The organism is Bifidobacterium tissieri (assembly GCF_002259645.1).
GTDB classification, from domain to species: Bacteria; Actinomycetota; Actinomycetes; order Actinomycetales; family Bifidobacteriaceae; genus Galliscardovia; species Galliscardovia tissieri.
On the sequence record NZ_MWWV01000009.1, the window covers coordinates 57672 to 173014 of the forward strand.

Genomic DNA, 115343 nt, shown 5'->3' on the forward strand with positions numbered 1-115343 from the left:
TGTTAACAATTCGCTTCAGGAGAGGAAGATAACGTGAGATAATGTGCTTTGCAGGTGACACATCATCTTTAGTCATCTTCCAGCGCGACGGATTATTGGCGTAATTCGTCGCGCTTTCCTTTAGCGTACAGAAATGCAGTGGACTAATCCGCTGCCGTACTTCTCCTTTCTATCGGGGTCCAAGTAGTGAGGTCAAAGATCAGCGCATTGTCTTCCGGGTAATATCTACCACCGACTTTTCTCCCTTTGTCCTCCAAGTCCCATCCAGTTATCGTCTGGATGGAGTCCTTAAGGTCAGTATTGTTCCAACGAACTCCCGCTCGAGCCGATCGTCCATCTCGCAAGAACGGACGCGCCCCTTGCGCCTTTTCATCACAGGGCGTCAAAGCCAGCTTGAGGTTTGTTTTGTCAACAAGGACTACAACGAATGCAGGGGAACACAGCTTCTCAACAACCGTCTTATTGAAGTTGATCCCGTCCTTCGTGACCGACATGGTCGGCACACCTGTCACATAAGGCAACACTTCAAATGAATCCAGCAACCCCATTTTCAACTCCCTTGACTGCGTACCCCCTACCTCTGATGATTGTACACCACTTTCACCTAATTGCCATCCAGATATGTGGATGGTTCGCGTTTTCTGCTTCTTCTCAATCGTTTTTTCTCCATAAGGCAATGAAGGATGGCGCAGATTGGGCGAATACAGCTCTAGTGACATTTGGTCAAAACAAGCATTGGTTAGCGGCAGCTGAATAGACTTTGCCAAGTAGAGCCAAACGACAATCCAACACGAAGACCTTATGCGGGCATTTAACTCTGAATGGAATCAGGTCACTAGGGGGGGGGATGATACTTCGATTGCCAATCGCCATGTAGAAGCAAGAGAAATGGCAAATACGGACCAAATGACGTCTACTACATACGCATTCATATATCTTATCGGCATTCAGCCATTTGGCAGACAACAGAATAACCAAAGAGCTCCTTTGAGCTCACAGACTCAACTACTCGTCAGTGAACCACCTACCAAGAAAAGATAAAGATATAGCCCCCTTATGGACGCTTCTAAGCCTCACAACGTCCGTGACCCACTACGAATCGCCGGAACCGTCTTGTTCAGCCCGTATTTTCGTATACGCCTATGCCGCAGCCCAGAAACGGACAAGCGCGCGGGCGACAAGTTCAACGCTTCGCCGTTCGGACGCGGCACATTCAAACATCTTGGCCGGCAGACTTACGCCCGCCCTAATTCTCGGCATCGCCCTTGTCCTCAAACGTAGACGAGCCTTTTGCCATTGCGGCTAATGCAAAGTTACCGTGGAATCAAGCAACATACGTTGCCCAATTCCACAATCCACAATCCACAACGAGGTGAATAATGGACACAACCCGTTCTCGAGCGTTCACAACAGCAATAGCCGTACTGCAGGCGATTTTGGCGAGGCATTCCCCTCGATGATAACGCACAGCATCAAGGAGGATCCATGCAGCTCCGACTGTCGTCCGTAGCCAAAGCGATCGGCTTTGTCTTCATAATCTGCGGGATGATGAGCCAACGTTCATCCGCACGTCTTTCAACGCCACTCCTGTGCATGGGAGCCGTAACAATGCTATTCGGATTCCTTTGGGAGAATCTCCACGACCAGCAGCGCTCGGTTCCCGCACGCTGGGCGGATGGCATACTTGCATTGGCGTGGATCTCGGCGCTGCTAATCCACACGATATTCGGGTTCCCGTTCTGCTGGATCATTGCAGCATGCGCAATCCTCCTTCAGATCACGCTACGGCACATTTTGCAGACGAAACAAGACGGCAAATAGCCTCTACCTGCCGCACTACACACCGTACGCCGCGCCACACCGTCGACGGCAGTCAGGCAAATACGGGCCGAACAAGACGAAATCCCGAATTCGTAGTGGGTTACGGACGCTATACGACTCCAAAACGTCCGTAACCCACTACGAATCGCCGGAACCGTCATGTTCAGCCCGTATTTTCGTATACGCCTACGCCGCAGCCCAGAAACGGACGAGCGCGCGGGCGAAGTCCTCGGGCTGATCGTCCTGGGCAAGGTGGGCGGCATCCTCGAACACCACCGGCGTGATACCAAGCGCGGCCGCCTCGGCATCGTAGACCTCGTTCGGCCAGACGTCATCGTTTCTGCCATACATGATGTTGATCGGCACACCGTGTTTCACGTGAAACATATTGAGTTCCTCGGTCACGTCATCGAACTTCGTCATGAAATCGGCGACCGACGCCAGATGGTACTTTGATGACGCATGCATGCACTGACGGAACAATTCCGCCAGACGATCGGCCTGCGGCTCATCGCGGAGCTTGGGACGGTACGCCCAGTACATCGACATCGAGCCAAGAAGACGGATCAGAAACGGCCCCGCCTTGATCACCGGCGACAGCTTCACCGGAACCGCGCCCGAATCAAACATCGTCAGCGAGCGCAGCAACTCCGGCCGCCGCAACGCCACACGCCGAGCCACCACTCCCCCGAAACTGTGCCCCACCAGATCGATCGGGCGATCCGCTGCACCCAGACGCTCCAGAACCTCGCATCCGTCGGCCACGAAATCGTTCAGCTCATAGGCGTGGCGGTCGTTCGGCGCCGCGGAATCGGCCTGACCGCGTTGGGAATATGCGACGATGGCGACGTCGTGGGGATCGAAGTCGGGACGGGCGGCAGGCGGTGCCGGGAATGGAGACGGTGACGATGACGCATCACCCAGCGACGCCTCATAACCGCTACGCAGCTCCCGCCACAGATACGGGAAGAACGGGATGAAATCCTCCTTGGAACCGGTATATCCCGGAATGAACACGGCCACGCGCTTCGCCGTATCGAGATTGCGCGACGCCATCGCCGTGAGCCGTCCCACCGAGCAGTCGATGCCGAACGTACGCATGAATCCGGGCGTATCGAACGGACCGAACTGCGGCACCCGCGGAAACCGGAATCCATCGACCATGACGCACCTCCTGATGCTTTCCACCATACGGTGTATCACATCGAGGACACCACCACGCCCCGCGCCAACCACTTCAACCGCACCAGTTCAGCCGCACCGCCTCCGCGACGTTTCGCCAAAGCACCGCCAGCGACTCCGCCCTAACCACAACTTCACCGAGAACCATCCGCCGACAGACGGTAACAGGTACGCAATGGTGTACATTCGTGTAATTTGGTACGCATTCGTGCATTATCGCAGATTGCCGAGAGGGTCGCGACCGCACGTGTAGACCTGATCGTTCACGCCGCCGGTTTCCGGGTCCGGCGTATACGGACCGGTGCGATTCTCGGAATCCCGTTCGTACTCATCCTTCGTATACGTCTTGTCGACCAGGCCGTTATCGATCAGACATTGGATCGTCGCCGACGTCAGATCGCGCGCATCCGGATTACGTAGCGCTTCGAAATAGACGTTATAGACGTCGGCGAATCCTTGATTCGTATCGCATTTTCTCGCCACGTCTTCGGTCTCGCCATCGACGTTTGCATTACGGGGGATCACGGTCGCCGTCAGATCGTCGTCGTAGAGAATGTCGTATCCCGCGGCCGCATAGCAGTCCATCTGCTGACGTTGCAGATCGTTCATCTCCTGCGCCGTGATGACACCGTCCTTCATGATGTCGGCGATCATGGCGGAATGCGTGCGCTGCTGGATGTCCGTCAACGCTCTCATTTGCGATGACGCCAGCCGAACCGTATCCCGCGTGAATGCCTCACTTCCACGCGACGACACACCCTTCGCCGACGACGTGCCGCCGCACCCGGCAAGCGATACGCACAGCAGTAGCGCGAGGATCGCAAATACACGTCCACGAAGGCACTGTTCACGCACAATAATCATTAGGAATTTTCCGACCTATCCAACACCTGAGTCCAATATGCCTTGATTCGCTTGGTATCAGAAGAAGTAAGCACAACCTTGCTCACTCCTGGCCCATACCCAATATTCTGAAATGGCTTCACCGTCCCACCGTGGAAGCTCTTCTTGGTCCATCCGTAGCTGATGGTCACCCAGTGTCGGATACCGCCATCGCAATCGATATTGCGGCTCATAACCGTATCCGTGTGATACGTGCAGAACCGCATCAGCTGCGCGGTATCTGCCCGAGCGGTCGGTACCACTCCAAATGACCCCAGCGCGAAAAGCAAGGCAATACCAGCGGCCATGCGAGATCTCATGGCACGTCGTCGGACCGGAAAGGCACTTCGCTGCGTCTTCATCATTGCCACTCCTCTCTGGAGACTTCGTCGTAATCCCGACCGTAAAGGTGCGTGGCGGATACGGCAAGGAGGTTGTCCTCAAACGTGGACACGGGCACGATTCGGCAGGACGGCCTGCAACATCCAACCGTCGTCGACAATGGCATAGGACAGTGAACCGCCGCATGCGTCGAATTGCTGACGATAATAGACAAGCCCGGCTTGCGCCCCAGTCTCGGCGGCGTTAGCGTCGGCCTCAATGCTGACAGACTGCGAGTGGGGACGAACAACGGTGTTCGTTTCGGAGATAATGCCGTTGGTTTGCATAATACGGACATCGTTCCCGGAGAACGTGATCATGATCAGATAGTCGAGATGCTCGAGATCGTCGGGATCGTCGTTCGACAGTCCATGTCCGCGCGCGACGGAATCGGATCGACGGGCGTATTTGAGGATGTTGACGAACAACTCGCCAAGAAATTGTTCGACCAATTCACAAACTCGATCGTTGCATTCCGTGGCGTCACCGGAGATCTGTACACTGCCATGTACATTCAGCAGTTCAAGCCGATGCTGCCAATCTTCGGCAGTCTGCGTTATACGTTGGATAGCGCCATCGGAAGTACATTCGGATACATGCGACGCCCACGACAAGGCACCCGTAGGGCCTTCCGCACGATCATCCATGCGGTCATGCAGGCGAGCGGCCACGCAGCTTTCCACGGCCGATGACAATGCAGACGCATTGTCGGACAATATCCGTACGGCCCGCCAGACGCTGTGGAGGGACTGAACCGTTTCCTGATTAACGAATTGCCATGCCGCAGTCTCGGTGCACTCACCACCACTGGCACTGCCTTCATTGGTTCCGTTCTCCACGTCAGCGGCACACCGTTGCTCGCTGAATGCGGCGACACACGATAGCCGCCCCGCCACCGAATCATGCAGCATGTGGACCAGCTGCATATCCCGGTGCAATTGGGCCAACTCCCGTTGCCGAGTCAGCAGACGCGCCTCCGAACGCTGGGCGTCGGCGCGCCAACGAAAAGCCAGACCGATGAACAATGGCATGGCAAGCATCATGGCGTTCCCCAGCCATCCGACCAACGGCATATCCACCATCCACGAGTGTCGACTGACGAAGCCCACAGCCGAAGCAACGGATAACGCGCCCAGTGCCGCAGCCGAAGCGGCGTTGATCTCAAATGCCAGCAAACCGATCAGCACGTATTGCGCCCAATTCGCCCACGACGAGCCCAATACGCCGCCCGTCAGCACGGACGACATCACCACAAGCGCGGTCAGTGCAGCACCACAACGCAGGTCGATCATGGCGATCAACAACGAGATGATCAGCGCCGCCATCACCACGAGTTCGGCTTTCGGAAGGCCGGTACCGGAGGACCATAACGGATACCAATCCAGCAGGGAAAACACAATGGCGAGCGCAAGCGCACCGATCCGTAATCGGTGAGTCCAAGCAAAGCGGACAGCTCTATCCACACGCTCGGTGCCGTTCTCACTGGCTTGACCATGGTGACTCCCGTGCGGGGTCTCATTCGCATCCGCGACGTTCTGGGATATCATGCGGCACACCTGCCCCACTCTATTCGTCCCTCATAGTGAGCCAGAGCATGACCGCATGGCTCAGAGTGGCAGCATGCAACTTGGCCTTGATGCGCTTCACATGCGTGCGGACAGTGCCAGATACGATGCCGAATTCGGCGGCGATGCGCTCTTGACTCTTCCCCTCGGTGCAGGCTTGCAGTACGCGCAATTCCATGGGGGACAATGCGTCCACGCCGTGCGGAGGCTCTTCGCGTAATCGGCGATGGGCCTGTGCGGCCGGTTCAAACTCAACACCGCACTGCGGTGGGCCCACACCGGTAGCGAGCACGCGGCCAAGAGTGTCAAAGAGCGTGCGCATCGATTCCTTGCCGACCAGACCCTGGGCTCCAGCTGCGCTCGCCTTGCGTGCGTAACTGTCCAGCGGAAATGAGGTGATGCCCAGTAAACGGATGCGGTCATTGCGGCGACGGATTTCGCGGCACACGCGGATTCCGGACATGCCGGACAGCGACATATCGACGAGCAACACGTCGGGAGACGTGGCGGTGGCCAGGGCGTGGGCGATGGCCTCGCGCCCGTCTGACGCGCTCCAGATCACCGTCACGCCGCGAAAACGTTGGGACAGCAGTTCGGACAACGCATGAAGCGTGATGGCGTCATTGTCGACGATGGCCATGCGAATGGTGGGGGCGGGTGCGGGTTCAGGGAATCTGCCGCCGCGAGGATTGGCGTCGGCGGCCGCGACACTGGCATCGGGAATGGTCATGGTCACAATCCGGCCTCCTCTCATCCGCTCGTCTGATGTTCATATCTTACGTATGCGCGTATCTCCCGCTCAGTAGGTTGATTGGAGGGGATGCAAACATCTAACCACGTTTCGCTAGGCAGTCGTTTGCGAGCATATGAGCAAAAACAGCCCGCAAACATGAGTTTCGGGCGATGGCTCTTTTCCAGCCTGCCTAGTGAAGGGCGGTTAGACCTCTGCAGGAGGCGAATACAACCTAGCGAACGACAGATAGCCCTGGATCGGCACCGATGCCGTGCCCGAACGTCACACCGCGACAACTCGAATACCAGCCCCCACCTCGGAAGAGCGGCAAAAGGAAGTCGACTGCCAGAGACTCGGCACAAGCCGGCAAGGTTGGCTCGCCGCTCACGGCCGGATGCAACCCCATCTCCCACTCGGGAGGTTCCATATGCGGTGACGGATTGTGCTAGACCTGAAAGGGACAGTGTGCCGTCCTCTGTCGAAGTCTGATGGGGGACTGGCAGCGACAAACACAGGGCAGAGAAGCAGACGAGGAAGACACACGCACCAGCAAGTTTGGGAAAGGCGAACCAGCATGACGAACGGCGAGGAAGCAATCATCAGTCCAGTGACGGACGGAGGTATGGAGAGCACCGTCAATCCCACAACTCAGGCCGGACCGACTGACCCGGCTCAACCAGCGGCCCCGGCCACCCCAGCAGCCGACCAAACCGACACAACCGCCATCACACCCGGGGTCACCACCATGCACGCATGGCAAATGAGGGAGAAGCCCAGGCCGATCGAGAACGATCCGCTGGAATGGATCGAGAAGCCCATCCCCTCGCCCGGCCCCGGTCAGGCGCTGATCCGCGTGCTCGCCTGCGGCGTGTGCCGTACCGACCTGCATGTGTCCGAAGGTGATCTACCGGCGCATCTGCCGCATGTGACGCCCGGACATGAGGTGGTGGGCGAGGTCGTGGCATTGGGTGCTGATCAAGGCATCGACATTAACGGCCGGCATACGCAGCTTCACGTAGGCGAGCACGTGGGCGTGGCGTGGCTGCGTCACACGTGCGGCGAATGCGAGTTCTGCGTGGCCGGCAAGGAGAACCTGTGCCGGCATTCGCTGTACAACGGATGGGATGCACACGGCGGATACGCGGAGTACATGGTGGCTCCGGACGACTACGTATATTCGCTGGAGGGGCTGTTGGGCGGCGAATCCGCGGATGGCGGGACGTCTGCCGGCGGGACCGCATACGACAAACCGTCCTACACGCTGGAGACCGTGGCTCCATTGATGTGCGCGGGCATCATCGGCTACCGCGCATTGAAGCGCACCGGGCTGCTCGACGGCGTTTCATTCGCCGACATCGAATCCGGGCAGGCGCGTGAGCGCATCGCCGAGATCGTGGGGCATCGTCCGGCACTGGGGCTCTACGGCTTCGGCGGTTCGGCGCATATCACCGCGCAGGTGGCGCTTGCGCTTGGCATGCGCGTGCATGTGCTGACGCGCGGGCGTGATGCGCAGCGTCTGGCATTGAACCTTGGCTGCGCATCGGCGAACGATGCGTATGACCAGCCGGATGAGCCGCTGGACGCGGCGATCATCTTCGCGCCCGTCGGCGCGATCGTCCCCCCGGCGTTGGAGGCGCTTCGTCCCGGCGGCGTGCTCAGTCTGGCCGGCATCCATATGAGTGATGTGCCGCCGCTCAACTACGAGCAGCATCTGTTCCACGAGAAGGAGATCCGCTCGGTGGAGTCGAACACGCGGCAGGATGGGCGTGAGTTCCTCGCGTTCGCCGCCACGCATCAGATCAAGATCGATGCACACCCGTACCCGCTGGATCAGGCGCAGCAGGCGCTCAAGGATCTCAAGGCGGGCGCATTCACCGGCGCAGCGGTGCTGATGCCCATGTGATAACCAAGAAAAAATCACACAACTGCAATGTAGCGATTTTGGACCCTTGCAATTCCAAGGGTCGCAACTCCGTACATTGCAGTTGTGTGATTTTTCTGGACGGCAATCACCTACCGAAGATCACAAACAGATACCCTAAGACCATAAACAATCAAAAAATGACCGTGGAGATGGCGGTGAGAGACGCCAGAGAGAACAATGTGCTGACCAGCACGAGTCCCACCGCGTATTCCGGCATGTTTTTGGAACGTCCGGCGAACATGGCGACGGTGGTCATGGTGGGCAGGCCGGAAATAAGCGACATCATCTGGATCATTTCGTGCGTGATCGGCAACGGCGTCATGGCGGCAAGCGCGGTCATGGCGAAGTAGAAGCCGACAGGGAACGCCAGCATCTTGGCAACGAGTCCCACATAGAGTTCATAGCGTTTGAACACACCCCACCATTTGGTAAGCACGAACAGACCGCCGAGATAGAACAGCGACAGCGGTGTAGCCATCTGGCCGATGGTGTGCAACGGGGTGAGCACCATGGGCGGCACCTGCCAGCCGGCGATGATGATCACCAGCGCGATAAGGATGCCTGCAATGGCCGGGTTGGCGAATCGGCGGAGCAGCGCGAGGACCGGCGACACGTGCGCAGCGGAACCAGTTGCGGCCACGGGGTTTGCTGAGCCGGAGACTCCCGCGGCTCCCGTACCTGCAGTAGCGGCCGCCGCAGATGCTGCAGCCGCAGACTCCGCAGCCGCCCCAGCGCCCGCTCCCCCGCGCCCACGCTCCTTCACCGGCTCGCACAGCCACACACCGTACGTCCACAGCAACGCCTGATCAACGATCGACATGAGCACGATGAACAGCGCGCCGTGCTTGGGAAACAGTGCCAGCACTAGCGGAATGCCGATGAATCCGGCGTTGCCGAAGATGAATCCCGCCTGAAACAGGCGGCTGCGACTGCCACGCAGGCGAATCGCCCATGCCACCACGGCGAACACGGCCATCAGCGACGCATACATGATCGCTGTGAGGAGCATGATCCCCCAATTGCCGACCAGCTCGGCGCGCGTGGTGCCGTCCACCGCGTTGCTGAACACCAGCAATGGGATGAGCACGCGCGTGAGCAGCATGCACATGCCGTCGAGCGTCTTCATGCCGTAGAACCTCAGTCGCACGCAGCCGTAGCCGATCATCATCATGATGAAGAAGCCGACGATCTGGCCAACCACGATCTCGAATTGCGACATGCTCCCCTCCTATTCCGCGTATTCCCGCGCTTTCCCGTGCATTCACGCGCTTTCCTGCGTATTCCTTTGGCACACCCCGAGTACCGGATGCCTACACGCCGACGGGCTCCCCTTGCGAGGGAGCCCGTGTCGATTCCGCGGTGATTCCGCGGTCAAATCCCGAGTCTGTTCTACTTGCGGGAGGAGACCTCCTCAGCCGCCCGGCGAGACCGATCCACCTTATTCATTGCGGTCTTGAGGTCCCGGTCCTCCAGATGCTGACGCCACTGGCAGAATCCGCCGAACACGATCAGCCACACAAGCGCGGCGATGGCCGAACCTCGCGTGTCCCCGGAGATGAACAGCGTGCCGAACACGAACACGAAGAACGCGATCGCAAGCGTATTGGTGAACTTGTAGGCGGGCATCACATAGCCGTCGGCCATGAAATCACCGCTCACACGGTATCGGCGATGGGCCACCATCGTGAGCACGTAGATGAAGATGATCACGGCCGACGACGCGGACGAGAACAGCACGAACGCGCTCGACATCGACGGGATCGCGTTGATGATCGGCGATAGCAGAATCATCGCACCGGACACGAGGATCGCACGCGCCGGCACGTGGCGCTTGGACACCACGCCGAGTCGCTGCATGGCGGGCGACGGCGAATCCTGCGCCAGCTGGTAGAGGTGGCGTCCGGCCGAGTAGAGCAGCGAGTTGAGTGCCGACGACGCGGCCGTGATCACCACGAAGAACACGAGCGCGGCGGCCCAGTCAAGACCGGCGTATTTGAACACCATGATGAACGGGGATGCGAACGAACCGTCCGAATTCGGCTGGAAGTTGCGCCACGGCACGATCACCATGATCGCCACGAGCGCGCCCACGTAGAAGATCAGCACGCGCAGGATGATCTCGTTGATCGCCTTGGGCAGCACCTTGCGCGGATTCTCGGTCTCGGACACGGTCACGCCGATGAACTCGATCATCTGGTAGGCGAAGAACACCATCTGGAAGCTCATGAGCAGGGCGAGCCATCCGTTGGGCGCGAGCGAAAATCCGTCGGTGATATTGGACAGGCTCACCTGCCCGGCGGGACTGATGTGGTCGGAACCGGTGATCTGTACGGCCGGGTAATGGTAGCCGATCACCAGCATGACCACGGCGGTGGCGATCATGCCGCAGATCAGCGTGATCTTGATCATGGAGAACCAGAACTCGGCTTCGCCGAACACGTTCACCGCGATCAGGTTGATGCCCGACAGCGCCACGAGGAAGCACAGCTCGATCAGCCATTTCCATCCGGACAGGTCGATGCCGAACGTGTCGAAGAACGTGACGAAGTATGTGGACACGGCCGTGATCTCACTCATGCCGATCAGCACGAGCACGATCCAGTACGTCCAGCCGGCGAAGTGCCCCCAGCCACGGCCCAGATAACGGGTGATGAAGTTGATGAACGTGTGCTGGCTCGGATCGCGGTACATCATTTCGCCGATGGCGCGCATGAGCAGGAACATGATGATGCCCACGGCGATGTAGACGAATATGATGCTCGGACCGGTAAGCGAGATCGATTTTCCCGAACCGAGGAACAGGCCGGTTCCGATGGTTCCTCCGATGGCGATGAACTGTACATGGCGGTTTTTCAAACCGCGATTCATCTGATTTTCCGCGTCAAGTTCCTCGACGTCCTGCATACAACTCCTCATTTCCCGCCATCTCTGCGGTATCCGCAGCACGCTCCCGGCGCGACGCGATGGCTCGCAATACGGCAATTGCTTTAGATTACAAAACCGACGGGAACTTTATGTAACGGAATCGATGAATGTGGACGCCGGGAACGGATGAGGACGAGGACGCCGATGATGCGCGAACGGCACAAGGACAAGGTCACGCGCCGGGGAGGATTGCGGAGTCCTCGGAACCGGCGGAGCCCACGGGTTCCGCGGAACCTGCAGGCCTTGCGGTGCTGCCGCGCACCTCGAGTGTGTACGGATCCTCAGGAACGGCACCGACCGTTTCGCCATCGATCATGGCGAGCAGCAGACGTCCGGCCTTCTTGCCGATGGAACGAACGTCACGGTGCAACGCGGTGAGTGGCGGAACGGAGGAGCGGCATGCGGCGGAGTCGTCCCAGGAAATGAGGGAGATGTCGTCCGGCACGGCAAGACCGCGGTTCTGCACCGCATCGAGTCCGCCCAGAGCTTGGGAATCGCCATCGTAGACGATGGCGGTGGGACGGTCGGCGAAGCCGAGGAACATGATGGTCAGGCGCGCGCCGTCCTCGCGGGAGTATTCGCCGTGCAGACAGTCGCAGCGCATGCCGAGTTTGGCACACTCGTCCATGGTGGCGCTGTCGCGGATGAGCGTATGCATGTATTGCTCGGGGCCGGCCACGCGAGCGATGTGCGTGTGGCCGAGTTCGTGCAGGTGACGAACCACGGTGCGGGCGCCGTCGGCATCGGTGCTATATAAGGTGGGCAGACCGCGCGTGGTCTGCTCCTGCGCAAGGAAGAGCACAGGAACGTTCGGATGGCTGCGGAACAGATCGAGTCGCGGATCGTCGAATTCCACGCCCAGAACCATGTGGGCGTCCACGCGGCCGGATTCGATCCAGTCGCGGTGGATGCGGCATGCGGCGGACGCTCCCCCGGTGGTCATACGCAACGTAATCGAATAGTCGACGGATTCGAGCACACTGCTCAGACCGGCCAGACATTCCATGTTGTAGTTGCCGGAAGCGAATTCGTCGGTGTCGTGCATGAGCAGAACCACGCCGATCGATCGCGTACGCGAATCGGACAGCGATTTCGCCGCACTGTTGGGACGCCATCCCATGCTTTCGGCAACACTGAGCACTTTGGCGCGGGTTTTCTCGGAGACGCCTTTCTTGCCGTTCAACGCGTACGACACCGCGCTCGTCGACACTCCTGCGGCCTTGGCCACATCGGCAATGGTGATCGTGGATTTTGACGCGCCCATCTCAGTCCCTGCCATTCAACTTAACCAGTACAGTCGTACGCAATACTAACATCGGCCGGGGTGAGACGGGCGCGCCATCGATTATGGTTACGTGTTGTCACACATAGTGACGGCAGTCAGTCAGTTACGGCGCCGCGCGTAACGCAGTCCGAAACCGATACCGGCGGCCGCGAGAGCGACGAGTACGAGTCCGACTACTGCGGAGCCTGTGCGCACCAGACCTGTGAAGGGACGTTTGGCGCTGTCCGCAACAGTAGCGGGGGCGGGCGTCGGCGTTCCGGAAGGATGCGGGTCGGCCGACGGCGACGACGTGGCGCCCGGTTCGGGCACGTTGCCGTTGCCGCCTTCACCGCCTTCACCGTCGTTGCCGTCGTTGCCGTCGTTGTCGCCGTTGTCGCCGTTGTCGCCGTTGTCGCCGTTGTCGCCGTTGCCATCGTCGTCACCGGAATCAGGCTCACCAGCGCTCCAGTGGATCGAATCGATCACAATCGTGCCGGTACGGTGACGGGTGGCACCGTTCGGCAACGGTTCGAGGTCCTGATCGCCGTCGTTGAGATACAGCGAAAACGCGCTCACCGATGCGAGCTTGGCGGAGTCGAGCACAGCACCCTTGTTTGCAGTGTCCCACGGTGCGGTGGTGAAGTCTGCCAGTGGGATGCTGACCATGCCGGAGCGCTGCTGCTCCAGCAACGGGTAGGCTTCGAACGTCACGCCGCCGGCCTGCAGCTGCACTACGAACTTGTGGGCGGAACCATCGGATTCGAGGTACAGATTGAGATGATCGTATGCCGACCAGTCACGGGTGGCTCCGAGCACGAGCGATGCGCCCATGTAGCCGGGGGCCTTGTCGAAGTCGTAGTCGATTTTCAGCGCGTTGGCACCGGTGGCTCCCGCCTTGATCGCGGCTTCGTCATTGGCACGCAGTGCGATGGCCGAGGAGCTCGCATTCGCCACGGAGTAGGAGGCACGCAGTTCGGCGTCATCCACGTAGGCGTCGTAGTTGTCGACCACGTCGGCGGCTTGTTCTGGTCGGGTGCCGAGCACCACTACGGTCTGATCAGTCAACGTACCGGCGGCGGTTTCTACGGTGAGATGCAACGTGGCCTTCTCGTTGGCGAGGAGTTCGGACGGCACCTGCCAGGTGCCAGTCATGTAGAGTCCTCCGTTCGCACCGTCGGCGGTGAGTTCATGCCGGTCGGCGTCATCGTTGACGGTGAACCACGCCTTACCGGCAGTGGTTCCCTCGACACGCGCATATACGGTCAGGGCACCGTCCTCTTCACGGGATCCTTCCGTGGGCGCGACAATACGGGCCGCTGCGACACGCGAGGCGGCCGTATAGGTGCCGGAATAGTCGGCGATGCGGCCGGATGCCAAAGCGATCGCCGGATCAGCGGCGTACTTCGTATAGTCGTCGCCGAGCGCGGTACCCTTGCGCGGGATGTAGGTGGCGTAGGACGAGCCGCTGCCGCCGAAATCGGCCCATGTCATCATGTAGGCGATGTGCCGCGCATTCTGGTCGGCGGTGATGCCGTTCAGCAGTCGGGTGAACCACTGCGTGTCGGTGTCGTTGCCGTCTTCGGCGATCATCTTGTTGGATCCCCGCCCGAATTCGGTCATGGCGACGGGCTTGCCCTTCTGTTCACCCAGCTTGGCGATGGCAGCGAGGTCTTTCACCACGTTGCCCACCCATTCGCTGGAATCGTTCACGTCGCCGCTGTCGTAGGCGTCGTAGCCGAGTACATCCACGTAGTCATCACCGGGGTATGTTTCCAGATAGGTGCCCAGATCGCCGCCGAACGTGCCGTTGGGCGAATAGGAGAACAGCAGGTTGTGCACACCCTTGACCTGGGTGAGGTAGTCGACGATGTACCGATACAGTTCCCTGTATTCGTCGCTGGTGGCGTGCGTGGCACCCCACCAGAACCATGCGCCGTTGTTCTCATGAAGCGGACGGTAGACGATTGGAATGAGTGTGCCGTCGTCGCGTTTCGCTCCGTTGGCGAGGTCGGCGATGCGATCGAGGTAGTCGTTGATGGCGGCTTGGCTGTCGCCGCCGGGCAGCAGCCGGTCCACGGCTTTGGTGGTGTCGTTGAATGAGCCGCCTGACACCGGGTTGTACCAGTGCGCGGAGAGTGTCGTCATCGCCCCGAGGCTGTCAGCTTGACGGATCTTGCCGTCAAGAATGGCGATGTTGTTGGTCTGGCAGGTGATGTCGCACGAATCATTCTCCCTGATGCCGGGTCCTTCGTAGCCGTAGATCGACAGGGTGTCCATTCCCCAAACAGATGGGTATTTTCCTGTGAGCGCGTAGATATCGGAGCCGGTGCCCTGATTTTCCTCGTCGGTGGATACCGCGTAATCATTGGCGTGCTGTTGACCAGTCATGATCGTGTCGGCGTCGCGCAGTTTGGCGAACAGTGTCTTGGTTTCCGCAGTGGCGTCACGGTCCACGATGGCCACCGTGCCAGCGTGATCCGCAGTTGCCGCGATTGCCGAGTCAGCCGTCGTCATGGCATATGCACCTCCAGTCATCACCATACCGAGACACGTGCACACTCCGGCAATACGCCGCCAGAGTCCGCGTCCTTCAACTCCCTTATGTATATGCATTTGATCCATTGTCATCAACGATGATTTTCCTTCCTAGCGGCTTGCTGCACTGCATTACTGAACCGCTTAATCATCATTGTATGCGCACCAAACATCCCCGTTTATGGACCTGATATGTTCAGCAAAATATCGATCGCTTTCTTCATAAAACTATGTATATTTGTCGTCAATTTATCATTTTCGCAAAGATTGCACTTAACCGCTTCACAAAATGAGGGTTTTCGAGTACAGTGCTGTATATCGATCATGGAGGTGCACGATGACGTCACGGACGACGATGCCGCGAATTCCGGCGTTACCAACGGTTCGCCGTCGCGACGACGAACGCATCGAAACACCGGGATCATCCGCGTCGCCGAAGACCGCCGCCGATCTGGCGGACGCTCGACGCTCCCGCATCGCCATACTGCGCGCACTGCCCGCCGGTCAACGCTGGAGGTACTTCCGCGACCAGCTGCTCGCACGCGCACTCGCCGGCATCGCGATCATCGCAACCGTCGTGTTCCTCACCGTGCACATGCTCACGCCCGCCCCCGCGCCCGCACTCTACGTGGCGGTCATCGACGGCGCAATCGACCCGACCAAGGCATCCAGCCTCCAATCCGAAGCCGCACAGGCGATGGGACTCCCCGAGGGCCGCGAATCCGGCATCGTCGTCGATGCCTACTTCGACCTGGGCAAGGACGGACTCAGCAAACTCCAGACCATGCTCGGCAACGGCGAAATCGACGTGATCATCGCCGACCATGACGACTTCGCCACGCTCGCCGGATACGGCTACATGACCGACCTCGACCACACACTCACCGGCGAGCAGCGCGCCGCACTCGCTGCGGACATCGTCACATTCCCCGGATTCGACGACCGCGACACCGACGACCCCGACTACAACGGGTCCGGCCGCGGCGCAAGCGAACCGTTCGGCGCAAAGATCGACGGACTCGCACAATGGGCCTCGATCACCGGACCCACCACGAATCCCAACACCGACACCTACGTTGGACTCGCCCAGGAATCCGGCAACCTCGCCACCGCGCAGCGATTCATCGACTACCTGCGAGGATGACGACCGGTACGGGTCGCACCCGTCAGACACCATCCACCCAATCCATCCGGCCGGCCCATCCACCCGATCCACCCGATTCGTCAAGGAGTAATCATGAAGGCATTCGCACAAGGCAGCGCATACAACGACGTCATGTCCACCATCGGCGACCTCGCCATGGTCAACGTGGCATGGGCGGTCTGCTGTCTGCCAGTGGTCACCGCCGGCGCCTCCACCGGCGCGCTATATGATGTGGCCCGTGCCATCCACGACGGCGACGACGCCCACGTATTGCGCCGGTTCGCCGCCGCATTCCGCCGACGCATCGGCACCTCGATCGGCATCACCGTCATCATCGGCGCCTTCTGGGCGCTGGCGCTGTTCGACCTGTGGTATCTCACCCACGGCCTGACGAACATCGACATCGCCTCCCTCGCCTACGGCATCTGCGCCACGGTGATCGCGTTGGTCGCCGCCGGACTCGGTTTCGTCTTCCCGCTCATGTCGCGCAGCGACCGCGGTGCAGGCGCGCAGATCCGCCGATCGTTCGCCGTGGCGATCGCCCATCCGCTCGTGGCGCTCGCCATACTCGCACTCAACGCGTTGCCGTTCATCGTGGCGATGATCGCGCCCGGTGGCCCGGTACTCGCCGGTACGCTGTGGGGCATCGTGCTCACCGGCTGCACGGCGTGGGTCGTAATCGCGCTGATGAAACGCTCCGATATCATCGACTGAACCATCAAAACGTCCTGCCGCTCACGCTAAGCCATCCCCACCATTGGGGATGGCTTTCGTCGAAACGCTGTCGGTTTTTGAAGACGGCGTGCTTGCCAGAACATGCGGAAGACACAGGCACCGTCCGAATATTCGATACGACAACCGCAAGTGCGCCCACCACGACTGCGGCTGAGAAACCGAATGCCCCCGCGTACGGTCAGACGGCGACTTCGACACCGACGCATTCATCGCCGACCGGCGCTGAGGAACCGCGCACAATCAAGTCGTCGGCGACCTCGGCATGCGGCTGCACCGTTCGTCCTTCGGCAAGGTCGATGAGCATACCAGCCGCCTTGCGTCCGCGTGCCACCACATCGCGATTCAACGCAGTGACACCTGGCGAGCTCATTCTGCACATGAACGAGTCATCCCATGAAATGATCGACAGGTCGTCGGGCACTCGCACCCCCATGGATGCGGCGGCCTTCAGCGCGGCCAGTGCCATCACATCACTGTCGTACACGATCGCGCTGGGTGGCTGCGGCAACGACAACAGCCGTCTGGTGCAACGGTCGCCCGATTCCGGCGAATAATCCGCATGCAGGCACAGGTAATCCATGCCGAACGCCGCGGACTCCTCACGGAAGGCGTTGTCGCGGATGAACGTATGCCCCATCTGTTCGGAGCCCGCCACACGGGCGATCCGCCGATGCCCGAGTCCATGGCAGTAGTCCACCACCAGGTGCGTGGCGGCACGACCGTTGTCGGACAACGCCGGCAGTCCGCCGGACAACGATTCGTCGCACAGCAACAGCACCGGCATGCGGGGATGCTCGCGGAACAGTTCGATGCGCGGATCCCCCAACTCCACGTTCATGAGTAGCACCGCGTCCACGGCACCGGCGGCAACCCACTCACGCAGCACCGCCAACTCGTGCCGGCGGCTCGACGACGAACGCACCAGCAATGAATATCCGGCCTTTTCGAATTCCGCGGTAAGACCGGCGATGAGTTCCATCGTGTACGACTCGATCGACAGCACGGCCGTATCGTAGGTGAGCACCAGGCCGACCGTACGCGTGCTGGCGTCGGACAGCGCCTTGGCCGCACGGTTCGGCCGCCACCCCATGCGCGACGCCACGGACAGCACCTTGTCGCGAGTCTGCTCGGAAACACCAGCCTTGCCGTTAAGCGCATACGACACGGCGCTGTTGGATACGCCGGCGGCCTTGGCCACGTCGGATATGGTCACCCTTGATTTCATGGGTTCTCCTCGTCGGATGGAAATCAGATGGAAAACGGAAGCCGGCGAATATTGCGAATACGCCGGATACGATGATGCCGCGGGACGCGTTTCCCGCGGCATCATTGACGGAGCCGTTCGGTTCGACCGATCTCACTCCTTGACGGCACCGGCGGCGATGCCGTTGTAGATCTGCTTCTGGAAGATCAGGAACAGGATGAGCATGGGCAGCAGCGTGATGATCACGCCGGCGCAGATCAGGTTGTACTTGCTGCCCTGCGGGCCGGTGAACGAGTACAGCGAGATGGCTACCGTACCCAATGTCGATTTATCTTGAAGGTACAGATTCGCGGCATAGTATTCGTTGTACACGCCCACGCCCTTGAGGATCAGGCAGGTGACGATGGCGGGCTTGAGCAGCGGCAGCAGGATCTTCGCATACACGGTGAAGTAGGAGCAGCCGTCCATGATCGCGGATTCGTCAAGCGAGACGGGGATGTTCTCGAAGTACTGGATGAACACGTAGATCGAGATCACGTCGGTGCCGCACATCATGATGATGTATCCCCACAGCGTGTTGACCATATGCAGGTTGGTCATGATCTTGTACATCGAGACTTGCATTGCGATGCCGGGCAGCAGTGCGGCCACGGTGAACAGGGCGCGGATCGCGGTGTTGCCGGGGAACTGGAAACGGCTGAGCACGTAGGCGAGCTGCGTGCCGATCAGCGTGGTGATGATGAGCACGAACACAAGCACGATCGCCGAGTTGCGGAACGCCACGGCCATGTTCGACAGCCGGAACGCGTCGAAGTAGTTCTGGAAGTTCAGCCAGTTTTCCGGCATCTGCATGACGGACGTGTTCTGGTATTCCTTCTCGGTCTTGGCGGCCGTCACGAAGCAGCTGACGACGGGCAGCAGGAACCAGAAGGCGCAGAACACCAGGCTGAAGTACTTGAGGAAGATGAAGAACCAGACCTTGGCGTTGTAGAAGAACGTCTTCCAATAATCGGCGTTGGAGACCTGACCACGTGCGGCGCGGCGTGCCTCGGACCGGGTTGCGGATTTCACGGCGTTCATCACGCCACCTCCTTGGCTGATGCCGCGTCGGACGCGGCCGGGGACGAATTACGGAACAGCGGGGCCTTGCCTGCGGCCACGCGCTGGCGACGGCGCTGCGCCTTCTTGGCCTTCTTGCGGGCCTTGGCCACGCCGTCGTCGGCGTCGCGGAACAGGTAGTTGAAGAACAGCTGCTGCAGCATGGCGCAGATCAGGATGATGACGAGCAGGACCACGGCCATGGCGGATGCGAGGCCCACCTTCTGGTTGACGTGGGCGAGGCGATCCATGAGCACGAAGTATGTGGCGGTGCCGTTGGCGCCGGAGGTGATCACGTACGGGCCTTCGAAGGCGGAGAGCGAACCGGTGATCGCGAGGATCACGTTGAGCACGAGGATCGTCTTGATGCTCGGCAGGATGATGTGGCGGAACTGCTGGAACTTGTTCGCGCCGTCAAGCTCGGCCGCCTCGTACAGCGATCCGTCGATCGACATCATCGCACCGATGAACAGGATCACCGTCTGGCCGAGGTAGCGCCAGATGGAGGCACCCACCAGCGACCAGTTGTTGATCGACTGGTCCATGAGCCAGTAGGGCAGGTGGTTGAGATCGAAGCCACACCATTGCAGTACGGTGTCGAACACGTAGCCGCGAGTGTAGAAGAACTTGAAGATGAAGCCGACCGCGATGCCGTTGATCAGGTAGGGGAAGAAGAACGCGCCCTTGAAGAAGTTGCCGGCCTTCACCTTGAAGCTCAGGATGGTGGCCAGATACAGGGCGAGCGCCACCTGAATGAGCGCGCCCACCGCGTAATAGAGGCTGAGCTTGAGCGAGGAGAGGGTGTCGGGGCGGGTGAACACCTGCACGTAGTTGTCGAGGCCCACCCAGCGGGGCGTGCCGATGTACTTCATCTTGTAGAAGCTGTAGCTCACCATGCTGCCGAAGGGCAGGTAGGTGAACACGATGAGGAGGGTGAGCGGAATCGCGCAGAAGGCCACGATGATCAGTGCCTTGCGCCAGTCCCTGGGCTTGTGGTTTTCGGGAACTGCGGCGTATGCCGTCGCATCCATTGTTGTCGTCGTCATGACGTGCTCCATGTTGCCGATGCGGCCGACTCAGCCGCCGTTTGTCGGATGTGTGTGGGGATGTGTGGGAAGGAAGGTGCGCGCCTGGTGTCCCTGGCGCGCACCTCGGCTGGTGTATGCGTGTGACTGGCGGGGCGGAGACCCCGTGTCGCCTTACTCAGCGGTGGTGTACTTCACGTCCACGCCTTCGGTGTCAAGAGCGGAGTTCCACTGCTGGTTCCATTCCTTGACGATGTCGTCGTAGGACTTGGTGCCGTTGGCAGCGGCCTCGATCACGGCCTGCAGGCGGGAGCTGCCGTCGGCGTTGATGGCCAACTCGGAGTCGGAGTTGAGGTCGTTGAACAGATCCTCTTCGCCGTCCACGGAGGGCTCGTCCTCAAGGAAGGTCACGTCGTTGAAGTGCTCGTACACGGACGGCAGTTCGTCGTCGCCCTGCTTGACGGGGATGCCGCCTTCGTTCATGGCGTAGCCGGACTTCTCGGTCATCCACTTGACGAAGATCATGGAGGCTTCCTGGTTCTCCTTGGAGGAGTCCTTGTTGATGCCGTAGGCGTAATCGGCGGAAGAGGAGCTGTACTGCTTGCCGTCCACGGTGATCGGGAACGGCATGTAGGCCACGTTATCGGGATTGTCGCCGGCGGACTTGATCTGCGCCACGGCCCAGGCGCCGAGCACCATGGCACCGTATTCACCGTTGTTGAGCTTGGCCTTGCTGGTCTCCCAGTCGGTGGTGGAGTAGTCTTCCTCGGTGAGATCGTTGGCCACGGCGTCGTACAGCACCTTGTACACGTTGTAGGGGTGGGTGCCGTCGCCGGGATCGGAGAACGGGTTCTTGGTGTGGAGCAGCTTCTGGTTCAGGTACTTGGCATCGCCGGTGGAGGTGGCGCCGATGTAGGCGTCCCACGCGGTCATGGTCCAGCCGGCCGCGTAGTTGGTGTACATCGGCGTGACGCCCGGCTCCTTGTCCTTGATGAGCTTCAGATCGTTGATGAACTCGTCCGGGGTCTTGGGCAGGTCAGTGATGCCGGCGTCGGAGAACACCTTGGTGTTGTAGACGACGCCCATGCCGTTGCCTGCGCTGGGCACGCCGTACGTCTTGCCGTCGTAACGCTGGTTGGTGGCGTACTTGATCTCCTTCTTCATGTCGTCGAGCGAACCGTAGGGCAGGAAGTAGGTGCCGAGTTCGGATGCGTCGACGGCGGGGATCATCATGATGTCGCCCCAGTCTCCGCCCTGCAGGCGGGTGAGCGCGTCACTGGCGTAGTTGGAGCTGGTCTGCACCTCCACCTTGATGTTCGGGTAGACCTTGTTGAACTCCTTGATGTAGGCGTCCCAGTTGGTGCCCGGGTAGGTGGCCTGCGCCATGTCGGTGCGGTGGTTGAACAGCTTGATGGTGGTGTTGAGATCCTTGCCGGTCTCACCCAGCTTGATCTCCGGGTAAGTGAGATCGGTGGCCTCGCCGCTGGCGCTGCCGCCGCAGGCCGCGAGGCTGATCAGACAGGCTCCGGCGACAACCGCCGCCGAGATCTTCTTCAGTACGTTCATGATTCCGTTCCTCTCAATCGCTGAGACGTGCCGGGGCCGTCACTGGCCTCGCCAATTCACGGGCGATATCGTCAATGAACCGCTTGCGTGAATAGTCAAACCCTGCGTTTTGTTCAGTGCTTGACTTGATTGCTCTTACTTTAAGTCATGTTTTTCAGTATGTCAACCGCTTAAGTAAAGTTGCGCTCACGCCACGTCGATAGCCTCACCCCAGCCCACAGCCCCACACACTACCCGGATCGCAACAGATCGTTGATTTTTCAATATTTTATGACCTCGGCACACAATCCGGCCCTTCAATAAAAACTCGACGACACGCCGAAATCGCATCACCGTAATGTATGATTTTCCTTAAACGGTTAATGCATTGATTTGACAAGCTCAGAGCCTTGAAAGGGGTTCGGCATCACTGGCGGACCAATGTCACCCCGGACCTGCGCATTCGGTTTCAAGGTTTTCGAAGGAGAACGAACATGACAGCGTCAATCATCACCGGTCCCGCGCCGGGCAGTTCACTCACGGACACGGACGACACGACCGCCGCACAGACCGAGGAGACGGACCGTAGCCCCCGCAATGCGCGTACGCATTTCACCGTGGCGGCGGTGTTCTCGGACCACATGGTGCTGCAACGACACCGTCCGATCGCCGTATTCGGCACCGCAACGCCGGGGACACCCATCACGGCGAGCATCCTTCCCTCCCCGCCGTCCGAGAGGAACGCAATATCCCACGCACCATGCTGCACGCCCCAAGAAACGGCCACGGTCAGGACCACGACGGAAGGACGCTGGCTGGTGGCGCTGCCCGCCATGGGAGCCTGCGCCGCACCGCACCGCCTCACCGTGACGGACGGCACGGAAACGGTTCAGTTCGACGACGTCCTCATCGGCGAGGTCTGGCTGGCCGGAGGACAAAGCAACATGGAACTCGAACTGCGCAACAGCCTGCACCCCGAGGCCGCAGTCGACAATGCGCACGACCCGCTGCTGCGCTTCTACAACACCCCCAAAACCGGCGCTGTCGACGAGCGTGCGGAACGCAAGTCCGGATGGTCCGTCTGCACGCCGCAGTCCGCAGGCGTCATGTCTGCCGTTGCCTATTATTTCGCCAACCGACTGCGCGCCGAACTCGCCGGAACGACCGAAGTCACCATACCCGTCGGCATCGTGGACTGCTATATCGGTGGCACATCGATCACCTGCTGGATGAGCCGCCAACGTCTGGAAACATCCGCGGCCGGACGCGAATATCTGAACCGGTACGACGATCAGGTGGCAGGCCGGGATCTCGACGCGATGCGCTACGACTGGACCACCTGGCAGACCAATTTCAACGCGTGGAACGCGAACATCGACGCCGCGCGAACCGCCGACCCCGATGTCACCTGGGAGACGCTGAACGCCCAGTACGGTGAATGCCCGTGGCCGCCGCCGATGACCCCGTTCAGCCAGTACCGCCCATGCGGGGCCTTCGAAGCAATGGTCTCGCGCGTGGCCCCCTACACCGTGCGCGGCGTGATGTGGTATCAAGGCGAAGAGGATGAAGCCTACTGCGAGCGCTATCGCACACTGCTCGGCGACATGATCGACGAATGGCGTGGCCTGTGGAATGACCGGCTGCCGTTCCTGATCGTGCAGCTGCCGCGCTGGATCGCCAAAAGCGAGGCCGACGCCGGACGGGACGTCATGCATTGGCCGGTCATCCGCGCGGCGCAGATGGACGCCGCCCGCACCATACCCGACGTGCATATCGTGGTCACCCTGGACTGTGGCGAATTCGACAACATCCATCCGCTTGACAAGAAGACGGTGGGCGATCGTCTGGCCGCCATGGCGTTGCGTCGCGTATACGGCAATGGCGACAATGGCGACGAGAGCGACAATGGCATGTTCACCGGCAACGGTCCGGTGGTCGACGGACCGGAATCCACCGCATGTGTCCGCGCTGACGGAAACGGCATTATCGTGATATTCCGTCATGCCGACGGACTGCATTTCGGCCATTACAACGGTGATGACCTCGGCATCAATCGCGATGACGTCGCACTGGGGTCGCCGATTGATACGGCCGAACTTCCTGCCGATGCTTCCGGTTTCGCATTGTCAGGCGGCGACGGCGTCTGGCATGCGGCATCGGCGCGTATTCTGGCCGACGATGAGCACGACAGTGGCAGCGGAAACGACGCCGGACGCAGACGCGTACAGGTCTGGTCGACGGCGGTGCCCGAGCCCTGCGCCGTACGCTACGGCTGGTTCAGCTGGGGCCCCGCGCCCTTGTTCAACGACGCCGGGCTCCCGGCCGAACCGTTCACACGCGAACGCTAAGACACGCTTCAGAAAGGAAACCCATGGTCAACGCAGAGTCCCAGCCCATCAGTATGAATCCTGCGCTTATGGACGCGACCCGTTCGACGCACGCCGATGATGCGCTCCCCCGCCGCGTTCATATCCTGCCGGACGATCCGGCATTGCGGTATACGGGTCGTGTGGATTTCGACGATCCGCAGCGTCCGGTACTCATCTACCCGTATACACTGATCGAATTCCGGTTCTTCGGCACGTCACTGCGCATGCAGCTCATCAATCGTCACAACTACTGGGAGAACGCGATCGGCGTGGTGATCGACGGCTGCCAGCGGAAGGTCGATATTCCATGCGACGACCGTGAAACGGAAATCGTGCTGGCCGACGGTCTGACGCCGGTGATGCATACCGTCACGGTGTTCAAACGTCAGGACGCCTGCCATCATGTGGAGCTGCTGGGATTCACCGTGGACGGCACGAATGTCGGGGTGCAGGTGCTGCCTCCGGCCGCCCCGCGACCACGGCTGCGCATGGAGGTGTATGGCGATTCGGTGTCGGCCGGCGAGGTGGCCGAGGCGGTGCATTGCTGTGGCCGGATCGACCCGGATGACAACAACGGGCAGTATACGAACGCCTGGTATTCGTATGCGGCGTTCGCGGCGCGCGAGCTCAATGCCGAACTGCATGACGTGGCACAGGGCGGCATCGCACTGCTGGACGGCACCGGCTGGTTCAACGGCCCCGACTATGTGGGGCTGGAGGATACGTACGACAAGCTGGAATACAACCCGACGCTCGGCGATTCCAAGCCGTGGGATTTCAACCGGTTCATCCCGCATGTGGTCGTGGTGGCCATCGGGCAGAACGACAGCAATCCGATCGACGTGATGGCCGACGACTACGATGGCGAGGCGGCCGTGACATGGCGTGATCATTATCGGATGTTCGTGGAACGGCTGCGCGAAATCTATCCGGATGCGCTGCTGGTGCTGTCCACCACCATCCTGTGTCATGACGCGGCGTGGGATCGGGCGATCGACGACGTATGCCGGGCCATCGACGATCCGAGGATCCTGCATTTCCTGTATGAGTCCAATGGCACGGGCACTCCCGGACACATTCGCATCCCCGAAGCCGAGCGCATGGGACACGAACTGGCCTCATTCATCGCCGATCATCTGCCGGCCGACATTCGGTAACGTCGTTTTCGCCACGCTGGCGTAGGCGGCGGTGTCGTTGCGTAGTTGGGCGATCTCGCGTTCCAACGCGTCGATGCGTTTGATCTGATACTCGATCAGACGTTCGCGGTAATCGGGTTCGCCCCAATCCCACATATGCGCGGTGGCCTCGCCACGAACCGCGCCCGCCACGGCGGTTCGGCGAATGCGTCGCACATCCTTGGCAGACAGCAGATTGCTCTCGCGAGAAGTCGCGTCGCAATCCGGGCCTTTGCAGTCTGCATCAGCACAGTTCGTGTCAGCGCGATCCATGCCAGCGTAATCCGTGCCGTCTCGATTGGGGCAGATGCCACGATGCGTTACGCCCTCCAACGATTCGGTATGGCTGGCGTATGCCATGACTCCGGCATCATCGTCACGATGATCGACGTTGACTTGCCCGACGATGCCATACGCGGGATGTCTAAACCCGGCAGCCTCGATCTCCGCGTTCCCGAACTCGGCATCCGCGTGCCCCGACTTCTCGATTCCGGCGCTCGTGGGCCCGACAATGGATGGCCGACCGACATCCGTCTGCATATTCCCGACGTGGGAATGGAATCCATAGGATTCCCCTATACCCCGCGGGGCGTCCACTCCGGCCGGCCCGGTCATCGGCGGCTCGTTCCCCGTCGGGCCGTGCATGATCTCGTCCATGCCGTCACCCGGCACAGCTTCGGCGTACGGCTGAGTACCATCACACGGATCAACACCACCATCCGGGCCGGCATGCCGCGCATGGACCTGCTTGGACAGTCGCCGACGGATCTCCTCCGATTCGCACCAGCGGGCGAAACACCGGTCGATGCGCTTGCGACCCACCAGTTCCGGATTGAGACCGGCCTCGCGAAAGATCGCGGTCGGGGATTCGCCGTTGAGATATCGGGTGATGCACGCATATTTGAATTCGTCGGTGTACAGAATGCGTTCGGCACCGACATGGTATACGGCCGGCAATGAATTGAGATATTGGCGTTCCTCAGTGGTGAACATGATGACCTCCTTTGGTCGGTGGCGCCCATCCCGATCATCGTTGACCGGGGCGAGCGCCCTCTGTTTTTCTACATATCGCTTCGCTGCAACGCCCGGATGCGAAGGCCCAGGACGACCGCACCGGCTACAAGCAGCGCCACGACAGGCGCGAGCATCACGACTCCGGCCGCACCGGTCTTCGGCAAGGCCGACACATTACGTACGTTGCCGACGATGTATTCGAAGGTGGGTGCCGAATCCGCGTCGACGACATCGCCAGTCGTATCGGTTCCTCCGGCCGCGTCACCGCCGGCGTCACCGGTTCCCTGCGTCACCAGCTTCCACGAATCCCCTTCGGGGGCGCTGAACGTCACGGTCGTCAGATGATGATCGCCCCACGCGGTCGTCCCGTCCGGCCGGGTACTGGAATCCTGCCGATAGTCGGCGGTGATGGCGAAGCCGAATTCGGGAAGCACGGCACTCTGATACCCGTCGGGGGCCTGCGTTTCCGTCACGGTATAGGACCCGGCGTCCAATCCGGTCAGTCCGTCGATCAGCCCGTCGTCGTCGGATACAAAAGTCTTGGCGTCAGCCGCATTCTGCGTGTACCGCCATCCGACGGATGACGATTCGCCCTCTTTGCCGTCCTGTTCGCCATTGCCGGCACCATCAGCCGCACCCGCCGGACCGTACTCCTTGAGATATCCCCGTTCGGCCGACTTTACGATGAACTTCGCCCCCGCCAGCGGCCGATGAGTGCCAAGATCAACCTTGCGCAGACGGAAACGAAACGTGTAGACGTTCACTTCGCCGCCGGGCACGGTAATTCGATCGGTCAGGTCTTCGGGATTATGCGAGTAGGTCAGATCCACTTTGTTCGGGTTGGCCTGCGGCCGGTTCGGCTCGGATACGACGGCGTTGTCGTTCAGCGTGGCGGTGATCGTCACGACCACGTTCGCGCCTTCCCGCAACGGTTGGGTTCCTTCGTTCTGATTCACGTAATTTCCCAGATCGATGGCGATCTCCGTGGCGGGTTTTCCGATCACGGCGTCGGGAACCTGACCTCCCGCGCCCTGTCGGGACTCGTACACGGTGTCACGCACACTGACCGTGTAGTCGCCCGCACCGCCGTTAGTTGATTCCGTCAGCGCCGTCTCTCCGACCTTCACCGCAACGACTTTTCCGTAGGTCAATCCGTGACTCATGGTGTCGATGATCTGATAGACGCGACCGGTGGACGCATACCCGGTGTAGATGGGTACGGTCGAGGTGATTTCGTAGTAGATGGTGTCGCCGACGCCATAGTCGGGTTCCGGTTGCGGACGACCGTCGGGGTCGACGATCTGCTTGTGGATGGGAACGGACTGGTTCTTGAGGTTGATCACGCCGTCGGCAAGTGTTGTGGATGCGTCGGCTTCGGCGTCCCACACTTCGAGTCTGGTGCCCACCACCATGCGGATGGAGTTGGTCCATGATTCGGAATCGCTCGCATTGTTCCGTTCCGCGTTGTGCTGGACTGTGGCATCGACGACCAGATACAGTCCGGGTTGCAGACCGTCGATGGTGACCGTGACCTTCTCCCCGGTGGCGACGATGGTGTCGTCATTCGCGGTGACGGATGCGGGAGTGCCGAGTTCGTTCGGATCGAGAGCGATGGCGAATGATCGGGTGAGCCCGGTCCAGGGTGAGGCCGTGACCTGATCGAGTCGCCCCTCGACCTGTACCGCCCAGGCGAGAGGATCCCCTCCGACGTCGGGGTTATATGCCGGATTGGCTTGTGCCATGGCGTTTTGGATATTTCGGTAGGCGGAGGCCGGTTCGGTGATGGTGTCCAACCCCGCCGAGCTGGAGTTCGCCAATGTGGTGTATGTTCCCAGCCGGTAGGCGGCGAACGTGCGCCCGCGAATCTGCGCGCTGGTGTCGGCGGTGATGGTGATGGACGTGCCCGTGACCGGATGATTCTCGGTCGCGTCCGGCACCGGAGCGGCGGCCGCAGACGGAATTCCCCAGCCGGGCATCGTCAAGCCTGTCATCACCATCGTTGCGGCGACAATGCCGACGATACGTGTGACGATCTTCGAGAGAGGCACACGCTTCGTTGCGTGTGCACGACCTGTTGCATTCATGACAGTCTTCATGAGTGTCTCCTTTCATTGCTGATCGCTGATTACGCACGGTATGGGCGTCTAAGCAACGCCGCGATGATGCGGGATTCGCCGGCCAGGATCAGCAGAATGATCCCGATCAGCGCGCATTGCACCAATGCACCGCTGCCACCGGTCAGCGGCAGTTCAACCACGGAAGGATGATTCGTCGCGGTGGCCACGCAGATTGGCAACGTCGACGCGGTATCAATGACGGCACGTGAATCCTTCGTGACGGTTGCGCATCCGGTCGCCACATCGGAGCCGATCGCACTATTGCCGTCAACCCCGGCGTTCCCGTTCCCGGCATCGGGTTCGGCATCGTCAGCGGATTGGTCGGCAAGACTGATCACGCCATTGTGAACGGTGACGAGCATCCATACGTTCTTCTTGTTGGCGTAGAGCTCTCTGCCGTCGCCATCGACCGGCGTACGAATCTCCCGAATCGTATAGGTGCCGTTCGGCAGATTATGCACACTGATCGTGCCACGCTCATCGGTGATGAGATCGACGGTCGTGCCGCCCGGATCAGTCGTGCCACCCGTACCGTCAGTGCCACCCGTACCGTCAGTGCCACCCGTGTCGTCTGCACCGCCCGTGTCGACAGGTGCGTAATTGTAGGATCCCGTGCCGGCGATCGGGACAAAGGCCAACGGTTGCGCGGGAATCGAACCGTCCTCGTTGTCAGCGTCCGGCAAGTGTCTGCCCTCGAAGATCTGGAAGACGGCGTCGCGAAGCGGACTGCCGCTGTCGTCGACCTTAAGCAAACGGAATCCGGAATTCACCACGGCGAGCTGGCAATCACTGCTGTTGTTCTTCCCGTCTTCACAGAGCGTGCCGATCAATCCCGAAATCGGACGATAGGTCAACGTGCCGTCAGCGTGCAGAATCACATGGAACTTCGGCGGCTCACCGACCGGCAGCAGGTACCCGGGAGGGGCCTTGGTCTCGGTGATCGTATAGCTCACGGATTCGCGCAACAGCTCCCCGTACTGCTCCGAATTCGGATCGTCATCGTATCCGAACACGTCGAGCAGATCGATGCCGAAAACCTGTACCTGACCATCAGACCCCGAAATCATGGTCTTCCCGGCACCTGGATATCCTTCCGGGACATGCATGTACGAACCGGACTGGCCGTTACTGCCGTCGCCATTACCGTTGCCGTTATTACTATCGCCATTGTCCATCGGAGCGATCAACAGATCGTCGGACGTGAACTCCGCGCCAGGCAGCGGAGTCCCCTGCTCGTTACGTTTGAGAAACGACAACCGTCCCCATATCGCATTGACGAACCGTGGTGCGAACGTGAGCGTTTCGGCGTCGAACCGCCCGCGCTCGCCTTCCGTTGCGCCGTTCTGCGTCAGATCGTTGCCGAACCGGTCATGCGTTCTGACGATGTAGCTGTCGGAGGACAGCGTCATGGCGTTGCGTTCGTCGATTTCGCCGCGTACCCAGATCACGAATCGGGACAGATCATAGGCGACCTTGCCGTCGCTGTTGTCCTGTTGCGTGACGCAGCCGCCGCCCGAACTCTGTTCGCAGAGCTGGTATGAGAACCATCGGGAGGACGACGAGCCGTATCCTGGGGATATGTCGTACGTGGTATACGCGATGGTGAGATGCGCGTTCAGACGACTGGCGGTGTGTGTCAAGGACGGGGAGCCTGTGGGGTCGGTTTTGACAGTGGGGTCAGGCTTCATGAAATCCGTGCCCATATCGCCCGGTTTGAGTTGAAAGGCGAATGATTGATCGTTCCCGCCGTACCAGTCCTCGCCCATGGTCATGCGATCATCGTTGATGCGGAAACCGCGGTTCGGCATGGGCGTCATCTCCGCCGTGGTGGATACGCCATCCCGATCGTTGGGCAATGCCGTCAGTAGGAGTTTGAACTCCCCCGGCTTCTGTGCCCGTCCGACCATCAGTTTGCTGGGATCAACGGTGATCGAATCGATGTTGGAAACCTGCGGGGATACGATGCCGCCGGCGGAGACCGCGCTTTGGCTGTTGTTGACATTCGTCTCGTCAGCAGTCAATCCATCTGCGTCTAGATCGCCCAACGACCGATCGGACTCCTCAGGATTTGAATCCGGCGGCATCGTAATCAGATCCTTACCCGTGATATCCGTTAACTGAGTAACAAATGCACTATTAACTCGCCAATAAGAATCGGCTTTATGACTCACCTCCGTGGTGATCTCCGCGATATCGCGGCCGAAGAACACGTTGCCCCTGGTTTCGTCGGCCGGTGAGGGACGGGACATCGTCACCCGATATTTGAACGGATGGGCGCCGTATGGCTGGGTGTAGTCGTCAACATCGACAGGGAAATACACTTTCGATGTAGCGCCATTGCTTCCCCAGTAGGCATATTCCATCTCTTCTGTCTGCGAGGCCACGCAATACCGGGCTCCGTTGCTCAGCTGTCCATCACATCCTTGTGGCATCGGCGACCAGGAACCGCCATCATTGAGATTCGGTGCCTCCGATTCGATCCACGCATCGCCTTCGATGCCATCAGCGTCTAGCGTGCTCTGATACCAACGCCCTTCGTCCTTCCACGTCCCATCATCATTGCGCTCAGTGAACCGCTGTTCGTAGACGTACCAGGCACCGTCGGCGGCATGATATTCCGGCCAGAGCACGAACTGCACACCGCCATCCCGAACGCCTACGCTGCCGTCGGGGTTGATCGCATCGGCCTGTGATGCGGCAGAGACCTCATTGAATTCCGCCGCATCCGGCTCGATCTTGGCAACGATGAACCGGCTGCTGGAAATATGCACGCGCTTCCCGCCGGAATCGGAAGCCTCGGCAACAACATCGATGCGCGCATCAGCGGTGTTGGTCAGCACATGGGTCACAGCCCTGCCCCAACCTCCGCCAGACGTATCCGCCGGCCGGGAATCGTCGTGGGCACCGGGCGGCGCTCCCAGCGACATCAGGAACGCGATTAGCCCGGCGATCAATCGACTGATGAACTCACCCAGCGATGCCTCGATAATCAACGACAATTGCACCAAAATAAGAAAACCCTTCATTCCCAGCCTCCATTGCTGTCTCTCGGTTGAGTACAGCCATCGTAGGGTCAGGAATTCGGGGTCAGTACCCCCTAAGCGCATCGCCGATGGCAGCGGGTCATACAGGTGATTATCAATCCCAGTAATTGCAATATATATCCGTGAGGGGGCCACATTCGACCACATTGCCGACCAACGCCAGAGCACGCTCTGAAGGGGGTACACGGGAACTCGCCACTGGGGATCCAACAATCCACACACCGCAGGCCCACACCCACAGGGACTATCGAAGCAGTTTGCCCCAGCCCAGAGGACTATCGCAACACTTTGATAGTGGACTATCGAAGCAGTTCGACCCCAGCCTAGGGGACTATCGCAACAGTTCGACCTTGTCAGGCCGGTTCCCCAGTGGACTATCGAAGCACTTTTCACGTCATTCCCTCTCCGATAATGGACTATCGAAGTAAAGCGGAAACCCAACACCACCGTCACAGCGCGTCATCGCAGCGATTCTTCCGGCTCAGGCGAGCGTAGCACATACCAAAACCAAGAAATCACACTGCTTCCCAATCACATGGACTATCGAAGCAGTTTGAGGCTCAGCCTAGTGGACTATCGCAGCAGTTTCGGGGACTATCGCAACACTTCGGCCTTGTCAGGCCGGTTCCCCAGTGGACTATCGAAGCACTTTTCACGTCGTTCCCTCTCCGATAATGGACTATCGAAGTAAAGCGGAAACCCAACGCCACCGTCACAGCGCGTCATCGCAGCGATTCTTCCGGCTCAGGCGGCCGTAGCACACACCAAAACCAAGAAATCACACCGCTTCCCAACCACATGGACTATCGAAGCAGTTCCGCAATCCTCCACCACCCGGTAGTGGACTATCGCAGCAGTTTCGGGGACTATCACAACACTTCGGTAGTGGACTATCGCAGCAGTTTCGGGGACTATCGCAACACTTTGGTAGTGGACTATCGAAGTAAAACGAAAACCCAACGCCATCCTCCGACAAGCCCCCAACGATTTTCCCCGGCCCGGGAGTGTCTCGGTAAGTGTGTAACTGGTCTTGGCCGCCGGTCCGTGGGCCAGCGGAAAAGGGCCTGTGATGAGCATGCCGACTGAGACAATGGAAACGACGAAGAAGCCCGCCGTCGGCAAGGATGACACAGAGCGGACAGCCACGGACAGCCGGATGATGCAGAACGAACAGCTAGGTGGCACAGCGGACAATCAAGTGGCAGACAACCAAATGGCACGGAACGGACGAATAGCGGATCGGCGTATTCCCTGCCGCAAGGCGTGGCACGGAACGACGAAACCAGCTCCAACACCATTCCCTGCCACGGGTCATGGCAGAGAATGACAGTATCGCCCGAATCGACGTTCTCTGCCACGATTTCCTGCCACACAATGATCAGCAGGGCGCTGTGCGCATTCTCTGCCACGATCGTCTGGCAGAGAACACGCGAAACCGGCTCCAACGACATTCTCTGCCACGGCCGTCACCCCGTTATCACGCCCAAGACCGAGAAAACCCCGGACCCCACATCATATCCGCCGGATTTACGTGCAAATATGACGGAATTTCGTGGCAGAGAATGACAGAAAATCTCGTATTGTCATTCCCTGCCACGCCCTTTGGCAGGGAATGACGGCAGGCGCCCATATCTCATTCCCTGCCACCATGATCATGATCACTCCTCCTAAGTCCGCTCCCGGAAGCAACACGGCCAGACACCTGTCACGGCCGATGGCAGCCAAGACCAGTTACACACCTAATGAGACACCCCCTAGGGGACTATCGCAACACTTCATAGTGGACTATCGCAGCAGTTCATAGTGGACTATCGAAGTAAAGCGGAAACCCAACGCCACCGTCACAGTGCGTCATCGCAGCGATTCTTCCGGCTCAGGCGGCCGTAGCACACACCAAAACCAAGAACACACCGCTTCCCAATCACATGGACTATCGAAGCAGTTTGAGGCTCAGCCTAGTGGACTATCGCAGCAGTTTCGGGGACTATCGCAACACTCTGGCCTTGTCAGGCCGGTTCCCTAGTGGACTATCGAAGCACTTTTCACGTCGTTCCCTCTCCGATAATGGACTATCGGAGTAAAGCGGAAACCCAACGCCACCGTCACAGCGCGTCATCGCAACGATTCTTCCGACTCAGGCGGCCGTAGCACACACCAAAACCAAGAAAACACGCCGCTTCCCAACCACATGGACTATCGAAGCAGTTTCGGGGACTATCGCAACAGTTCGGCCTTGTTAGGCCGGTTCCCTAGTGGACTATCGAAGCAGTTCCGCGATACTCCACCACCCGATAGTGGACTATCGCAACACTTTGGTAGTGGACTATCGAAGCAGTTTCGGGGACTATCGCAACAGTTCGTAGAGGACTATCGCAACACTTTCCCTGACCAGTCCGACGATCACATGGACTATCGAAGTAGTTTCACTCGGCGAGCGCCTTGCGGAGGAAGTCGCGCTGGAACAGCAGCAGGTTCTCGGCCACGGTCTCGTCGTTCGTCATATGCGTGATGCCGGTCAACGGCAGCATGGTATGTTCACGACCGGCGGCCAGTAGCGCGGAACTCAGCCTCAGCGAATTCGCCACGGTCACATTGTCGTCGGCGAAACCATGGATCAGCAGTAGCGGACGACGCAGATTCGGCGCGTCCTTGATCAGACTGTTGCGCTCATACACGGTCGGGTTCAGGCCGAGATACCGTTCGGTGTAATGCGTGTCGTACAGCGTCCAATCGGTGGGCGGGGCACCGGCGCAGGCGGCGTGGAACACGTCGGGCGCACGCAGCACGGCCAGTGCGGACAGATATCCGCCGTACGACCAGCCGATCATGGCCACATGATCGAGGTCAGGCTCGGGAACACCGCAATCGGCGCGGGACAACGGCAGTGACGACATTGCCTCGGGCAGTGCGTGAACGGCATCCATCTGATCATCCAACGCAAGATCGAATCGTTCGAACATGGCATGATCCCAGTGCAGACCGCGCGCGCCGGTGCCACGACCGTCGGCCGATACCACGATGAAGCCCTGATCGGCCCACCACTGCGAATCCCAGTAATACGAGCGGCTGAACATGACCTCGCGATGCATCGGACCGCCATACGGCTTCATCAGCACCGGCAGTTTCTCCGCATGCGCGTACGGGCTGGACTCGGACGGCAGCGTGATCGCCGCATACATGCCGCGCTCGCCCAGTCGTACGAATTCAGTACGTGGCGTGAATCCGGGGATGTCGGCATGATTGGCCACGATCGCAGAGTATCCGCTGTCCGCGTTCGCACCGAACATGTGCAGCATCACGCTGCGGTCGTCATGCATGGTCCGGCCGAGCAGAACCATGCCGTTGCCGGAGCGCGAAGCCGTCCACACGCCCGTTTCCGTATTCATCACAATCGGCTCAGGACATCCGTCGGACGCGGAATCGATGGCGAAACGGTTGCCGAAACCGCCGGCATCATCCGCGCCGTCACCTCCGTTCTGCGCGTCGATGCGATGATCATCCGTCAGTTCCTGCCAATACGAGCCGATGAACTCCTGCCCATCCTCCGGCAGCGGGAAGCTCACCACGTCCACAGCGCGCGCGTCACGGGTGGCGCGGGCAAGCACATCATGGTCGGTCACGTCGAGTACGTCGAGGATCTGCCAGCCGGCGGGGGTGAACGCGTGACCGTCCACCGCCAGACGCATGGTGTCGGTCTCCTCGTCGGGCATGGCGGTGATCAGTCGACCGCCCGGCGTCCACGTGGGACATCCGTGGATCAGGTCCAGCCAATACCGACTGCCACTTACCGTCAATGTGCTCGTCGGCAGCCAACGCTTCGCCGACTCCTCTCCGGTGAACGAGTCACCATCCGCGGCGAGGGAAAACCCGTCAAGAATGTTGTGCTGCGAGGCGAATCCCACATGCGGATCACTGCCTTCGGGCTTGATCGCCAGCACCTGATCGGCGGTCTGACGACGATTCTGCACGAGCAGCAGCGGGTCTCCGCCACGACTCCAATGCACGTCGGCCAGATATTCGTAGCCGCGACGGTCCCACCACACTTCGGGCAGGTCCTCTACGCTGGCGAACGCCATGTTGCCGGCGCGATGATCGGCGGAACCGATGTCGAAACGGAACAGACGCACGTCCGCGTTCCGGGTAAGCGCCTGCGGATAGTGTCGTGACTGCGCGGGCTTGGTGGGGTTGGCGGGATCGGAGATGTGCCACAACGGTTCGGGCGACTCGTCGGCACGTTCGATCAGCAGACTGCGTGAATCAGGCGACCACCAGAAGCCCTCGTAACGGTCCATCTCCTCGCCGGCGGCGAACTCCGCCAGACCGACCGTGACATTCGGATCGTCGGATACGCCACACACCGAACGTTCGTCGTCGGGCTGACCGTTTTCGCCGATCACCACGAGGTTGATCATGCGGCCGGTGGTGTAGGCGACCAGGCGGCCGTCCGGGGAGATGCGCGGATTGAGCACCGGACGGAACAGACGGCTGCGGTGGCCGCGGATGGCCATGGCGGACACGTACCAGGTATCGCCGAGTTCTCGCGTAACAGCGTGGAGCTCGCCATCCTCTACGGTCACACGAACCTGGGCGGGGCGGCCGGCGGCGGATGCGGCGGAGTTGTCGCGGGCGGAATCGTCACGCGTGGGATCATTACGGACGGGATCATCGGGATCGAATCCCGACTCGTCGAACCCGTTATCGCCAGCATTGTTATCGTTCGCAAAGTTTGAAAAATCAACGTTTTCCAGCATGATATCGGGGTCTTGGCGTTCAACGTCGTCAATGAATTCGATATCGCCATCGAAGACGAACGTGGTCAGCCACAGGCGGCCGCCGACCGTGAACACCACGCGATTGCCGGAATCGTTGACGCTGTATGACACGATGCCGTCGGCGGATTCGCGGGCGCGCTCGCGGCGGGCCTTCTCCTCGTCGGGGATGTCGTCGGAATCGGCATCGGCGATGTCGCGGCCGTTGCCGGAATTGCCGTTGCCGGACGACAACAGCGTCCGTGGATCGGCCAACAGCGTCTCATGATGATTGCCTGCGCTGTCGAACCAGCTCAGCCACAGGCAGGTGACATCGTCTTCAGGACCACGTGAGCGCAGGAACAGCGCGTGGGAACCGTCGTCAAGCACCGTCGCCGAGCGCGGGGCACCAAGCGAGAACCGCTGTGTACGTGCCTTGGCCCGCGGATACGCGGCGATTGCGGCACGAATCGTTTCGGACGTTGCCGTCGCCGGGCCCTCGCCGGGCACCGCGGTTACGTCGTCAGTCATCATGTCATCAGTCGTCTGCTGTTCGGTCATAGTCACACACCTCACCATAAATGAACCCCAAACCATTATGCCGATAAGCGGATGATTACGCACGTCTCGGCACGCAAAGCATGGACACGGTCAAGCGTGTTGACGAGTCAGCAGGTCGATGGGCGAATGTGATGACGGTTCATGACTGTCGGTTGGTTGACTGACTGATCGGGAGGGACTGACTGGGTTGGCTGGCGGATCAGGGTTGGTTGACGGCCGGCGAGACCGCAGACGGCGGGACATCGAACGAACACGAGTCGTCGGCAATGTCACTGTCGCCACAATGTCATCATCACCATGGTGTCACTGTCTCCGCAGGACCGCTAACGACTACGACTGAGCCGAATTAGACGGCCCACGTTTTCGGCGGTACGGGACAGATTCGCCGGACCGTCGGCAAGCGCCTGCGCCAGCGATTGTGCGCCGGGAACGATGCCGAACACCGCGTCGATGCCCAGATCATACAGCTGATCGATACCCTCTCCCACGTATCCGGCGAGCGCGATCACGCCGATCTGTGGATTGCCGCGACGCACGGCCCGCGCCACACCCATCGGCGTCTTGCCGTACTGCGTCTGGAAATCGATGCCGCCTTCGCCGGTGATGCAGTAGTCGGCGTCCGCCGCACGCTCGGTTAGTCGCACGGTTTGCGCAACGATCTCCACGCCGGACCGCATGGCGGCGTTGGTGAACGCGAGCAGTCCCGCGCCCAGGCCGCCGGCACCACCGGCACCGGGCACATGGGCGACATCGATGCCGAGATCACGTGCGATGACGGCGGCATAATTAGTCAGGTTCGCGTCGAGTCGTTCGACCATCTCTGGAGTGGCGCCCTTCTGCGGGCCGAACACTGCGGATGCGCCGTTGGGGCCGATCAACGGATTGGTCACGTCGCAGGCAATCAGCACGGTGGTGTCCGCGAGACGCGGGTCCATACCGGACACGTCGATGGACGCCAACCGGTCGAGGAATCCGCCGCCACGAGGAATCGGATTGCCCGTAGCGTCAAGGAAGCGTGCGCCCAACGCCTCGGCCATGCCGGCACCGCCGTCGTTGGTGGCGGAACCACCCACGCCAAGAATGATGGTGCGGGCACCGTCGTCGAGTGCGGCACGAATCAGCTGACCGGTGCCGTACGTTGTAGTGACCAACGGGTTTTTGGTGGTGTCGTCTACGAACTGGATGCCACTGGCGGCGGCCATTTCGATGACGGCGATAGGATGCCGCGCAGACGGGGATGCCTCGGATGCCATGGTCTCGGTCTCGGTCTCTGCGGTCGGGGCGATTGGGGTTACGGCAGCCGCCGAACTTGGGAATGGTACAGGAACCGAAGCTACTGCGGCAGCTGGGGTTGCAAGAACTGGAGACGAAGCGGCGGTTGGGAAAGCCGGGACAATTGGAGCGGTCGCGTAGACCTGGGATGCTGTGATCGCGGTAGATTCAGGTGCCAAGGAAACCGGGGATAGTACGGAAGTCGTCGAGCTTAGGGATGACACAGGAACCGAGGATACGGTCGGAGTCTCGGCATCGTCAGCACCGTCGGTATCGGCAATATTGGCAGCATCGGCAATATTGGCAACGTCATCAGCACCGTCGGTATCACCAACACCGTCAGTATTACCAACACCGTCGGCATTACCAACACCGTCGGCATTACCAACACCGTCAGTATTACCCAACAGCCCATATGCCGCAACGGTTTCGCGCTGCAATGGGTCAAGTACACGTGTCTGCCGCAGCACTCCCCCGGTGGCGTCGATCAGCGACTGCACCGTACCCTCGCCGCCGTCCGCCATCGGCACCATCACATATTCGGCGTCGGGAAACACTCGCGACAGCCCCTCACGTATGGCGTCGGCAGCGGTCTTGGCCGTCATGCAACCCTTGAACGAATCCGGCGCGATAACAAACTTCATTAGTGGCTCCTCCAATCGCTACCCAACTTACGAGTTCATCTAGGCAAGTTCGTTACGTGGGCCGTTAGCTGGGCCGCGCACGGCCCACGTAACGCCACATAAAAAACGTTGCAATTTCAACGATTTCGACGTTTTGTTAGCTGGGCCGTGCACGGCCCACGTCACGCATAACAATGGCGAGGATGAGCAGAGAAACGACGTAAGTAAGTGGAGCAGACAGAAGGAAGACAGAACTCGTGCGAATGTGGACAACTTTTCAGTTATTCCACTTATCCACATTCTCTGCAGACCATGTGGCACGATGATGCGAACCCGTTTACGCTCGCCGATATGAACCGATATCAGCGAACGAACACATCCGGAAACAGTAATCCAACGAGCAATCCAACGACACGCATAGCCGCGCCTGTCACTCACGGCATCGTCCGCAACTATCTTGCGCGATCACTGATTCAAGAACAGCAAACCATGCTGCAGCAGTGCTACGACCATCTCACTCGAAGAACACGTAATCATCAGCTCGTTTACACTGGTACGACAGCGCTTAAACTCTGTTATCTCGAAACCCCATGGTGCCCTCGACTGCGTGATTTCACATTTCAAGTGATGTATGACAACCGCAGACAACGACCGAGTCGCCATGACACCGGATACATCGTTTGGCATGACACCGCGATACGCCAAAAGGATTTCAGCGATATTCAATTCGTCGTCAACAACACACCGATCATCTGCACCCACCCGCTCGTTACGTGGGCCGCGTTGTCCAGACATCTCAGTCAGGTTGAAGTGATCGTTCAGGCCGATGCCATTGTACGCGCGACAGCTTGCCCCATACATATCACGACGAACGACATTACGACGTTTCTCAATCGGACCGGTGAATTTGTCGGGAAAAACAGGTGCCGCGCCGCCTTGCCATTCCTCTCCACGATCACAGATTCCCCGATGGAGGCCCGAGCCGTTCTTGCACTGATGAAAGTGGGACTGCCGCGACCGCAAACCCAGTGGAGAATCTACATTCCCGAGCTGAATTGGACAGCAACAGTGGATATGGCCTATCCGGAACAGCGCATAATCATTGAATATGATGGCGATGCGCATCGCGTTGACAAAAAACAATATCGATGGGATGAGCGAAAACGTCAGGCGTTACGTTCCATGGGATATACCGTGATCGTCGTGTTTGCGGACGATGTATTGACCGCCGACGGACGCAATCATTTTGCGTTACGAGTCGGGAAGGCACTGCATGTGGAGGTCTCTGGACAACCGATACCAGAGTACCGGGCACTGCTCAACGATGAGCGAGATGCGGCGAACAGGGAACGCCAACGTAAGATGCGGCAACGAAAACGAGTTCAGCGACAGGATGCGAGTGGAAACTGAGCCCTGAACCGGCTTGGAGACGAATTGATCGAGCTCACGAATTTGGCAAGAACGTTACGTGGGCCGTTAGCTGGGCCGAGTACGGCCCACGTAACATAATATAGAAAACGTTGCAATTTCAACGATTTCGACGTTTTGTTAGTTGGGCCGCGCACGGCCCACGTAACACATACGCGGCCCACGTGACGAAACGAATGGTGCTATACGAGTGAAATCACTGCACCTGGGCGCGGGCGATCTTGCCGGTGAAGGAGTTGGCCTCGTCGGCGTCCTTCACGCCATCCTTGTTCCAGGAGAACATGGCGCGCAGCTTCGGGCCGACGGTCTCGATGCGCTCGTTGGAGTACTTCTCCTGCAGCTCCTTGAAGTGCGGGGCGCCGGCGTCCTGATCGTCGATGAACTCCTTGGCGAAGGAGCCGTCCTGGATGCGGGCCAGGTGGTACTCCATGCGCTTGCGGCAGTCCTCGTTGATCACGGTGTTGGTGTAGTCGCCGTACTGGGCGGTGTCGGAGCAGGACCAACGGGCCTTGTTCAGACCACCCTCGTTCATCAGGTCGACGAGCATCTTCAGCTCGTGGCAGACCTCGAAGTAGGCGATCTCCGGCTGGTAGCCGGCGTCGGTGAGGACCTCGAAGCCCATCTCGACGAGCTTGTTCACGCCACCCATGAGCACGTTCTGCTCGCCGAAGAGATCAGTCTCGGTCTCTTCCTTGAAGGTGGTCTTGATGGCGCCGGCGCGCAGAGCGCCGAGAGCCTTGGCGTAGGCGAGGGTCAGGTCCCAGCCGTCACCGCGCGGATCCTGCTCCACAGCCACAACCACCGGGACGCCACGACCAGCGGCGTACTCACGACGCACGATGTGACCCGGGCCCTTCGGGGCAACCATGAACACCGGGTGATCCTCGGTGGGCTTGATGTAGCCGTAGTGAATGTTGAAACCATGAGCGAAGGCAACGGCAGCGCCCGGCTTGATGTTGGGCTCGATGTCGTTGGCCCAGATGGTGCGCTGGTACTGGTCGGGGGCCAGGATCATGATCACGTCGGCTTCGGCGGACGCCTCGGCGACGGACTTGACCTCGAGACCCTGCTCCTTGGCGAACTCGACGGACTTGGAGGTCGGACGAAGACCGACCACCACGTCGACGCCGGAATCACGCAGGTTCAGCGCGTGAGCGTGACCCTGAGAACCGTAACCGATGATGGCAACCTTCTTGCCCTGGAGAACGGACAGATCGCCGTCGTTCTCGTACCAGATCTGTGCAGCCATGTAAGCACTCCTTAACTACTGCGAATGTTGTTGTGGTTGCGCATAGTGCGCCGCGCGCACCGTGTCGTGACGCGCGTTTGTCCGATCGTGATCGTCGCGACTCCCGTACGAATCGCATATATCACTCACCCAGACGATCTCATCTGAGGATTTTGTCCTGCAAACTGCCCACTATCCTACAGATAATGTCGCTTCCGTCACATTCCCGTCCACAACGTGGGCGAACACTTGAGCCATCCACACTCAACCCCGTCAGAATCCCAACAACCTCAGAATCCCAACAATCAAGACAGTGCCCACATACCGTACGCCGCCCTCACTTAGTGTGATCACACTAACAAATGGAGTTGTTGGAATTTCAACGGTTTCGGGCAGTCTGGCTCGTTAGTGTGATCACACTAAGGAGCACACTAAGGAAGAGCGGCGTATGGGACGGTTAGCGAGATTGCTGGGCAGTCACCGCAATGGACAACGACGGATCAGCGAGCGGAATCATCATCGACTGCGTGGCGTGATACAGATCGGACTTGCCCGGCCATACCGTGCCGATCGGGCGATTGTCACGATCGAGCTGATGGAACCAGGATCCGTTGATGTGGTCGATCACCGTGCTGTCGGCATACTGCAGGAACGTGGCGTACCAGTCGGCGTATTCGGCACGGCCGGTCACATGCGCCAGCACGGACGACGTGTTGATCGCCTCGGCAAGCGTCCAATGCATGCGGTCATGCACGACCGGCGCGCCCTGCCAGTCGGTGGTGTAGACGATGCCGGGCGCACCGTCGGCGTCCCAACCGTCGGCGACGGCACGCTGGAACAGCTGCTCGGCGACGTCGACCAGCTGCGCCTTGCGTGATTCAGCCAGTCCGGCGCTCAGCGCGTACTGGGTAATGAGTCGCGCCCATTCGATGCCATGGCCCGGAGTGGCGCCGTACGGCTTGAACTGGTCGTCCTTCCGGTCGGCGTTGCATTCGAGATCGAGACTCCAGTCGGCGTGGAAGTGCTCGGGAATGCGCCATCCGTTGCCTTCGGCCCAGCCGACGACATGGTCGATGATACGGCCGGCACGTTCACGCCACGATTCGTCTCCGGTGACGTCGGCCACCGCGAGGAACGCCTCGACCGAATGCATGTTGGCGTTGATGCCACGGTACGGGTCGAGTTCGGTGAAGTCCTCGTTCCACGTATCAACGGACAGGCCGACCTCGTCGTCCCAGAAGCGCGTGAGGAACACCTGCTGGGCGTCGGCGAGCAGTTCGGCGGCACCCGGCCGGCCGAGCAGCGTGGCGGACGATGCGGCCAGCAGTACGAAGGCGTGCGCATAGCACTGCTTGATGCCGATGTGCCCGCCTTCGGGGGTGACCGCGGCGTACCAGCCGCCGTTGGTGTCATCGTGCAGTTCGCCCTTGAGTCCCTTGAGTCCGGCGTCGACCAGTTCCTCGGCACCCGGATGGCCGACGAATGCGGCGAGCGCGTAGACGTGGGTCATGCGACAGGTGATCCACGTCTCGCGGTTGCGGTCCTTCCACGGGGTACCGTCGTCGCCCAGCCAGTAGGAGCCGCCGGTCGGCGAGGGGAAGGCGTGGCCGAAGTTCATGAGACTGTCACGCTGCGTGTTGAGCCAGTCGCGGTTTTCAGAGGTGCCGAGCCGGTATGCGGCGTTCGTAATGGAGGTCATCGATGATTCCTTTCCGTAGTTCTTCCGTAGTTCTGCAGCATGTAGCATGCAGTGTGCACGGCGTGAAGTGGCGTTGCTCCTACCACTGGCGCTTGAGATCGTTGGCGCTGCGCAGTACGTTCGGATCGGCGAACACGTTGGGATCGGCCACGTCGGCAGTGGATGCGATACGCCAGGTCACCGTGTCGCCCGGCAGCAGGCTGACCATGCCGTCGGAGACGGTGGCGTTGTCGTCGACTTTGTCGGCCATGCAGAACAGATCGCGGACGTAGCCGGTCGCCGTCACCGTCAGGTCATAACCGTCGTCGACGGGCGTGACGTCGGCGTGGAACGCACGGTCGGGCGCCAACAGGTTCTGGTCGATTACTTCGGCCGGATTGTAGATTACGCGGGCAAACGCCGGCGCGGAATCAGCAGCGAAGGCAGCGGCGGCTTCAGCGACCAGCAGCTCGTTCGACGGATCGTCAAATCCGGCAAGCGTTTCGGACAGCGGTAATGCGACGTGCGACACGGCGTCCACAGTCACATCGAACGTGGCGGCGGCGAGTACGGTGCCGTCGAGCGTCACCCGGCGGACGGTCCAGGTGCCCGACCATGCCGTACGGGTGTCGTTGAGCACGATGAGTTCAAGATGATCGGGGGCGACGGCCTTGCCTTCCCAGCTGTGGTCTTCGCGGGCGCGGTCGGATGTGCGCGGCTGGATCGTGGCGAAGCGCGGCGCGAAGAAGTCCCGAGAGGCGTACCACATGGGCTTGCGATGCCCGTAGTAGTCCACGGCGGCCCAGGAGACGACCGGCCAGTCGTCGTTGAGCTGCCAGATGAGCGCACCGGCGTTCACGGGTTCGAGGGAGCGCATGTGTTCTACGCCGAAGCGGATGGCCTGCGCCTGCTGCAACTGGCATGCCCAGTGCCAGTCTTCGATGTTCGTCCACACGTCGGTGGGGATCAGCCAGTCACGCGTGCCGTCGGCACGGTAACTCACGTCGTCGATGTTGCCGGGTGTGATATGCGAACGCATGCCGCGGGCAAGCTTGTAGTTGCCGCCCATGGCTTTCTGATGCACGAGCATCTGCGTGCCGAACGGATCCATGGGATCGTCGTGCACCACACGCTTGAGTGTACTGAATGTGGGCGGGGCCTGATAGCCGAATTCGTCGGCGAAACGCGGCGTGTAGTCACGGTATTTGCGGTAGTCCACGCGGTTCCAGACGTCCCAGATGTGCATGGTGCCGTCGGTGTCACGGTTGGCGTCGACGAATTTGCTGAAGCTCATCGGGGAGCTGGGAAGGTACACGTGCGTGGGGTCGAGTTCGGCGAGCAGCTTCGGGAAAAGTTCGGCGTAATAGTAGTCACCCCAGCCTTTTTCACCGTAGCCGTATTCGTTGGCGGCGCGGTCGTCGTCACGCAGCGCCTGCTGCACGCCACCCCATTCGGAGTAGGCCACGTAGTTTTCGTTGGAGCCGTTCCAGACGATCAGGCTCGGATGAGGGCACAGTCGGGTGATCTGCTGACGGGCCTCGTCTTCGATTTCGGCACGGGTTTCGGCGTCTTCGGGGTAGGAGGCGCAGGCAAGCATGAAGTCCTGCCACACCATGATGCCGTATTCGTCGGCCAGATCGTAGAAGTCGTCGGTTTCGTAGATGCTGCCGCCCCAGGCACGCACCATGTTGGAGTTGGATTCCACCAGATCAAGGAACCGCCGCTCGTAGAAGTCATGATCGCCGCGCGTGATGAATGCGTCGATCGGCACCCAGTTGTAACCGCGGGCATGCACGGGCACGCCGTTGACGGAGATCTGGAACGGGCGGCCCACGACATCGGCACGGGTGTCGACGTGGGTGGTCCGGAAGCCAACGCGTCCCTGCCATACGGCGTCGCCGGCGGTCACGGTCACGTCGTATAGCGGCTGGTCGCCGTAGCCACGCGGCCACCACAGTTCGGCGTTCGGCACGTCCACAGTGACGGTGGTGGCATTACGTCCCTGCTCTACAACGCCGGGAACGGTGATGTCGACGCCGTGCCCCTGTACACGAACCTCGACCGGCACGGCCTGCTGTCCGGCGTGGGCGTCCATGACGGTGGGCACGCGTCCGGAACCGGCACGTTCGATCTCCATGGTGCAGTTCAGTACGCCAGTACCGTTGCCACGCACGTCCACGAGCGGGCGGACGGCGGACAGACGAACTGATGACCATGAGTCGATGCCGATGGGCTGCCAGATTCCGGCGCAGGCCACGTCGATGCCCCAGTCCCAGCCGAACTGGTAGCTCGGCTTGCGCAGTTGGTTGAACGCGTGATGCTCGGTGTGCGGATAGTAGCCGAGACGCTGTTCGCGTGCGTCGGATTCGCGCACGGATGATGCGAAGAGGATTTCGATCGTGTTGTCGCCGTCGTGGAGCATCGGACGGACATCCCAGCGGTAGGCGCGATGATAGTTCTGCGTGGAGCCGACGTAACGGCCGTTGAGGATGATTGTGGCCACGGTGTCGAGTCCGTAGGCCACCAGATCATGCCGGTCAGCGCCGTCGTCATGCCAGTCGAACGTGCAGGAGTATCGCCAGTCGACGTCGCCGATCCACTGCTGGCGGGTTTCGTTGTCGGCGTCGAAGGGCTCGTCGATCAGTCCGGCGGCGACGAGGTCCAGGGTGATCTCACCGGGGACCGTGGCGGCGATGCCGGCGGCCAGTTGGGCACGCAGCGACGCGGGCGCGGCTTCGGGATTGGTGGCGTAGGCCGTCCACCCGGCATGCAGGGGGTGGAACGTGGCAGGCGTGTGGTTCATGATGGTCTCCATATACTTCGCTGTTGTGGTGATTATCGCGGGTTTTGCAAGGGGTGCAGGGGCGCAAGGGTGCGGGGCGAGGGCTGCGAGATGCGAGGATTCGCCGATCGTGATGACGTGTGACGATCAGTCGTTGCGATCAGTCGTTGTCCGGGATGCGGCGCTGGGCGATGAGACGCTGGTACCAGTAGTAGCTGTCCTTCGGCGTGCGTTCCAGAGTCGTGTAGTCCACGTAGGTGATGCCGAAACGCTTGGTGTAGCCGAACGCCCATTCGAAGTTGTCCATCAGCGACCATACGAAGTAGCCGCGCAGATCGACGCCTTCGTCCATGGCCCGCTGGGCGGCTTCGAAGTGGCGACGCAGATAGTCGATACGCAGAGCGTCGTGCACGGCCTTGGTACCGTCCGCCGCGATTTCGAGATGATCATCCACGGCCATGCCGTTTTCGGTGACGATGAGCGGGATCTCCGGATAGTTGTTGTGCACACGGACCAGCAGATCATGCAGACCGTCGGGATCGATGTTCCATCCCATTTCGGTGTGCGGACCGGCGGTGGGCAGCCAGTCGACGTCGCTGGCACCGGGCGCAGTGCTTGCGGCGGTGGACTGCGGGAACTGCGGACGGTCGCTCATGGCAAGCAGCGAGGTGTTGTAGTAGTTGATGCCGAACACGTCGATCGGCTGGTGGATCTGCTCGAGATCGCCGTCCTTGATGAAGTCCCAGTCACAGATGCCGCGGGTGATGGCGAACAACTCGTCTGGATAGTAGCCGCGCAGCATGGGGTCGAGCCACACGCGGTTGGCGATGAGGTCCAGACGATGCACGGCGTCGGCGTCTCCGCGGTTGAGCTGGAGGTTGCAGGTGACCGAGACTTCCGAGCGGTCGCCCACCTGGGCGCGTACGGCCTGGGCCATAAGACCGTGAGCGAGGTTCAGATGGTGCACTGCAGGGAACGCGCCGGGACCGAGGCCCAGACCGGGGGCGTGCTCGGTGGCACCGTAGCTGAGATAGGAGGAGCACCATGGCTCGTTGAGCGTGGTGTAGGTATGGATGCGGTCGCCAAGGCGTTCGGCCACCACGCTCGCGTATTCGCCAAGACGGTAGGCGGTTTCGCGATTCAGCCAGCCGCCTTTGTCGCCAAGGTATTGCGGCAGGTCCCAGTGGTAGAGGGTGACGATCGGCTGGATGCCCTTCTCCAGCAGGGCATCGGTGATGCGTTCGTAGAAGTCGAGGCCCTCTTCGTTGACCGGACCGCCTTCGACAGGCATGATGCGCGGCATGGATACCGAGAATCGGTAGGCGTTCACGCCGAGGTCGGCGAGCAGTGCGATGTCGTCACGCCAGCGATGGTAGGAGTCGCAGGCCACGTCACCGGTATCGCCGTTTACGGTGCGACCGGGCGTATGGCTGAACGTATCCCAGATGGAGGCGCACCGGCCGCCTTCGTGTACACCGCCTTCGATCTGGTAGGAGGCAGTGGCCGTGCCGAAGAGAAAATCATTGGGAAATGTGGTGCTCATACTTGCTCCTTTGCCGATGATGCGTCTGATGAGTGCCGGCATGCCGGCGTGCTGGTGCTAATGTACCACATTTTTCTTAATCGCTTAAGTAGTAGTGTCGCAAATCTCTATTTATTTTTAATATATTTTTAATGATGTCTAACTATTTTTGATCAGCGATTACAATGATGACCAGATCGACGAAGAAGCCAACTCGCGTATAATCCCATATATATCAACGTTTTCCGTCGCTTCATATCAGAATTCGACATACTCTGCCGCCTCTCCGACGCTTCTGTCGAAAAAGCGCATATCCAACAGCACGACACACTTAATCGGTTCAGAAATTGAAGATCATCGACGTTTGCGCCGCGACGAGATCATACCCACTAGGCAACAACCGAGATGGAGAATGTTTTCGATCGCCGACGTTCACAATGACCGCAAGAACGACAGGTCCTCATGGCGGAGCCACACGGCCCGTTCGACATCATCAATAAAACTGAAACGCTTAACTAAAACCACGGTGAATCAGTATTCCAACATCGTTCGGCGAAGCATGCCTTCGACGCCGGATTCTCCGCCGCTCCGCCGGCGGCATACCGCAAACCTCTCTCAATCCCAGCCCGCAAGACAGTGCCCACATACCGTACGTCGCTCTCTCTTAGTGTGATCACACTAACAAATGGAGTTGTTGGAATTTCAACGGTTTCGGGCAGTCTGGCTCGTTAGTGTGATCACACTAACGATCACACTAGGGGGAATAGAAAAAGGCTGTCGTCCCGCACATGAGTATGTACGGGACGACAGCCGTAACAGCCTTGACAGGCTTAGCTCACGCGGCCAAGCTTAGGGCCGCGCCCAAATCACTGGACCTGGGTACGAGCGATCTTGCCGTTGAAGGACTCAGCCTCATCGGCATCCTTGGCCGGGCCGTTGTTCCAGGAGAACATGGCACGCAGCTTCGGGCCAACGGTCTCCAGGTGCGGGTGAGAGAACTCTTCCTGCAGCTTCTTGAACTTCGGAGCGCCAGCGGCCTGATCATCCATGAACTCCTTGGCGAAGGAGCCGTCCTGAATGCGCTTGAGCTGGTACTGCATGCGCTTCTTGGTCTCGTCGGTGATGACGGTGGAGGTGTAGTCGCCGTACTGAGCGGTGTCGGAGCAGGACCAACGGGCCTTGTTCAGACCACCCTCGTTGGCGAGGTCCACCAGCATCTTCAGCTCGTGGAACACCTCGAAGTAGGCGATCTCCGGCTGGTAGCCGGCCTCGGTCAGCACGTCGAAACCAAGGTCGCACAGGTGGTTGATGCCGCCCATGAGGACGTCCTGCTCACCGAACAGATCGGTCTCGGTCTCTTCCTTGAAGGTGGTCTTGATGGCGCCGGCGCGCAGAGCGCCGAGAGCCTTGGCGTAAGCCAGGGTGATGGCCCAGCCGTCACCACGAGGATCCTGCTCCACAGCCACAACCACCGGGACGCCACGGCCAGCGGCGTACTCACGACGCACGATGTGACCCGGGCCCTTCGGGGCAACCATGAACACCGGGTGATCCTCGGTGGGCTTGATGTAGCCGTAGTGAATGTTGAAACCATGAGCGAAGGCCAGAGCAGCGCCCGGCTTCAGGTTCGGCTCAACGTCCTTCTTGTACACGGCGGCCTGGTACTGATCAGGCAGAAGGATCATGACGATGTCGGCCTCAGCCACGGCCTCCGGCACGGACTTGACCTCGAGACCCTGCTCCTTGGCGAACTCCACGGACTTGGAGGTCGGGCGCAGGCCGACCACCACGTCGACGCCGGAATCGCGCAGGTTCAGCGCGTGAGCGTGACCCTGGGAACCGTAGCCGAGGATGGCCACCTTCTTGCCTTCGAGCACGGACAGATCGGCGTCCTTCTCGTACCAGATAGTTGCTGCCATGATTGGCACTCCTTTATATGTTGGTGATTGCCGAGCAATGGCGTCCGGCAATCGGTTGAGATTGCTGACGGCCTTCGGCGAGAAGGATTGTGTCCTAGACGTTGAAAGTCATCGATCTGGGAACTATTTCTAGTCCTCCAGAGGCCGGCATAAAAGTCGGCGTCCAAATATTGAATTGTTTTTGCCCGGGTTGCGGACTGGGGCGGGAACGGTTATGTGAGCGTTCGCATACGTGACCATGCACGGTCATGTACGTGCGCGATTTTCCCATCGTGTGGCTTGCTGTTCACCCGCCCCCGTATTGAGTTTCCCCGATCGGAGACGGATGAGTCAAGCACCGAAAATGACTTTTTGGTGAACTTATTTGACTTATTTGCGACGGTGAAACTTAGAACGGGGACTTCACTTGGTGAAGTCGACGTTCGTGCTGAGCCGTCAAACAGGGAGTCCAGTGGACTCCCTGTAGGCGAAGGGAGCGCGACCCACGAGCGCGACGGTGAAACTTAGAACGGGGACTTCACTTGGTGAAGTCGACGTTCTTAGTTTCACGGCACGACAGCACCGCGACGAGGCAGCACAGGGCCATCACGCCGAGGTAGATGCCCACGGAGTGCACACCCCAGTGGGAGCTCAGCCAGGTGGCGATGGTCGGCACGAACGCCGCGCCGACGATGGCGGCCAGATTGTAGCCGATGCCGGATCCGGAGTAACGAACGTTGGCGTCGAACAGCTCGGGCAGGAATGCACCGATCGGGCCGAACGCGGTGCCCATCAGCGCGAAGCCGATGCACAGGAAGGCCATGTTGGCGACGAAGTTGCGCTGGCCGACGATCTCACCGTTCAGCAGGAACGGGAACAGGGCGGCGAACACGACGAGCAGCACGGAGGAGGTGATGATCACGCGCTTGCGGCCGAACTTGTCGGCGTTCACGCAGGAGATCACGATGAATGCGGCGAACACGCAGATGGCGATCATCAGCATGAGCAGGTATTCCTGGTTGGTGAAGCCGAGGCTGCCACCGCCTTCGCCCTTGGCCTTGGTGCCCCAGGCGAGGGACCACGTGGCGAGCGTGTAGAACAGCGTGTAGGTGACGGCGACGAGGAACGTGGCCTGCAGGACCTGCTTCCAGGACTTGCGGAACACCTCGGTGAGCGGGGACTTGACGACCTTCTTCTGCTCCTGGGCCATGCGGAAGATCGGGGTCTCCTCCATGTGGACGCGGACGACAAGGCCGACGATCACGAGGATGGCGCTCAGCAGGAACGGCACACGCCAACCCCAAGCGAGCATGGCGTCGGAGTCGTTGAAGGACTCAAGCACGAAGTAGGTGCCGTTGGACAGGAAGAAGCCGATCGGGGCGCCCAGCTCCGGGAAGGAACCGTAGAGCGCGCGCTTGTCCTCAGGAGCGTTCTCGGTGGCGACCAGAGCCGCGCCGGACCACTCGCCGCCCAGGCCGATGCCCTGGATGAAACGCAGCAGGCAGAGGATTGCGACCGCGGCGATGCCCCACTGGCTGTAGGTGGGCAGGCAGCCGATGAGGAACGTGCCGACACCCATGGTCATCAGCGAGACGACCAGCGTGGTCTTGCGGCCCATGCGGTCACCGAAGTGGCCGAACACGAGGGAGCCGAGCGGGCGGGCGATGAACGCGATGGCGAAGGTCAGCAGGCTCATCAGCAGGGCGACCGTGGGGTTCGCCTTGTCCGAGAAGAAGATGTGCGGGAAGTAGTTCGCCGCGGCGGTGCCGTAGGCGTAGAAGTCGTAGAATTCGATCGCGGTGCCGACCATGGAGGCGGCGATCACGGTCTTGACCGAGTCACGCACCATGGTGGCGGGATTCGCGGCCTCGGCCGCGACAGTCTTGTCGACTGCTGTCATTTCTAATCTCCTGTTAATCACATACGCGTGGGACGTGGCCGATCTGCCACGACGCACGTTCGCGCCCGTATGTGTGAGTGATTTCTCTTCTGTTCTTTGTGACTTTGCTGAACGATTTCGCCCGGTATAGAACTGCCGAGCATGAAAAAACCCCGCTTTTGGCAGGGCTAAAACAGATTTTGTCCGTTCGGGCCCCGCCAATCGTTGGCGTGCTCGAACAGTGTGAATGCCGAATCAGTCCGCCAACGAAGACGGAATAATAATTCGGCCGGACACAACGGCAAGCGCGGTCATTCCGTACATCATGGCGAACCTCCCTTCGGTATCAAAGTCATTTCCACGGGCCTTTCGACCCGAACCACTTGTGAAGATAGGCCTGCGGCGGCGCAGATGCCAGTGAGCGGTCACTATGTGGACGAGTCACGGGTCAGCATACGGCCGCAAATGCCCAAAAGCATTGTGGGAGTAAGGGAAACAGAGAAAATCACAGGAAAAATCAGTCCTCTGATGACGCACGGGACGATGCACGATGGGAGCCCAATGGCAGTTCCGGCGGCCGGGAGATCATGAGATACATCGTGCCCAGAAGGATGATCAGCGCGGCCGCACCGACGGCGTACTGCCATGCGTGCCGTATACGCACCGGGGATACGCCGGTCGACGTCGGCGCGGCATCGTCCGTGCGTACCGCCGACACGAGCAGACGATGCGTGTTGACGCCGTACGGCGTGCAGGTGACCAGCGTGACGCGGTCCTCGCCGGGTGTGATCTTGAGCTGACTGACGTCGTCCGGCTCCACCACACTGATGCGATCCACGCGATAGTACAGGGTGTTGCCGAGCACGTCGAGGTTGAACGTATCGCCTTTGCGTACTTCGTCGAGTCGTGTGAACAGGTCGGCGGTGACGAGTCCACGGTGGGCGGTGAGCACGGCATGGGAATCGGTGCCACCGACGGGCAGCGACGTGCCGTACAGGTGGCCGGCGCCCGACGACAACGCCTCGTCGGATGTGCCGTGATAGATGGGCATGGTGGCGTCGATGGACGGGATGGTGAGGCTGCCCATGATGCCGTCGCCGATGTTGACCAGACGGTTGTAGTCCTCGTCCTTGGCGGATTGCTCGCCCTGATCGGCGGCGATGACCTCGGCGTCGGTTCGCTGTGATTGCCCTGACTGCGTGGCTTTGGACACGGCGGCCTGCTGCAGTTGGATGGCCGCGTACGGGTCCTGAATGGCGCCGAGTCCGTCCTGACCGTCCTCGGCAAGCTGATGATTGTAGGCGCGGGCCTCCTTGAGCGCGCGCGAGGATTGTTCGCCGGTAAGCCGCGATGCGGCCTGATTGGCCTGCTCCGCCGTGTGCTGCTGTTGGCTGTCGGCCTGCATACGCGAGGAGACGAGCCAGCCGGCGAGCGCGACCACAATGGCAAGAAACAGCACCGCCATGATTCCGGTGATCCATGCTCCCCCGCCCGGTTTGCGCGCGGCGGTCTGCCGTGCGCCGGCACGCGCATCGGTTTGGGATGCGTGCGGACCGGGACGGTCGCCCTTGCGGGCGGGGGAATGCGGATCAGCGGGAATCATGGCGCTTATGGTTGTCGTCGAGTGTCAGACTCGCATGATCACATGCGGGCGACGCGACGGTTGCGAATGGTCTTGGCGGCGAAGAACACGCTGCCGGCGGCGGCCAGCACGATCGCGGCCGTGATCACGCCGATGCCCATGCCGCCGGTGCTCGGCAGCTGGGTGACGTTGTTCACGTTGGTCACGGTGACGTTGTTCTGGTCCGTGTTGTTCACCAGATCCCAGGTGGTGTCGGTGTAGATGGTGTACTTGCCGGTTTCGTAGACCTCGACCTCGAAGCTGGGCTTGATGTTCTGGTAGTAGCCGTTCGGGACCACGGTCTCGGAGACCACGTAGCGTCCGGCACCCAGACCGGAGAAGCTGATCACGCCGTCCTCGCCGGAGGTTGCGGTGCGCAGCGCGGTGGTGTCGGTGGAGTCCTTGAGCTTCAGGGTGAAGGTGGCACCGGCCAGGGCCTTCTTGGTGTCGGCTCCGATCTTGGTGAACTGGAAGCCCTTGAACACATTCACGGAGGCGCTGGCGGACTCGGTGGAGGCCACGGCGTCGGCGGCACCGTACTGGATATGCGCGGTGTTGGACACGGTGCCCACGCCGGCGTCGTTGTACTCGGGTTCGGCGGTCACGTAGCCCATGTAGGTCACCTTGACGGCGGCACCAGGGGTGAGCTTATCGACGTTCTTCAGTGCGATCTCGAAGGTCTTGGTGCCGTCTCCGACGGTCTGGCGGCGCGGAACGGTGACGTTGGCGGCCGGCAGGTTCTCGTACACGGGGTTGCCGTCGGCGTCCACCTTGAGCTGGCCGTTCTCGTCCACGGACTGAATCTGGGCGGTGAAGCCGTTCGGGGTGGTGGTCAGTCCGGCCTGCGGCACGTCGACGAACTTGTAGACGTAGCCGGCGGTGGCGTGCTTGGGCAGTACGCCGGTCAGCGTGTAGGTGATCCAGTTGGCATCGCCATTGCCCGGAGCCTTAGACACCACGGAGACGGACTTCTTGTCGGCGGTCTTGGTCGGGGCGGCCACCTTGTCGGTTTCGCTCGGCTTGACCTTTGCCACACCAAGCGTCACGTTGTTCAGCGTGGTCTTGCCGGTCCAGGTGGAGCCCACGAGGATCGGGGAGCCGAGCTGAGCACCGTTGGCGTCGGTGTCGGTGATGACGAACCAGCCGGCGTTGCTGGCGACGTTGCCGAAGTTGAATACGGCTTCGGTGGCGCCGTCCGCACCGGTTACGGTGGCGGCGGGATCGCCGAGGCCGTCGGCGGCGACGTACTTTTCAGTGAACAGACGGACTGCGGTGGCGTCGTTCGTGCCCTCGGCGGTGCTGGTCCAGCTGGACAGCCATCCGGCCGGGTTGCCGGTGTATGCGGCGGGCAGGGTCTTGACCTTGTCGGCACCCACGCCGCCGGCTTCGTTGGCCGCGGCCTCGGCGGTGGTCTTGATCAGGTCGGCCTTGTCGGTGACGGTGGCGAGCTCCATGGAGGTGATGTTCGTGCCGTCGGACTTGACCTTTTCAAAGGTGGCCAGCTGGTAGGCCTTGAACGTGTGGCCGGCCACCTCGCCGCTCAACGTGATTGTGGCGTCATTGTCCGCGGCCTGCGCGGTGCCCGCGCCGAGCGCGAAGCAGCCGAGCGAGATCGCTGCGGCGGCCACGCCCGCAAGGGTGCGGGAGACGATATTGCGCTTCATCTGATTCCTTTCCTCTATTCCGTCAGATGTCTGTTCCCCCACGGGCCGCCCGTTCCGATTGCGGTCGGAACGGGCATGACGCCCGCGAAAATCTGTGCGGCAACGATGAGGATCGTGCCCCGCCCGGGGATCCGGGTGCGGGACACGATTCATCTGGTTGCGTATGCGGTTCAGTTATGCGATCTTCAGTTATCGTGTTCGGTTATGTCAGCCCTTGTGGTTGGCCACGGCGACCCAGCTGATGACCGGGTCGGCACTCACGCCGCTCACCGTGAGGGTGACGGTCTGGTCCTTGTCGACCTTGATGGTGCTCGTGGAGGTCACGTCGGGCGCATCGCCGGACAGATCGGCGTTGCCGTTGGCGAGTTCGGTGCCATCGGCGGCGGTCACGACGACCTTCATGTTGCGGCTGACGCCCCACCACTCGTGGAATCCGGCGGACAGGTCGTACGTACCGGCCTTGAGCGGCAGGTAGTAGATCGTGGACTTGCCCTTGCCTGCCCACAGGCCGGTGGAGGACTTGTCGTTGATGTCGCCAGAGCCGTAGGTGTTCTGGCCGTCCGGGTTGTAGCCCCAGGTGGAGCCGTCGGACGTCTGGTCCACCTTGTCGTTGAGCAGACCCTTCACCGCGGACTTCACGGCCGTGTACTCCGGGGAGTCCTTGCCGTTGGTGCCGGAATCGATGAAGTACTGCACGCCGTCGGGGATGACCTCGACCTCGGTGGAGAACACGGTGTCGTCGGCCTTTACGCCGGAGACCTTGACCCTGCTGTAGTCGGCTGCGTCGGCCACGGCGGAGGCGGCGGACTTGTCCCAGGACTTCACGTCGAAGGTCAGACCGTCCACGCTGATCTGCTTGGGCAGGTCAGTGCCCTTGACCACGGCGGTGGAGAAGCCGTAGTCGGCGACCTCGGCCACGCCGAGCCAGCTGATGACAGGCTTCTGCGCGTTGCCGACCTTGGAGACCACGTACTTGACGGTCTGGTCGGTCGGTACGGTGAATTCGACGGTGCCAGTCAGGTTCGGGTTGGCCTTGCCCAGCTTCAGGTTGTCGCCGGTGGCGAGCGTGGTGCCGTCGGCCGCGATCACGGCCTGCGCGGACTCACGGTTCTCCTGGCCCCACCACTCCTGGAATCCGGCGGTGAGCTTGTACTTGCCGGCCTTGAGCGGCAGGTAGTAGGTCACGTCGTCATCGTCGGAGTAGAGGCCCGTGTTCTGCTTGTCGTTGATGTCGGTGTTGCTCTTCACCTTGATGGCGTTGGCGTCATAGCCCCAGGTGGAGCCGTCGGACGTCTGGTCTACCTTGTCGTTGAGCAGACCCTTCACCGCGGACTTCACGGCCGTGTACTCCGGGGAGTCCTTGCCGTTGGTGCCGGAATCAATGAAGTAGGTGGTGTTGGCCGGAATCGCCTCGACCTCGATGGTGAACTTGTACTTCGAGCCATCGACCTGCTTGTCGGTGGTCACGCCGGAGAGCTTGACCTTGCTGTAGTCGGCGGCAGAGGCCAGCTTGGACTTGGCGTCGGAGTCCCACGTCACCGCGGTCTCCTTGCCGTCCTTGACGGCCAGCTTGGTCGGCAGGTTGGCCACGTCGGTCTTGACCACGGCGAGTCCGGTGAAACCGAGCTCCTGCACCTCTTCGGCGATGGAACCATCGGTCAGGTTCTGGCGGGCGGTGTCGAGACGGCTGATGATCGCGTTCATGCCTTCCACGTCGAGACCGTAGCCCACCGGATCGGCGAGCGCGGCCTTGGCGTTCTCCAGGTTGTTGGCGAAGATCGCCCAGCTCTTGGCGCTCCAGTCCTCGGCCTTGAGGTCGGCGTAGGAGTCGACCGCGGTCTTGAGGGCGGTGGTGTCCACGTCGCCGGCGGCGGTGTACTGCACCACGCCCACGGTGTCGACGGAGATCGCGTTGTCGTCGGCGGTCTCGATGGTCACCGTGTGCTCGCCGTCGGGCAGACCGCGCAGGATGTACGTGGTGTACATGCTGCCGGCCGCGATGGTGGCGGCGGATGCGGCGATCTGCTTGCCGTCCACGGTCACGTTGAGCTTGGCCTTGCCGTTGTTGGCGCCGTTGATGTCAAGACCGGTGCCGGTGAACGTGTAGGTGAGCTGCGCGCCCTTGCCGGTGGAGTTGGAGATGGAGCGCTTGTAGACGTACATGCCCTGGCCGTTGAGGTGCTGCCACTTGTCATTGTACTGGAGCGCGGGGGTGGCCACGTCGTCCCAGCTGCGCATGTGCATGTTGTCGATCAGGTCGGTGTAGTAGGGCGTGTAGCCGTCAAGGGTTTCGACCTTGAGGTTGTCGTACTGCACGTTGGTGTAGCCGCTGCCGAGCTGGATGCGGCCGGTGGCCTGCTGCTTGTCGTCGGTGACCTGGGTCACCTGCACGCCGTTGACATACGCGGTGTACACGTTGCCGGCCACCTGCACGGCGATGTTGTTCCACACGCCGGTGCCGGCCTTCCAGTTGACGCCTTCGACGTCGGAGAGATTGCCGGAGGCGAGCTTGGAACCAAAGCGGTAGAACTCCCAGGTGCCGTCGGACTTGACGCGGAGCTGGGCCGCGGAGACATTGTTGCCACCGTTGGTGCCACCCTGTTCGCGGGCACCGATCCAGGCGTAGCCGTCCTGTTCGAACAGCACGTCGACGGAGGCCTTGTAGTTGGCCCAGCGGTTGTCGCCGATCGTGGTGATCGGGTCGCCGCCGTTCCACGCGCCGCCGTTCCAGCCGCCGTCCTGCATGCCTGCGGACAGCTGCTGACGCAGCACGTAGTTGCCGTCGGACTGCTTGACAACCTCGAACGCGCCGTTGGTGTCGTTCGTGTACAGCGGGGTCGCGCCGGTGTCGCCACCGCGGGACTTGAGGAAGTCCTCGGTGATGGTCTTGCCGGACTTCGGATCGTAGGATTCCACGGTCTTGCCGCTGTAGTCGTAGTCGTCGGCGTACAGGGTGTTGTCCCAGGTCACACCGTTCTGGTCGCCGCTCTCGTCGGTGTCGAGCACGGCCTGATCGGCGCCGTTGGTGTATTCCTTGGACGCGGCGACGCGGCTGCCCTGTCCGTCCTTGGCGGTGAGGCTGCCGTCGGCGTTCTTGGTGGCCTTGTCGAGCGTGGTGGCGGTGGCGATGGACCACGGCGCGACGGTGAACGTGTAGTAGCCGTCGGCGTCGGCCTTGGTCTCGGCCACGGGCTTCATGTAGTTGGAGGCGTAGCTGCCGGAGGTTCCGGCGCCCTTGGTCTCCCACAGTTCCATGGTGTCGCCGACGTTCATGTCGACGGCCTTGATCTTGTAGGTCTTGGTGTACTGGCTGTCGTTGACGATCACCGTGGAGAAGGCGGACTTGTCCGGTGCGGCGAGCGTCATGTAGCTGGTGGCACCGCCACGGGACGCGTTGGATCCGGTTCCACGTCCCGGCGGGTTGCCGTCGGTGATGTCGCTGCGGGATGCGGCGGGGATGCCGCGCCAGATGCCGTCGGCGTCCACGTCGTCGGCGTTGCTTTCGTAGCCGGTCTTGGCGAATCCGGAGACGTGTTCGAGCACGCTCATGCCGGTGTCGTAGTAGAGCCAGCCGCTCCACGGGTCACGGGCGGAGACCAGTTCCTTGGAGGAGTACTGGAAGCCGTCGTAGAACGAGCCGATGGCGGGCTGGTAGACGAAGTTGGTGCGGCGGGACTGGGTGAAGCCCTTGACGAAGGTGTTCGCCATTTCGAGCGGCGAGTTGATGCCGCCGATGCCGGTGCCGGACGAGCCGTCGTACTTGCCGTTGTTGGTGCCGTTGCCTTCACCGGAATCGAGGTTCATGGTGTTGTTCGGGCGGTCGGCGCCGACGGAGAACGTGGACTGGGCCTCGGAGTTCCAGATCTCCTTGTCGTACTTGTCGGCGAGGGTCTTGAAGTTGCTTCCCTGATCGGCGGTGTTGTAGTGGTAGCCGGCGATGTCGACGGCGTTGCGCAACGCCTCGTCGTTGATCATGTCGTCGCCGAACGATCCGGTGCCAACCTCGTCGGAGATGATGGTACGGATCTTGTGGAAGGCCTCCTTTTCGGCGTCGCTGCTCCATGCGAGCACGTCGTTGCCGTCAAGGTCCTTGGTGGTGCCGGCGCCGATGAAGCCGACCTCGTCGGTCTTCACGCGGTTGGCGAAGTCCTTGGTCCACGCGAAGTTCGGTCCGGATTCGTTGATGTGCGGGTTCACGGAGTCGACCATGTAGCCGTACTGGCGGTACACGGCGAGAATCGTGTTCTTGTACCACTTGTAGACGTCGTCGTTGCTCTTGACCCAGGCGGGGCTGCGCCAGCGCAGGATGCTCACCTTGACGTTCGGATTGACCTTCATGGCGTCGGCGGCCAGCTGGAAGCCGGGCTCGCGGGCCACGTTCGGGTATTCGTCGGACGAGCGCATGGTGGCCGCGTTCGGACCGGTGGATGTGTTGCGGTCGTTGCCCATCTCGATCTTCACGGTGTTCATGATCGGGTTGTCGCCGCCGAACAGCGTGTTGATGAGATTCCAGTAGGCTTCGGGGTTCTGGGCCTTGTAGTCCATCAGCAGGGCGCTGGTGGAATTGGCGCTCAGCACACCGAATCCCTTGAAGGTCAGACCGTTGCGGTTCTTGGCCGCGGCCGCGACGTCGCTGCCGTTGACCGTCACCTCGACCGGGTCGGTGGGTGCCGCCGATGCGGTGCCCACGGCCACGAACGGTGCGAACATCGCCACGGATGCGATGGCCACCGCGAGTTTCTTGGGAGAGGAGAAACGCTTGGGCTTATTGCTCATACGATCCCCCTCCCCTGCTTGATATGCGTACGCATATACTTCACCTCCTCGTGTAGGGCGAAGGCGCCTCCTCATTGTGCCTTCGTCTTCCATTACGATCAGAGCCGATCAACCTTAATCGCCAATAATCGTTACCGTTCAGAATAGCCGCAATATCCATGCCCGCGCAAACCGAACAATGTCGTTGTGCGGTCAAAATCCCACGCATTGCAAGGGGAATGGAGATGCAAGCCGAGTCGACCGGATATGCAGATCCAATCAAATACAGTCATGTTTGCGCAATCACAATAGGATGTGCCACTCTGCCGAACAGACCGACGCAACGCGCGTTGTGTTCCGGAACCATACGCTCGAATTCACCAATTATCAGAAATGATCAACTTTGATCTCATTTAATTGTACAATTACTGACAGGATGTTCGCGCGCACAACGGACCACCCGAAACGGGAGTGCGCGCAACGATGTGACGATGCATGACGGCCCAAAGGAGGGACGATGACGTTCGACGTGCACAGCACGTTCGGTGCACAACTGACCGACGGCGAATCCACATGGATCAACGAGACGACCGACCGACTGGTGGAGAAATTCGCCGCCGAACGCGAACGCGTGGGCGCGCAGATTCCGTATATCGCACACGACGGCCGTTACGAGGAGAACATGGCCGAGGTGTTTCCCGGCTGGTGGGTGAACGGATTCTGGCCCGGCATCCTCTGGCAGATGACCGTCGCCACCGCATGCCTCGACCGCACGTCGGCCGCCAACACCGCGCCCGACCCGACGACCGCAGGCGTGAGCACGGTCGCCAACGTGAACGCAACGGCAAACCCGCATGGTTCCAACGCCGCACCCACGACCGGCATGCTGTTCGGCCGATCCGAACGCGTCCACGTCTCCGACCACCCCGCCGATCCGAAGGATCTTCTCGCCAATCTGCGCGATGCGGAACAGCCCGGCAGTCTGGCGCATCTGCCGTCATGCTCGTTCGCGTTCGCCGCACCGGCACGTGAGATCGAGGAGACCGTGCTCTATCCGGTGCTCGCCGACTACGAGCGTGTGGATCACGATCTCGGATTCGTCTGGCTGCTGTCGGGCGTGGCGGACTGGCGCATCACCGGCAGTCCGACCGCGCGCATCCACGCCCTGCACGCCGCCACCATGCTCGCCGGGCGGTTCAATCCCGTGGGACGGTTCATCCGCGCATGGAACGAGCCCGGACGGGAAGGCTGGGCGATCGTCGATTCGCTGATGAATATGCCGCTGATGTTCTGGGCGAGCCGGGAGACCAACGATCCGCGATTCGCCGCCATCGCCCGCATGCACGCCGACACCATGCTGCGCACGATCGTACGACCCGACGGATCATGCAACCACATCGTGCAGTTCGATCCGGAAACCGGCGAATTCGTGGGCGCGCCCGCCGGTCAGGGGTACGCGGAGGGCTCGTCGTGGAGCCGCGGCCAAAGCTGGGCGATCTACGGATTCGCGCTCATGTACCGGCACACCGGCGACCGACGGTATCTCGACGCCGCATGTCGCGTGGCCCGCTATTTCGTGGAACAGGTGACGGTGACCGGCGGACTGGCACGATTGGATTTCCGTCAGCCCGACGAGCCGCTCTACTACGATGCCATCGCGTCCTGCGTGGCGGCCGACGGACTGCTCGAACTGGCCCGCGCGCTCAAGGAATGCGCGGAACGGCAGTCCGAGGAGACCGCAGTCGATGACACTTCGACCGACGAACCCGCGCCCGCGCTCACCCCGGATTGGTGCCTCGCCAACTCGCTGACCATGCTGCACGCCGTGGACGACCGCGCCGGCGACTGGGACGCCGACCGCGACGGTCTGGTACAGCTATGCTCGGTCGAATATCACGATCCCGAACGCATTCACATCCCGATCGTGTACGCCGACTACTTCTTCCTTGAGACGGTGCTGCGACTCAAAGGCATTGCGGCGGATCTATGGTGGTGACGACGATCGCTGACGACCGGCTGACGCCCATCAGCGATCGGTTTTGATCGTGGAGAACAGCACGACGGCCGCGGCGATCATGACCGTGGCGACGCAGAACAGCCACGAGTAGCCACCCAACACCACCGCGACGGCACCGGCGATCGCGGACAGCACCACGCTCAGCGTATTCGTCAGGTTCAGCACGGCGAGATCATGACCGGCGTCGGACGGATCAGGCAGCACCGTCATGCTCATCGCATGATCGACGGCGTTGTACAGACCGTAGCCGAAACCGGCGATCGCGGCGAACAGCCACATGCCGAGCGCACTGGGCAGGATCCATGGAAGGATCACGCCGATCAGGCACAGCAGACCGCACACCATCACCAGATTGCGACTCACATCGAACCGATCGACCAGAGGACCGACCACGAGCGCGGCGACCAGCGATGCGGCCAATGCGATCACGGCCATCGTCGCGATGACAATGGCGACCGGCAACGACGCCGGCGCGGACGTGACGAACGCACCCGGCCCGGCGATCACGCTGGCCAACGAATAGTACTTGAGCACATACAGCTCATACATGGGGACGATGCCGTAGCCGGCCATTATCAGCGTGCGCGCCACCAGCAGGCGGTAGTAGTCGGGCGCATGACGCGGCGGACGGAAATCGGCGAGCAGGGCGTGCATGTCGAACCGCACGTTGGCCTGTTCCACGCTGGAGGGTTCGCGCGGCCAGATCAGCACGACGACGATGCCGATCAGCGCGAACAGGAGAGCAGACGGGGCAAAGACGGTACGCAACACGGACAGATCGGTCGCGCCGGCACCGAAGACGCCCGTATCGACACCGGATGCGGCGAGGATTCCCGCGCCGACAAGCAGACCCAGCATCTGCCCCACGGCGATGCCCGTGCCATACCAGCGCGATACGCGGCCGCGGACCTTGTCGGGCAGGCGGTCCGCCATGGACGCCACGAACGGGGCGAGCATCATGTTGTAGCCGAACTGCATGCCGCACCAGGCGAACAGCATCGCCGGGAACGCGTGTGTGGCCCCCAGCAACAGCACGAACAGCGCGGTGAGCACGCCGCCAGCCACGATCCACGGAGTGCGACGGCCGAATTTCGTGCGCGTGAGATCGGACAGTGCGCCGAACAGCACGTTGGAGATCAGGGCGACGATAGCGCCAACCGCGTTGATCGCGGCGAACATGGACTCGCGGCCGGCGGGATCGATGCGGTCGAGCATTTCGGGGACCACGACCGATCCCAGGGCCATCCACGGGATGGCGCAGAGCACGGCGCTGAGCGTGAACGCGATGGTCAGACGCGTGATGTCGAGTTTGCCCGGACGCGTGCCGTCGGCGGCGACCATCGGGTCACGCATGTCGAGGAACGCGGAGTTCGGGTCGGGCACGGCCGCGTCGATCGAAGCGACCGATGCGGCGGCGGCCATGGGGGCGGCGGCCTCGGCGGCCAGCTTGGTAGATTGCACAGCGGCCTCGGTGCGGCTCGCCTCCGGTTCGGCGGACTCGGGCAGCACCGCCAGACGCGCGATCGCCGCCTTGTCCTCCGGCGTCAGCACCTTGTCCGGGTCGGGTTTGTCATCGATGCCCGGACGCTTGAAATCCTCGTTCATGAATCGTCCCTTCTCATTCCCACACGTCAGTCGATTACGTGTGTCACGCAGTCGCGCGCATCGCTCGCGAATACGGATTCCCTACTTCCGATTCGCATATTAGACCGTGCATAGGAACGGGAAATGAACGTATGAACGCTGACGGCACAGAGGCGATGCGGCAATCACACGGTGACGACCGGCGGTTCGGCCAGCAGGTCGGTCGTCTGGTGCTCGCCCACCGATGCAATTCACCGCACAACACGGGCCCATATGGACGAAATCCGGAATTCGTAGTGGTTTGCGGACGGAATTCGGCCCCGAAACGTCCGTAACCCACTACGAATCGCGGATTTCGTCTTGTTCAGCCCGTAATTGCTCAGCGCCAGCGCTCGATACAATGGGAATTGTCACCGGCAGCAGGCAGACTGCGCCGCAGAACGCCGTTCCGTCGGAGGGTACGGCCGGCAACGGCAGATTGTGAGGACACAATGAGTCGAATACGTCGCCCCGATCAGAAACGCGGATGGGTCAAGGTCGCCACAATCTGGATCGCACTGATCGCCGGCATCGTCATATATTGCACCACCGACTGGCATTGGCTGTCGATCATGCTGGTTCTGGGTGCCATGCTCCTCGGATTCTCCGCCACGTCCACACCCGTCGGGCGCAACGATCACGACTGAGGCGGACGGATACCTGCCACCAAACAGTGTCAGTCAAACAGCGTCAGCGCGTGGTTTCGCCTCGGACCAGCGTGACGGGGATCAGATCGCAGGATGCGGCGACCGACGACGACGCTTCGGACAGGGAGCCGGAGCCGGCTGCGGACGAACGCTCACGCTTACCATGCGAATCGGCATCGTTCTCCGCGGCGATGGCCTCCTGCATGCGTTCGACAAGCTTCGCCGCGATGGCGTCAAGATCCTGACGAATCACGGTCAACGTCATACCGGCCAGTTCCGCAGCCGTCGTGCCGTCATAGGCGATGATCTGCAGATCGTCGGGAATACGCCGAACCGAGCCGGGCACGGACGAACCAGCGGCGGCCGAGGCGGCAACCCGCTCCTCACGCAACGCCAGCCGCACGCAATGCGCGGCGGCCAGATCCGGCGCAATGATCGCATCCGCATCGGGGAATCGACGAATCGCATCCTCGGCGGCCTTCTCGAACAGCGACGGATCACTCACATGATCCACCGCCACATAATCGCAGCGCACACCGGCCTCGGCCAGATCACGCTCGAACGTCAGGTGGTATCGAACCGTGGGGAATGTGGTGTCGTCGGCGTCCACCGTGGCCGACAGCACCGACGCGAAACTCTCATCATCCACATCGCCCGCATTCGAGGCCACGGCAAGATCATGGAACTGCGAGCGCGGACCACCGATCTCCACCACATGACGCACGCCGGAATCGATAAGCAGTCGGGCGGCCAGATGCGCGCCCTGCACATGATCCGAGCAGACGGACGAGATCCCCTCCCCCAGGAATCGGTCGAACGCCACCACCGGCCGGCCGATGCCCTGCCAGTATTCGGGACGCTGGTTCGTGTGCGAACCGATGATGATGCCGTCCATCATCTGCCGCTTGAGCATGTCGATGTATTCACTTTCGCCGCGCTCCTGATCGGCCGTGGAACACAGCATCATACGCAGTCCGACGTCGTGTAGATGACGCTGCAATGCGGCGGTGAGCTGCGCGAAGAACGGGTGCGCGACGGTGGGGATGGTCACTCCGATCAGATTGGTGCGACCGCGGAACAGGTTGCGGGCCAGTTCGTTCGGCACGTAGTTGAGTTCGGCCATGGCTGCTTCGATGCGTTCGCGCGTGGCGTCCGCCACGTATCCGGTGCCGTTCACCGCCAGGGACACCGTGCTCAGCGACACCCCGGCCTTGCGCGCCACGTCACGCATTCCGACCATTCCGCAACCTCCTGCAGTCCGCACCACTAGCACCACTAGACAATGAGCACCACTACGCATCGGCCGGCGCGATGATTCGCGCACCCTCCGCCATCGTCATTGTAACGGACGGAGGGGGCGCAGACTGGGCGCGGGATATAGGACTATGGGACCGCCGGACTACAGCTCGTAGGCGAAGGCCTCCCAAGGAGCGAGCTTGCCGAAGAGCAGGTCGGCCGCGGTATCCTCGGTCGGGTAGGTGCTGATCAGGATGCGGTCGGCGCTCACGCCGCCAAGCGTGGTGCCGGCCAGTCCCAGCCCGAGCAGGTCGGCCGCCTCGGCGGGGATCTTCGCCGACTCGCTCGACATGTTCACCACCACCACGATCCTGCGCTCGCCGGAGCCGTCGATACCGCCGCCGAGGCTGGGGTCGCGCAGCGTGCGCACGAATGCGTACACCTGCGGATCGTCGGCGTCGAGCATCTCCCACTCGCCGGCGGAGATCACCGGGTTCTCATGGCGCAGCGCAATGAGCTTCTTGTAGAAGTTGTATACGGAGTCGGGGCCGCGCTTCTCCTTCTTCGCGTTCACCACGTCACGGTTGTCGTTGACCGGCAGCCACGGTTCGGTGGGCGCGTACGGCGCGGTGAATCCGGCGTACTTGGTGGCGTCCCACTGCATGGGCGTGCGCGAATTGTCGCGGCTGATGGCCTTGAGCGCGTCCATCATCGCTTCCGGGGTCATCACACCCGACTCGGTGAGCTGATGGTACATGTTGATCGATTCGAGGTCGCGGTACTGGTCGAGGGAGTCGAAGTAGGCGTTGGTCATGCCCAGCTCCTCGCCCTGATACACGTACGGGGTGCCGCGGTGCATGTGCAGCAGCAGCGCGATGGCCTTGGCGGAGCGCACGCGCAGCTCGTCGGTGGAGTCGTCGCCCCAGCGCGAGACCACGCGCGGCTGATCGTGGTTGTTGAAGAACAGGCTGGTCCAGCCGGTCTTCTTCACGGCGTGCTGATGACCGGCGAGGCAGTGCTTGAGATGCGTGAGTTTCCAAGGTTCGGCGGTCCACTTGGACTGGCCGCCGCCCGGCTCCACATGGTCGAACAGGAACAGCATGTCGAGTTCGCGGTTGGCCGGATCGGTGATGTGCTGGTTGCGTTCGGCGGTGATGCCGGGGGCCTCGCCCACGGTGAGCGTGCCTTCGCGGCCATCGAACACCTCGCGGTGCATTTCGGCGAGGAATTCGTCCTGACGCGGGCCGTCGGCGCAGAACGGGTTCGGGCTGGAGTAGCCGTCCGGGCCGATCGGGCCGTCGGATTCGGTGTTGGCACCCACGCCGGGCAGCTCGCCGTTGGCGTCCACGTGCTTGGAGATCAGCGTGATCACGTCCATGCGGAAGCCGTCCACGCCGCGATCGAGCCACCAGTTCATCATCTTGTATACGGCGGCGCGCACGTCGGGGTTCTCCCAGTTGAGGTCGGGCTGCTTCTTGGAGAACTGGTGCAGGTAGTATTCGCCGCGCTTGGGATCGTATTCCCACGCCGATCCGCCGAAGTAGGAGCCCCAGTGGTTCGGCTCCGCACCCGGAGTGCCCGGTTCGTGGCCTTCCTTGGCGGGACGCCACCAGTACCAGTCAGCGTGCGGGTCGTTCTTGTCGCGCGAGGCCTGGAACCAGGCGTGTTCGTCGGACGTGTGGTTGACCACCAGATCCATGACCACCTTGAGTCCGCGGTCGTGCGCTTCGGCAAGTAGTTCATCCATGTCGTTGAGCGTGCCGAACATGGGGTCGATGTCCTGATAGTCGCTGATGTCGTAGCCGTTGTCGTCCTGCGGGGACTTGTAGACGGGCGACAGCCAGATCACGTCCACGCCCAGATCGGCGAGATAGTCGAGACGGCTGGTGATGCCGGGCAGATCGCCGTAACCGTCGCCATTGGTGTCCTGGAAGCTGCGCGGGTAGACCTGATAGACCACCGCGTTGGCCCACCATGGGTTCTTCTCGGCTCCGTTCGTGCGGATCGTATCGGGTAGAGGCTTGCGCTGTTCAGTCGTCATTGTCCTGATTCTCCTGTCTGGGTTCGAGCACCATGCCGGTTTGCGGTCCGTCCAAATATAACGCCTGCGGTCTGATGGACGAACGTACCACCATGGCTATTTTAACGTTCAAATTCAAAGTTTCAACAATGATGGGAAATCCGCATGTGCCTCCCCTGCCCGGGAACGAGGCCTATCTGCCGTCCGCAGTTCCTCAAAACACCGCGCCACAGCCACAAATCACGTCTAAGATGCAGTTGGAATTCGACAGGACGGGCGACCGCGAGAGGAACGGCCGGCCCGGTTGTGTGGGGAAGTGACAACATGACCGGCAGTAATAACACTGACTTTGAAACAGACGATACGAGGGACGACAAGCACAAGCACGACAACGGCAACGACAAGGGACTCGCCGGCACCAGCGACGATTCGTACGATGCTCTTTCCAATTGGGACATCCCCGATCTGTCGTTCCCGGAACCGTTTGATATCGCGAGCGCGGCCAGCACCATCACGAGTGACGCTACAACCGTGTTGGGGACAACGAATACGCCGGCTGCACCCGCCACGGCAACACCGACAACCGATACGATTGATGACGCCCCCGACTTGACCGGCGCAACAACCACGCCAAGCCCAGTAGCCGAATCAGGCGCAACGGAGGTGCTGCGTCCGGTTGCTCAACCGTCGCCTGCAGCCGAGGAACCTGTATTCGCCCCGGCAGCCAAGCACGACATCCCCGATTCGATGATGCCGGATCTCGCGGCGGATACCACGGTGATCGCTCCGATATCACAGGATGCGACCACCAAGGAAGCGACGCTGGAGGATTTCAGTACGCCGATCGCAGCCGCCGGCGATGTGGCGGAAGGTGCCACGACTCCGGTCGCCCCGGCGTTCACGCCGTCAGCTCCCAGGGCCGCGACCAACGCAGGCCCGGTCACCGATGCCGTTCCGGAATCAGGTTCGGGTAACGCATCGTCCGAAACTGTTGTCATGCCGAAGATCAACGTTCCGGCGCACAGCGATCAGAACGAGTCACCGTCCAGCGCAACCGCTGCAAGTAGCAACGCGGGGAAGGGCGGAAACAAGCGTGGCGCCAAGCAGCGCCGCCGTCTGGTGCGCCTGGTGATCGCAGCGATCGCGGCGATCGTGCTGGTGGTCGCCGGCGTACTGGTCTGGAAAAACGTGAACGACAATCGGGCGCATTCCACGGCCATGCAGGATTGCGCGACGGCAGTGAACGACTACGACAGCGCCACCAAGAAGCTCAAGACCGCGATCAAGGACGCCCAGGACGAGGCCGCCACCGCGGCATCCGACGTGTCCGACGCTACCACGGTCAGCAAACTCAAGCAGGTCATCAACGATGCGAACGTATCCGGCAATGTGCGCGACTGCCGTAACTCCATGCCCACGGCGGAGTTGCGGGCGGCTGCGGACGCCAACGGCAAGCTGATCTCGGAGACTGACAAGGCGATCGCAAACGTGAATGCGGCGGCCAAGGCGGTGAACACCAGCAAGGATTCGCAAACGATCAGCACGCTGAAGCAGCAGATCACGGCATTGCTGCCAAGCGCGCAGACGGCCTATGACACGAGCGACGGCGTGGTGGACGATGTGACCAGATCCGCATTGAAGACGGCGATCGACAACGCGACGACTGCGGAGAAGAAGACCAATGCGACTGCCGCCGAGCTGGAGAAAGCGAAGACCGCGTTGGAGACCGCCACGACGAATGTGAAGGATTCCATGCCGAGTGAGGAGTCGAGCGTGGGCGGCGGTTCCGGATCGTCGAACTCGAATGGCAGCTCCACTCGTCGTCGGTCGAATAGCAGCTCCAACGGTTCTAATTCCAGCAATTCAGGCAACAGCGGCCAGTCGACCAACCGTTATTCAGGGAACGGCTACAACCGTAACCAGTACAGCACCGGAGGCAACGACAGCACCGACGACTTGAGCAACAACAGCAGCAACGGTACTCAGCAGCAACCCGACACCACGCAACAGCAACCCGGTGGCGGCCAGCAGGACCAGCCGCAACAGACCACTCCAAACCAAGGCGGCAGCAACGGCCAGCAAGGCCCGCAGAGCGGCGCAGGGTCGAACGGGCAGTCGTCCCCGGCAGCGGTCAAGGTCAGGGTCAGGGTACCCTGTCGGGCGGCGCATCCACGCAGTCCAATCAGCAGTAGGAGTAGAGGGCTTCCGCCTGCGCCTACGAGGAGACCAGACCTGCGCCGTGCACCCTGAAGCGCCCATGCGCCAGATCTGATTCCTATCAGCGGCATGCAGACAGCCCAGCTCCCAGCAGCAAAAGACCCGAATCATCAACAGGGCAGGAAAACCCTGCCGGAACCGGCACCGGCACCGGCACCGGCACCCGACACTAACTACTTGCGCACGAAACGCTCGCGCAGACCGGGCGTGATCTTCACCGCGGTCCACAGACTGCGGACCAGCAGCACGCACAGATACAGCGCGAACAGGTTGGCACCCATACGCGGCGAGACGGCGCCGGCGGCCAGCGTGCCGAGCGGCGCGATAATGGCCGCGGTGATGCCGATGGTCAGGCCGTTGCGCAGATGCACGAGCTTGCGTTTGGTGTTGGCGATGGTACCGGCGATCGAGCTGGGGAACATGGCCAGCAGCGAGGTGCCACGCGCGATCAGATCGCTGGCCCCGAACAGCACGGACAGCGCCGGCACCATCACCGCACCGCCGCCGATGCCCAGCAGACCGGCAAGCGTGCCGATGCCCACGCCGAGCAGGGCGAGCAGCACACCGGTGATCACGGTCATGTGAATCGTATGGTCACGCGACGGCGTGAACACGATCTGCGAGGTGATCACGAACACGAGGAACACCACGAACACCCAGCGCAACACCACCTCCGGCAGTCGTGCGAGCAGCCAACTGCCGATCTGCGATCCGACCACCAGACCGCACGCCAGCAGCAGCGCCGCGATCCAGTCCACATCGTTGCCCGTGGCGTACGAGATCACGCCGGTGATGGATGTGGGGATGATCGCCGCCAGCGACGTGGCCGCCGCGTGACGCTGCGACAGCCCCAGAAACACCAGAGCCGGCACGATCACCGTGCCGCCGCCGATGCCGAACAGGCCGGACAGGAATCCGGACAGGATGCCCACACCGATCAGCATCATCCATACGTGGCTTGCGGGACGTCCCTCGCCGAGCGTGGACGATCCCTCACCGTTGTCGACGGGCTTGTCATTCTTCACGTTCTTGTCATTCGTCACGTTCTTTGCCTCACTCACGTCGGCCACATTACTCTGCGGCGCGCCCTCCGCACGAGAGGATTTCATGCCCAACACCATGCCGATCGGGGCCCACGTAACGACCCACGCAACAGCACACGCAACAACACGATATCGGCGCACGTCCGTGCCTCATCGAAGCCCAATGCAGCACAGCACAACGCAACACAGCACACTACAACACAGCACACCACCATCGTGGATTGCACGAGAGCAAATCCCCGGATAATTGCACGAACAACAAACGAATACTGTACGAATACCGGAAGAACAGCGACCGCTCCCGGCCAAGGCATCTATGCAAAGCCCCCTTTTCGAGGGATAATGACGTTGTGTCGAAGCCGAAATCATGGCAACGACAGGAACAATATCGGCAACGACTGGCACTCGTCCGGTGGGGGGGATGACCGGCACCGACGCCGCTCGTCACCGCCGACCGCAGGTCCTCAGAGAGGAGACCGCAATGGCATATGCAACGACTAATCCGTACACCGGGGAAACGCTGAAAACCTTCCCCATGGCCACGTTTGAAGAGGTGGACACCGCACTCGACGTGGCGCATCACGCATACGAATGGTGGCGGGACGAGCCGCTTACCGAACGCACCAAGGTGCTGTCCGCCGCCGCGGACATCCTCGAGCACGAGAGCAAGGCGTTCGCGTCCATGCTCACGCTGGAGATGGGCAAGGTCACGAGCGAGGCGGTGGCCGAAGTCAATGTGTGCGTGGCGATTCTGCGGTACTACGTGAAGCATACCGAGTCGCTGCTCGCGCCGAAGCTGCTGCAGACCGCAGGATTCGGCGACACCAACGTGCATCTGGTGAACGATCCGCTGGGCATCATCTTCGCGGTGGAGCCGTGGAATTTCCCGTACTATCAGGTGATTCGCGTGGCCGCGCCGCAGCTGGCGGCCGGCAACGTAGTGCTGCTCAAGCATGCGTCGAACGTGCCGCAGTGCGCGGCGCTCATGTCCGAACTGTTCCACCGGGCCGGCGCGCCGGACGGCGTGTTCACGAACCTGTATCTGCCGCATGAGCTCACCGAGCATGTGATCGCCAGCCCGTATGTGCGCGGCGTGGCGCTCACCGGATCGGAGCACGCGGGCGCGGTGATCGCGTCGCTGGCCGGCAAGCATCTGAAGAAGAGCACGCTCGAGCTGGGCGGCATGGACGCGTTCATCGTGCTGAAGGACGCGGATGTGGCGGCCGCCGCCGAATGGGCCGTGCGCGGTCGTTGCCGCAACGCGGGTCAGGTGTGCGTCGCGTCGAAGCGGTTCATCGTGGTGGATGACGTCTATGACGAGTTCGTGGACCGCTACCGCGCCGAGGCCGCGAAGCTGGTGGCCGGCGACCCCGCGGATCCCACGACCACGTTGGCCCCGCTGTCGAGCGTGCACGCGCGTATTCAGGTGGAGCGTCAGGTGGCCGACATCGTGGCGCAGGGCGCGTCGATCGAATATCTAGCGGAAGTGCCCGGATGGTCCGCCGACGGCACGCCCAACGAAGGCGCGTTCTACCCGCCGGCGTTGATCACGAATATTCCGGAGGGCACGCCCGCCGCACGTACGGAGATCTTCGGACCGGTGGCGCAGTTGTACCACGCCAAGGACGAGGAGGATGCGATTCGCATTGCGAACGATTCCCCGTACGGGCTGGGTGGTTCGGTGTTCAGCGCGGATGTGCATCATGCACAGGAGATCGCACGACGACTCGACACCGGCATGGTGACGATCAACCGGTCGAGCGCGTCCGGACCGGATATTCCGTTCGGCGGCGTGAAGAACTCCGGCTACGGTCGCGAACTGATCGATCTGGGACTGAAGGAGTTCGTCAACCAGAAAGTGGTAATCAACGGGTAGCGTTCACTGGGTGCACTGGGTGCACTGGGTGCACCGAGACAACCGAGCCCACCGGGTGCACCGGGCCAACCGGCCGGTGCCGTCACCGCTATCGCGTGGTGGCACGCTCGATGATCCGCGATTGCGTACGCAACGTCTCCGGGGGAATGGCCTCACCGCCATTCCCCCGTGTGTTTCCCGCGTTTGCGGCAATGCGCGCAAGCATACGATCAACCGCAGTGGACGCGATCCAGTCGAGCGACGAGTCCACGGTGGTCAGCGGCGGCAGCAGATACCGCGATTCCTCGTTGTTGTCGAATCCGATCACCTGCACATCGCCCGGCACGTCACGTCCGGCCAGATGCAACGCGGTCAGTGCGCCGATCGCCAGCTGATCGTTGAGACAGACCACGCCGTCAAAAGCGGTTCCGGTATCGATCAGCCGCTGCATGGTGGCCTGACCGTTGCCGATCGTCCAATCATGCCCTGTCACACCCACCAATCGGGGGTCCAGCAGCATTCCACGCCGTTCACATTCCTCGATTATGCCGCGAAGTCGCAGTTCCGCGTTGCCGTCGGCGGCATCGGCCAGCGCATCGTGATCGTACTGACAATGTGCGCCGATCACCGCAAGTCGCGTGCTGCCGCGATCGATCAGATATCCGGCAGCCCGCGTAGCGTCGCCGATCTCGTCGGTCGTCACGCGATCGACAAGATCCCAAGCCGTGCGCGACCCAACCGTCACCAACGGAAAATCCACGCTCAGATCGTCCGGCTCAAGCCGCTCCATCTCCGACATCGACAGAATGACGCCATCGCTGACCGTGCTGTTGAACGATCGCAGCAGCGCGCGTGCGCCCGTGGCCGATCCTTCCGCATACGTGGTGACGAACACCGAGTACTCGTGCGACCGGGCGGCCTCGATGACGGCGCTCGCCAGATTGGCGAGGTACGGCGCCGACAGCATGGGCACGGCAAGGATGATCGAACCGGTGATCCCACGGTTGAGATTGCGCGCCGACACATTCACGCGATAGCCGAGTTCGGCGATCACGTACTGCACCTTGTCGCGCGTGGCGTCCGTCATGCGCCCGTTGCCGTTGACCACGTTGGATGCGGTTTTGAGCGAGACTCCGGCGGCCTCGGCCACGTCACGCAACGTCACGCGTTTTCTGTGCTGTGGCATGGGCATGAGACTCCTTCATCACGGTGATCATGACAGTGGTTGGGCGCGCGGTCAGGCGGGGCCAGACAACGTTGGGCGCGCGGTCGGGCACGGAAATACGCCCAGTCATTGCCATACTACGGAGCCGCATGACCAATACGGGACGATGCGGAATGATTGTGTGACCGCGTAGATCGGCGTTATGACATCGACATCATTCCGCAGTGCGGGTGATGAGGATGGCGTTGCGATGCAGAACGTAATCACGAACGTTCGCATTACCGTCGTTGATCTTCTCACAACGATGCATGACGATCGGATCGCCAAGCACATTGTGTACGACCACATCCTCCTTGCCGCGCGGCATGATGAAGTCGAATCGCACGGTCTCGCCGGCGTCCTGATCCGCGCCTTCGCGCACGGTATGGATCACCTCGCCGTCCGGCCCGTCGGCAATATCACCGGCCAGTTCGCCGTCCGGCCCGTCGGCAACGTCGCCCAGCTGTTCGCGCACAAGCCGCGCGATATCCGCACGATTCAGGTCGCAGCCCACGTACCACGCCTCGCCCTCGCCGTACGCATTGCGCACGATGGCGGGCACGCCGTCGAGTTCCCAGTCGGCGGCCGCGGCACCTTGGTATGTGGCGATTACGCGAGCGCGCTCCCCCACCGACGTGACGTCGTTCTGCCACAGTCGGGTTGTGGCGCCGTTCGACAGCGTGATCTCGCTCGGTTCGCCGTCCGCTTCGGCACCGAGGATGTTGAACTCCTCGCTGCGCACGCCGAGTACGTCACGCAGCAGACCATCGCCCACGCCGGGGTATCCGCCAAGACCGACGTGGAAATGCTCGTCGATCAGTCCGGTCGCATACCCGACGATCACGCGGCCGCCGGCCTTGACGAAGTCGGCGATCCTGCGCACATGATCGTCGGACAGCATGATCACGGTCGGCAGCACGATCGTCGCGTATCCGCTCCAGTCGTAGTCAAGCGGCACGATGTCGGCGCGACGACCGGCGTCGAGATAGCCGCGATACCAGTCGCGCACGTCATGCCAGTGGTTGAGTTTCATACTCGGCAGGGTCTGGCTGCGCGTGGCCCATTCGGAGTCCGCGTGGAACAGGATCGCCGTGTCGGAACGACGGAGTTCCGTGCCCTGCACGCCCGCGTCGGACAGCGTGCGCAGCGCGGCACCCAGTTCGCACACGCCGCGGTACACGGCCGAATCCTCGCCGGCGTGCGGCACCATGCCCGAGTGGAACGCCTCGGCACCGGACCGTGACTGCCGCCACTGGAAGAAGCTGATCGCGTCGGCACCCATGGCCACGTGGGCGAGGGAGTCACGTAGCAGTTCGCCGTTGCGCTTGCGCATGTTGAGCGGTTTCCACTGCACAGCGGACGTGGAATGCTCCATCACATACCACGGCTTGCCGAGCGCGAACGCGTCGACGAGCGCGTCGGAGCAGGCGAGTTCGTCGAGGTGTGATTCGCCTTCGTGGAAGTAGTGGTCGTTGGACACGAAGTCGACGTCGTTCGCCCAGTCGGCGTAGTCCATGCAGCACTGGTCGGTGGATACCATGAAGTTCGTGGTGAACGGCTTGTCGGGGCAGATCTCGGCGATCGCGTCGCGTTCGGCGCAGTAGAAGTCTCTGAGTACGTCGTTGCCGAACCGTTCGAAATCGGCCCAGTGCGGCGGGTTGACCATGGAGTCGCCGCCCATGTGATACGGCAGCAGCACTTCGTCAAACGACTGAACCTGCTGTGACCAGAACGCGGTTCCCCACGCCTCGTTCAGTGCCTCGATGGTGCCGTATTTGCGTTCGCACCATGTGCGGAAGGCTCGCTGCGAGTCGTCGGAGAAGTCATAGCGGTTGTTCCAGCCGTATTCGTTGCCCATGTGCCAGGCGGTGACGAACGGATTGTCGCCGTATCGTTCGGCGAGTTTTCGACACATCGCGAGCGCGTATTTCTTGAACACCGGACTGGTGGGACGCCATGCCTGACGCGAGCCGGGGTTGATCACATGACCGTATCGATCACGCGGCAGCACTTCGGGATACCGTTGGTACAGCCATTGCGGTGCGGTCGCCGTGGCGGATGCCAGATCGACGGCGATGCCGGCATGGCCGAGTTTGTCGATGATCCGGTCGAGCCAATCGAAGTCCCACACGTCCTCTGCGGGCTGGATGCGACCCCAGCTGAAGATGCCCAACGCCACCGTGTTCACGCCGGCCTGTGTCATAAGACGGATGTCGTCGTCCCAGACGTCTTCGGGCCACTGATCGGGGTTGTAGTCGCCGCCGAATGCGATGCCGCGGCCGCTGTCGGTGAGTAGGCTCGGCCAGCGGAAGGGGCGACGATGACGGATCGTGGAGGGTTCGGAGGATTCAGGAGATTCAGGGGATTTGAGGCCTCTAGACGATGTGGGGAATACAGAGGATTCGTGCGGCTCGGATGAGTCACACGATTTGGAGGATTCAGGGAAACGCTGGGACATGGGAAACTCCTTACGCTGCTGTCGGCCGTCGGACGTGGTACAACTGTGTACCGAGATCTATGGTATACCGTTGTACCAGAAAATCAAAATCATCAGCCCCCTACATAAGGTCGCAGTACATAACCAAACCCAGATACACCGAAAGATCGCCACACCGTTCTTGGCCAAACCGGACAGAGGTCTGGGTAACTCAAGACAGGGATCTGGGCCGAACCGGACAAGAATCTGGGTCACACCGGACACATCAAAACCAATCCACCCCGTTCTGGGTCGAACCGGACAGAGGTCTGGGTAACACAGGACAAGACTCAGGGCCAAACCGGACAGAGGTCTGGGCCAAACCGGGTCATGAGCACCAGCTCTGGGTAAAACCATGTCACCAGCACCCTCTTTGCCACCCCTAACCTACCCGGTTATACCCAGACGTCCGCTTATACCCAGAACGGAGCATGCCGTCACCATACAATCCCACATACCAAAATCTGCCCACATACCAAACATCCCTATCTCTTAGTGTGATCACACTAAGGAATAGGGATGTTGGAATTGCAACGTTTTGCGGGGGTGCACGCTTAGTGTGAGCTCACACTAACGAAGGCCCACCGGACCGTCTACTCAACGGCTCAGAGGCTCAGGAACAGTTCGTGGATGCGGGTGTCGTCGGTGAGCTCGGGGTGGAATGCGGTGGCGAGGATGTTGCCCTGACGCAGACCTACCACATTGCCGTTCACCTCGGTCTCCACGGTGGCGTCGTCCCCCACGGACACGACAAACGGCCCGCGGATGAACACCAGAGGGAAGTCCTTGATGTCGCCGAAGTCCGCGTTCGCCGCGAACGATCCGAGCTGGCGGCCGTACGCGTTACGGCGCACCACGGCGTCAAGTGCGCCGAAGTAGACGTTGTCGTCGTTGTCGAGCTTCTTCGCCAGCAGAATCATGCCGGCGCAGGTACCGAACACAGGCTTACCCGCGGCGATATGCGCGGCGATCTTGTCGAACAGTCCGGTGGAGCGCAGCAGCTTGCCCTGTGTGGTCGACTCGCCTCCCGGCAGAATCACACGATCGATCGAATCGTCGAAGTCCTCGGCGGCACGCAGCAGCTTCCACTGCGCACCCAGCCGATCGAGCATGGCCGCGTGTTCGGCGAACGCTCCCTGTACGGCGAGGATGCCCGTCACGCCGTGCTTGGCGGATTCCGCCTGATCGGACTCCTCCTTGGAAATGTATTCAACGGCTACTACCAATGTCGTTCCCGTCTTTCCATAGTCAGATGGTCAAAAATTCAGTTTCAGATGGTGAAAAGTCAACGGCTCCCCTCCGAAGAGAGGAGCCGAAGCGATGGTCTCGCAAAACGCATGACGCGCTACCGTTGGGATGGCGTCCCATGTGACGCATGACGTCGTGACACATGATGTCGCAACAGCGATGTGCCGTGATGACTACCATCATGTCGGCCGTCTTCTTGACAGTCGACACCGCGATATCGTCATCACTTTGCCAACGTCATCCCGTCAACGTTCCGTCAGCGTTCGTCCGACGAATTGTGCGAATCGTTCGATCGCATCACTCGCCGCGAGCGGCCATGATGGTCTGGATCTCGTCCTCGTTGATACCGACCATGGCCTCGCCCAGGTTCTCGGAGAGCTTGGCCAGCAGATCGGCGTCCTGCCAGTTGGCTGTCGCCTGCACGATGGCGGCGGCGCGCTTGGCCGGATCACCGGACTTGAAGATGCCGGAGCCTACGAACACGCCTTCGGCACCGAGCTCCATCATCAGCGCGGCATCGGCCGGGGTGGCCACACCGCCGGCGGCGAAGTTCACGACGGGCAGACGGCCGTTGTCGTGCACGTACTTGGCCAGGTCGTAAGGCACGGCCAGCTGCTTGGCGGCCTCGAAGATCTCGTCGTCGCGCAGACCGACGAGCTCGCGGATCTGCTTGTTCATGGTACGCATGTGGCGCACGGCCTGGATCACGTCACCGGTGCCGGGCTCACCCTTGGTACGGATCATGGCGGCACCCTCGGCGATACGGCGCAGAGCCTCACCGAGGTTCTTGGCACCGCACACGAACGGCACGTCGAACTGGGTCTTGTCGATGTGATAGACGTCGTCGGCCGGGGACAGCACCTCGGACTCGTCGATGTAGTCGATCTCGATGGCCTGCAGAATACGGGCCTCGGCGATGTGGCCGATACGCACCTTGGCCATCACCGGGATGGAGACCGCCTGCTGAATGCCCTTGATCATGGCGGGATCGGACATGCGGGAGACGCCACCGGCGGCACGAATGTCGGCGGGGATGCGCTCCAGCGCCATCACGGCGCATGCACCGGCGTCCTCGGCGATTCGCGCCTGCTCGGGCGTGGTCACATCCATGATCACACCGCCCTTGAGCATCTGGGCAAGGTTCTTGTTCAGCTCAGACCTGTTCTCGGCCATGCTATTCCCCTTTGTACTGTTGTGGTCGTCGGCCGTACAGCCGATTGTCATTCACCCTCACTGCGTTTCACGTGGAACGCGGATCATAGGATACGTAACGTCCAATGCTATGAACGTCACGTTACGGACATGCGAAACAGCCCATATTTCGATGAGGATAGGCGATAATCAAAACCGATAACGCGTTCAAAACAGCGGACACGGCGCGCAACGACGCCCCTTCCCCCTCACCGACTCCCGGGCCACTGCGTGGACCGAATCCCGCATGGCGGTATGCTGGACGCGACAATGAAGGAGATGGGCATGGTCGAGTCGGGCTCACATAGCGTTTCGCGGAGCGCTCCAGATAATTCTACATCCGACGGAGCGCGTGACGTCGCCACTGTTTCACGCAATGTTTCACGTGAAACACCATCCCATTCACGTCGTCAATCCATGTCGGCAACACGTCAACCAACACGTCGACCAACCCAGATACATCGTTTTCTTTCCGACTTCAGCCGGATCAAATGGCGAATCGCAGCCAAGGGCATCATCAGCGGATTCTTCGTGGGACTGCTGGTAGTGCTCTACCGACTCGGCATCAGCTACGGCACACAGTTCGCCACGGCAACGTACGCATGGCTGCGAGACAATCCGCTGTGGATCGCGGTATGGGCCATGGCCGCCGTGGCCGCAGGACTGTTCGTCGCATGGCTGATCCGTTGGGAACCGATGGCGTCGGGCAGCGGCATTCCCCAGACCGAAGGCGTGGCGACCCGCGGCATGCGCATGCGTCCATGGTCGATCCTCGTCGTACGATACGCCGGCGGACTGCTCTGCGGACTGTTCGGCCTATCGATGGGACGAGAGGGCCCGTCCGTGCAGATCGGCGCAGCCACCAGTCAGGCCACAGGCGGCCGACTCGCCCACGGTCAGGTGGATCGCAACGCGCTGATCACATCGGGCGCGGCGGCCGGTCTGTCCGCAGCGTTCTGCGCCCCGCTATCCGGTGCCATGTTCGCGCTGGAGGAGATCCACCGCAGCTTCTCCCCCACCATCCTGCTCACCGCCATGAGCGCATCACTGACCAGCGACTTCGTGGCCAAATACTGTTTCGGTCTCCGCCCGGTGCTCAACTTCGCCACAATCCGGCAGCTGCCGCTCGCCCAATACTGGTGGCTGGTGCCGCTGGGCATCGCCACCGGTGTGGTCGGTGTGCTCACCAACCGTCTGCTTCTTGGCCTGCAAACGCTGATGAGCCACGTACCGGCCATGGCCCGGCCGATCATCTCCCTCGCCGTGGCATTGCCATGCGGCATGCTGCTGCCACTCACGCTCGGCGGCGGCGAGAACCTGATCGCGTTCGTGGAACAAGGCGGCGCGGGAATCGGACTGCTGTTCGCCCTGCTGATCGTGAAGATGCTCTTCACCGCCACGAGTTTCGCCAGCGGAGCCCCCGGCGGCATCTTCATGCCTATTCTCGCCGTCGGGGCGATCACCGGCGGACTGGTGGCCACGCTCGGCGGATCGCTCAGCTCACTCATCGACGGCCAGAACGGCTTCGGCGAACTAACCGCGCGTCTCGCAATCGACCCGCAATACATGGCCGTGTTCGCCGCGATCGGCATGGCCGGCACACTCGCCGCAGCAACGAAAGCGCCAATCACCTCGATTCTGCTGATCGTTGAGATGTCGGGCAATATCACGCATATGCTGCCCGTCGCGGCATGCGTATTGATCGCGTTGTTCGTGGCCGACCTGTGCAATACGAAACCGATCTACGAAGTGCTCCTCGACCGATACCGCGCCGGGCACCCGGACAACGCCGGCACCGCCGACGCCGAACCAACCGCCATCCGCAGCGGTGTGATCGAATACCCCGTCGAGATCGGCAGCACAATGGCCGGATCGACGGTCGGCACCGTACCACTGCCGGACGGCATGATGATCATCACGATCCGTCGCGGCAGTCATGATTTCGTACCGAATCCGGGTTCCGTGGTGCTCGCCGGCGACTATGTGGTCGTACTGTTCAGCGGCAAGACGGAAGACACCGCCCGATCGGCGCTCGCCGACCTCTGCCATGCGAACTGATAGCAAGCACCGAAACCCGGCACCGGGCAGCCGCCGCGAAGTGGCCATAACGAATCACGTCAGCACGCCGCCATCGGCACTACCCGGCTAACCCGGCTACCCCAGCGCGCCCATCATCTGCCAACCGAGCGCGGCGCAGAGCACGGGGACCACGATGCAGGCGATCAGATAGTAGCCTGCCATGGCCTTGTGCTCGCCGCGGGCGAGCGTCACCACCTCGTTGATGGCGGTGGAGAACGTGGATAGACCACCAAGGAATCCCGTCACCGCCATAAGATGCCACGGATCCGGGAACGCCGACGCGGCCGCAGCGGCACCGGCCATGCCCGCGAGCAGCGACGCGATGATGTTGATGATCAGTGTGGACAGCGGAAACGCGTGCTTCCACGCCAGTTTGACTGCCGTATCAAGCACGAATCGTGCGGTGGCACCCAGACCGCCGCATACGCAGACGCCGAGGAACGTCAGCACCGAGGCGAAAAACATCATCGGGCGCCTCCGGTCACAGTCGTCGTATCGGATTCATCCGATACGGATGATCCCGCGGAATCAAAGGAATCAGAAGAATCCGCAGAGCCAGCGGAACTCGCACGCATCGCACCTGACGCCGCCTCCTCCGAAGCTCTCGCCGCAGCCACGCCATCCCACACGCTCGACGCCATATGATCGGCACGCACGCGCGTAATCGCCAAGGACACGCGCACACCACCATATGCGGCCAACGTACCGATGCCAAAGCTCAGCAGCACATATACCAGCACGCCGAACACGTTACCGGCACCCAGATCGCTCAGCTGCTCGAACGCCAGCGTGGACATGGTGGACAAACCGCCGCACATGCCCATGCCGAATCCGCGCGATACCAGATCACGACTGCGCTTGCGCACCCACGCGGCACGCGACACGTACGTGCTCAACGCCGCGTACACGAAACACGCCACGATATTCGCGGTGAACGTGCCCAGATGGATCGCGTCCCACACGGACGGACCGGGCATGCCAGACGCCGACGAATTGGCCAACGACAGTCCGTATCGCATACCCGTTCCCAAGCACCCGCCCAGAAACACCACCAGATAGATCACAGGATCGGCCAACGGCGGACGACTGTCCCCGAACGTCTCTCCCCGCACGGTTTTACCCATCTCAACCCTTCTCTCTGCAACATCGCACCACGGCGACACGCCGATAGGCACCAGCGTACTCCGTCTGGGAAACCAGATGGAAAACCAGATGCACGATTTACCGATTCAACGAGTATCAATCCAACGGAAGCACCGATTTCAACGGGGATACCGATCCGAATGATCACAAGAGACACCGATCCGCAGAGAAGGGAATGCGGCGGAAAAGTATGAAACGCATCCGCTGAATTCGACCATCCCACGCATCGCAACGCGCTTCCACGTGTCGCACGCATCGTCGTCGCGCGCGTCTGCACACGCATGCGCCCAACGCACCGACGCTCTGCATATGACCTCGGGAATCCGGGCCATCGCCTGTCGAATCGTAGGAACCATCAGCGGAAATGCGGTTCGAATGCCCGACCCGCGCAACCGGCCGCGTATGCCCTCGCATACATTCGCTCGCGGTCGCCAACGACGCCAGACATTCAGGTGAGTTCCATCACCAGTGCGTAATAGTAGGACGGACCACGCCCAAATGCAAGCGGTTCACCAATCGGCGATAGGACCGGATGCGCGTTGTGAAGTCAACGCGCGGTTGCCGTATCGTCGATTGGTGAACCGCTTTCTGTCTGATTTACCAACTAGTCGGTCTAGTTGATCTGACGCCGACCAGCCGGCCTGATGCCAATTAGTCGATCAGCGAGTGCACCGAAATGATGTGATCGCGCTGCGGGCCGGTGCCGATGGCGGAGATACGGCAGTTGGAGATCTCCTCGAGGCGCTTCACGTACGCCTGGCAGGTGGCCGGCAGATCCTCGAAGCTGTGCACCTGCGAGATGTCCTCCTCCCAGCCGGGAAGTTCCTCGTAGATCGGCTTGGCGGCGGCGAACGCGGCCTGATCGCACGGCATATCGTCGTAGCGGGTGTGGGTGCCGTCGGCGTTCTCCACATCGTAGGCCACGCACACCGGAATGGACTTGAGACCGGTGAGCACGTCGAGCTTGGTGAGCACCAGATCAGTCAGACCGTTGACCTGCGAGGCGTAACGGGTCACCACGGCGTCGAACCAGCCGCAGCGACGCGGACGTCCGGTGGTCACACCGTATTCGTGACCCTGGGAGCGCAGCCAATCGCCCTGCTCGTCGAACAGCTCGGTGGGGAATGGCCCCTCGCCCACGCGGGTGGTGTAGGCCTTGGCTACGGCGATCACACGATCGATCTTGGTGGGGCCCACGCCGGTACCGGTGCAGGCACCGCCGGCGGTCGGGTTGGAGGAGGTGACGAACGGGTAGGTGCCGTGATCCACGTCGAGCATGGTGGCCTGACCGCCCTCGAACAGGACGGTCTTGCCGGCGTCGAGCGCCTTGTTGAGCACCAGCGACGTGTTGGTCACGTACGGATGCAGGCGCTCGCCGAGTGCGAGCAGCTCGTCGGTGGTCTGGTCCACGTCGATCGGACGACGGTTGTACAGCTTGACGAGCATCTGGTTCTTCTGGTGCAGGCTGGCCTCAACCTTGTCGTGCAGGTGTTCGGCGTTGAAGAGGTCGTGCACGCGGATGCCCACGCGGTTGATCTTGTCGGCGTAGGCCGGGCCGATGCCACGGCCGGTGGTGCCGATCTTGTGCTTGCCGAGGAAGCGCTCGGTCACCTTGTCGAGCGTGCGGTGGTAGGGCGCGATGATGTGCGCGGATTCGCTCACCAGCAGTCGCGAGCAGTCCACGCCGCGCGATTCAAGTCCTTCGATCTCCTGGAACAGCACTTCGGGGTCCACCACCACGCCGTTGCCGATCACGGGGGTCACGTTCGGGCTGATGATGCCGGACGGAAGCAGGTGCAGCGCATACGATTCATTGCCCACAACCACGGTGTGGCCGGCATTGTTGCCGCCGTTGAAACGCGCGACATAGTCCACCTTGGTGCCGATGAGGTCCGTGGCCTTGCCCTTGCCTTCGTCGCCCCACTGCGCACCGATCAAAATAATTCCAGGCATGATCTCCTCCGAATCCTGCGGACCTGCAAAACCGCTCGTTTACGCCGCAAACAGGTTACCGTAAGCCATGAACCGATCATGTTTCGATCTTCATATATGGTCATCCGGGACGCGGTGGGCATAACGTCGCCGTGTTTTCCCAAACCGACGGCAAACAATCGACGAACTTTTTCACAGTATCCCCCATGATCACCGCATCGGCATGGGTAATACCCTCCTACACTGATACAGGAATACAAGAGAATAACGAAAAAACGAAGTAATTCAGTGGGAGTCACGAAAGGTTCAGTAGACATGGCATCCCCGAACGATCGTATGAATGACGACGATATGGCCGGCCGCGGTCTGCACGACGACAGCACGACCCGCCATCAGACTCCGGAGCATGTGGAAGAACTGCATTTCGGCGACAGCGCCCGCGGCGCGTATTATGACGACGACGGCAAACCACGAAAGCGTGGATTCTTCTGGCGATTCAGCCGTGCGGCCAAGGCCGAGAACGCCGACGAGGCCAAAACCAGGCGCGAATCCGGAGCCGCAGGCACCGCAGCAGGAACGACGTCCGTGGCAAATACCGTGGAATCCCAACCGAGGCCGGAACACGAGTCCCGCACTCAGACGCCGACCGAGCCGCCACATCAGGAACCGGCGATAGGTCGCATCGCCATGTCGGAGCCCGAACCGGAACCGGCCAGCACACCGGCACGAACCCCCGTAATCCCCACAACTCTGACCGTATCGGGACAGTCCGGCGACGGCACCGCAACGGCCAACCACGGTTGGACCGTCGCCCGCAAGTGCGTGACGATCATCATGACCATGGTGGTCGTGGCCGCAGCGGGCTGCACCAGCTTCTGGATGTGGGAGAACCGACTGCGCCCGATCACCGTCACCGTGAACGGCACGTCGGTCAAGACCCGTGTCAACACGTCGCTCATCACGCTGCTCAACATCAACGATGGATTCGGCACCCAGGCAGGCAAGCTGCTCTCGGTCAGCGGCAAGACGCTGGATGAGCACGGCGGCGACCGCTATGCCGTCACGCTCGGCAATACCGAGGTCAAGTCATCCGATCTGGCGTCGACCCGCGTCAACGACGGCGACGTGCTGTTCGTGAAGAACGGCAAGGATACGACCGAGCCCCACCAGGTGGTCAGGGCGGCGATCCCGTTCGGCAACGATGTCAATCTCAAGGGCGGCGGCACGATCCAGTACGTGGAACAGCAGGGCGTGGACGGTGTCAAGGAGCAGTGGGTCGGCGAGCAGTCCAAGGAGACGGTCGATAAGAAGGTGCTCAAGGAGCCGGTGAACTTCAAGGTGACCACCAAGAGCCCGAACCCGCAGGACGGCAAGAAGTACATCGCGCTCACGTTCGACGACGGCCCAAGCAAGTACACGCAGGACATCCTCAACATCCTCAACGAGAAGGGCGTGCACGCCACGTTCTTCAACCTGAGCGAGCAAGGTACCGAGTTCCCGGATCAGGAGAAGGCGGTCGCGGCGGCCGGCAACGAGGTGGCAAGCCATTCCGTGAGCCATAAGTACCTGCCGAAGCTGTCCCGCGACGATCTGCGCAAGGAAATCAACGATTCGTTCGCGCCGATCGAGGCCAACACCGGCGGATCGGGGCGCATGTTCCGCTCGCCGTATGGCGCGTTCGAGGCGCAACAGTGGGTGGACTCGACGGATCTGATCAGCATGAACGTGCTGTGGAGCATCGATACGGAGGATTGGCGCCGTCCCGGCCCCGACAAGATCCATGACGCCGTGCTCGGTCATGCACGGAACGGCTCGATCGTGCTCATGCACGATGGCGGCGGCGATCGTTCACAGGATATCGAGGCCCTGCCCCGCATCATCGACGATCTGAAGAACGAGGGATTCACATTCGTGACCGTGTCCGAGATGATCAAACTCGACGGCACGTTCCCGCAGCATGTGATGGATAACCAGCCGGTTCCCGCCGTCGCGAATGCGTCGAAGGACTCGGCGGCATCAGGCTCGGCTGACGCGTCGTCCTCGCCCACGACCAAGTAATCACGACCACGTAATGCGATGATCCCGTGGCGGCTGACAAACCGTCACGGGATCATTGCGTACAAACCCACTGCAGGAACACTGCAGGAATACTCACTACAGGAACACTACTGCCCGCTACTGCAGGAACACCTCACGCAGATGTTCGGCCACATATGCGTTGCCGGCAACAATGCTGGTGTGCATGGCGCTGCCGAGATCGCCGCCCTGCCAGTCGGTCACCACGCCCCCGGCCTCGGTGACGAGCAGACGTCCGGCCGCGTGGTCCCACAACTTCACATCGCGTTCGAGGAATCCGTCAAGACGGCCGGCGGCCACCCATGCCAGATCGAGGGATGCGGAACCGCTGCGACGAATATCGGCGCAGTTCTCGAACACCTTGCCGAACATGTTGAACTGCGCGGCGGCCGTCGTGCGGTTGATGCCCTTGTGTGAGGTTCCCAGACCGATCAGCGCCATGCCAAGATCGGCCACCATGCTCACATGGATCGGCTTGCCGTTGAGGAATGCGCCCTTGCCGAGTTCGGCGGTGAACATCTCATCCAGATACGGCTGGTAGACCATCGCCTTGATCACCGTACCGCCGTCAAGCAGTGCGAGCGCGATCGCGCTGTGATGCATGTGATGAATCAGATTCGTGGTGCCGTCCACTGGGTCGAGCGCCCAGACCAGACCGTTGAAATCGGCATGCGGATCGTCGTCTTCCTCACCGGTGAATTGGATCTCCGGATAGTGCTTCGCCAGTTCGCCCTTGATGTAGGCCTGAATGGAGGAATCGACCTCCGTCACGTAATCCGCCGGTCCTTTGAGTCGAATACGATGTACCGCCACCGCGTCGAACATGTACCGTCGTGATGCCTCCCGGACGACCTCGTCCAGTATCGTCATATCGACTTGTTGTGCACTCGTCATTAAGTCCTCCAATTGTCGTCTCCATCATCATGACTGACCATGCACTGCCATGCGCCGTCGTGCCATCGTTTGCTTGGACGAACAATCCCATCCATTTTCCATCCGTTATACCCAGCGAATATGCCATGCCTGTACATTGAAACCTACGAATAGGCCAATAACGAACAAAATGTGCACAAACAAACGGCATGATCACGTTCACGTGTGCGGAAGTCAAGTACCGCAAGCGTTTGCACCGATTATTCGCTTCGTTCGTTCATGGAAATCAGTCGGGCACGGAATGGGATCGCCATGAACTCCGCCGTGGGCTCACCCTAGGCCAGCCATGGGGTCACAGCCCAGAAGTATGAATCCGGGAGGTCACGAAGTCGACGCCCTGCTCGCGAGTTCCGTCGGAGAAATAACTGCGATGCCCCTCCTCCACACCGCCCTGCTGACAGATGATATCGTTCGCCGCGCAGTAGTCCACGATCCGTCCGTCACGCGCATAACCGGACAGGGCCGTAACGTCACGCGGGGCGAGCATGCCGTTCTTCGCAGGGTCGAATCCGCCGGCATTATAGGTTGCCTTGCCGTTGAACCGCGGATCACCGTACATCACCACGGCGAGCACATTCCGGGATGCCGTCTCAGGAATCCGGTCCTGGGTTCCGTTGGTATTCAGCCGATATTGCGGATCGGACAGCGCATCGCCCACTACGGCGGCACCCTGGGAGAACCCAAGCAGCACGGTTTTCTGCATGGGACACTGCTGTGCGCCACCACCCAGCATGGCGACGAGCGCGGTCACGCCATCGTTCACACTGTTCAAGTCGAACGTGGCCGGATAGTCGAGCGATGTGGTCTGCACCTTGCCGGGGAACGCATCGGCGATGGCGGAGGCCACCGGGTTGAGCAGTCCGTCATCCACGCTTTCGCCGGTGCCACGCGCGATGATGACGCGAACGGACTTAGTCGAATCGCAACCGGAATCACCCCAGTTGCGGTTGTCTGCGGTGTTGTTGCCTGGTACGCCAGTGGAAGACGGCTGCGGAGACGGCGATGTCGACGCGGTCGCAGTCGCGGTCGGAGCGGGACTCGCAGCATCTCCCCCGTCGTCCATTCCACATGCGGCCAACGGCAGGATCGACGCCACCAGAATCATCGCCGACACCACACGCGTCATATCCCGTAGCCGTGTGCAGACTTTCCCCATTCGCATACCTCGACCTTACCGCGGCCGCCGGTTGTCGCCACCGGATCGTTTGGCATCGGAACAGTGGCATGCCGGCCATGACACTTATACATCATCTGAAATAGCAGAAAACCGTTGGTTTCCCAACGGTTTCTCATGGAGCGGATGACGGGAGTCGAACCCGCCTTTAGAGCTTGGGAAGCTCTCGTTCTACCGATGAACTACATCCGCGAAAGGTGCGTCTTGTGGACGCGAGGATTCAGTCTAGCACGCAATCTCCGCGGCCCAAAGCAATCCGTCCGAATTCATGGACCGCGCGATGCGATCCCCGCCTACCGCAGTGAAATACGCTGCCCGGGAACGGCACCCGCGGCACGCAGCTCACGACTCATCTGCATCAGACGCGCGATGCGCTCGCTGGTCGGCGGATGTGTGGAGAACAGACGGCTCAGGCCCTCCGCGGTAAACGGATTGGCGATCATCAGCGCGGACACGCTCTGCGTTCCGGCGGTCTGCGCCATGGGTGCCATCTGCACGCCCGACTCGATCTTGCTGAGTGCCGACGCCAGCGCCTCCGGGTCACCGGTGAGACGGCTGCCGTCCTCGTCCGCATCGAATTCACGCGTGCGGCTGATGGCCATCTGAATCAGGGACGCGCCGATCGGCGCAAGGATCATGCTTATCAGCAGGCCGATGATGTTGCCGCCGCCTTCACGCTCATCGTCGCTGCTGCTTCCGCCGAAATACATGAGCGAGTAGCCCAGATACGTGATCACCGTGCTCATGGCCGACGCGATCGCGCCGGTGAGAATATCACGGTTGTACACGTGCATGAGCTCGTGGCCGAGCACGCCGCGAATCTCGCGCTCATTGAGCAGCTGCAGAATGCCCTGCGTGCAGCAGACTGCCGCATGCCGTTCGTTACGGCCGGTGGCGAACGCGTTCGGGCTCATGGTGGGCGCGATGTAGATACGCGGCATGGGCTTGCCCGCGCGCGCGGACAGCTCCCGCACGATGCGGTACAGTCCCGGTGCCTGCTGTTCGGAAACCCACTGGGCGCGCATCGACGCGATGGCGAGTTTGTCGGAGAACCAGTAGGACACGAACGTAGTGGCCAGGCCTATGCATATGAATAGGCCCAGCGTGCCTCGGCTACCGCCGGTCAGCCACCATATCAGCATGATGATGGCCCACATCAGCGCGAATAACAGCGTGGTTTTCAGGCCGTTGAAGTGACCACGCACGTGAATTTCACGGTCCATGGGACTCAACGTAATTATTCAGACTGGATATTTGCTGAAGATTAGGGGGAAACCGGGTGCAAACGTGTGTGATTGGCTCCGGATTGCCACGCGTCGGATTGGCCGCAGATCGTTTACAAATCGTTGCAGATCGTTGCGGATCGGCGCGGCTCAACACACGTCAGCCCAAGACCGGCTGCTCGTAGGTCATATGATCCTTGAGATAGCCGCGTGCGGTACGGGTCAGTTCCTCACGCAGATACTGCAGCGAGTCGCGCGTGTCGTTCACTCGCGTAAGGATGCCGATCTGACGACTGGCATCCGCATCGGCGATCGGGCAGGCCACAAGATCACTCTGCAGATGCAGACGGGTGTCGAGTGCGGGAACCAACGAAACACCCATGCCCATCTCCACCAGATTCTGCGTGGCCCAGTAGTCGTCGGTGGCATGATGGATGTCGGGCTTGAAACCGGCACGACTGGCGAGCTTGAGCAGATTCGCACGGCAGGTGGCACACCCGGCGATCCAATGCTCACCGCGCGCCGCAGTCAAATCCACCGGCTCATGATTCTTCTCATAGGCGCGGCCGATATCGCTGGTCTTGCGCACCAGCAGACGCAACGGGTCGACACCCAACGGTTCGAATTGCAGGGAATCGTCGATCTGCAGAAAATGCGGCAGCGTACCGTACCGGAAGATGATGGCCGCGTCGGCCTCGCCGCTGCTCACCTGTTCCACGGCCTGCGGCGGTTCCATCTGCGCAAGATTGACCTCGAGTCGATGATGACGATGATCGTCGGGAGATGCACTGCCGGACGAAACGCTCCCGGATGCAGTGCCCGTCGGATTACCCAACGCAGCGCCGGACGGGTTCGTCTCTCCCGCTTCGTCGGCCTCGTTCGCCATGCTGATCTTGACCACGGTTTTCGCCACGATCGTGGAACAGATCGACGGCGGTGCGACGATGCGCAGATGTGCGAAATTGCCACGCTGATAGTCATTCAGTTGCAACTGCGCCTGGGCGAGCGAGTCAGCGATCGCTTCGCCATGACGGGCGAGCATGGCACCCACCGGCGTGAGTTCCACACCGCGAACGGCACGCGTAACGAGCTGCATGCCGCATTGGGATTCGAGTTTCTTCACCTGCTGGCTGATGGCGGGCTGACTCCAACCAAGCGCCTTCGCCGCAGCGGAAAATGACCCACACCGTGCGATCTGCCATAAGGTCACGAGCGATTGCGGGTTCAGTTCAGCCATGCCGCCCAGTCTATCCAACCCCTGAGATTGCCCCATTCCTTAGTGTGATCACACTAAAAAATGCTGTTGTTGGAATTTCAACGTTTTTGAGGTGTTGTTCCTTAGTGTGAGCTCACACTAAGGAACGGTAGTGGTCATATTGTGGGACGGTGATCGTTGGATGAGATAGCCGGGTAGGGCGGTCAGGTTTGGCTGACTCAGGAACTCAGACAGACTGCCCGAATCCAGCCAACCGACAAGACCGTCTAACCCGGCCGACCGGATCCGTGCAATCAGTCGCGGCCAATCAGTCCAGCGCAATCAGTCCAGTGTGATCAGTCCAGCGCGAGCGCACGCATCTGATCCGGCTCGATGACCTTCTTGTGTTCACGGCCTTCCTTCGCGCCCTCAGCACGCTCGAATGCGTCGATCTTCTTCCATCCGGCGAAGTCGATCGGGCGAATGCCCTTGGACGCGAGCAGCTCGTCGATGGATTCGGGGTTGCGATCGGCGGCGAACAGACCGCGTTCCGGAGCGGCCGCAAAATCCTCGAGCATGTGGTTCACGATCATCAGCGCGTCGGACTTGGTGGAGCCGATCAGACCGACCGGTCCGCGCTTGGCCCAACCGGTGGCGTACAGACGCGGACGCACCTCGCCGCCGTCGGCCTCGGTTGTGATGCGGCCGTCGCCGTTCGCGTTGGCCAGGTGGGCACCCTTCTCGTCGTACGCAATGCCGGGCGCGGTGGCGGGCTTGTAGCCGATGGCGTGATACACGGCCTCCACCGGGTAGTCCTCGAACTCGCCGAGTCGGGTCATCTTGCCGTCGGCGCTCGTCTCGGTCTTCTCCACACGGATGGCCTTCACCTTGCCGTCCTCGCCGAGGATCTCGGTGGGCGCGGAGTTGAAGTGCAGATAGTACTTGCGGTCGGCGGGGTTGCCTTCGTAATCCACGTCGCCGTCGTCTTCCATGTCCTCGGCCATCTCACGTACGGTGAACAGCTCCTCGACCATCTGACGGGCGAGCTTGTCCTTACCGGCCACCTCGATGGTCTCATCGTCCAGATCGAAGTCGTCCTCGTTGATGATCAGCTGCACGCCGGGCAGCTTCTCCATCTCACGCAGCTCCTGCACGCTGAACTTGGCCTGAGCCACGCCACGACGGATGAACAGGTGCAGCACCTTGGCCTTGTTCTTCTGGATGCCCTCGTACACGTTGTCGGGGATATCAGTCTTGGCCTTGAGATCGTCGGCGTTGCGCATGAGTTCGCGCGCCACGTCCATGGCCACGTTGCCGCCGCCGATCACGGCCACGTTCTCGGCCTCGAGCGGCCATTCGCGAGCGCCCGTGGGGTAGCCGTCGTACCATTCGACGAACTTGGCGGCACCGTACACGCCGTCCAGATCCGCGCCGGGCAGGTTCAGCGGCTTGTCCTTGACGGCACCGGTGGCGAACAGCACGGCGTCGTAGCGCTCGAGCAGTTCGTCGATCGTCACGTCCTTGCCGAATTCCACGTCGCAGTACAGGTGGATGTTCGGATTGTCGAGCGTCTTCTCAAGCGCGCCGGCGATGAACTTGATGGAGGGATGGTCGGGAGCCACGCCGTACCGGACCAGGCCGAACGGCACGGGGAGCTTCTCGAACAGGTCGATGCGCGCGGTGGACGGCAGTCCCAGTTCCTCGCTGCGCTTGGCGAGCTGCTTGAGCAGGATGTCGGAGGAGTACACGCCGGCCGGACCGGATCCGATCACGGCGATGCGAAGTTCATTGGTGTTCATAGTGTCAGTCACGCATTACAGGGTAACGCATTTCCGCCCTACGGAACAGAGGGAAAATCGGCTTTCCGCTGCGGTCTCCACGGTTTCGGTGCAGGCCTGTCATGCATTTGGCACAAAACCGCACCGAGGAGGCTGGCGCACTGCGGGTTCATCACGCCGCGCCGACGAACCCGCAGTATAGGCACGCGCCCACTGCGGGTCGGTCGCATCCCACGCATAGACCCGCAGTATAGGCACATCCACACTGCGGGTCGACTGCACCCCACCGACAAACCCGCAGTATGGCTACGTCCCACTGCGGGTTCATCACGCCCCACACAACGCCCATCACACCACGCCACACAACGCCCACCGCACACCACTCACGCCACGTTCCGCACACGCCGCACACCGTCGCACGCCCAGTCGTCCCCCGTCCACCGCGCGTCGCACACCCTGCCCACCCGCGCAGCACTACCATGCTCAGCGTTAACTCAGTTGACCATCAAGCGTCATATTATGTTCACCGTTTACGCGGGCCGAGACGTTTCGTTCATTGCACACCGATCGACACACCGATCGACACATGCCGATTGGCACACCGATTGGCACACAATTGGCACACACCGATCGACAGATGGCACAGATGACAACGTTCTGCACCCGCACTCCTATCCGTTCAACAAGGACAGAACCATGAGTGAGAAGACAGAGAAAACAGGGACGGCCGGGTCCGCTTCCGGAAGTATGCCATCGCGCACCGTCACGCAGGACAAGAGCGACGCCGGCTACGCGAAGGAGCTCAAGCCCCGCCATATTCAGATGATCGCCATCGGCGGCTCGATCGGCACCGGCCTGTTCCTGGGTGCCGGCGGCCGTCTGGCACAGGGCGGCGCCGGGCTCACCATCGCCTATGCGATCTGCGGCATCTTTGCGTTTCTGATGGTGCGCGCGCTGGGCGAGCTGGCGATCCGCCGTCCGTCGTCGGGCGCGTTCGTCTCCTACGCCCGTGAGTTCCTGGGCGAGAAGGGCGCGTACGTGACCGGTTGGATGTTCTTCCTCGACTGGTCCACCACCGTGATGGCCGATATCACCGCCGTGGCCGTGTACTTCCACTACTGGAAGGCGTTCTCCGACGTTCCGCAGTGGCTGCTCGCGCTGGGCGCGCTGGCCCTCGTGTTCGTGCTCAACATGATGAGCGTGAAGATGTTCGGCGAGGCCGAGTTCTGGTTCGCTGCGATCAAGGTGTTCACGATCATCGCGTTCATGGTCATCGCCATCTGGGCGATCGTCACCGGCGCTCCGGTGGGCGATGCGCACGCCGGCGTGGCCAACATCACCGAGCATGGCGGCTTCTTCCCGATGGGCATCGCGCCCGTGTTCGCCCTCACGCTGGGCGTGGTGTTCGCGTTCGGCGGCACCGAGATGGTCGGCGTGGCGGCCGGCGAAGCCAAGGAAGCCAAGGAGGTGCTGCCCAAGGCCATCAATTCGATGATCATCCGCATCTTCGTGTTCTACGTGGGTTCCGTGATCCTCATGTCGCTTGTGCTGCCGTACACCGCGTACTCCTCGAACGAGTCGCCGTTCGTCACGTTCTTCTCCGGCATCGGCATTCCGCACGCCGGCGACGTGATCCAGGTGGTCGTGCTCACGGCCGCGCTGTCGTCGCTGAACGCCGGTCTGTACGCCACGGGCCGCACGCTGCGCTCGATGGCCATCGCCGGTTCCGGCCCGAAGTTCGCCGCACGCATGAACAAGCATCACATTCCGTACGGCGGCATCATCATCACGTCCGCGCTGGGTCTGATCGGCGTGGTGCTCAACGCCGTGCTGCCGTCCGATGCGTTCGACATCATCATGAATCTGGCCGGTATCGGCATCGCCGGCACGTGGGCGTCGATCCTCGTCACGCATCTGGCGTTCCTCAAGAAGGTCAAGGCCGGCGAGGAGACCCGACCGGATTATCGTATGCCCGGCGCGCCGTACACGAACTACGTTTCCCTGCTGTTCTTCGCGATCGTCGTGATCTCGAATCTGACGAGCGCGTCCGGTCGTTGGACGCTTGCCCTGTTCGTGGTCGTCGTGATCGCCATGATCATCGGATGGTTCTACGTGCGTGGTCGCATCGACGGCAATCTGATGGACGAGATGCTCGACGCCGACGCCGCGGATGCCGCCGATTCCACCAATTCCACCGAGAACGCCACCACGAAGTAAGGATCAGCCATGCGTATTCATATCACGTATACGGGCGGCACGATCGGCATGATCGATTCGCCGCACGGTCTGGCCCCCGGTGCCGATATGCTCGGCTGGCTGCACGGGCTGCTCGACGGCACGCAGATCAGTCCCGATCAGGTGTCGTACACGGAACTGGATCCGCTGATCGATTCGTCGTGTGCCACGCCGGACAGCTGGCAGGCGATCATCGACGATCTGCGTGCGCATCGCAACGATGCCGACGCGTTCGTGGTGCTGCACGGCACCGATACGATGAGCTATTCGTCGGCTGCGGTTTCGTACGCGCTCACCGGATTCGGCAAACCGATCGTGTTCACCGGATCGCAGTATCCGCTCGGCATGGTCGAGACCGACGCCACGGCGAACGTGACCGGCGCGCTCAACGCGGTGCTGAGCGGCCGTGCGCACGGCGTTTCGCTGTTCTTCGGTCATCATCTGATCGCCGGTAATCGTGTGAGCAAGGTGTCGTCGTGGGCATTCGAGGGATTCGATGCGCCGTCGGCCGGACTGCTCGCCCAGACGGGTGCGCCCTGGCATTGGGAATCGTATGAGAGCCGCGGCGAGGGCTGGTACGATCCGCTGCCGTACATGCGCCACGATGTCGCCGTGATCGACATGGCGCCGGGCATTACGGCCGCTCGTCTGGAGGCCATGCTTACGCCGCGTCCCGAAGCCGTGCTGATCCGCGCGTACGGCGTGGGTAATGTGCCGTGCACCGAACCGGGGCTGACCGACGTGCTGGCCGACGTGCTCGGCGAGGGCGTGCCGGTGGTGGTGGCGTCGCAGTGCCAGCAGGCGACCGTACTGCTCGGCCATTACGAGGCCGGCGATGCGATCGCTCGCGCTGGTGCGATCGGTACGGGCGATATGACGCTCGAGGCCGCATACGCCAAGATCGTGTTCCTGCTGTCGCAGGGGCTGACCGGCAGCGATCTGGCCTCGTGGATTCCTCGCTCCATCGCCGGCGAGATCACGGTGTGAGTGTGGATCGTCCCATCCGCCAGTGGCATTGGTCACTACGATGATTACGGGGTGTGTTTGACGTACGCGTGCGTCGGACACACCCCGTAATCGTCCCTACCGTGCTTGTTTGACGCATGCGTGTGCCGGATGGGCATCGGAGGAACCACACAGTGCTTATTCGACGTAAGCATGCGACAGACGAGCACCGTAATGGCATCGTCGATGCCTGTTTGACGTACGCGTACGACGGACAAGCACTCATCCACTTCTACGATGGTTGTCCGTCACGCGCATACGTCGAAGAAGCATCGGAGCACCACTGCTGCGGGTCTGCCGTGCGCGTGTATCGGACCCGCAGCGAAGCGAGGGTTACACTGCGGGTTTATCGAGTCCGTACATCGAACCCGCAGTAAAGCCATGTCTCCACTGCGGGTTCGATGAGTCCGCGCATCGCAACCGCAGTGTAGATGCTGCTTCGCTGCGGGTTTGGCGTGCTCATGCTACAGACCCGCAGCGATCACCGCACAGTGCCCTCAACGACCCCCAGCAACCACAACGGCCCCACGCCTATTCGCGATCGACGAGGGCGGTAAGCGCCCAGAGGATGCTCACCACGTCGATCGCCTCCTGCATGAACGCGCCGATCACCACCGGGATCAGGTTGAACGCGGCGGCGATCATGCACACCAGCGCCAATCCCAGACCGATCGTCACCGCCTGCAGCATCACGCGCTTGGTCCGACGGGCGATCGCAATGGCGGCGGGCACGGCAGCGATGTCGTCGTTCATAATCACCACCTGTGCCGATTCGCTCGCCGCGGTGCTCGTGCCGTCGGTGATCGCCATGCCGATGTCGGCAGCAGCGAGCACGGGCGCGTCATTCACGCCGTCGCCCACCATCATCGTCACCGATTTCGTCGTGGATTCACCGACGAACCGCTGCAGCAGACGATCCCACCACGGCTGTGCGTTCGGCAGTTCGTGCGCGGCGTCCTTTACCGCCTGCACCTTGCCTTCGGGGAACAGTTCCGCCTTCACATCGTCGATGCCGACCTCGTTCGCGATGGCCGTCGCCGACGCGATCTTGTCACCGGTGAGCATCGACAGGCGTTTCACGCCGAGCGCGCGCAGTCGTTCCAACGATTCGCGCGTGTTGGCACGCGGCACGTCGCGCAATACGATGCGTGCCACGAGTCGTCCGTCCACCGCAACATAGGTGGCCATCTCGTCGGGCGCGAGCGCGGCGAAATGATCGGCGGGGAACAGACGGTCACGCACGGCATGACGACGGGCACGCAACGCCTGGGCCATGCGCGCGGCGTGGCGATTGCGCGCCGCGGACGTCATGCGGAATCCGCCGTCTTGAGAACCGTCGTTGTGCGGGGCGTTGTTACGCGCATCACCATACGTAGCATCACGCGCAACGCCATTATCGACCGCGATCACGTCATCCACGTCCGTGTGCCGCACCGCCGGAACGACAATTCTACGGAATCCGTCCTCGGCTGGCGTCGTGACGAGATCATGCCCACGCCCACTTCCACGTCCGGATGCCGCAACAGCGTCGGATGCACCGGATGCACCAACGCCGTGCGCAAAATCGGCAAGCTGCGACGCGATCGCCCCCATGGCGGTCATGCCGTCGGTGGCGTATGCGAACCGACCCACGCGAACCTTGTGCCCGTTGACCTCACCGCTGATGCCGTTGCCCGCGTCTTCGCTGATGTTGCGCACCACCGGATAGGAACGACCGTGACCGGGACGACCGTTCTCCGGGCACAGACGCTGCCCGGCATCGTAGCGCGCATGGAGTCGTTCCACGGCCTCGCTTCCGGCGGCGGCGATACCCTTGGCGAGAATGTGCACGGAGTAACCTTCCACCACGCCGGCGAGCATGAGGATGTGGTCCTCGTTAAGCGGCGGCCGCGCGGCGGGAAGAGCAGAGGGGAAGGCACCGGAAACGCTGGAATTGCCAGGATCGTTCATACCACTAGAGTTATCCGCACGATGCGCGTCGCTCACACGACCCACGTCGTCCGCATTGCCGTTATCCCCAGACTTACGTGAGTTTTCCTCAGATTCGGCTACAGCTCCGCCCGAGTTATCCCCAGAATTGTCGGGGTTGTGCACAGCACCATCGCACGCAACGGCGGTCTGCACGGTGCCGTCCTGCGCAACGGCATCGCGCATAGTGGCGGCATCGCGCACAACGGCACCAGCATCAGTCGCACCACCGCCCAGCACGGCGTCGGTACCCACCACGCCGATCGGCATGTCCACGCGAACGACCTGCGGTTTCTTCACAGTAAGCGTGCCTGTCTTATCGAAGAAGATGTGCGATACATGGCCGAGATTTTCCAGCACGTCCTGCGCTTTGATCAGGATGCCGGCCTTGGCGAGCCGCCCCGTGCCGGCCATGTACGCGACGGGCGCGGCGATGAGCAGCGGGCATGGCGTGGCGAGCACGAGCACCTGCGCGAAGCGGGTGGGCACGCCGGACACGATCCACGCGGCGCAGGCGATGATGAACGAGATCACAGTGAACGGCACGGCCATGAGATCGGCGGTCTTGACCACGGCGGCACGCGAGTTCTGCGCGGATCGCACGAGTTCGAGGATGCGCTGGTACTGCGAGTCGCGCGACAGTTCGGTGGCGCGCATGGTGAGCGTGGTGGAACCGTTGACCGCGCCGGACATCACGCGAGCGCCGTCGAACACCTCACGCGGTACGGGTTCGCCGTTGATGTTCGACAGATCGAGCGTGGCCGATCCGCTGAGCAGTTCGCCGTCAACGGGCACGGTTTCGCCGGGCAGCACCTGCAGGACATCGCCGGGGCGTACGCGATCGACGGGGACGGTGTTCCAATGGCGACCGGAGTCGCGATCATCGGCAACCGTATCAGTACCAGCCGTGTCAGCCGTATTGGTGTCAGTCGTGTCAGCGTCAGCCGTATCAGTCGACCGACGACTGCCCATACCGGGCAGGTTCATCACATGCGCGGTCTGCGGTGCCGCATCCATCAACGCGGTGAGATTGTTCTCCGCCTTGGCTTGCGCATATTCCTCGATGGCCTCGCCGGACGCGATCATAAGCACCACGGCCCAGCTGGCCCAGTACTCCTGTACGGCAAGCGTGGAGAGGATGGCGACCACGGCGAGCACATCCACGCCCACATGACCGTGACGGATGTCGTCGATCATGCCGCGCAACGTGTCGATCACGGCATAGACAACGAGAATGATGACGATCCACTGGCCGATGCTCGGGTCGACGAACCAGAACGGATGACTCCACGGACGGCTGTCCCACAGCAACGCCACGGGAATGACGGACAGAATGACGACGGGCAATAACGGGACTCGTCTGCATAAAGCGATGATGTGACTCATCGTTTCTCCTTACGCTTGTGCACGGGCCGACCACGGTATCGATAATCGGCGTGATTTCACGCCTTGTTAACCCATCCCAGACGTCTGCGGATCGACAGGATCGCACGGATCGCACGGTCGTCGACCAGTGTCCGGCTGACCGTCATCTGTGTCTCTTGCGTCTCTGTTTCGTCTGTGATACACGGCGTAAAGAAAACGGATATTCAGTTATCTGTGATCGACGATAACAACACCCCTCGTCGTTCGCCGTCCCCGCGTGGAGCGATCGGTGACGCGATCGGTTGCGCATACGAACAAGGGCCTCGAACCGGAAAAGGTTCGAGGCCCTGCGATCAGCGGATTAGCGCAACCGGTCGGCGATCACCAGCCGAAGTTGAACGGATCGGTGCTGTTACCGCTGTCACCGTTGCTGCCGTTATTGCCGTTGTTCTGGCTGTTGCCGCTGCTGCCATTGCTGGATTCGGATCGGTTGGAGCCGTTCACGGCGCTTTCCTCCTGATCCATGGTGACGTTCAGCTCAATGGTCTTGCCGTCACGCACCACGGTGAGCTTCACCGTGTCGTTGAGCGCGGTGGCGCGAACGAAGCCGAGCAGCGAGGCGTTGGAGCCGACGGTCTTGCCGTTGTAGCCCACGATCACGTCGCCCTGCTTCACACCGGCCTTGTCGGCGGGGCCGCCGGAGACCACGCTCTGCACGGAGCTGCCGGCGCGGGTGGTGCCGTCGGCCGTGGCGGTGTCGGTCTTCACGGTCACGCCGAGCGCGACGTGCTTCACCGAGCCGCTGCTGGTGATCTCACTGGTCACACGCTTGACCAGATTCGACGGGATGGCGAAGCCGATGCCGATCGAGCCGCTGGAGCTGGACGAGCTGGAGCTGGACGACGACGTGGCGATCGACGAGTTGATGCCGATGATCTGACCGGCCGCGTTGAAAGTCGGGCCGCCGGAGTTGCCGGGGTTGATGGCGGCGTCGAGCTGCACGGCGTTGGTGACGATCTCGTTGTTCTCCTCATCCATCACCGTGACGGGACGGTTGAGGGCGGACACGATACCGGTGGTGGCGGTGTTCTCATAGCCAAGCGGGTTGCCGATGGCCATCACGTCCTCGCCCACGGCGAGGTTGTCGGAGTCGGCGAATTCGGCGACGGTCAGGTCGCTCGGCGGGTTCTTCAGCTTGATGACCGCAAGATCGGTGGTCACGTCGGTGCCGACCACGTCGGCCTCGTACAGCGAGCCGTCGGACAAGGTCACCTGGATCTGCTTGGCGCCGGAGACCACGTGGTTGTTGGTGACGATGGCACCGTCCTTGGAGATGATCGCGCCCGAGCCCTTGGCCACGCCGGTCTGGCCGCCGGACTGGATCTCGGTCTGGATGGCCACCACGGAACCGGACACCTTCTTGGCGACGGCGGTCCAATCGACGGCGTCACCGGATTCCGCCTTGGCGGTGCCGGAGCCGGAGGAGTTGCTCAGCGAGCTCAGCGACGACGAGGTGGGGCTGGACACCCAGCCGTTGGAGATGGCGGCGAATCCGACGCCAAGGCTCAGTGCGGCGGCCACCACTGCGGCCACGGCACCGGTGACGATGTGGGAGACGGCACCGCTCGGCTTGCCGCCCTGCGCGTTCGGATTCTGTCCGGGAGCACCGTTGCCGGAATTGCCCGGACCCTGCGGATTCTGCGGGCCGCGGAACGGGTTGAACGGGGAGCCGTTGCGCGGCGGGAGTCCGTTGCCGCCATTGCCGTTACCGTTGCCGGAATTGCCATTACCAGCACTCGGCTGCTGCGCGTTGTTGTCGGGCTGGTTCTGCGGAGGCACCGGTCCGTAGGCACCAAATTCCGGTGCCGGACGGTACTGGCCGTATTCCGGCTGAGGGCGGCTCGGCTGATTCGGCTGCGGCTGGGCATTCTGCGGGGCGTTCGGCGTCTGCGGAGCCGGAGACTGCGGAGCGTTGTACTGATTGTGCTGGGGCCCGTACTGCTGCGACGATCCCTGCGGAGCGTAGGCACCGTACAGCGGTAGCGACTGCTGGGACTGGTTCGGCTGCGGGGCGGGCGCCTGGGTCTGAGCCGAAGCGGGCGACGATGCGGGACGCTGCACCTGCGTGGCCTGCGCGTCGCGGGCGGCGACCGGATTGATCGCCTCGGTCGGGCGTTCGTTGGAATCCGCGGATGAACCGACGGCAGTGCCGGAAGTCGGGTTCTGTGCTTCGGATGCGGATTCGTTGATCTGGGAATCGTTGGAATTGGAATCGTTGTCAGTGCCATTCACCGAGGGCCACGGCTCATTGTCAGGACGCTGCCCCCAAGGGGTGGAACCATTGTTCGTGTCAGCCATTGCTGCTCCTTGCTATTCGAGGTCTCGCGCGGGCGCGCGTCATGTTTCCCCGCGCATACGTTTGAACTACCTAAGAGTTAAAGCGTTACGTCTGGATATTTCCTGAACGTTATTTGAAAGCTGTAATCGAATCCTCTGCTTTTTCCCGGTCATCGCCCTTCGTTTAGAGTGGTAGTCATGACAGACGTTGATGTAAACCAGAACCCCATCGATCTTGTGGAACACCCGCGTGGAGCGGCACCCGGCAAGCCCGGCGATCGTAGTGAATTCAGCTTCGAGATCACCCGACGACTCGATCCCACGCCCGACGGACTCGGCCGCAACGGCTTCCGTCACGGACGTAGCGGCATCATCCACACGCCGCACGGCGACATCCAGACCCCGGCATTCGTACCCGTCGCCACACAGGCCACCATGAAGGCCATGCTGCCCGAACAGCTCAAGGCCCTTGGCGCGCAGTGCACGCTTGCCAACGCGTTCCACCTGTTCGAACGCCCTGGCGAGGACATCCTCGACGAGGCCGGCGGTCTCGCCAAATTCATGAACTGGCATGGACCCACCTTCACCGACTCCGGCGGATTCCAGGTCCTCTCACTCGGCGCCGGATTCAAGAAGACGCTCGCCATGGACGTCAAGGGACTCAAATCCGACGACGTGATCGCCGAAGGCAAGGAACGACTCGCCTTTGTGGACGAGGACGGCGTGACGTTCAAATCCCCGCTCAACGGCGACAGGCACCGCTTCTCCGCCGAGATCTCGATGGGCATCCAGCACAAGATCGGCGCCGACATCATGTTCTCATTCGACGAGCTCACCACGCTGATGAACACCCGCCGCTATCAGGTGGAATCCGTGGAACGCACATACCGCTGGGCGCAGCGATGCGTCGCCGAACACCAGCGACTGACGGAAACCCGTCTCGGCAAGCCGTATCAGGCGCTGTTCGGCGTGGTGCAGGGCGCGAACTATGAGGATCTGCGCCGCCACGCGGCCCAGCAGATCGCCTCGCTCGACTTCGACGGCGTGGGCATCGGCGGCGCGATCGAAAAGCGTCTGCTTGGCAACACGTGCGCGTGGATCTGCGATGAAATGCCGGAACTGCGCCCCCGTCACGTACTCGGCATCGCCGCGGTGGACGACATCTTCGCCGGCGTGGAGAACGGCGGCGACACGTTCGACTGCGTCGCCCCCGCCCGCACCGCGCGCAACGGAGCGATCTACACGCGCGACGGCCGCTGGAACGTGCTGCGCACCGCGCTCAAGCACGACTTCGGTCCGCTTGAGGAAGGCTGCGACTGCTACACCTGCGCGCACTATTCACGCGCCTACCTTCACCACCTGCTCAAGGCCCGCGAAATGAGCGGATGCACGCTCGCCACCATCCACAACGAACGTTTCTTCGTACGACTGCTCGACGAGATCCGCGAGTCGATCACCGGCGGATATTTCGACGAATACAAGAAGGAAACGCTCGCCCGCTTCTACGCCAACGGGTCGCGTGGGTGAACGGCTGACGAACCCTCGTGCATCATCGTCCATCGTTGAGTCATCGTTGAAAAACGGACTCGGGGAACACCTACAATCGCAGTAGCAGTAGTCGTTTCGAGGCATCACCAATCGATGCCCATCGACGCCTACCTGGCACAGCCATACGAACACGAAGAGGAAGACATGGATCTGATCGAAGCGATGGAGGCCCGCCACGCCATCCGCATGTACACCGACGAACCGGTTGCCGACGACGCGATCGCCGCACTCCGGCAGGAGATCGACGCATGCAACGCCGAAAGCGGGCTGCATACGCAGATGGTCACCGGACTGGATGACGCGTTTCTGGGCCTGAAAACGCATTATGGACGCTTCAAGGGCGTGCACAATGCGATCGCGCTGATCGGATCCCCGGCCGCAGTGCTCGCCAAGGGCTCCGAGGCCGCCGCATCCGTGGACTCCACGTCGACCGCCCTCGCCGATTCCGGTTGGACCAAGGAGGGCGCGGAGGACATCGCCGCCACCGACCCCGGCGAAATCGCACTGCAGCAGACCGTGGGCTACTACGGCGAGCGCCTGGCTCTGAAGGCCACGCAGCTCGGTCTGGCCACTTCGTGGGCGGTGCTTGATGGCGCGATGAACGTCACGGACCCGTGGTGGACTCTCGCTCCCGGCGAGAAGATCGTGTGGGTGCTGGCATTCGGCCATGGCGCCCGCCCCGGAGGCAAGCATCGCAGCAAGCCGATTGAGGAGCTGTGCACGCTTCCCGATGGCGAGGATATGCCCGACTGGTTCCGTAAGGGCATGGAGGCGGCAATGCTCGCCCCCACCTCGCTCAGCCAGCAGCCGTTCCATTTCACGCTGAAGACCGACGGCACGGTGGGCGCGCAGGCGACCGAAGGCCTGTTCGCCCACGTGGGACTGGGCTGCGCGGTCTATCACTTCGAGGCAGCGGCCGGGCATACCGTGGACTGGATCTGACGCCGATCGCACCCATCAGTCACCCTCGACGCGCGCGACACGCCGATTTGTACAATCCAGGAAGGCAGTGCTAAATTAATCACTTGTCTGCGAGCGTGGCGGAATGGTAGACGCGCTGTCTTCAGGTGGCAGTGAGTGTATGCTCGTGGGGGTTCAACTCCCCCCGCTCGCACGATTGAAAAAAGACCGAAATCGTTGGAATTTCAACGGTTTCGGTCTTTTTCGTTTTGCAGATTAGGTGCTTTGGTGACAAAAATGGTGACAAAACTTTTACAATTCACCTCGCATCGCCTGATTCAGGCCCTTATGCCGTGAACGAAGGGCGTGGATCATGAGCCAAAACGAGGTGAGTGGACCATGGACAGAGTATGCCGCATCCCACTTCAGGGGTCTCCGACACCGGCGGACGGGCGAAACCACCCGGCTGAAATGTTAGAAGTCACAACCAGAAACGGCGAACATTGGCCTCATCTGGCCGGAAAAACGCCCGAAAAGCACCCAGAAACGTTGCAATTTCAATTTTTCCCCACTCTTCCCATTTATCCCACGTATATCCCACCTTCTAATCGTTGCAATTTCAATCTTTCTCATTTATCTCACCATTTTGTAAGAGTCCAATAAATATAACAAATTACATGTTCGTTTTTATCGTCCTGTATCCACCGAAGAGGCACCAGAGTGACAAGCCGTCGCATGAAGCAAGCGACCCAGCGAAGCGGTCGCGCGGTAGCGCCCTTGGGGTCTCGGGGAGCTTGCTCCCTGAGCGGGGTGCGGGGCGGAGTCCCGGAGAAGAAACCGCCGTCATTTTCCGTAGAAGACGAGGCTCCAAAGGTTCGATCGCAGACCGTGCCCGTCGCTGCGAGACGCCATCGTCCCGCATACGCCACCGATGCCCCTGAAACCGTGGCAGCCAGCCGTCCAGGACCATCCATTCATTCGCATTGACGAAGCCAATGCGAGCAAGACCAAGGAGCCGCAGTCCAGCAGGAAGATTCGCGACCGCAGCGCTCCCGGGATCCATCGAGGGCAGCCCATTGCGCATCCACACGATCACGCGGCCATCGGAAGATGCGTGATGGGCGGATTCATTGACCGATGCAAGGTCACTGCCGACGGGAAGAGCAGCATCGTCAAACGACCGGACAAGCACGATGATGATCCGCGCCACATCGTGGGCCTTGCAGGAAGGGGCATCCGCGAGAACATGGCGACCCAGGACATCGTGGACAGTCCACCCCACACGATGAACCCAGCAGCCGAACGATTGTCCCGAGATCTGGAAGGCGTCAGAACAATCGGGGCCCCTCTCGGACGGTCCTTTGCTTTCCAAACCCGATACGAGCCAGCCGGACGACAATCGATCACGCTGACGCAGCGATACGGGCGGGCGCCTGATCGCATCAGCGCAATCAGGACCGAACGACGGGAGGGCGGACATGCACGACGACAATCACGAGATCCAGAACGAGATGCCAGGAAAACGAAGGCCCGTTTCGGGAGTAGCAAGCATAGCAAGTGTACGTACACTTGCCGCTTGCCCGCCGCAGGCGGGCCAGACCGGGAGACCCGGACCCCATAGTCGGCGGAGCCTCCGGACGACGACGAAGCCGCGTGGAACGACGAGGAGCGACGCGTGAACTGGGTTGGGGGACGACGCCGGAACGTCCGCCGCACGGTCACGTTCACGCCCGAGGAATGGGCCACCGTGACCGAGACATACGAGCTGTGGGCGCGCGGACGCGGGGCCTCCGCGCAGTTCGGCAGGTTCGCCCGGGAGATGCTCACCGACGGATCCGTGCGCGTCGTGGAGACCACCTGGGACCCCGAACAGGTCCTGCGACAGCTGCGTCCCATCGGCGTGAACGTCAACCAGATCGCCCGCCGCGTCAACGAGGGCGACCTGCCGACCATGCTCGCCGTGGCCGACCTGCGCGCCGAGGTCAACCGCCTGACCGACGTGATCGGCCGCATGTGCGACGACTACCGGACCACCGTCCGCAAGGCGTAGACCACTGTCACCGTCCGCGGCAACGCCTAGGAGACATCCTTCGCGATGAACCGGTCCACGCTCTCGGCCACGCGATCGACGTCCGAATCGTACAGATCCGCGTATGTGTCCAGCGTGGTCGAGGCGTATTTATGCCCCAGCATTCGCTGCACGTACTTCGGGCTGGCACCGCTGCTGATGGCGATGCTCGCTGCGGTGTGCCGCAAGTCGTGTATGCGCAACACGGGGACTCCCGACCTCTCCACGGCCGTTGCGAACCACCCACGGTGTCCCTTGGCTGCGCTCTGCTGGCGCAGATACCCGCCGGATTCGCTGGGAAACAGCAGATCGTCGGGATTCTTGCCCTTGGCCTGCTTCCGCAGCGCGTCGGCCACCAGATTCGGCATGCCCACCTGCCGAAGGGCATTGCTCTTCGGGGTTCCGGTCCGTACCTCCGAGCCGACCCATGTGGCGCTTCTGCCAACGCTGATGCGTTTGTTTTCAAGATCCACGTCCCTGACCAGCAGTCCCGTGGCCTCCCCCCACCGCAGCCCACAGAAGCCCAGAAGCAGTACCAGCGCCCGGTACCGTCCGCTGGCATCGGCAAGATCCAACAGCTGCCGAGGGGTCAGAGATACCCTTCCCCGGGGCTTCTTCCGGGGAAGCTGGATCTTCGACGTGGGAGCGTTCGCAATCAGCCGATCCTCAACGGCCATGTCATAGATTCCCTTCATGATGCCGTACGCTCGCAGGACCACGGTCGCCGACCGTCGCTGCGACATGGCCGATACCCATGTCTGGATTTCCGAATGTCGGATGCTTTTCAGGCTGCGCTCACCCCACTGTGGTTCAACGTGGACTTTCCACGAGGTCTCCACGCTGCGCAGATACGAGGGCTTCCAGATGGCCTTATGACCCTCGATCCACTTCGTGCCGATCACGGATATCGTCACACGGCCAGCACCCGGATCCACGTAGGTGCCGTTTTCCACGGCCACTTCGTTCGCGGCCAGATAGGCGCGAGCCTCCTTTTTGGTCCTGAAACCGCGTTTGTGATGCGCGACGTGCTGATCGTCACGGTAGTAAACCTCGTACCGTCGTTCCTTACGCGCGGTCATGTATGCGAGGACAGACCCCATCAGCCGTTCCCCTTCTCCGAAGTCGAGCGAGGCCGTGCGGGGGAGTCCACTATCGGGTGCCGCTCGGCCCATGCCAGAGCCTCCTCCCTGGGGGTCCATTCCCAAGTGCAGACCGAGTGCGAACATCCGAACCCCGGGGTGCGCACGCCCTTGATCCCGGCTTTCTTGCGGGCTCGGCCCTGGGCCGAGGGAGACATGCGGTAGCGTTTCAATGCCTCGTTCTTCAGATCGAACGAGTACATGAACCCTCCATGCCGGTTCAGGATGCTGGCTAGGGCACCGGCCGCATCGCTCATATCCTCCGGGCTGAGGGACCCGGCGGTGCGTTCAACGCACATGGTCTTGATGGACTCCCAATCGGCGTCATGCTGCTCTTCAAGCTCCGTGACGACCGGGAAGGCCGAGGACTCCCCCTCTCTGCCGCCAAGCCGGAATCTGAAGGTGGGATGCCCCGGAACGTCATTGCGCTTCGTAACGTGAAGATAGCAATCGCCATCCTCCCCGTTCCGGACGAAGCTGATCACAACCCGTGACTTGTCCACGAACGCGCTGGCACCGATCGGTGCCTGTCTGCTGGGCCTGTTCGCCTTGCCGTCATGGTGGATGCCGATGATCTCCACCCCACGTTCCTCGCTCCACCGGTTCAGACGCGTGATGATTCCGGACACGGGCCCATGCTGGTTCTGGTCGATGGCCCCCATGCATTCGGCCAGGGAGTCCAGCACCAGCATACGAATCCCGTTCTCCTCACATCGTTGGCGAAGCTGGTCGAATCGGGTATTCAAGTCAACGACCCCATCCAGATCTCGCTCAGAGTCACCGTTGCGAGTCCGCAGCAGAAACACGTTGGCCATATCGGCACCCGCCGCCTCGAGACGACCTCTGGCATTGGCGGCACCCCCTTCGGTAAGCACAAGACCAACCCTCAACGCGCCGACGCAGCCGAGCTCCCCCCGGGTGGCCAACGCTGCGAGATGAAGGGCCATGCTGCTCTTGCCGGTCTCCCCGTGGCCCGTGAACAGGGTCAGTCCGCAGGCGAACGGCAGCCAGGAATTGAGCATGCTGATAGGCCGACCATGGATCTCGGCCAGCGGCGTCGCCTCGATGTCCTTACGCATGGCAGGACCTCCTTCGACCGACAGGCAGGGCAAAATCGAACATTGTCAATGTTTGGAAAATTGCCTTACCTCCCATAGGTGGGATACATGATGAAAAATTGAAATTCCAAGGCCTAGAGGGTGGGAAAAGTGGTGGGATAAATGGGAAGAATGGGGAAAAATTGAAATTGCAACGTTCTGAGGCCTTTTTCGACCCGATTTTGGTATCCATGGGCATCCAATCCGCCGCAGTCTCGATGTTAGATATAACAAATCGAACACCGAGACTATACTGGTTGATGAGTTTTATTGACTTACTGCGTCCGGGCCTGTTGCAGCAGGCCCGGACGTTTTTTCATGTTCAGGCGGAGACGGTCGAGGCGCGCACGCTGTCGGCCAACCATTGATCCACATCCTCCTTCCGATACACCACCATCCTCGCGGACGGCTTGATGAACCTGGGCCCCTTCCCCGTGTACCGCAACTGGGCGGCACGCCCCCTTGTCATCCCCGGCACATAGGCGCAGAACCCATCGATGTCCATCAGCCCGTTCGGGGCGTTTCCGTTGGTCTGATCACGTCCGTACATGATTGTCTCCTTTCGGCATTAAATAATCGTACTACATACGTATGATTTTATTAGATAATTTCTTACTTTGAAAGTTCTTTTAACGAATTGAAAGTTGCCTGCGATCACATCGACGCTGTTATGATCGTTGTATGACCCATCCTGCCATCGCAGTAAACATCGGCTCCAACGTCAGCACGCTAAGAAGCCGAAAAGACCTCAGCATGGATATCGTCGTAGCGAAGATGAACCTCATGGGGTATCGATGGACAAGAACGACACTGATAAACATCGAGCATGGCGATCGAAAACTTCAGGCCACCGAAGCCTACGACCTGCTTACGGCCCTGGGTTACAACCCTCCCGTCGACCTACCCTTGCTGTACAACACCGTCGAACAGACGGAAATCGATGACGTCATGGACGAGTGCCAGCGGCGGGCCGTTACGCTTCAGGACAGCTGGAACCAGTATCTCCACTCCTCGCAATACGCAGCAGAACGCATCCACAAGCACGAGGAATCAGACGGCATCAGCAAACGGCAGGGCGAGGAGCTGCTGCATCGCCTGAGCTCGTGGGAGGACTCCCTGAAGGACGCCATTGAGGAAAGACGACCGGAGAACGGAGCGCACCTCATCACCTGGCAGCCATACCGGCACAGAGACGGCAACGCCACGGACAGCGACAACAGCCAGAAGCCACCGGTCCAAGAGCAGTAATCCGGTGACAAATCGGTGACAGACATCAGCAAACAACCTCTCAGTCGTGCGATCGACGCTCATCGAGAACCAAGCGACCGAACGTCAGCGAATCCTACGTGACCCAAGGTTACGCAATCCAGAGAGTTCAACTCCCCCCGCTCGCACGATTGAAACCCCGAACTGTTGGAATCCCAACGGTTCGGGGTTTTCTCGTATTCATTCCTGACCCATATGTGGCGAACGGGTGCCGGTCCCATACCTATCGTGCTCATCGGACGCATACATACGGCAGACAAGCACTGAGGAACAGCCTCCGTGCTCATATGACGCACGCATACGACCAACAAGCACAGAACCGGAGCCACGATGCTTATCGGAGGCACTTGCGCGCCAAACAAGCACCGGAGCAGCACCACGATGCTTATCGGACGCATACATACGGCGAACAGGCACCGAGCAGTCGGACCGAGGGCACTGGGCGGTCGGGCCGAGGCACCGAGCATCCCATCGCGCGGGCAACCATCCCCAACGCCCACCTGAGCAAGCACCTATCTCCGAGTTCTGTGCGGATTCGGCCTCTGTGCAGACACCTATCTCCGAGTTCTGTGCGTGTGCGACGGCCGATCCCGAGTATGGGCGTTGGAATTCCAATGCTCATACTTTGTGTTTTCGCCTGGGCACGCACAGAACTCGAAGATTGATGTCCGCAACAACGGAAAAACCGCACAGAACTCGGAGATAGCAACCTCACCGGCGCAAAACCGGCTATCGACCATCTAGGCTACGGCTTCTTCTTCACTTCGCCGATGCGGTGCATCTGCATCGGACACTCCTCGCCGTTCCACACCGACACGGTGTCGATGATCGGATCGTTGGTCTCCAGACCGAACCATTCCACCGGCTTGCTGATCAGCCGCTTGACCCACTGATAGGTGCGCAGCAACGTGCGATCGGAATCCGGCAGCGCGGACTCCGGACTGATCACGCGATGCATCAGCACATACCGCACACTGCCGATGCCAAGCCGCTCGCTTCTGGTGGCCAGCTTGGGCCACTGCGGATTAATACGGTTGATCTCACCATTCGCCAGCATGTCCTCCATGATGGCCTGCATGAACTGCGGCAGATAGAACTGCGGCACCTTATACCCAAGATTGATGGTCACCCGGTGCAGATTCCGCCCGTATGATGTGACCTTCCAATCCTGACCGTACGGCCGCCCGAGCTGCACCACCGTCACCACCCAGTAGGTGTGCGCACGGCGATGGATCATGCTCACCGCAATATCCTTCTCCACGTCCCTCATGTTCGGGTCCGGCGTCAGATAGACCAGATGATCGGCCACCAGATCACGCCGCTTCTCCGCCATGCTCACGGCGAGAATATGCGACAGATCGTCGGCGTGCACGTGCCCGCGTTCGGAATTCTCCAGCATGCTGCCACGCGAGCAGATGTGGAATAGCCCGTACACCAGCCCCCAAATGACGACGGTGATGTAACCGCCCTCCAGGAACTTGCTGACGCTAGCGGACAGGAACAGCAGCTCGACCAGCACGAACACCGTACACATCACCACCGCGCTCGCCCGCTTGCCGCGCACATTCCGCAGAAACTCGAATAGAAGCACGCTGTCCATGATCATGGCGATCACCAGCGCAAGACCGTAGGCAGCCTCCATGGCCGCCGACGACTGGAAGTACAGCACGACCAGCACCGTCAGCACGGCCAGCGTGGCGCATACGGACGGAATGTAGATCTGCCCCTTGGTCACGCCCGGATACCGCATATTCAGTCTCGGCAGCCATCCCAGACCGTCGGCGGCGGCCGTCAGCGTGAACGCACCGGAAATCAACGCCTGCGAGGCGATCACACCGGCCATGAGCGACATGACCACGCCGAACGGGCGAATCTGCTCGGGTATGATCTGGAAGAACGGCGCCACACCGTGGGCGTTGATAATATGCCCGTCAAGCATCCAGACGCCCTGCCCGAAGTACGAGCACATCAATGCGATGTTGACCAGCGGCCAACTTGCCCAGATGTTGCCGCGCCCCACATGTCCCATGTCGGAGTACAGCGCCTCCGCGCCGGTAAGCGCCAAGAACACGCTGCCCATGATCGCCACGCCGGACTTGTTCTCGTCGGAGAGCAGGAATCGCAGCCCGATCGTCGGATCGAGCGCCTGCAGCACGCTCCAGTCGCGCGTGATCTGCATGACGCCGATCACGGCGATGAACGTGAACCAGACCGTCATGATCGGCCCGAACAACGATCCCAGACGATTGGTGCCTGCATGCTGTATCAGAAACAGACCCAGAATGATCGCGATGGCGATCATCATCGACAGTTCCTGCGACCAGTAACCGCTGTCACCGATGAACGGAATCGACGCCAGACCCTCCACCGCCGACGTGATGCTCACCGCGGGCGTGAACACGCTGTCGGCCAGAAACGCCGCGGCACCGATCATGGCGATCAGCCCGGCCGGCTTCCAATACTTGCGCACGGCGGCGAACAGTGCGAACACGCCGCCTTCGCCTTGGTTGTCGGCGCGCATGGCCGTACAGACGTATTTGATGGTGACCACCAGCATCATGAACCAGAACACGAGTGACAGAGAGCCCAGCGTCTGGAATCGATTCATCTGCCCGCCCTGCGCGAGCATGAGCGCCTTGGGTGCGTAGATCGGGCTGGTGCCCAGATCGCCGTACACGATGCCGACGGCGATGAGCATACCGGCCGGCGTGGCACGATTCAACGCCGATCCCCGGTCACGTTTTCGCTTGGTTCGGCCATTCTGCGGTCGTAATTTCTGAAGCAATGCGGACATGATTGACGATCCCCCTCCGCCGCATAAACAGTCACGAACAGTCATGCGTTATCGCGACCGGACAAACCCACACACCGATCGCGCTGCACCACGTCACATTGTACTTGCCACCGCTGGAACCGAGTACGCGCCGTCATCGTATGTCCGCCATAGACTGGGCGGCATGACAAACACGATCAGCGAACCGCAGCAGGAATCCCCGAACGCGACTCAGACCCCAGCCCAGCCCCCATCTCAGACCCAGACCGCCTACTTCGCGGGCGGCTGCTTCTGGGGACTGGAGCAGTACTTCCGCAATGTGGACGGCGTGACGACCACCACGGTCGGGTACGCACAGTCGAACACCGAGAACCCCACCTACGAGCAGGTCTGCTCCGGCACGACCGACGCCGCCGAGACCGTGCGCGTCGAATTCGATCCGGACCGCGTGACGTTGCGTACGCTGAGTCTGCTGTTCCTTGAGGTCATCGACCCGTTCTCCGTGGATCGCCAGGGCAACGATTCCGGCCGGCAGTACCGCACCGGCATGTTCTTCACCGACGATGTGCAGAAAAGCGTGTTCATCGCCGCGATCGAGCAGCTGATCGATCGCGAGCCACGTCGACCGGCCGTGCTCATCGAGCCGCTGCACAACTTCTACCCCGCCGAGGAGCATCATCAGGATTATCTGGAGAAGAATCCCGGTGGCTACTGCCACATCGACATCGCCAAGATCCACAATGTGCGCAATCGTCAGAAGTACGTCGATCGTATCTGGGATCTGACGCTCGAACAGTTCGCGGTCACACAGCACGCGGCCACCGAACGCCCGTTCGTCAATGAATACGATGAGACGTTCGATCCCGGTATCTACGTCGACATCGTCAGCGGACAGCCGCTGTTCCTGTCGACCGACAAGTTCAATTCCGGCTGCGGATGGCCGGCGTTCTCAAAGCCGATCAGCGCCGATCTGGTCACCGAGCACGATGACGATCGCGTACCCGGACGTCCACGCATCGAGATTCGCACCGCGGACACGCAGATCCACCTCGGACACGTATTCGACGACGGCCCGGCGGAACTGGGCGGGCATCGCTACTGCATGAACTCCGCATCATTGCGGTTCGTGCCGTTGGCCCGTATGGCCGAAGAGGGCTACGGCGACTACATTCCGCTGCTGCAGAAGTAGGTAGGCAGACGGGAGCCACGAAGGAAACGAACGCCTGTAACGATCCCGAACGCCATATACGACAAGAGGCGCATATACGACAGGAGGCGCGTTCCGCATGACCATGAGTCATGGGAGCGTGCCTCCTAACGATTCGCGGCGGGCCGGCCGTGCACTACCGACGCCACCGCCGTCAATGACGATAGCAGTGGGCGGCTACTCAGCCATCCGCCCGGCGATTCATTCAGCCATTCACTCGGCGATGAACTTGAGGAAGGCATCCACCTGAGCCGCCAGGGCCTTGCGGTCGTCCTCGCTCAGTCCGAGCTTGCCGGTGCCCCAAGCCTCGGGGGCCAGGGTCACGCCCAGCTGGTCGCCCAGCAGGTCGACCTTGCCGAAGTTCAGCACCTCGGTGAGCTTGGCACGGGTGCCGGCGCCGGCGGACTGGCCGGCCACGGAGCTCAGGGCCACCTTCTTGCCCGGCAGCACGGAGGAGGACTCGGCCGGGAACGGCTCCAGCGGACGGGACAGCCAGTCGAGCAGGTTCTTCAACACGCCCGGGTAGCTGTAGTTGTACTCCGGAGAGAAGATCCACACGCCATCGGCGAGCACCACGTCACGGCGCACAGCGGACACGGAGTCGGGAGCCGGGTATTCGATATCCTGGCTGAAGAACGGCACGTTGGTGTAGTCAAGGAACTCCACTTCGGCGCGGTCGCCGATCAGGACCTTGGCTTCGTCGGCGAGCTGCTTGTTGAAGCCGTCCTTGTGCAGGGAACCCACGATGAACAGAATCTTGGCCATGTTGCCTCCTCACTCTGGCAATGATCCGAAGGAATCGGCCATTGTCGTCGTTCGTTGTTGTTTCCATCGTTGCGCCACCGCCGTCAATCGGCCACGACGCAACCCACATCTCAGCTCTATTGTCCCGCCGGAGTGACGACATCCTTAGCCAGCAGAGAATCACGCTCGGAAACCGTTGCAATATCGACAAAATGGAGATCGGCAGCGTACTAATCAAGTAGTACAGTTGGACGATATATGTCAGATCCACTGGACGGCTTATGCCGGACTCGCGGGTTTGAGCGGGCCTGCGAGACCCGGCGATACGACGTTCGTGGATTGCACGGATGGCACGAATATGTACGGATCAGCGTTCGGAAAGGTTGTTACGTCATTATGAGCAGCGAAACCGAGATTCTGGAAGCGCCGATCGCCGTTGATGATGCCGTCATCGACGATATCGGCAATGACGATGATTTTCTGATCACGATCGATCTGAACAGCGCCACGCCCGCATTCGAACAGATCCGTTCACAGCTCGACGGACTGATCCGCGTCGGCCTGCTCGAGGCCGGGGCCAGCATGCCGCCGATGCGCGGACTGGCCAAGCAGTTCGGCGTCTCGCTCGGCACCGTGCAGCACGCCTACGAGGAATTGGAGGCCAGCGGTCTGATCGTCACCTCACCCGGTCGTCCGGCTCGCGTGGCCGAGGGCAAGCGGATGCCGTGCGATGTGCTCGCCGCGATCGAGTGTCTAGCCGTGGCCGCGCATCAGAAAAACGTGGATCTGCACGACACCCAGAACGTGCTGGGCGCGATGTGGCAGATGAAACGCTGAACGACTGCCACACAAGCCGGCCGTCAGACGTCGGGCCAGTCCATCAGACATCAGACCGAGCCCGTGCTAGGGCCATGCCCGCGGCTAGACTGAACAGGTTAGACGTATAATGCCGCCCCGCGACGATCATCATGATCACCGATCATCATGATCACCACGACGAACGACGGCGGGGCCCGGCGCAGACGACGCAACCCATGCGAAGGAGAACATCACATGCTGCTCAGCGATCACGATATTCTGGCCGCACAGGCGAGCGGGAACATCTCGCTCACCCCCTGGACCCCGGAGATGGTGCAGCCGGCGTCGGTGGATGTGCGACTGGACCGCTTCTTCCGCGTCTTCAACAGCCACAAGTACACGTATGTGGATCCGGCCGAGAATCAGGGCGATCTGACCGAGCAGTTCGAGGTGGCCCCCGGCGACCCGTGGATCCTGCATCCGGGCGAGTTCATCCTCGGTTCCACGTGGGAGTACGTGAAGCTGGATTCGTCGATCGCCGCACGCCTTGAGGGCAAGAGCTCCCTGGGCCGTCTGGGCATTCTCACGCATTCGACCGCCGGCTTCATCGACCCCGGCTTCGAGGGACACATCACGCTGGAGCTGTCGAACGTGAGCACGCTGCCCGTGAAGCTGTGGCCGGGCATGAAGATCGGTCAGATGTGCTTCTTCTCGCTGAGCTCCCCCGCCGACAACCCGTACGGTTCCGGCAAGCTCGGCTCGCACTATCAGGGCCAGCGCGGTCCGACGCCGAGCCGCTCCTACGTGAACTTCTACTGCGCCGACGTGAACGACAACACCGGCATCGACGCCGAGTGACCGAATAACCGTCAGACAGATCGTCAGGCAAACGGTCAGATACCGAAAGCGGGTGGGCGCGGCTAAGCCGAACCCACCCGCTGCCATTATCCAGCCGCTCTCTGCCGAATATTCGCCTACCGCTCCACGTCCGCGTACGGCGACTGACGCCACACCAACTCCGGCTGCAGCAGCTCATGCCAGTGCGGCTCGTCGGTGATCGGCTTCCCGGCAAGCATCTCACGTGTCATGCGCAGCAGTTCCTTCGCCACCACGTCGAGCGGCTGACGGATCGACGGGAACGAGAACGCGTGCGCGAGCGCGGAATCGTCGAATCCGGTCACCCACACGGGTCGGGATAGCATATTCACGTTCGGACCGCCGTCGATCACCGCATGTTTCACG

General features: G+C 61.3%; 72 protein-coding genes, 2 tRNA genes, 2 pseudogenes and 1 riboswitch (1 of these 77 only partly in view). Of the genes and pseudogenes, 22 read left to right on the plus strand and 54 right to left on the minus strand.

Annotation, left to right across the window (positions count from 1 at the left end; translation table 11 throughout):
* Positions 1 to 143: 143 nt before the first annotated feature.
* From BTIS_RS11710 to BTIS_RS07215, 6 genes are all read right to left on the minus strand, one after another.
* Positions 144 to 767: a hypothetical protein gene (locus BTIS_RS11710; RefSeq protein WP_143248901.1), complete on the minus strand. Its 624-nt coding sequence runs from the start codon at positions 765 to 767 to the stop codon at positions 144 to 146.
* Positions 768 to 2007: 1240 nt separating this feature from the next.
* Positions 2008 to 2985 (minus strand): alpha/beta fold hydrolase, encoded by a 978-nt coding sequence (locus BTIS_RS07195; RefSeq protein ID WP_158216864.1) that lies wholly within the window; start codon positions 2983 to 2985, stop codon positions 2008 to 2010.
* 231 nt (positions 2986 to 3216) lie between these two features.
* Entirely contained in the window at positions 3217 to 3690 is a 474-nt protein-coding gene (locus tag BTIS_RS07200) for a hypothetical protein (protein ID WP_094664064.1), read from the minus strand.
* 176 nt (positions 3691 to 3866) lie between these two features.
* Complete coding sequence (locus BTIS_RS07205) at positions 3867 to 4250, minus strand: hypothetical protein (protein WP_094664066.1); 384 nt, start codon at positions 4248 to 4250, stop codon at positions 3867 to 3869.
* A gap of 75 nt (positions 4251 to 4325) precedes the next feature.
* Entirely contained in the window at positions 4326 to 5813 is a 1488-nt protein-coding gene (locus BTIS_RS07210; protein ID WP_143248902.1) for a hypothetical protein, read from the minus strand.
* Between the two features lie 19 nt (positions 5814 to 5832).
* Positions 5833 to 6561, minus strand: coding sequence for a response regulator transcription factor (locus BTIS_RS07215; protein ID WP_245819370.1), 729 nt, complete (start codon positions 6559 to 6561; stop codon positions 5833 to 5835).
* Between the two features lie 577 nt (positions 6562 to 7138).
* Between BTIS_RS07215 and BTIS_RS07220 the strand changes: the two genes are divergently transcribed.
* Positions 7139 to 8467 (plus strand): zinc-dependent alcohol dehydrogenase family protein, encoded by a 1329-nt coding sequence (locus tag BTIS_RS07220; RefSeq protein WP_211279442.1) that lies wholly within the window; start codon positions 7139 to 7141, stop codon positions 8465 to 8467.
* Between the two features lie 151 nt (positions 8468 to 8618).
* On the opposite strand, the gene BTIS_RS07225 is transcribed toward BTIS_RS07220, so the two are convergent.
* The 4 genes from BTIS_RS07225 to BTIS_RS07240 all read right to left on the minus strand — a co-directional run bounded on the left by BTIS_RS07225 (position 8619) and on the right by BTIS_RS07240 (position 15191).
* Positions 8619 to 9707 (minus strand): AEC family transporter, encoded by a 1089-nt coding sequence (locus tag BTIS_RS07225; protein ID WP_094664072.1) that lies wholly within the window; start codon positions 9705 to 9707, stop codon positions 8619 to 8621.
* Positions 9708 to 9877: 170 nt separating this feature from the next.
* Positions 9878 to 11392 (minus strand): amino acid permease, encoded by a 1515-nt coding sequence (locus tag BTIS_RS07230; RefSeq protein WP_420807012.1) that lies wholly within the window; start codon positions 11390 to 11392, stop codon positions 9878 to 9880.
* Positions 11393 to 11585: 193 nt separating this feature from the next.
* Positions 11586 to 12692 carry a LacI family DNA-binding transcriptional regulator gene (locus tag BTIS_RS07235; protein ID WP_245819356.1) on the minus strand — a complete coding sequence of 369 codons (1107 nt, stop codon included), beginning with the start codon at positions 12690 to 12692 and terminating at the stop codon, positions 11586 to 11588.
* 105 nt (positions 12693 to 12797) lie between these two features.
* Positions 12798 to 15191, minus strand: coding sequence for a glycosyl hydrolase (locus BTIS_RS07240; RefSeq protein WP_158216866.1), 2394 nt, complete (start codon positions 15189 to 15191; stop codon positions 12798 to 12800).
* A gap of 358 nt (positions 15192 to 15549) precedes the next feature.
* Here BTIS_RS07240 and BTIS_RS07245 point away from each other — a divergent pair, with 358 nt between their 5' ends.
* Together BTIS_RS07245 and BTIS_RS07250 are read left to right on the plus strand one after the other, a co-directional pair.
* Positions 15550 to 16356: a hypothetical protein gene (locus BTIS_RS07245; protein WP_094664079.1), complete on the plus strand. Its 807-nt coding sequence runs from the start codon at positions 15550 to 15552 to the stop codon at positions 16354 to 16356.
* Positions 16357 to 16449: 93 nt separating this feature from the next.
* Complete coding sequence (locus tag BTIS_RS07250; protein ID WP_094664081.1) at positions 16450 to 17070, plus strand: DUF624 domain-containing protein; 621 nt, start codon at positions 16450 to 16452, stop codon at positions 17068 to 17070.
* 199 nt (positions 17071 to 17269) lie between these two features.
* On the opposite strand, the gene BTIS_RS07255 is transcribed toward BTIS_RS07250, so the two are convergent.
* The 4 genes from BTIS_RS07255 to BTIS_RS07270 all read right to left on the minus strand — a co-directional run bounded on the left by BTIS_RS07255 (position 17270) and on the right by BTIS_RS07270 (position 21984).
* Positions 17270 to 18316: a LacI family DNA-binding transcriptional regulator gene (locus tag BTIS_RS07255; protein ID WP_094664083.1), complete on the minus strand. Its 1047-nt coding sequence runs from the start codon at positions 18314 to 18316 to the stop codon at positions 17270 to 17272.
* Positions 18317 to 18448: 132 nt separating this feature from the next.
* Entirely contained in the window at positions 18449 to 19375 is a 927-nt protein-coding gene (locus BTIS_RS07260; RefSeq protein WP_094664084.1) for a carbohydrate ABC transporter permease, read from the minus strand.
* On the minus strand, positions 19375 to 20439 hold the full coding sequence (locus BTIS_RS07265; RefSeq protein WP_094664086.1) for a carbohydrate ABC transporter permease: 1065 nt from the start codon (positions 20437 to 20439) through the stop codon (positions 19375 to 19377). Before BTIS_RS07265 ends, BTIS_RS07260 begins: the two co-directional genes overlap by 1 nt.
* A gap of 153 nt (positions 20440 to 20592) precedes the next feature.
* Positions 20593 to 21984, minus strand: a complete 1392-nt coding sequence (locus BTIS_RS07270; RefSeq protein WP_094664088.1) for an ABC transporter substrate-binding protein — start codon at positions 21982 to 21984, stop codon at positions 20593 to 20595.
* Positions 21985 to 22457: 473 nt separating this feature from the next.
* On the opposite strand from BTIS_RS07270, the gene BTIS_RS07275 reads away from it, so the two are divergent.
* A complete protein-coding gene (locus tag BTIS_RS07275; protein ID WP_094664090.1) occupies positions 22458 to 24311 on the plus strand; it encodes a sialate O-acetylesterase in 1854 nt (617 codons plus the stop codon).
* Positions 24312 to 24334: 23 nt separating this feature from the next.
* The gene (locus tag BTIS_RS07280; RefSeq protein ID WP_245819357.1) at positions 24335 to 25489 is read left to right on the plus strand and encodes an SGNH/GDSL hydrolase family protein; all 1155 of its coding nucleotides are present in this window, start codon (positions 24335 to 24337) and stop codon (positions 25487 to 25489) included.
* On the opposite strand, the gene BTIS_RS07285 is transcribed toward BTIS_RS07280, so the two are convergent.
* The 6 genes and pseudogenes from BTIS_RS07285 to BTIS_RS07310 form a co-directional block, all read right to left on the minus strand.
* On the minus strand, positions 25451 to 26500 hold the full coding sequence (locus BTIS_RS07285) for a hypothetical protein (RefSeq protein ID WP_094664092.1): 1050 nt from the start codon (positions 26498 to 26500) through the stop codon (positions 25451 to 25453). The genes BTIS_RS07280 and BTIS_RS07285 overlap by 39 nt on opposite strands.
* A gap of 68 nt (positions 26501 to 26568) precedes the next feature.
* Positions 26569 to 28617: an isopeptide-forming domain-containing fimbrial protein gene (locus BTIS_RS07290; protein ID WP_094664094.1), complete on the minus strand. Its 2049-nt coding sequence runs from the start codon at positions 28615 to 28617 to the stop codon at positions 26569 to 26571.
* 29 nt (positions 28618 to 28646) lie between these two features.
* Complete coding sequence (locus tag BTIS_RS07295; RefSeq protein WP_143248903.1) at positions 28647 to 32135, minus strand: prealbumin-like fold domain-containing protein; 3489 nt, start codon at positions 32133 to 32135, stop codon at positions 28647 to 28649.
* 1970 nt (positions 32136 to 34105) lie between these two features.
* The gene (locus BTIS_RS07300; protein WP_245819371.1) at positions 34106 to 36961 is read right to left on the minus strand and encodes a S9 family peptidase; all 2856 of its coding nucleotides are present in this window, start codon (positions 36959 to 36961) and stop codon (positions 34106 to 34108) included.
* 353 nt (positions 36962 to 37314) lie between these two features.
* The gene (locus tag BTIS_RS07305; protein WP_094664232.1) at positions 37315 to 38244 is read right to left on the minus strand and encodes a glycerate kinase family protein; all 930 of its coding nucleotides are present in this window, start codon (positions 38242 to 38244) and stop codon (positions 37315 to 37317) included.
* 426 nt (positions 38245 to 38670) lie between these two features.
* A pseudogene (locus tag BTIS_RS07310) lies at positions 38671 to 38907 on the minus strand (glycerate kinase); the annotation flags it as partial.
* Positions 38908 to 39960: 1053 nt separating this feature from the next.
* Between BTIS_RS07310 and BTIS_RS12320 the strand changes: the two are divergent.
* Positions 39961 to 40101 (plus strand): annotated as a pseudogene (locus BTIS_RS12320) (DUF559 domain-containing protein); the annotation flags it as partial.
* A 409-nt stretch (positions 40102 to 40510) separates the two neighbouring features.
* Here BTIS_RS12320 and ilvC (BTIS_RS07320) read toward each other — a convergent pair.
* From ilvC (BTIS_RS07320) to BTIS_RS07360, 9 genes are all read right to left on the minus strand, one after another.
* Positions 40511 to 41563, minus strand: a complete 1053-nt coding sequence (gene ilvC / locus BTIS_RS07320) for a ketol-acid reductoisomerase (protein ID WP_094664099.1) — start codon at positions 41561 to 41563, stop codon at positions 40511 to 40513.
* 436 nt (positions 41564 to 41999) lie between these two features.
* Positions 42000 to 43241: an AGE family epimerase/isomerase gene (locus BTIS_RS07325; protein WP_094664101.1), complete on the minus strand. Its 1242-nt coding sequence runs from the start codon at positions 43239 to 43241 to the stop codon at positions 42000 to 42002.
* Between the two features lie 79 nt (positions 43242 to 43320).
* A complete protein-coding gene (locus BTIS_RS07330) occupies positions 43321 to 46023 on the minus strand; it encodes a glycoside hydrolase family 2 protein (protein ID WP_094664102.1) in 2703 nt (900 codons plus the stop codon).
* 139 nt (positions 46024 to 46162) lie between these two features.
* A complete protein-coding gene (locus tag BTIS_RS07335; protein ID WP_094664103.1) occupies positions 46163 to 47545 on the minus strand; it encodes a GH1 family beta-glucosidase in 1383 nt (460 codons plus the stop codon).
* A gap of 845 nt (positions 47546 to 48390) precedes the next feature.
* Entirely contained in the window at positions 48391 to 49443 is a 1053-nt protein-coding gene (gene ilvC / locus BTIS_RS07340; RefSeq protein WP_094664105.1) for a ketol-acid reductoisomerase, read from the minus strand.
* Between the two features lie 517 nt (positions 49444 to 49960).
* Positions 49961 to 51322 carry an MFS transporter gene (locus tag BTIS_RS07345; protein ID WP_094664107.1) on the minus strand — a complete coding sequence of 454 codons (1362 nt, stop codon included), beginning with the start codon at positions 51320 to 51322 and terminating at the stop codon, positions 49961 to 49963.
* 496 nt (positions 51323 to 51818) lie between these two features.
* Positions 51819 to 52904, minus strand: a complete 1086-nt coding sequence (locus BTIS_RS07350) for a class C sortase (RefSeq protein WP_094664109.1) — start codon at positions 52902 to 52904, stop codon at positions 51819 to 51821.
* A 38-nt stretch (positions 52905 to 52942) separates the two neighbouring features.
* Positions 52943 to 54586 carry a SpaA isopeptide-forming pilin-related protein gene (locus BTIS_RS07355; RefSeq protein ID WP_094664110.1) on the minus strand — a complete coding sequence of 548 codons (1644 nt, stop codon included), beginning with the start codon at positions 54584 to 54586 and terminating at the stop codon, positions 52943 to 52945.
* 207 nt (positions 54587 to 54793) lie between these two features.
* Positions 54794 to 59362, minus strand: coding sequence for a 3-keto-alpha-glucoside-1,2-lyase-like domain-containing protein (locus BTIS_RS07360; protein WP_143248904.1), 4569 nt, complete (start codon positions 59360 to 59362; stop codon positions 54794 to 54796).
* A gap of 496 nt (positions 59363 to 59858) precedes the next feature.
* Here BTIS_RS07360 and BTIS_RS07365 point away from each other — a divergent pair, with 496 nt between their 5' ends.
* Complete coding sequence (locus BTIS_RS07365) at positions 59859 to 61337, plus strand: glycoside hydrolase family 88 protein (RefSeq protein WP_211279443.1); 1479 nt, start codon at positions 59859 to 59861, stop codon at positions 61335 to 61337.
* Between the two features lie 30 nt (positions 61338 to 61367).
* Here the strand turns inward: BTIS_RS07365 and BTIS_RS07370 are convergent, their stop codons facing one another.
* Positions 61368 to 62963: an MFS transporter gene (locus tag BTIS_RS07370; RefSeq protein WP_094664112.1), complete on the minus strand. Its 1596-nt coding sequence runs from the start codon at positions 62961 to 62963 to the stop codon at positions 61368 to 61370.
* Positions 62964 to 63433: 470 nt separating this feature from the next.
* Here BTIS_RS07370 and BTIS_RS07375 point away from each other — a divergent pair, with 470 nt between their 5' ends.
* Positions 63434 to 63628 carry a hypothetical protein gene (locus BTIS_RS07375; RefSeq protein ID WP_094664114.1) on the plus strand — a complete coding sequence of 65 codons (195 nt, stop codon included), beginning with the start codon at positions 63434 to 63436 and terminating at the stop codon, positions 63626 to 63628.
* A gap of 43 nt (positions 63629 to 63671) precedes the next feature.
* On the opposite strand, the gene BTIS_RS07380 is transcribed toward BTIS_RS07375, so the two are convergent.
* Both BTIS_RS07380 and BTIS_RS07385 read right to left on the minus strand, forming a co-directional pair.
* Positions 63672 to 64868, minus strand: a complete 1197-nt coding sequence (locus BTIS_RS07380; RefSeq protein WP_094664115.1) for a LacI family DNA-binding transcriptional regulator — start codon at positions 64866 to 64868, stop codon at positions 63672 to 63674.
* Positions 64869 to 65027: 159 nt separating this feature from the next.
* Positions 65028 to 66905: a glycoside hydrolase family 13 protein gene (locus BTIS_RS07385; RefSeq protein WP_094664117.1), complete on the minus strand. Its 1878-nt coding sequence runs from the start codon at positions 66903 to 66905 to the stop codon at positions 65028 to 65030.
* Between the two features lie 303 nt (positions 66906 to 67208).
* Here BTIS_RS07385 and BTIS_RS07395 point away from each other — a divergent pair, with 303 nt between their 5' ends.
* Positions 67209 to 69134 (plus strand): hypothetical protein, encoded by a 1926-nt coding sequence (locus tag BTIS_RS07395; RefSeq protein ID WP_094664121.1) that lies wholly within the window; start codon positions 67209 to 67211, stop codon positions 69132 to 69134.
* Positions 69135 to 69274: 140 nt separating this feature from the next.
* Here BTIS_RS07395 and BTIS_RS07400 read toward each other — a convergent pair whose 3' ends face one another.
* Positions 69275 to 70048: a sulfite exporter TauE/SafE family protein gene (locus BTIS_RS07400; RefSeq protein WP_338024204.1), complete on the minus strand. Its 774-nt coding sequence runs from the start codon at positions 70046 to 70048 to the stop codon at positions 69275 to 69277.
* 577 nt (positions 70049 to 70625) lie between these two features.
* Between BTIS_RS07400 and BTIS_RS07405 the strand changes: the two genes are divergently transcribed.
* Positions 70626 to 72020: an NAD-dependent succinate-semialdehyde dehydrogenase gene (locus tag BTIS_RS07405; protein ID WP_094664125.1), complete on the plus strand. Its 1395-nt coding sequence runs from the start codon at positions 70626 to 70628 to the stop codon at positions 72018 to 72020.
* Between the two features lie 88 nt (positions 72021 to 72108).
* Here BTIS_RS07405 and BTIS_RS07410 read toward each other — a convergent pair whose 3' ends face one another.
* The 4 genes from BTIS_RS07410 to pdxS form a co-directional block, all read right to left on the minus strand.
* Entirely contained in the window at positions 72109 to 73191 is a 1083-nt protein-coding gene (locus tag BTIS_RS07410; protein ID WP_094664127.1) for a LacI family DNA-binding transcriptional regulator, read from the minus strand.
* A gap of 187 nt (positions 73192 to 73378) precedes the next feature.
* On the minus strand, positions 73379 to 75532 hold the full coding sequence (locus BTIS_RS07415) for a beta-galactosidase (protein ID WP_094664236.1): 2154 nt from the start codon (positions 75530 to 75532) through the stop codon (positions 73379 to 73381).
* Between the two features lie 752 nt (positions 75533 to 76284).
* Complete coding sequence (pdxT, locus tag BTIS_RS07420) at positions 76285 to 76905, minus strand: pyridoxal 5'-phosphate synthase glutaminase subunit PdxT (protein ID WP_094664129.1); 621 nt, start codon at positions 76903 to 76905, stop codon at positions 76285 to 76287.
* A gap of 319 nt (positions 76906 to 77224) precedes the next feature.
* A complete protein-coding gene (gene pdxS / locus BTIS_RS07425; RefSeq protein WP_094664131.1) occupies positions 77225 to 78100 on the minus strand; it encodes a pyridoxal 5'-phosphate synthase lyase subunit PdxS in 876 nt (291 codons plus the stop codon).
* Positions 78101 to 78535: 435 nt separating this feature from the next.
* Here pdxS and BTIS_RS07430 point away from each other — a divergent pair, with 435 nt between their 5' ends.
* Complete coding sequence (locus BTIS_RS07430) at positions 78536 to 80176, plus strand: ClC family H(+)/Cl(-) exchange transporter (protein ID WP_094664133.1); 1641 nt, start codon at positions 78536 to 78538, stop codon at positions 80174 to 80176.
* Positions 80177 to 80272: 96 nt separating this feature from the next.
* Here the strand turns inward: BTIS_RS07430 and BTIS_RS07435 are convergent, their stop codons facing one another.
* From BTIS_RS07435 to BTIS_RS07445, 3 genes are all read right to left on the minus strand, one after another.
* Entirely contained in the window at positions 80273 to 80665 is a 393-nt protein-coding gene (locus tag BTIS_RS07435) for a fluoride efflux transporter FluC (RefSeq protein ID WP_245819360.1), read from the minus strand.
* The gene (locus BTIS_RS07440; RefSeq protein WP_094664135.1) at positions 80662 to 81321 is read right to left on the minus strand and encodes a fluoride efflux transporter FluC; all 660 of its coding nucleotides are present in this window, start codon (positions 81319 to 81321) and stop codon (positions 80662 to 80664) included. Before BTIS_RS07440 ends, BTIS_RS07435 begins: the two co-directional genes overlap by 4 nt.
* A 358-nt stretch (positions 81322 to 81679) precedes the next feature.
* Positions 81680 to 81816, minus strand: a riboswitch (Fluoride riboswitch).
* Between the two features lie 175 nt (positions 81817 to 81991).
* Positions 81992 to 83293, minus strand: coding sequence for an adenylosuccinate synthase (locus BTIS_RS07445; RefSeq protein ID WP_094664137.1), 1302 nt, complete (start codon positions 83291 to 83293; stop codon positions 81992 to 81994).
* A 294-nt stretch (positions 83294 to 83587) separates the two neighbouring features.
* On the opposite strand from BTIS_RS07445, the gene BTIS_RS07450 reads away from it, so the two are divergent.
* Positions 83588 to 85330: a polysaccharide deacetylase family protein gene (locus BTIS_RS07450; protein ID WP_094664139.1), complete on the plus strand. Its 1743-nt coding sequence runs from the start codon at positions 83588 to 83590 to the stop codon at positions 85328 to 85330.
* A 117-nt stretch (positions 85331 to 85447) separates the two neighbouring features.
* Here the strand turns inward: BTIS_RS07450 and BTIS_RS07455 are convergent, their stop codons facing one another.
* From BTIS_RS07455 to BTIS_RS07480, 6 genes are all read right to left on the minus strand, one after another.
* Positions 85448 to 86242: an inositol monophosphatase family protein gene (locus BTIS_RS07455; protein ID WP_094664141.1), complete on the minus strand. Its 795-nt coding sequence runs from the start codon at positions 86240 to 86242 to the stop codon at positions 85448 to 85450.
* 331 nt (positions 86243 to 86573) lie between these two features.
* On the minus strand, positions 86574 to 87437 hold the full coding sequence (locus BTIS_RS07460; RefSeq protein ID WP_158216867.1) for a cutinase family protein: 864 nt from the start codon (positions 87435 to 87437) through the stop codon (positions 86574 to 86576).
* A 136-nt stretch (positions 87438 to 87573) separates the two neighbouring features.
* Positions 87574 to 87647: transfer RNA gene (locus BTIS_RS07465), tRNA-Gly, on the minus strand.
* 101 nt (positions 87648 to 87748) lie between these two features.
* Entirely contained in the window at positions 87749 to 88678 is a 930-nt protein-coding gene (gene htpX, locus BTIS_RS07470; protein WP_094664145.1) for a zinc metalloprotease HtpX, read from the minus strand.
* A 160-nt stretch (positions 88679 to 88838) separates the two neighbouring features.
* Positions 88839 to 89915 carry a LysR family transcriptional regulator gene (locus BTIS_RS07475; RefSeq protein ID WP_245819361.1) on the minus strand — a complete coding sequence of 359 codons (1077 nt, stop codon included), beginning with the start codon at positions 89913 to 89915 and terminating at the stop codon, positions 88839 to 88841.
* A gap of 314 nt (positions 89916 to 90229) precedes the next feature.
* On the minus strand, positions 90230 to 91684 hold the full coding sequence (locus BTIS_RS07480; protein WP_094664147.1) for an FAD-dependent oxidoreductase: 1455 nt from the start codon (positions 91682 to 91684) through the stop codon (positions 90230 to 90232).
* Positions 91685 to 92398: 714 nt separating this feature from the next.
* Between BTIS_RS07480 and BTIS_RS07485 the strand changes: the two genes are divergently transcribed.
* The gene (locus BTIS_RS07485) at positions 92399 to 93868 is read left to right on the plus strand and encodes an amino acid permease (RefSeq protein WP_094664149.1); all 1470 of its coding nucleotides are present in this window, start codon (positions 92399 to 92401) and stop codon (positions 93866 to 93868) included.
* Positions 93869 to 93877: 9 nt separating this feature from the next.
* Positions 93878 to 94873 (plus strand): asparaginase, encoded by a 996-nt coding sequence (locus BTIS_RS07490; protein ID WP_094664151.1) that lies wholly within the window; start codon positions 93878 to 93880, stop codon positions 94871 to 94873.
* A gap of 549 nt (positions 94874 to 95422) precedes the next feature.
* On the opposite strand, the gene BTIS_RS12095 is transcribed toward BTIS_RS07490, so the two are convergent.
* Together BTIS_RS12095 and BTIS_RS07505 are read right to left on the minus strand one after the other, a co-directional pair.
* Positions 95423 to 98245 carry an HAD-IC family P-type ATPase gene (locus BTIS_RS12095; protein ID WP_245819362.1) on the minus strand — a complete coding sequence of 941 codons (2823 nt, stop codon included), beginning with the start codon at positions 98243 to 98245 and terminating at the stop codon, positions 95423 to 95425.
* Between the two features lie 360 nt (positions 98246 to 98605).
* The gene (locus BTIS_RS07505; protein WP_094664153.1) at positions 98606 to 100582 is read right to left on the minus strand and encodes a S1C family serine protease; all 1977 of its coding nucleotides are present in this window, start codon (positions 100580 to 100582) and stop codon (positions 98606 to 98608) included.
* 177 nt (positions 100583 to 100759) lie between these two features.
* On the opposite strand from BTIS_RS07505, the gene tgt reads away from it, so the two are divergent.
* The 4 genes from tgt to BTIS_RS07525 all read left to right on the plus strand — a co-directional run bounded on the left by tgt (position 100760) and on the right by BTIS_RS07525 (position 105059).
* On the plus strand, positions 100760 to 102088 hold the full coding sequence (tgt, locus tag BTIS_RS07510; RefSeq protein WP_094664155.1) for a tRNA guanosine(34) transglycosylase Tgt: 1329 nt from the start codon (positions 100760 to 100762) through the stop codon (positions 102086 to 102088).
* A 165-nt stretch (positions 102089 to 102253) separates the two neighbouring features.
* Positions 102254 to 103051: a nitroreductase family protein gene (locus BTIS_RS07515; RefSeq protein ID WP_158216868.1), complete on the plus strand. Its 798-nt coding sequence runs from the start codon at positions 102254 to 102256 to the stop codon at positions 103049 to 103051.
* A gap of 89 nt (positions 103052 to 103140) precedes the next feature.
* Positions 103141 to 103223: transfer RNA gene (locus tag BTIS_RS07520), tRNA-Leu, on the plus strand.
* A gap of 1461 nt (positions 103224 to 104684) precedes the next feature.
* Complete coding sequence (locus BTIS_RS07525) at positions 104685 to 105059, plus strand: MobC family plasmid mobilization relaxosome protein (protein WP_094664159.1); 375 nt, start codon at positions 104685 to 104687, stop codon at positions 105057 to 105059.
* Positions 105060 to 105085: 26 nt separating this feature from the next.
* Here the strand turns inward: BTIS_RS07525 and BTIS_RS07530 are convergent, their stop codons facing one another.
* The 3 genes from BTIS_RS07530 to BTIS_RS07540 all read right to left on the minus strand — a co-directional run bounded on the left by BTIS_RS07530 (position 105086) and on the right by BTIS_RS07540 (position 107863).
* Positions 105086 to 106177, minus strand: a complete 1092-nt coding sequence (locus tag BTIS_RS07530) for a site-specific integrase (protein WP_245819363.1) — start codon at positions 106175 to 106177, stop codon at positions 105086 to 105088.
* Entirely contained in the window at positions 106177 to 107295 is a 1119-nt protein-coding gene (locus BTIS_RS07535) for an AAA family ATPase (protein WP_094664161.1), read from the minus strand. The genes BTIS_RS07530 and BTIS_RS07535 overlap by 1 nt, the downstream gene beginning before the upstream one ends.
* Positions 107296 to 107635: 340 nt before the next feature.
* Positions 107636 to 107863: a helix-turn-helix transcriptional regulator gene (locus BTIS_RS07540; protein ID WP_245819364.1), complete on the minus strand. Its 228-nt coding sequence runs from the start codon at positions 107861 to 107863 to the stop codon at positions 107636 to 107638.
* Positions 107864 to 108066: 203 nt separating this feature from the next.
* On the opposite strand from BTIS_RS07540, the gene BTIS_RS07545 reads away from it, so the two are divergent.
* The gene (locus BTIS_RS07545) at positions 108067 to 108561 is read left to right on the plus strand and encodes a hypothetical protein (RefSeq protein WP_143248905.1); all 495 of its coding nucleotides are present in this window, start codon (positions 108067 to 108069) and stop codon (positions 108559 to 108561) included.
* 763 nt (positions 108562 to 109324) lie between these two features.
* Here BTIS_RS07545 and BTIS_RS07550 read toward each other — a convergent pair.
* Positions 109325 to 111373, minus strand: a complete 2049-nt coding sequence (locus BTIS_RS07550; protein ID WP_158216869.1) for a KUP/HAK/KT family potassium transporter — start codon at positions 111371 to 111373, stop codon at positions 109325 to 109327.
* A 163-nt stretch (positions 111374 to 111536) separates the two neighbouring features.
* On the opposite strand from BTIS_RS07550, the gene msrA reads away from it, so the two are divergent.
* Complete coding sequence (gene msrA / locus BTIS_RS07555) at positions 111537 to 112541, plus strand: peptide-methionine (S)-S-oxide reductase MsrA (protein WP_094664167.1); 1005 nt, start codon at positions 111537 to 111539, stop codon at positions 112539 to 112541.
* 231 nt (positions 112542 to 112772) lie between these two features.
* Here msrA and BTIS_RS07560 read toward each other — a convergent pair whose 3' ends face one another.
* The gene (locus BTIS_RS07560; protein ID WP_094664169.1) at positions 112773 to 113324 is read right to left on the minus strand and encodes an NADPH-dependent FMN reductase; all 552 of its coding nucleotides are present in this window, start codon (positions 113322 to 113324) and stop codon (positions 112773 to 112775) included.
* Between the two features lie 375 nt (positions 113325 to 113699).
* Between BTIS_RS07560 and BTIS_RS07570 the strand changes: the two genes are divergently transcribed.
* Positions 113700 to 114140 carry a GntR family transcriptional regulator gene (locus BTIS_RS07570; RefSeq protein ID WP_158216870.1) on the plus strand — a complete coding sequence of 147 codons (441 nt, stop codon included), beginning with the start codon at positions 113700 to 113702 and terminating at the stop codon, positions 114138 to 114140.
* A 216-nt stretch (positions 114141 to 114356) separates the two neighbouring features.
* On the plus strand, positions 114357 to 114959 hold the full coding sequence (dcd, locus tag BTIS_RS07575) for a dCTP deaminase (RefSeq protein ID WP_094664175.1): 603 nt from the start codon (positions 114357 to 114359) through the stop codon (positions 114957 to 114959).
* A gap of 116 nt (positions 114960 to 115075) precedes the next feature.
* Here dcd and BTIS_RS07580 read toward each other — a convergent pair whose 3' ends face one another.
* Positions 115076 to 115343 carry the 3' portion of a LacI family DNA-binding transcriptional regulator gene (locus tag BTIS_RS07580; RefSeq protein WP_094664177.1) on the minus strand. Its footprint extends 827 nt past the window's final position, so 268 of the gene's 1095 nt are visible here — the last part of the coding sequence; the start codon falls outside the window, past its right edge; it ends in the stop codon at positions 115076 to 115078.

Coding starts and splice junctions, on each gene's coding strand:
- BTIS_RS07195 (WP_158216864.1), bottom strand. CDS start 2,985: ATGGTCGATGGATTCCGGTTTCCGCGGGTGCCGCAGTTCGGTCCGTTC.
- BTIS_RS07205 (WP_094664066.1), bottom strand. CDS start 4,250: ATGATGAAGACGCAGCGAAGTGCCTTTCCGGTCCGACGACGTGCCATG.
- BTIS_RS07210 (WP_143248902.1), bottom strand. CDS start 5,813: ATGATATCCCAGAACGTCGCGGATGCGAATGAGACCCCGCACGGGAGT.
- BTIS_RS07215 (WP_245819370.1), bottom strand. CDS start 6,561: ATGACCATTCCCGATGCCAGTGTCGCGGCCGCCGACGCCAATCCTCGC.
- BTIS_RS07220 (WP_211279442.1), top strand. CDS start 7,139: ATGACGAACGGCGAGGAAGCAATCATCAGTCCAGTGACGGACGGAGGT.
- BTIS_RS07225 (WP_094664072.1), bottom strand. CDS start 9,707: ATGTCGCAATTCGAGATCGTGGTTGGCCAGATCGTCGGCTTCTTCATC.
- BTIS_RS07230 (WP_420807012.1), bottom strand. CDS start 11,392: ATGCAGGACGTCGAGGAACTTGACGCGGAAAATCAGATGAATCGCGGT.
- BTIS_RS07235 (WP_245819356.1), bottom strand. CDS start 12,692: ATGGCAGGGACTGAGATGGGCGCGTCAAAATCCACGATCACCATTGCC.
- BTIS_RS07240 (WP_158216866.1), bottom strand. CDS start 15,191: ATGACGACGGCTGACTCGGCAATCGCGGCAACTGCGGATCACGCTGGC.
- BTIS_RS07245 (WP_094664079.1), top strand. CDS start 15,550: ATGACGTCACGGACGACGATGCCGCGAATTCCGGCGTTACCAACGGTT.
- BTIS_RS07250 (WP_094664081.1), top strand. CDS start 16,450: ATGAAGGCATTCGCACAAGGCAGCGCATACAACGACGTCATGTCCACC.
- BTIS_RS07255 (WP_094664083.1), bottom strand. CDS start 18,316: ATGAAATCAAGGGTGACCATATCCGACGTGGCCAAGGCCGCCGGCGTA.
- BTIS_RS07260 (WP_094664084.1), bottom strand. CDS start 19,375: ATGAACGCCGTGAAATCCGCAACCCGGTCCGAGGCACGCCGCGCCGCA.
- BTIS_RS07265 (WP_094664086.1), bottom strand. CDS start 20,439: ATGACGACGACAACAATGGATGCGACGGCATACGCCGCAGTTCCCGAA.
- BTIS_RS07270 (WP_094664088.1), bottom strand. CDS start 21,984: ATGAACGTACTGAAGAAGATCTCGGCGGCGGTTGTCGCCGGAGCCTGT.
- BTIS_RS07275 (WP_094664090.1), top strand. CDS start 22,458: ATGACAGCGTCAATCATCACCGGTCCCGCGCCGGGCAGTTCACTCACG.
- BTIS_RS07280 (WP_245819357.1), top strand. CDS start 24,335: ATGGTCAACGCAGAGTCCCAGCCCATCAGTATGAATCCTGCGCTTATG.
- BTIS_RS07285 (WP_094664092.1), bottom strand. CDS start 26,500: ATGTTCACCACTGAGGAACGCCAATATCTCAATTCATTGCCGGCCGTA.
- BTIS_RS07290 (WP_094664094.1), bottom strand. CDS start 28,617: ATGAAGACTGTCATGAATGCAACAGGTCGTGCACACGCAACGAAGCGT.
- BTIS_RS07300 (WP_245819371.1), bottom strand. CDS start 36,961: ATGACTGACGACGTAACCGCGGTGCCCGGCGAGGGCCCGGCGACGGCA.
- BTIS_RS07305 (WP_094664232.1), bottom strand. CDS start 38,244: ATGGCATCCGAGGCATCCCCGTCTGCGCGGCATCCTATCGCCGTCATC.
- ilvC (WP_094664099.1), bottom strand. CDS start 41,563: ATGGCTGCACAGATCTGGTACGAGAACGACGGCGATCTGTCCGTTCTC.
- BTIS_RS07325 (WP_094664101.1), bottom strand. CDS start 43,241: ATGACCTCCATTACGAACGCCGCATACCGGCTCGGCACCTCTGAAAAC.
- BTIS_RS07330 (WP_094664102.1), bottom strand. CDS start 46,023: ATGAACCACACGCCTGCCACGTTCCACCCCCTGCATGCCGGGTGGACG.
- BTIS_RS07335 (WP_094664103.1), bottom strand. CDS start 47,545: ATGAGCACCACATTTCCCAATGATTTTCTCTTCGGCACGGCCACTGCC.
- ilvC (WP_094664105.1), bottom strand. CDS start 49,443: ATGGCAGCAACTATCTGGTACGAGAAGGACGCCGATCTGTCCGTGCTC.
- BTIS_RS07345 (WP_094664107.1), bottom strand. CDS start 51,322: ATGACAGCAGTCGACAAGACTGTCGCGGCCGAGGCCGCGAATCCCGCC.
- BTIS_RS07350 (WP_094664109.1), bottom strand. CDS start 52,904: ATGATTCCCGCTGATCCGCATTCCCCCGCCCGCAAGGGCGACCGTCCC.
- BTIS_RS07355 (WP_094664110.1), bottom strand. CDS start 54,586: ATGAAGCGCAATATCGTCTCCCGCACCCTTGCGGGCGTGGCCGCCGCA.
- BTIS_RS07360 (WP_143248904.1), bottom strand. CDS start 59,362: ATGAGCAATAAGCCCAAGCGTTTCTCCTCTCCCAAGAAACTCGCGGTG.
- BTIS_RS07365 (WP_211279443.1), top strand. CDS start 59,859: ATGACGTTCGACGTGCACAGCACGTTCGGTGCACAACTGACCGACGGC.
- BTIS_RS07370 (WP_094664112.1), bottom strand. CDS start 62,963: ATGAACGAGGATTTCAAGCGTCCGGGCATCGATGACAAACCCGACCCG.
- BTIS_RS07375 (WP_094664114.1), top strand. CDS start 63,434: ATGAGTCGAATACGTCGCCCCGATCAGAAACGCGGATGGGTCAAGGTC.
- BTIS_RS07380 (WP_094664115.1), bottom strand. CDS start 64,868: ATGGTCGGAATGCGTGACGTGGCGCGCAAGGCCGGGGTGTCGCTGAGC.
- BTIS_RS07385 (WP_094664117.1), bottom strand. CDS start 66,905: ATGACGACTGAACAGCGCAAGCCTCTACCCGATACGATCCGCACGAAC.
- BTIS_RS07395 (WP_094664121.1), top strand. CDS start 67,209: ATGACCGGCAGTAATAACACTGACTTTGAAACAGACGATACGAGGGAC.
- BTIS_RS07400 (WP_338024204.1), bottom strand. CDS start 70,048: ATGATGCTGATCGGTGTGGGCATCCTGTCCGGATTCCTGTCCGGCCTG.
- BTIS_RS07405 (WP_094664125.1), top strand. CDS start 70,626: ATGGCATATGCAACGACTAATCCGTACACCGGGGAAACGCTGAAAACC.
- BTIS_RS07410 (WP_094664127.1), bottom strand. CDS start 73,191: ATGCCCATGCCACAGCACAGAAAACGCGTGACGTTGCGTGACGTGGCC.
- pdxS (WP_094664131.1), bottom strand. CDS start 78,100: ATGGCCGAGAACAGGTCTGAGCTGAACAAGAACCTTGCCCAGATGCTC.
- BTIS_RS07430 (WP_094664133.1), top strand. CDS start 78,536: ATGTCGGCAACACGTCAACCAACACGTCGACCAACCCAGATACATCGT.
- BTIS_RS07435 (WP_245819360.1), bottom strand. CDS start 80,665: ATGATGTTTTTCGCCTCGGTGCTGACGTTCCTCGGCGTCTGCGTATGC.
- BTIS_RS07440 (WP_094664135.1), bottom strand. CDS start 81,321: ATGGGTAAAACCGTGCGGGGAGAGACGTTCGGGGACAGTCGTCCGCCG.
- BTIS_RS07445 (WP_094664137.1), bottom strand. CDS start 83,293: ATGCCTGGAATTATTTTGATCGGTGCGCAGTGGGGCGACGAAGGCAAG.
- BTIS_RS07450 (WP_094664139.1), top strand. CDS start 83,588: ATGGCATCCCCGAACGATCGTATGAATGACGACGATATGGCCGGCCGC.
- BTIS_RS07455 (WP_094664141.1), bottom strand. CDS start 86,242: ATGACGAGTGCACAACAAGTCGATATGACGATACTGGACGAGGTCGTC.
- BTIS_RS07460 (WP_158216867.1), bottom strand. CDS start 87,437: ATGGGGAAAGTCTGCACACGGCTACGGGATATGACGCGTGTGGTGTCG.
- htpX (WP_094664145.1), bottom strand. CDS start 88,678: ATGGACCGTGAAATTCACGTGCGTGGTCACTTCAACGGCCTGAAAACC.
- BTIS_RS07475 (WP_245819361.1), bottom strand. CDS start 89,915: ATGGCTGAACTGAACCCGCAATCGCTCGTGACCTTATGGCAGATCGCA.
- BTIS_RS07485 (WP_094664149.1), top strand. CDS start 92,399: ATGCCATCGCGCACCGTCACGCAGGACAAGAGCGACGCCGGCTACGCG.
- BTIS_RS07490 (WP_094664151.1), top strand. CDS start 93,878: ATGCGTATTCATATCACGTATACGGGCGGCACGATCGGCATGATCGAT.
- BTIS_RS12095 (WP_245819362.1), bottom strand. CDS start 98,245: ATGAGTCACATCATCGCTTTATGCAGACGAGTCCCGTTATTGCCCGTC.
- BTIS_RS07505 (WP_094664153.1), bottom strand. CDS start 100,582: ATGGCTGACACGAACAATGGTTCCACCCCTTGGGGGCAGCGTCCTGAC.
- tgt (WP_094664155.1), top strand. CDS start 100,760: ATGACAGACGTTGATGTAAACCAGAACCCCATCGATCTTGTGGAACAC.
- BTIS_RS07515 (WP_158216868.1), top strand. CDS start 102,254: ATGGATCTGATCGAAGCGATGGAGGCCCGCCACGCCATCCGCATGTAC.
- BTIS_RS07530 (WP_245819363.1), bottom strand. CDS start 106,177: ATGGGGTCTGTCCTCGCATACATGACCGCGCGTAAGGAACGACGGTAC.
- BTIS_RS07535 (WP_094664161.1), bottom strand. CDS start 107,295: ATGCGTAAGGACATCGAGGCGACGCCGCTGGCCGAGATCCATGGTCGG.
- BTIS_RS07540 (WP_245819364.1), bottom strand. CDS start 107,863: ATGTACGGACGTGATCAGACCAACGGAAACGCCCCGAACGGGCTGATG.
- BTIS_RS07545 (WP_143248905.1), top strand. CDS start 108,067: ATGGATATCGTCGTAGCGAAGATGAACCTCATGGGGTATCGATGGACA.
- BTIS_RS07550 (WP_158216869.1), bottom strand. CDS start 111,373: ATGTCCGCATTGCTTCAGAAATTACGACCGCAGAATGGCCGAACCAAG.
- msrA (WP_094664167.1), top strand. CDS start 111,537: ATGACAAACACGATCAGCGAACCGCAGCAGGAATCCCCGAACGCGACT.
- BTIS_RS07560 (WP_094664169.1), bottom strand. CDS start 113,324: ATGGCCAAGATTCTGTTCATCGTGGGTTCCCTGCACAAGGACGGCTTC.
- BTIS_RS07570 (WP_158216870.1), top strand. CDS start 113,700: ATGAGCAGCGAAACCGAGATTCTGGAAGCGCCGATCGCCGTTGATGAT.
- dcd (WP_094664175.1), top strand. CDS start 114,357: ATGCTGCTCAGCGATCACGATATTCTGGCCGCACAGGCGAGCGGGAAC.